89 protein-coding genes, 6 tRNA genes, 3 rRNA genes and 1 other annotated feature (2 of these 99 cut by a window edge) are annotated in these 115,343 nt (G+C 37.8%); of the genes, 70 read left to right on the plus strand and 28 right to left on the minus strand.

Annotated features, from left to right (window positions below; translation table 11 throughout):
- The 7 genes from QY321_00400 to QY321_00430 all read left to right on the plus strand — a co-directional run.
- Positions 1–18, plus strand: partial view of a hypothetical protein gene (locus QY321_00400; GenBank protein ID WKZ24884.1) — the 3' portion only. The gene continues 231 nt to the left of window position 1, outside the view; 18 of the gene's 249 nt are visible here — the last part of the coding sequence; its start codon lies off the left edge, out of view; it ends in the stop codon at positions 16–18.
- Positions 19–123: 105 nt separating this feature from the next.
- A complete protein-coding gene (locus QY321_00405; protein WKZ24885.1) occupies positions 124–603 on the plus strand; it encodes an FMN-binding protein in 480 nt (159 codons plus the stop codon).
- 50 nt (positions 604–653) lie between these two features.
- The gene (locus tag QY321_00410) at positions 654–1,535 is read left to right on the plus strand and encodes an FAD:protein FMN transferase (GenBank protein WKZ24886.1); all 882 of its coding nucleotides are present in this window, start codon (positions 654–656) and stop codon (positions 1,533–1,535) included.
- 66 nt (positions 1,536–1,601) lie between these two features.
- Positions 1,602–3,074 carry an oxidoreductase gene (locus tag QY321_00415; protein ID WKZ24887.1) on the plus strand — a complete coding sequence of 491 codons (1,473 nt, stop codon included), beginning with the start codon at positions 1,602–1,604 and terminating at the stop codon, positions 3,072–3,074.
- Between the two features lie 14 nt (positions 3,075–3,088).
- A complete protein-coding gene (locus QY321_00420; GenBank protein WKZ24888.1) occupies positions 3,089–4,297 on the plus strand; it encodes an ATP-grasp domain-containing protein in 1,209 nt (402 codons plus the stop codon).
- Positions 4,298–4,486: 189 nt separating this feature from the next.
- Entirely contained in the window at positions 4,487–5,665 is a 1,179-nt protein-coding gene (locus QY321_00425) for an FISUMP domain-containing protein (GenBank protein WKZ24889.1), read from the plus strand.
- Positions 5,666–5,779: 114 nt separating this feature from the next.
- Positions 5,780–8,356 (plus strand): DNA translocase FtsK 4TM domain-containing protein, encoded by a 2,577-nt coding sequence (locus tag QY321_00430; protein WKZ24890.1) that lies wholly within the window; start codon positions 5,780–5,782, stop codon positions 8,354–8,356.
- 135 nt (positions 8,357–8,491) lie between these two features.
- On the opposite strand, the gene QY321_00435 is transcribed toward QY321_00430, so the two are convergent.
- The gene (locus tag QY321_00435) at positions 8,492–8,674 is read right to left on the minus strand and encodes a DUF378 domain-containing protein (protein WKZ24891.1); all 183 of its coding nucleotides are present in this window, start codon (positions 8,672–8,674) and stop codon (positions 8,492–8,494) included.
- Positions 8,675–9,362: 688 nt separating this feature from the next.
- Here QY321_00435 and QY321_00440 point away from each other — a divergent pair.
- The 3 genes from QY321_00440 to QY321_00450 all read left to right on the plus strand — a co-directional run bounded on the left by QY321_00440 (position 9,363) and on the right by QY321_00450 (position 14,269).
- Positions 9,363–13,513, plus strand: a 23S ribosomal RNA gene (locus QY321_00440).
- 64 nt (positions 13,514–13,577) lie between these two features.
- Positions 13,578–13,695, plus strand: a 5S ribosomal RNA gene (gene rrf, locus QY321_00445).
- 151 nt (positions 13,696–13,846) lie between these two features.
- Complete coding sequence (locus tag QY321_00450) at positions 13,847–14,269, plus strand: hypothetical protein (protein WKZ24892.1); 423 nt, start codon at positions 13,847–13,849, stop codon at positions 14,267–14,269.
- 146 nt (positions 14,270–14,415) lie between these two features.
- Here QY321_00450 and QY321_00455 read toward each other — a convergent pair whose 3' ends face one another.
- The 8 genes from QY321_00455 to QY321_00490 all read right to left on the minus strand — a co-directional run bounded on the left by QY321_00455 (position 14,416) and on the right by QY321_00490 (position 22,324).
- A complete protein-coding gene (locus tag QY321_00455; GenBank protein ID WKZ24893.1) occupies positions 14,416–17,412 on the minus strand; it encodes a lamin tail domain-containing protein in 2,997 nt (998 codons plus the stop codon).
- A gap of 40 nt (positions 17,413–17,452) precedes the next feature.
- Positions 17,453–18,505, minus strand: coding sequence for an SIS domain-containing protein (locus QY321_00460; protein WKZ24894.1), 1,053 nt, complete (start codon positions 18,503–18,505; stop codon positions 17,453–17,455).
- 93 nt (positions 18,506–18,598) lie between these two features.
- Complete coding sequence (locus QY321_00465; GenBank protein ID WKZ24895.1) at positions 18,599–19,852, minus strand: endonuclease Q family protein; 1,254 nt, start codon at positions 19,850–19,852, stop codon at positions 18,599–18,601.
- Positions 19,853–19,972: 120 nt separating this feature from the next.
- Positions 19,973–20,374 (minus strand): SET domain-containing protein-lysine N-methyltransferase, encoded by a 402-nt coding sequence (locus tag QY321_00470; protein WKZ24896.1) that lies wholly within the window; start codon positions 20,372–20,374, stop codon positions 19,973–19,975.
- 2 nt (positions 20,375–20,376) lie between these two features.
- Positions 20,377–20,805, minus strand: coding sequence for a dUTP diphosphatase (locus tag QY321_00475; protein WKZ24897.1), 429 nt, complete (start codon positions 20,803–20,805; stop codon positions 20,377–20,379).
- Positions 20,806–20,843: 38 nt separating this feature from the next.
- Entirely contained in the window at positions 20,844–21,041 is a 198-nt protein-coding gene (locus tag QY321_00480; GenBank protein WKZ24898.1) for a hypothetical protein, read from the minus strand.
- Between the two features lie 181 nt (positions 21,042–21,222).
- The gene (locus QY321_00485) at positions 21,223–21,750 is read right to left on the minus strand and encodes an AAA family ATPase (protein ID WKZ24899.1); all 528 of its coding nucleotides are present in this window, start codon (positions 21,748–21,750) and stop codon (positions 21,223–21,225) included.
- Between the two features lie 55 nt (positions 21,751–21,805).
- Positions 21,806–22,324, minus strand: coding sequence for an NUDIX hydrolase (locus QY321_00490; GenBank protein ID WKZ24900.1), 519 nt, complete (start codon positions 22,322–22,324; stop codon positions 21,806–21,808).
- Between the two features lie 133 nt (positions 22,325–22,457).
- Here QY321_00490 and QY321_00495 point away from each other — a divergent pair, with 133 nt between their 5' ends.
- Complete coding sequence (locus QY321_00495) at positions 22,458–23,531, plus strand: hypothetical protein (GenBank protein ID WKZ24901.1); 1,074 nt, start codon at positions 22,458–22,460, stop codon at positions 23,529–23,531.
- A 63-nt stretch (positions 23,532–23,594) separates the two neighbouring features.
- Here the strand turns inward: QY321_00495 and rpsT are convergent, their stop codons facing one another.
- Positions 23,595–23,864 (minus strand): 30S ribosomal protein S20, encoded by a 270-nt coding sequence (rpsT, locus tag QY321_00500; protein WKZ24902.1) that lies wholly within the window; start codon positions 23,862–23,864, stop codon positions 23,595–23,597.
- Positions 23,865–24,186: 322 nt separating this feature from the next.
- On the opposite strand from rpsT, the gene QY321_00505 reads away from it, so the two are divergent.
- Positions 24,187–25,524 (plus strand): SPFH domain-containing protein, encoded by a 1,338-nt coding sequence (locus tag QY321_00505; GenBank protein WKZ24903.1) that lies wholly within the window; start codon positions 24,187–24,189, stop codon positions 25,522–25,524.
- Positions 25,525–25,598: 74 nt separating this feature from the next.
- Here the strand turns inward: QY321_00505 and QY321_00510 are convergent, their stop codons facing one another.
- Positions 25,599–26,132 (minus strand): NUDIX hydrolase, encoded by a 534-nt coding sequence (locus QY321_00510; protein WKZ24904.1) that lies wholly within the window; start codon positions 26,130–26,132, stop codon positions 25,599–25,601.
- A 122-nt stretch (positions 26,133–26,254) separates the two neighbouring features.
- On the opposite strand from QY321_00510, the gene QY321_00515 reads away from it, so the two are divergent.
- Positions 26,255–26,464, plus strand: a complete 210-nt coding sequence (locus QY321_00515) for a hypothetical protein (protein WKZ24905.1) — start codon at positions 26,255–26,257, stop codon at positions 26,462–26,464.
- Positions 26,465–26,538: 74 nt separating this feature from the next.
- On the opposite strand, the gene typA is transcribed toward QY321_00515, so the two are convergent.
- Positions 26,539–28,350, minus strand: coding sequence for a translational GTPase TypA (typA, locus tag QY321_00520; GenBank protein ID WKZ24906.1), 1,812 nt, complete (start codon positions 28,348–28,350; stop codon positions 26,539–26,541).
- A 182-nt stretch (positions 28,351–28,532) separates the two neighbouring features.
- On the opposite strand from typA, the gene QY321_00525 reads away from it, so the two are divergent.
- On the plus strand, positions 28,533–28,706 hold the full coding sequence (locus QY321_00525) for a hypothetical protein (GenBank protein WKZ24907.1): 174 nt from the start codon (positions 28,533–28,535) through the stop codon (positions 28,704–28,706).
- 52 nt (positions 28,707–28,758) lie between these two features.
- On the opposite strand, the gene QY321_00530 is transcribed toward QY321_00525, so the two are convergent.
- Positions 28,759–29,526, minus strand: a complete 768-nt coding sequence (locus tag QY321_00530) for an undecaprenyl-diphosphate phosphatase (protein ID WKZ24908.1) — start codon at positions 29,524–29,526, stop codon at positions 28,759–28,761.
- A 55-nt stretch (positions 29,527–29,581) separates the two neighbouring features.
- Between QY321_00530 and QY321_00535 the strand changes: the two genes are divergently transcribed.
- From QY321_00535 to QY321_00605, 15 genes are all read left to right on the plus strand, one after another.
- Positions 29,582–31,078 (plus strand): fused MFS/spermidine synthase, encoded by a 1,497-nt coding sequence (locus QY321_00535; GenBank protein WKZ24909.1) that lies wholly within the window; start codon positions 29,582–29,584, stop codon positions 31,076–31,078.
- A gap of 154 nt (positions 31,079–31,232) precedes the next feature.
- Entirely contained in the window at positions 31,233–31,955 is a 723-nt protein-coding gene (locus QY321_00540) for a YebC/PmpR family DNA-binding transcriptional regulator (GenBank protein ID WKZ24910.1), read from the plus strand.
- Positions 31,956–32,011: 56 nt separating this feature from the next.
- Positions 32,012–32,506: a crossover junction endodeoxyribonuclease RuvC gene (ruvC, locus tag QY321_00545; protein ID WKZ24911.1), complete on the plus strand. Its 495-nt coding sequence runs from the start codon at positions 32,012–32,014 to the stop codon at positions 32,504–32,506.
- A gap of 209 nt (positions 32,507–32,715) precedes the next feature.
- The gene (locus QY321_00550; GenBank protein ID WKZ24912.1) at positions 32,716–33,021 is read left to right on the plus strand and encodes a hypothetical protein; all 306 of its coding nucleotides are present in this window, start codon (positions 32,716–32,718) and stop codon (positions 33,019–33,021) included.
- Between the two features lie 29 nt (positions 33,022–33,050).
- Entirely contained in the window at positions 33,051–34,817 is a 1,767-nt protein-coding gene (locus QY321_00555) for a hypothetical protein (protein WKZ24913.1), read from the plus strand.
- A gap of 4 nt (positions 34,818–34,821) precedes the next feature.
- Complete coding sequence (locus tag QY321_00560; GenBank protein WKZ24914.1) at positions 34,822–35,088, plus strand: hypothetical protein; 267 nt, start codon at positions 34,822–34,824, stop codon at positions 35,086–35,088.
- A gap of 32 nt (positions 35,089–35,120) precedes the next feature.
- Complete coding sequence (locus QY321_00565) at positions 35,121–35,309, plus strand: hypothetical protein (protein WKZ24915.1); 189 nt, start codon at positions 35,121–35,123, stop codon at positions 35,307–35,309.
- Positions 35,310–35,497: 188 nt separating this feature from the next.
- Entirely contained in the window at positions 35,498–38,161 is a 2,664-nt protein-coding gene (locus QY321_00570; protein ID WKZ24916.1) for an AAA family ATPase, read from the plus strand.
- Between the two features lie 413 nt (positions 38,162–38,574).
- Positions 38,575–39,082 (plus strand) — a sequence feature (16S ribosomal RNA rRNA prediction is too short).
- A gap of 665 nt (positions 39,083–39,747) precedes the next feature.
- Positions 39,748–40,878, plus strand: a 16S ribosomal RNA gene (locus tag QY321_00575).
- Positions 40,879–41,213: 335 nt separating this feature from the next.
- Positions 41,214–41,645, plus strand: coding sequence for an LAGLIDADG family homing endonuclease (locus tag QY321_00580; protein ID WKZ24917.1), 432 nt, complete (start codon positions 41,214–41,216; stop codon positions 41,643–41,645).
- A 443-nt stretch (positions 41,646–42,088) separates the two neighbouring features.
- Positions 42,089–42,165, plus strand: a tRNA-Ile gene (locus QY321_00585).
- Positions 42,166–42,186: 21 nt separating this feature from the next.
- Positions 42,187–42,259 (plus strand) — tRNA-Met (locus QY321_00590).
- Between the two features lie 7 nt (positions 42,260–42,266).
- Positions 42,267–42,338 (plus strand) — tRNA-Phe (locus tag QY321_00595).
- A gap of 13 nt (positions 42,339–42,351) precedes the next feature.
- Positions 42,352–42,422 (plus strand) — tRNA-Pro (locus tag QY321_00600).
- A gap of 10 nt (positions 42,423–42,432) precedes the next feature.
- Positions 42,433–42,504, plus strand: a tRNA-Gly gene (locus QY321_00605).
- A 94-nt stretch (positions 42,505–42,598) separates the two neighbouring features.
- Here QY321_00605 and QY321_00610 read toward each other — a convergent pair.
- Together QY321_00610 and QY321_00615 are read right to left on the minus strand one after the other, a co-directional pair.
- Entirely contained in the window at positions 42,599–43,468 is an 870-nt protein-coding gene (locus tag QY321_00610; protein ID WKZ24918.1) for an ABC transporter substrate-binding protein, read from the minus strand.
- Positions 43,461–43,982: a hypothetical protein gene (locus QY321_00615; protein WKZ24919.1), complete on the minus strand. Its 522-nt coding sequence runs from the start codon at positions 43,980–43,982 to the stop codon at positions 43,461–43,463. The genes QY321_00610 and QY321_00615 overlap by 8 nt, the downstream gene beginning before the upstream one ends.
- A 154-nt stretch (positions 43,983–44,136) precedes the next feature.
- On the opposite strand from QY321_00615, the gene QY321_00620 reads away from it, so the two are divergent.
- Positions 44,137–44,880, plus strand: coding sequence for a helix-turn-helix domain-containing protein (locus QY321_00620; GenBank protein ID WKZ24920.1), 744 nt, complete (start codon positions 44,137–44,139; stop codon positions 44,878–44,880).
- Between the two features lie 71 nt (positions 44,881–44,951).
- Here QY321_00620 and QY321_00625 read toward each other — a convergent pair whose 3' ends face one another.
- Positions 44,952–46,025 carry a 3-oxoacyl-[acyl-carrier-protein] synthase III C-terminal domain-containing protein gene (locus QY321_00625; protein WKZ24921.1) on the minus strand — a complete coding sequence of 358 codons (1,074 nt, stop codon included), beginning with the start codon at positions 46,023–46,025 and terminating at the stop codon, positions 44,952–44,954.
- A 215-nt stretch (positions 46,026–46,240) separates the two neighbouring features.
- Here QY321_00625 and rpsP point away from each other — a divergent pair, with 215 nt between their 5' ends.
- Entirely contained in the window at positions 46,241–46,537 is a 297-nt protein-coding gene (gene rpsP, locus QY321_00630; GenBank protein WKZ24922.1) for a 30S ribosomal protein S16, read from the plus strand.
- A gap of 34 nt (positions 46,538–46,571) precedes the next feature.
- On the opposite strand, the gene QY321_00635 is transcribed toward rpsP, so the two are convergent.
- From QY321_00635 to glyA, 4 genes are all read right to left on the minus strand, one after another.
- The gene (locus QY321_00635; GenBank protein WKZ24923.1) at positions 46,572–48,644 is read right to left on the minus strand and encodes a RecQ family ATP-dependent DNA helicase; all 2,073 of its coding nucleotides are present in this window, start codon (positions 48,642–48,644) and stop codon (positions 46,572–46,574) included.
- Positions 48,645–48,740: 96 nt separating this feature from the next.
- Positions 48,741–49,592 carry a bifunctional 5,10-methylenetetrahydrofolate dehydrogenase/5,10-methenyltetrahydrofolate cyclohydrolase gene (locus QY321_00640; protein WKZ24924.1) on the minus strand — a complete coding sequence of 284 codons (852 nt, stop codon included), beginning with the start codon at positions 49,590–49,592 and terminating at the stop codon, positions 48,741–48,743.
- Positions 49,593–49,629: 37 nt separating this feature from the next.
- Entirely contained in the window at positions 49,630–50,337 is a 708-nt protein-coding gene (locus QY321_00645; GenBank protein ID WKZ24925.1) for an NYN domain-containing protein, read from the minus strand.
- 14 nt (positions 50,338–50,351) lie between these two features.
- Positions 50,352–51,590 carry a serine hydroxymethyltransferase gene (gene glyA / locus QY321_00650; GenBank protein ID WKZ24926.1) on the minus strand — a complete coding sequence of 413 codons (1,239 nt, stop codon included), beginning with the start codon at positions 51,588–51,590 and terminating at the stop codon, positions 50,352–50,354.
- 68 nt (positions 51,591–51,658) lie between these two features.
- Between glyA and QY321_00655 the strand changes: the two genes are divergently transcribed.
- From QY321_00655 to QY321_00715, 13 genes are all read left to right on the plus strand, one after another.
- The gene (locus QY321_00655) at positions 51,659–52,855 is read left to right on the plus strand and encodes a polymer-forming cytoskeletal protein (protein ID WKZ24927.1); all 1,197 of its coding nucleotides are present in this window, start codon (positions 51,659–51,661) and stop codon (positions 52,853–52,855) included.
- Between the two features lie 322 nt (positions 52,856–53,177).
- Positions 53,178–54,953: a translation elongation factor 4 gene (lepA, locus tag QY321_00660; GenBank protein ID WKZ24928.1), complete on the plus strand. Its 1,776-nt coding sequence runs from the start codon at positions 53,178–53,180 to the stop codon at positions 54,951–54,953.
- A 196-nt stretch (positions 54,954–55,149) separates the two neighbouring features.
- Positions 55,150–56,886 (plus strand): single-stranded-DNA-specific exonuclease RecJ, encoded by a 1,737-nt coding sequence (gene recJ / locus QY321_00665; protein ID WKZ24929.1) that lies wholly within the window; start codon positions 55,150–55,152, stop codon positions 56,884–56,886.
- 21 nt (positions 56,887–56,907) lie between these two features.
- On the plus strand, positions 56,908–57,312 hold the full coding sequence (locus tag QY321_00670) for a ribonuclease HI family protein (GenBank protein WKZ24930.1): 405 nt from the start codon (positions 56,908–56,910) through the stop codon (positions 57,310–57,312).
- Positions 57,313–57,393: 81 nt separating this feature from the next.
- Positions 57,394–58,647 (plus strand): cadherin-like beta sandwich domain-containing protein, encoded by a 1,254-nt coding sequence (locus tag QY321_00675; GenBank protein WKZ24931.1) that lies wholly within the window; start codon positions 57,394–57,396, stop codon positions 58,645–58,647.
- A gap of 179 nt (positions 58,648–58,826) precedes the next feature.
- Entirely contained in the window at positions 58,827–61,877 is a 3,051-nt protein-coding gene (locus tag QY321_00680; GenBank protein ID WKZ24932.1) for an FISUMP domain-containing protein, read from the plus strand.
- A 51-nt stretch (positions 61,878–61,928) separates the two neighbouring features.
- A complete protein-coding gene (locus tag QY321_00685; protein WKZ24933.1) occupies positions 61,929–66,845 on the plus strand; it encodes an FISUMP domain-containing protein in 4,917 nt (1,638 codons plus the stop codon).
- A 149-nt stretch (positions 66,846–66,994) separates the two neighbouring features.
- Complete coding sequence (locus QY321_00690) at positions 66,995–67,528, plus strand: hypothetical protein (protein ID WKZ24934.1); 534 nt, start codon at positions 66,995–66,997, stop codon at positions 67,526–67,528.
- A 35-nt stretch (positions 67,529–67,563) separates the two neighbouring features.
- Positions 67,564–68,361 (plus strand): hypothetical protein, encoded by a 798-nt coding sequence (locus QY321_00695; protein WKZ24935.1) that lies wholly within the window; start codon positions 67,564–67,566, stop codon positions 68,359–68,361.
- Between the two features lie 9 nt (positions 68,362–68,370).
- Positions 68,371–69,387, plus strand: coding sequence for a dockerin type I domain-containing protein (locus tag QY321_00700; protein WKZ24936.1), 1,017 nt, complete (start codon positions 68,371–68,373; stop codon positions 69,385–69,387).
- Between the two features lies 1 nt (position 69,388).
- Positions 69,389–70,279, plus strand: coding sequence for a hypothetical protein (locus tag QY321_00705; protein WKZ24937.1), 891 nt, complete (start codon positions 69,389–69,391; stop codon positions 70,277–70,279).
- Positions 70,263–71,207: a hypothetical protein gene (locus QY321_00710; protein WKZ24938.1), complete on the plus strand. Its 945-nt coding sequence runs from the start codon at positions 70,263–70,265 to the stop codon at positions 71,205–71,207. Before QY321_00705 ends, QY321_00710 begins: the two co-directional genes overlap by 17 nt.
- 6 nt (positions 71,208–71,213) lie before the next feature.
- Positions 71,214–72,587, plus strand: a complete 1,374-nt coding sequence (locus tag QY321_00715) for a phosphomannomutase/phosphoglucomutase (GenBank protein WKZ24939.1) — start codon at positions 71,214–71,216, stop codon at positions 72,585–72,587.
- Between the two features lie 99 nt (positions 72,588–72,686).
- Here QY321_00715 and QY321_00720 read toward each other — a convergent pair whose 3' ends face one another.
- The 5 genes from QY321_00720 to tsaD all read right to left on the minus strand — a co-directional run bounded on the left by QY321_00720 (position 72,687) and on the right by tsaD (position 78,315).
- Positions 72,687–73,931, minus strand: a complete 1,245-nt coding sequence (locus QY321_00720) for a Glu/Leu/Phe/Val dehydrogenase (GenBank protein ID WKZ24940.1) — start codon at positions 73,929–73,931, stop codon at positions 72,687–72,689.
- 95 nt (positions 73,932–74,026) lie between these two features.
- Complete coding sequence (trpS, locus tag QY321_00725) at positions 74,027–75,019, minus strand: tryptophan--tRNA ligase (GenBank protein ID WKZ24941.1); 993 nt, start codon at positions 75,017–75,019, stop codon at positions 74,027–74,029.
- Between the two features lie 27 nt (positions 75,020–75,046).
- A complete protein-coding gene (locus tag QY321_00730; GenBank protein WKZ24942.1) occupies positions 75,047–75,796 on the minus strand; it encodes a slipin family protein in 750 nt (249 codons plus the stop codon).
- A gap of 232 nt (positions 75,797–76,028) precedes the next feature.
- A complete protein-coding gene (locus QY321_00735) occupies positions 76,029–77,162 on the minus strand; it encodes an ATP-binding protein (GenBank protein ID WKZ24943.1) in 1,134 nt (377 codons plus the stop codon).
- 58 nt (positions 77,163–77,220) lie between these two features.
- Positions 77,221–78,315: a tRNA (adenosine(37)-N6)-threonylcarbamoyltransferase complex transferase subunit TsaD gene (gene tsaD, locus QY321_00740; protein WKZ24944.1), complete on the minus strand. Its 1,095-nt coding sequence runs from the start codon at positions 78,313–78,315 to the stop codon at positions 77,221–77,223.
- Between the two features lie 108 nt (positions 78,316–78,423).
- Between tsaD and QY321_00745 the strand changes: the two genes are divergently transcribed.
- The 6 genes from QY321_00745 (at position 78,424) to QY321_00770 (ending at position 83,955) form a co-directional block, all read left to right on the plus strand.
- Positions 78,424–78,505 (plus strand) — tRNA-Leu (locus QY321_00745).
- A gap of 147 nt (positions 78,506–78,652) precedes the next feature.
- Positions 78,653–78,976 (plus strand): hypothetical protein, encoded by a 324-nt coding sequence (locus QY321_00750; protein WKZ24945.1) that lies wholly within the window; start codon positions 78,653–78,655, stop codon positions 78,974–78,976.
- A gap of 57 nt (positions 78,977–79,033) precedes the next feature.
- The gene (ppsA, locus tag QY321_00755) at positions 79,034–81,406 is read left to right on the plus strand and encodes a phosphoenolpyruvate synthase (protein ID WKZ24946.1); all 2,373 of its coding nucleotides are present in this window, start codon (positions 79,034–79,036) and stop codon (positions 81,404–81,406) included.
- A 62-nt stretch (positions 81,407–81,468) separates the two neighbouring features.
- The gene (gene lepB / locus QY321_00760) at positions 81,469–82,056 is read left to right on the plus strand and encodes a signal peptidase I (protein ID WKZ24947.1); all 588 of its coding nucleotides are present in this window, start codon (positions 81,469–81,471) and stop codon (positions 82,054–82,056) included.
- A 40-nt stretch (positions 82,057–82,096) separates the two neighbouring features.
- On the plus strand, positions 82,097–83,434 hold the full coding sequence (hisS, locus tag QY321_00765; protein WKZ24948.1) for a histidine--tRNA ligase: 1,338 nt from the start codon (positions 82,097–82,099) through the stop codon (positions 83,432–83,434).
- Positions 83,435–83,709: 275 nt separating this feature from the next.
- On the plus strand, positions 83,710–83,955 hold the full coding sequence (locus tag QY321_00770; GenBank protein WKZ24949.1) for a hypothetical protein: 246 nt from the start codon (positions 83,710–83,712) through the stop codon (positions 83,953–83,955).
- Positions 83,956–84,007: 52 nt separating this feature from the next.
- Here the strand turns inward: QY321_00770 and QY321_00775 are convergent, their stop codons facing one another.
- Entirely contained in the window at positions 84,008–85,474 is a 1,467-nt protein-coding gene (locus QY321_00775) for a RelA/SpoT family protein (GenBank protein WKZ24950.1), read from the minus strand.
- A 70-nt stretch (positions 85,475–85,544) separates the two neighbouring features.
- Between QY321_00775 and QY321_00780 the strand changes: the two genes are divergently transcribed.
- The 14 genes from QY321_00780 to trmD all read left to right on the plus strand — a co-directional run bounded on the left by QY321_00780 (position 85,545) and on the right by trmD (position 106,056).
- Positions 85,545–88,271: an Ig-like domain-containing protein gene (locus QY321_00780; protein ID WKZ24951.1), complete on the plus strand. Its 2,727-nt coding sequence runs from the start codon at positions 85,545–85,547 to the stop codon at positions 88,269–88,271.
- Between the two features lie 6 nt (positions 88,272–88,277).
- Complete coding sequence (locus tag QY321_00785; GenBank protein ID WKZ24952.1) at positions 88,278–94,952, plus strand: Ig-like domain-containing protein; 6,675 nt, start codon at positions 88,278–88,280, stop codon at positions 94,950–94,952.
- A 31-nt stretch (positions 94,953–94,983) separates the two neighbouring features.
- The gene (locus QY321_00790) at positions 94,984–95,520 is read left to right on the plus strand and encodes a hypothetical protein (protein ID WKZ24953.1); all 537 of its coding nucleotides are present in this window, start codon (positions 94,984–94,986) and stop codon (positions 95,518–95,520) included.
- 3 nt (positions 95,521–95,523) lie between these two features.
- The gene (locus QY321_00795) at positions 95,524–96,858 is read left to right on the plus strand and encodes a hypothetical protein (GenBank protein WKZ24954.1); all 1,335 of its coding nucleotides are present in this window, start codon (positions 95,524–95,526) and stop codon (positions 96,856–96,858) included.
- 15 nt (positions 96,859–96,873) lie between these two features.
- Complete coding sequence (ybeY, locus tag QY321_00800; protein WKZ24955.1) at positions 96,874–97,296, plus strand: rRNA maturation RNase YbeY; 423 nt, start codon at positions 96,874–96,876, stop codon at positions 97,294–97,296.
- Positions 97,293–97,670, plus strand: a complete 378-nt coding sequence (locus tag QY321_00805) for a diacylglycerol kinase (GenBank protein ID WKZ24956.1) — start codon at positions 97,293–97,295, stop codon at positions 97,668–97,670. Before ybeY ends, QY321_00805 begins: the two co-directional genes overlap by 4 nt.
- A 49-nt stretch (positions 97,671–97,719) precedes the next feature.
- Entirely contained in the window at positions 97,720–98,979 is a 1,260-nt protein-coding gene (gene ftsA, locus QY321_00810) for a cell division protein FtsA (GenBank protein WKZ24957.1), read from the plus strand.
- A gap of 135 nt (positions 98,980–99,114) precedes the next feature.
- Positions 99,115–100,296 (plus strand): cell division protein FtsZ, encoded by a 1,182-nt coding sequence (gene ftsZ, locus QY321_00815; protein WKZ24958.1) that lies wholly within the window; start codon positions 99,115–99,117, stop codon positions 100,294–100,296.
- Positions 100,297–100,554: 258 nt separating this feature from the next.
- The gene (rpsB, locus tag QY321_00820; GenBank protein ID WKZ24959.1) at positions 100,555–101,283 is read left to right on the plus strand and encodes a 30S ribosomal protein S2; all 729 of its coding nucleotides are present in this window, start codon (positions 100,555–100,557) and stop codon (positions 101,281–101,283) included.
- Between the two features lie 48 nt (positions 101,284–101,331).
- On the plus strand, positions 101,332–102,126 hold the full coding sequence (tsf, locus tag QY321_00825) for a translation elongation factor Ts (GenBank protein ID WKZ24960.1): 795 nt from the start codon (positions 101,332–101,334) through the stop codon (positions 102,124–102,126).
- Positions 102,127–102,401: 275 nt separating this feature from the next.
- A complete protein-coding gene (locus QY321_00830; protein ID WKZ24961.1) occupies positions 102,402–103,115 on the plus strand; it encodes a HAMP domain-containing sensor histidine kinase in 714 nt (237 codons plus the stop codon).
- Positions 103,116–103,228: 113 nt separating this feature from the next.
- Positions 103,229–104,536 (plus strand): FISUMP domain-containing protein, encoded by a 1,308-nt coding sequence (locus tag QY321_00835; GenBank protein WKZ24962.1) that lies wholly within the window; start codon positions 103,229–103,231, stop codon positions 104,534–104,536.
- 189 nt (positions 104,537–104,725) lie between these two features.
- On the plus strand, positions 104,726–105,076 hold the full coding sequence (locus QY321_00840; protein ID WKZ24963.1) for a KH domain-containing protein: 351 nt from the start codon (positions 104,726–104,728) through the stop codon (positions 105,074–105,076).
- A gap of 203 nt (positions 105,077–105,279) precedes the next feature.
- The gene (gene trmD, locus QY321_00845; GenBank protein WKZ24964.1) at positions 105,280–106,056 is read left to right on the plus strand and encodes a tRNA (guanosine(37)-N1)-methyltransferase TrmD; all 777 of its coding nucleotides are present in this window, start codon (positions 105,280–105,282) and stop codon (positions 106,054–106,056) included.
- Here the strand turns inward: trmD and radA are convergent.
- Together radA and QY321_00855 are read right to left on the minus strand one after the other, a co-directional pair.
- Positions 106,037–107,359 (minus strand): DNA repair protein RadA, encoded by a 1,323-nt coding sequence (gene radA / locus QY321_00850; GenBank protein ID WKZ24965.1) that lies wholly within the window; start codon positions 107,357–107,359, stop codon positions 106,037–106,039. The genes trmD and radA overlap by 20 nt on opposite strands.
- Positions 107,360–107,427: 68 nt before the next feature.
- Positions 107,428–108,660: a hypothetical protein gene (locus QY321_00855; GenBank protein ID WKZ24966.1), complete on the minus strand. Its 1,233-nt coding sequence runs from the start codon at positions 108,658–108,660 to the stop codon at positions 107,428–107,430.
- A gap of 121 nt (positions 108,661–108,781) precedes the next feature.
- Here QY321_00855 and pilM point away from each other — a divergent pair, with 121 nt between their 5' ends.
- The 6 genes in view from pilM to QY321_00885 are tightly spaced (at most 37 nt apart) and all read left to right on the plus strand, a layout consistent with a single transcriptional unit that may run on beyond the window.
- The gene (gene pilM / locus QY321_00860) at positions 108,782–109,840 is read left to right on the plus strand and encodes a type IV pilus assembly protein PilM (GenBank protein ID WKZ24967.1); all 1,059 of its coding nucleotides are present in this window, start codon (positions 108,782–108,784) and stop codon (positions 109,838–109,840) included.
- A gap of 14 nt (positions 109,841–109,854) precedes the next feature.
- A complete protein-coding gene (locus QY321_00865; protein ID WKZ24968.1) occupies positions 109,855–112,110 on the plus strand; it encodes a hypothetical protein in 2,256 nt (751 codons plus the stop codon).
- An 11-nt stretch (positions 112,111–112,121) separates the two neighbouring features.
- On the plus strand, positions 112,122–112,787 hold the full coding sequence (locus QY321_00870) for a hypothetical protein (GenBank protein ID WKZ24969.1): 666 nt from the start codon (positions 112,122–112,124) through the stop codon (positions 112,785–112,787).
- A gap of 37 nt (positions 112,788–112,824) precedes the next feature.
- On the plus strand, positions 112,825–113,160 hold the full coding sequence (locus tag QY321_00875; GenBank protein ID WKZ24970.1) for a hypothetical protein: 336 nt from the start codon (positions 112,825–112,827) through the stop codon (positions 113,158–113,160).
- A gap of 22 nt (positions 113,161–113,182) precedes the next feature.
- The gene (locus QY321_00880) at positions 113,183–114,958 is read left to right on the plus strand and encodes a GspE/PulE family protein (GenBank protein WKZ24971.1); all 1,776 of its coding nucleotides are present in this window, start codon (positions 113,183–113,185) and stop codon (positions 114,956–114,958) included.
- A gap of 27 nt (positions 114,959–114,985) precedes the next feature.
- Positions 114,986–115,343 carry the 5' portion of a response regulator gene (locus QY321_00885; protein ID WKZ24972.1) on the plus strand. Its footprint extends 17 nt past the window's final position, so only the first 358 of its 375 coding nucleotides appear in the window; the start codon lies at positions 114,986–114,988; the stop codon falls past the right edge of the window.

Genomic DNA, 115,343 nt, shown 5'->3' on the forward strand with positions numbered 1-115,343 from the left:
AGATTAGAAAGAGATTAAGAAAGGCAGTTAAACTATAATTTACTTTAAAATATATTGCCTAAAAAAATATTTTCATATATAATTGAATTTGTTTATTTTTAATATAGTTATTTTTTAAAACATATGAATGAAGAAAAAGAAGTAAAAGAAGTTTCAAATCCTGATTCTTCGTCTCGTTTTTTAATGTGGTTATTTGTGGCTTTAGTGCCAGCGGTGGTTATTGTCTATGCCGTTATGAATCGTCCCAAACCGCAAGATCAGCTTTTGGTTGCAAATAGCAATGAACAAAATGTTATTACTGAAGAAAAATATCGGGATGGTAGATATGAGGTAATTGGTGAATACATTGCTCCAAGCGGACTTGAACAAATTAATGTTTCTGTAGTGTTAAATGATGGAGTTATTACTGAGTCTGAAGTAGGGGCTTTATCCGGTCATCCGGTTTCTCTTAAATTACAAGAAGCTTTTATCGGTGGACATAATGAAGAAGTGGTTGGTAGAAACATTGATGAAGTTAATTTGGGTGTTATTGCCGGTTCTTCCTTAACTCCTCGTGGTTTTAATGATGCTTTGGAAAAGATTAAAGCTGAAGCTGCTTTGTAATCATTATTTTTGTATTATTTTTTGCTTATTGATTTTTATCTTTTTACTTAATGGAATATTCTTCACATAATTTCTCTGCTATCGGTACTGACTGGACTATTGATCTGCCTTCTAATCTTTCTGCGGCTGAACAAAGTTCTTTAGTGGAAAAATTAAAAGACAGACTTGAGCTTTTTGATTTTACTTATTCTCGTTTTAGGGCAGATTCAATTATTACTCTTTGGTCCAAAAAGGCCGGGCAATATCCTTTACCAGATGATGCCGGGCCTCTTTTGGCTTTATATGAAAAAGTATATTCTTTAACGGATGGCTTAGTTAATCCTTTAATTGGCAAAACCATTGCTTCGGCCGGTTATGACGCTAATTATTCTTTACGTGCATCTTCTGTTTTAGAAGAAACCCCTTCTTGGGAAGATGTTTTATCTATTGATAAAGACTCCATTACTTTTAAAAAACCGGCGATACTTGATTTAGGGGCAGCTGGCAAAGGCTATGCCATTGATCTTTTGTCTGACATATTGACTGAACATGGGCTTGAATCTTTTATGATTAACGCCGGTGGAGATATTTTTCGTAAGGAAGAAACCGATAGTGTGGTACGGGTTGGCTTAGAAGATCCCCAAGATTCTTCCAAGGTAATTGGGGTAGCATCTTTACATAACGGCAGTCTTTGTGCCTCAGCCGGTAATCGTCGGGCCTGGCCAGGTTTTCATCATATTATTAACCCGAAAACTAAAAAGTCTCCCCAAGATATTATAGCGGTTTGGGTTTCGGCCGAAACAGCCGCTTTAGCGGATATTTTAGCTACTGCTCTTTTCTTTTGTCCCCCAGAAAAACTTAAGACGACATATGATTTTGAATATGTTATAATTGGAAAAGATCGCTCGGTAAAATATTCCACTAATTTTAAGGGTGAGTTGTTTTTAAAATAGTTATAATAGTCATAATTTTAAGATTAAGATATTGGTATTCTTAAGGTAATTTCTTAAAAGGTTTTTATGTTAAAGGCCATAGATTCTTTTGTTAACCAAATAACCATGTATCGCCTGGTTTTGTATGGACTGGTTATTTTAGCTACCTTATCTGTTATTCTCGGTTTTCTTAATGTGTTGCCTTACTCCGGTTTTGAACTTTTAACTTCTTTACTTATTCTTTCTTTAGTTTGTTTTCTTGCCACCAAGATCCTTTCTCGTTTTTATAATGTTGAATCTTCAGTCATTACGGCTTTAATCCTCTTTTTTATTTTTGAACCATCCATTGAAAAAACCGGACTTTTAACTTTGGCAGCTATTGGTTTAACGGCTGTTTTAAGTCGTTATATTTTAGCTTGGCGCGGAAAACATATCTTTAATCCGGCAGCTTTAGCGGCGGTAATTTTTGGTTTAACTGGTAGCGGTTTGGCAGTTTGGTGGGTTGGTAGCGAATTTTTATTATTGCCTTCTCTTATTTTGGGCTTTTTGGTAACTAAAAAGATTAGACGAGCTTCTTTGGTTTCATCTTTCATTATTACCGCTACGGTTGTTATGTTAGTCATTACTTACTTCTCCGGTTATTCTCTAGTTGAAGCTCTAAGGGTTATCTTGTTCTCTTGGCCTCTTATTTTCTTTGCGACCATTATGTTAACTGAACCTCTAACTACACCGCCTCGTAAAGAAACTCAGTTAGCCTACGGGGTAATTGTTGGTTCGCTTTTTTCCGCCCAGTTTCATTTTGGTCCGATTTATCCGACACCGGAGTTAGCTTTGGTTATAGGTAATATTTTTTCTTTTATTGTAAGCAATAAGGGACGATTTAATTTAAGATTGCGTCAAATAGTTAACCTAACACCCTCCATTAAAGAGTTTGTTTTTAGCCCAGATAAGCCTTTGGTTTTTTTATCGGGGCAATACATGGAATTTACGGTTCAGCCCAAGGGAGCAGATAACCGCGGTAATCGTCGTTATTTTACCTTAGCCTCTTCCCCAACCGAACAAGAAGCCAGGCTAGGTATTCGCTATAATCAACCCAGTAGTTCTTTTAAGGAAAAATTAAAATCTCTTAAACCAGGAGACAGAGTAGTGGCTACCCAGGCAATGGGTGATTTTATTTTACCAAAAGATTTATCCACCCCAATGATCTGGCTGGCTGGTGGTATAGGGATTACTCCTTTTCGTAGTATGGCTAAGTTTGTTTGTGATAATAAACAAACTCTGGATTGCTACCTTTTTTATCTGGCAGCTCAGCAAGAAGATTTTGTTTATAGGGAAATTTTTGAAGAAGCGGCTAGTTATGGTCTTAAAACTTTTTACCTTGAAAGTACTAAGGACAAGCCTTTTGATTTTTCTCATTTAAGCGATTATGTTAAAGATTATGAAAAAAGGTTATTCTATATTTCCGGGCCTAATGGTTTAGTAGAGAGTTTTTCATCAGCGATTATTAAGAATGGTGTGTCCGGCAAACAAGTTATTAAGGATTATTTCCCTGGTTTTTAATTACCTTAAATATTATGTCTACTGCGGCTAAACAGATAAAAGACAACTGTCTTTATTGCGGTAATAATCCGGTATCTCATCACTGGACTTGGTTTAATGAAACAATGGCTGTAATCTTTAATCCCCTTATTGCCTTCTTAACGGATAATTTTTTAATGCAAAGATTTAATCGTCTTTTTGATCATATTTTTTCTTTAGTTGGGAAAATTTTAGAAAAAGCCGGCTTTCTTTCTTACGTAAAAGAAAGACCAAATAAATTAAGTCATAGAACAGAAGTTTTATGGGATGAAGCGGATAGTCGCGGCTGGCGTTTTGAGCGGTTAATTTTTTTTGGGAAAGACCTAGACTATTACCGAGTTTTTGTTAAAAACGATCATCCAATTCTTTTTTCCGGATTACCAAGACCGCATTATATGCCGGGACTAGGAGATTGGTGGATAGATGATAAATACCTTGTTAAGAAGGTATTATCAGCTAAAGGCCTACCAATACCAAAAGGTGGAGGGTTTAGTAACTATAATTCATTGTTAAGAGTTTTTAAGAAATTAGATAAGCCAGTAATTATTAAACCAAGATTGGGATCAAGGGGTAGACATACTACGACTTTTATAAATTCTGAAGAAGAGTTGTTTAAGGCCTATAAAAGAGCTAAACAACTTTGTTATTGGGTAATTATGGAAGAACACCTAATAGGTGATGTCTATCGCGGTACTATGATAGGTAGTAAGTTAGTTGGAGTATTAAGTGGTAATCCACCAAGAATCACCGGAGATGGCCAAAGCACTATCCTACAACTAATTGATCTTAAAAACCAAAACAGACACGAGGGAGTTAGTGTTTTTGTTCCCTCAGATTATACTAAAGAGTTTTTAAAAAAAATCGGTTATAATCTTAATTCAGTTTTACCTATGGGTACAACCATTGACCTAACCGAAAAGATAGGTGTTTCATATGGAGGCTCAAGTGCTGAAGTAACACAACAAACGCATCCTAAGATTAAAGATATTCTAGAACAGGCGGCTAAAGCTATTGGTGACCCGATGATTGGCTTTGATTTTATTATAAAAGACATTAGCGCTGACCCGGATAACCAAAAATGGGGAATTATTGAATGTAATGGATTGCCCTTTATAAACCTACATCATGACCCAATAGAAGGACCACCCATTAACGCAGCCGCTGCAGTCTGGGATTTTGTAGAAAACAATCTTAATTATTATTAATATAATTGCTTAAAACAACCCTAAATGGTATCATAATAATATAGATAAATTGCCTTTTAAAAGAGTATTTTTAGCTTCAATTTTAGTCATACTGTGATGCTATATAAAAATAAAGAGAATCAAGAAAAAAAGAAAACACCTCAACCATTTGAGGTGTTTAATAGTGGGTTAAATATTGAGTTAAATAGTATGTTAAATAGAAACTTAAACACTAGATTATACAGCAGCAAAGCCTTTACTACACAATATAATAAAACAGCAAAAGCCTTCACCCTCATTGAACTATTAGTAGTTATAGCCATCATAGGTATATTATCCACTCTAGTAATAGTAGCTCTAGGCAATTCACGAGCAGGTGCCAGAGACGCTAAAAGACTAAATGATCTAAAAGCCATGGCTAATGCTCTAGAGCTATATTATGCAGATAATAACTCATACCCTGAAGCAGATAACTTTTCTCCTGGAGCTACTTTTGAAGCCGGTGGAGTAGTTTATATGGGCAAAGTACCCAATAACCCTACTCCTCATACAGACGGAGGTTGTCCAGATAATGATTATACTTATACTCAAATAGAATCAGGACAAAGTTACATTATCTCAACTTGTCTTGGTACTCCAGCAGATAATTCTCCTTATCCTTCCTCAACTGCTGTTTCATACTCTCCCTCAGGTATGTTTCAATGTGGACAGAACATGGAAGACTTAAGAGATAATAAAACTTATCAAACTGTCCAAATTGGTAACCAATGTTGGATGAAAGAAAACTTAGCTTATCTACCATCAGTTAGTCCATCCACTGCGGGTGACGCTTCAATTCCTTATTACTATGTTTATAATTATCAGGGTACAGATGTTCAGGCAGCTAAAGTCACCGCTAATTACACTACTCATGGGGCTCTCTATAACTGGCCAGCGGCTACCACCGCTTGTCCTATCGGCTGGAAACTTCCTACTGATGAAGAATTTAATGTCTTGGAACAATATACTGTAGCGACGATTGCTAGCACTGCCACCCAATATGCTTGTAATACTTCAGTTACTAGTTGGCCAAGATGTGCGGATAATCTTAATGGAGATCAGGGTGGAACTTTTGGGGTTGGTAAATCTCTAAAGAAAGCTGGACAAGGATCAGGTATTGGAGCTGGCGATGATTTAGTTGGTTTTTCCGCTATGTTATCTGGCTCTCGTGCCACCTCTTCTGGAGGTATTTTTGCTAATATGCCTGTTTACGGCCTTTTTTGGTCAGCCCCGCAGTCTACCTCGACTGAAGCTTGGAGTCGGCTTCTGCTCTCCACTTATTCGACAATCTATCGAGGTGCGCTTAATAAAGCTAGTGGTTATACAGTCCGTTGCCTCAAAGATTCTTAATTATAATTATTTATCATATCCATATTTACTTGGTACGGTAAAGGTGTTTTTATTTAATTGATATAATCTCTTTTAAATGCTATACTTTCTTTGTATTAATTTTATTTCTAAGTTATGGCCAGACGTCGTAAGAAAAAAAGCAGTCCGCTAGATTATATAGCCTTTTCCGGGTTAACCTCTTTAAGTCCTGAAGCTAAAAAGAGCCTCTGGACAGTCTTGTTATTGGCTTTGGGTTTAATCTCTCTTTTAAGTCTTTTTGGTCTTGGGGGTGAGGTTGGTCTTTATTTTGTTAAAATAATGACTTGGTTATCTGGATGGGGTAAGTGGCTTATCCCTTTTCTTTTGTTTTTATCTGCCTGGTTTGTTTACCAAAAAGATACCTACGAGATTACCGCCTTTAACTATCTTGGTATGTTTATTTTCCTTTGGTCTTTCCAAGGTTTATTGCATATCTTTATTGAAGTAGAACAATGGTCTAGTTCTTTGGAAAGCGGTGTTGGTGGGGGAAGATTGGGTTGGTCTTTAGCTGCACTGGTTATTCATTTTTTTGATTTTTGGGTTGGTTTAATCGCTATTATGACTTTGTTTGTTATAGGTTTAATTTTAATGTTCAATACCAATCTATCTACACTCTTTAAGAAAGGTGCTTGGCCGGCTAAAATACTTTTAGCGCCCTTCGGTCTTTTTAGAAGACGCTTAGATAATGACAAAGATGAAGAATCCGAAGATGATGAGGAAGAGATTGAAGATGAACAGCCAGAAATTGAAGAATTAGATGAGAAACAAAGCTTAGATGATTCTTTTAGTTTACGTAGTTTAAGAGATATTATTTCTCCCAGACAAGCGGCGATTGAAAAAGGTAAGGGCGAGAAAGTTAACGAAGGTCGTTGGAAGCCTTCGCATGTTTCCATAGACTTACCTTTAGATCTTTTAGATAGCCGAAACTCTAAACCAACAGCTGGAGATATAAAAAGCAACACTGAGATAATTAAAAGTACTTTAGAGAAGTTTGGTATTCCAGTGGAGATGGGAGATGTTAGTGTTGGTCCAACTGTTACCCAATATACTCTTAAGCCTGATGAAGGAATTAAATTATCAAGGATTACCGCCCTAAACAATGACCTTTCCATGTCCTTAGCCGCCCACCCCGTCCGTATTGAAGCCCCTATTCCGGGTAAGTCTTTAGTTGGTATAGAGGTGCCCAATCGCACAGTGGCGACTGTCGGTTTAAGAGAAATTCTTGAAGCTAAAGAGTTTAAGACTCGTTCCAATAATTTAATGATGGCTCTTGGTAAAGACGTGTCCGGCGAGGTTTGGCTTGATAGTGTTTCTAAAATGCCTCATTTATTGGTAGCTGGTGCCACAGGTTCTGGTAAGTCGGTGATGTTAAATACTATTATAGTAACTCTCCTTTACCAAAATAACCCAGATGATTTAAGGTTTATCATGGTTGACCCTAAAAGAGTGGAATTAACCGTCTATAACGGTCTACCTCATCTTTTAACTCCGGTTATTACTGAAGTTTCAAAAACCATTAACGCCTTAAAGTGGTGTCTTAATGAAATGGACAGGCGTTTTGAAACTTTAGCAGCAGCTCATAAAAGAGATATTGCCGGTTATAATCAGAATGCCAAAGAGAAGATGCCCTACATTGTTTTTATTATAGACGAGTTAGCAGATCTAATGGTAGTAGCCGCTAAAGACATGGAAGCTGGCATCGTTCGTTTATCTCAGATGGCCAGAGCTGTGGGTATTCATTTGGTTTTAGCTACTCAAAGACCCAGCGTTAATGTTATTACTGGTACGATTAAAGCTAACATGTCGGCTCGTATCGCCTTTTCGGTAACTTCGGGTATTGATTCCAGAACTATTCTAGACTCTTTAGGTGCAGAAAAACTTCTAGGTAGAGGAGATATGCTTTTTTCCAACACTTCATTAACTAAACCCAAACGTATCCAGGGTGCTTTAATTAGTGATAAAGAAATTAAAAAGATAGTTGATTACATTAAAGAAAGATCTGGTGAACCTTCATATATTAGCGAAATTGTTGAAAGACAAAAAGTTAAAGGAATGGCCGGTGTTGGTATTGATGGTGGCTCTGACGATGACGATGAATTATTCCAAGAAGCCAAAGAGCTAATTATTAACTCAGGTAAAGCTTCAGCTTCATATCTGCAAAGAAGGTTATCTATTGGTTATGCTCGCGCGGCTAGACTTTTGGACTTACTAGAAGAGTCCGGTATTATTGGGCCATCTAATGGTGCTAAAGCCAGAGAGATAATGGTTAGTAAGGAGGAGTATGAAGCCATAGTAGATCAAGGGGTAGCCGGTGCTAGACTCCATGACCAGGCAAGTTTTAAAGCGCCGGATAACTACTTAGAAGATGATGAAGAATCTAATGAAGACGAGGAAGACGAAGAAGAGGATGAAGAAGAGGATAAAGAAGATGAAGAACAAGAAGAGGAAGAGAAAGAAATTAGTATTAAAAAAGCTGACGTAGAAATAAATGAAGATGACTCTCAATTTGAAGATGATCAAGAAGAAGAGGAAGTTGAAGAGGTTGAGGATGAACAGCCAGAAGAAGATGATTTAGAAGATCTAGAGCAAGAAGTAGATAATAACAAGACTAAAAACAAAGGAAAGGACTCATCTAATAATTCTCCTGATTTTAATAAATACTATTCCAGATAGTTATTGTAGGATAGATAGTGAGATATTGTTAGTTATTAAGATATTGAATGATAAAGGATTAAGAAGATATTAAATTTTATTTTCATATAAAAAAACAATTCCCGAGTTGATCTCAAGAATTGTTTTTTTTGATTCCTAATCTTTTTTACCCCAAGTAAACAGAGCGTAAAGGGCCGACAAACCTACTAGGATGTAGATTACTCTAGCTACAGCTTCGGTTAGAAAGCTTGCAAGATCCCAGCCGGTAAAAAGTCCAACTAGAAGCCAGTTAAGACCTCCGATAATCAATAGGACTTGGGCTAGTCTATTTAAATTCATATGTGTGTTTATTACATTAGTAAAGTATCTGAAATGGCTTCGACCTTTATATCTCAATTATATCACTTTTTTAGACTTTTAGCTACTATCTAGAATAGCTGGAATATTTTATATATTAAGGATAAAATAACTTGGTAATGTATAAAAATTTGTAAAAAGTTATTATATAATTTGGCATTCTTTGATGCTTATAATAAAAAATAACCAATTTACTAAGTAAATCGGTTATTTTTAGGTATTTTTATTAGATTTGGAAGAGCTTTATCCTATGGATTATTTATAGATTATTTTAGAATAATCATACTTTAATTATATCATTTATTTACTATGTTGTCAATAGATAGTTGGTGTTTTTACTTACCCACTGTTTATTCACAGTTTAGTCTTGACACTTTTTTTTATTACTGTATAATAACTCTCATATCTCTATGATGTATTTAAGCAACATATTAAATCCTATAAGTGGCTAGCGCTTTCTTGTTTGTTTGCGTAGAGGCCGCTTAACAAGCGGTTTTTTTGTTCCCTTAAAAGTATTTTGTCCGCTCGCGGAATTGTTACTTCGGTAATAATTCCACGACCGTATAAAATACGGTTACCTTAAAAATTGAACACGCGAATAAAGTAACTGTAATTTTGTAAGTTAAGAGTCCAATTAATGATGATCTGCATTTTTGAAAACAAAGATGTAGGAAAATCTCGTAAGGGTGTATGGTGGATGCCTTGACTCAAGAAGACGATGAAGGACGTAGCAGTCTGCGATAAGCCTCGGTTAGGTGACAAGCAACCTTTGACCCGGGGATTTCCGAATGGGGAAACCTATCCTGTTGAAGACAGGATGTCCGCATGCTGAACACATAGGCATGTGAGACGAGTACTCGGTGAACTGAAACATCTTAGTAGCCGAAGGAAAAGAAAACAAATTTAATCTTTTATCAAGATTGACGATTTTTCGTCTGTTTTGATAAGAGATTGCGATTCCCTGAGTAGTGGCGAGCGAAAGGGGAGCAGCCTAAACCGTTTAGACCATATATACTGGACTCACTTCGGTGAGAAAAGTATGTTGAAGGAATTAGGTCCATATGTTTTTACGGTGTTGTAAGAGTGCCATGATTGCTACCTAATGCGGCAAGACGGCGCTATTGAATTATTAGTCGAAGGAGCTGGAAAGCTCGGCCAAAGACGGTGATAGCCCGGTAGACGAAAATAAGACAGGCGTTGTGATGGCAAATCTTAAGTACTGCGGGACTCGTGAAATTCCGTGGGAAGCAGGGTCGACTATGACCCAAGGCTAAATACTTCTTGAGATCGATAGTGAACTAGTACCGTGAGGGAAAGGTGAAAAGCATCCCGGTGAGGGAGATGAAATAGTATCTGAAACCATATACTTACAAGCAGTCGGAGCCTGTTACCTTCGGGTAATCGGGTGACGGCGTGCCTATTGAAGAATGAGCCAACGAGTTTGTTGTATGCGGCTTGATTAATTCCGTTAAACGGAAGCAGTCATAGTGAAAGCGAGGGTTAACCGCCCGTACTCTTATTTATTAGAAGTGGCAATAATTTGTCCTTACGCAAGTAAGGCTTTGTTGTTCTTCTATTAGATAAGAAGGTCGCATGCACAAGACCCGAAGCCGGGTGATCTAACCATGGCCAGGTTGAACCTTGACGAAAGTCAAGGGGAGGACCGAACCCGTAAGTCGTGCAACACTTTGGGATGAGCTGTGGTTAGCGGAGAAATTCCAATCGAACTCGGCAATAGCTGGTTCTCCTCGAAATAGCTTTAGGGCTAGCCTCGAGCGCTGAACATGGGGGGTAGAGCACTGAATGGGGGTGGGCCGCAAGGTACCTTCTCCAACCAAACTCCGAATACCCATGCGTGTAGCTCGGGAGTCAGACTATGGGCGCTAAGGTCCATCAGTCGAAAGGGAAACAGCCCAGATCGCCATCTAAGGTCCCTAAATATAAACTAAGTGTAAAAGGTGGTGTCGTGACCGCGACAACTAGGAGGTTGGCTTAGAAGCAGCCATCCTTTAAAGATAGCGTAATAGCTCACTAGTCTAGTCGTCTCGCGCCGAAAATGTACCGGGGCTAAGTTTATTACCGAAGATGCGAACTTGTTACTTAGGTAACAAGTGGTAGAGGAGCATTCCAACGCCGCTGAAGTCGTGATGTGAGTCACGGTGGAGGTTTTGGAAGAGAGAATGTTGGCATAAGTAGCATAAAGGCGGGTGAAAACCCCGCCCACCGAAAATCTAAGGGTTCCTGGGCAACGTAAATCGTCCCAGGGTTAGTCGGCCCTAAGGCGAGGCTGCTGTAGTGGCAGCGTAGTCGATGGATGAGCTGGTTAATACTCCAGCACTACTGTAATTTTCCGATGGGGGGACGAAGTCTCAAGGTTCAAGCGTTTCTATGGTATGAACGTTGTTGTCCGCAAGAGCTGATCCAGGCAAATCCGGATCACCAAGCTCAAGCGGTTGACTGAAGACAAAGCTTTCGGGCGGCGTCAATTTGAGCTGAGAGATTTTCCAGAAAAGCCTCTAGGGTTAAGATTATAGTATCCGTACCGTAAACCGACACAGGTAGATGAGGCGAGAAGCCTAAGGTGAACGAGAGAACCCTCGTTAAGGAACTCGGCAAAACAGCGGGCGTAAGTTAGCAATAAGCCCTGCCCCGCGCAAGCGGGGCCGCAGCGAAAGATTTCAAGTGACTGTTTACCAAAAACACAGCTCCCTGCTAACTCGTAAGAGGATGTATAGGGGGTGATGCCTGGCCAGTGTCCGAACGTTAAGAGGAGAGGTTAGCACTTCGGTGCGAAGCTTTGAATCGAAGCGCGGATGAACGCCGGCCGTAACTATAGAAGCTTAGGACGACCCTTTGGGTTTAAGCGTTGTAGTTACGTTAAAAAATCTGACTATATGCTGGAAACTCCCGTTAGACAAGCGGTACTCGGTTAAACACCAGTGAAAATCCGTTTGGTAGGGACAATCAGCAGGAAAGCTAATACTATGTTAAATATACAAAATATTCCGGACCGTATAGGCTATTATTTAGCCGGTTTTACGGACGGAGAAGGTAGTTTTATGGTAGTGGTTCGTAATCGCCCGGATTTTCGGGCCGGTTATAAAGTTTCTCTTTGTTTTAATGTTTCTCAGAAAGAAAGTTATATTCTTTCTCAGTTTAAAAAACATTTAGCTTGCGGAACTTTAAGATCACGACCTGATGGAGTCTGGTATTTTGAAGTTAATAACTTCAAGGCTATCAGTGAAAACATCATTCCTTTTTTTGATCGATTTGGTTTTTTGTCGCAAAACAAGAAAAAGCAATACGCTTTATTTAAGCGAGCGGCTTATATTATAAAAACTGAAACTCATTTGACCTTAGAGGGTTTTCAAAAAATTCTCTTAATACGAAGTCAAATGAATCGTGGTGGAAAAAGAAAAAACTTAGCATCCTCAGAGACTATACGTCAGACCCGTTTACGGGAAGATATAGTCCGACCTTCAGTGAAAGCTGAAGAGCTCAGCAGAAATGTTTGAGCCACTTAACGGCAACGTTAAGGAGTAACAAGATGAACGGTCCTAAGGTTGTGTAATTTTACGAAGGTAAGATTATACAAGGACTGGGACCGTTATCTTAAAGTTCGTTACCTGGCTATAATGAAAGTTGTAGTTGTCCTAAAACACCCAGTAAAATGCGCTAAAATCTTCAAAAGATTTTTGGTACCACTCTCTTTTATGAGACATGGTAAAAATCCGGAAATACACGGAGGCAAGGCGCAGGATTAATTAAATATTAATCCCCAGAGACTTAACACTGGGGTCCTAAGATGTAAGACTAGTATCTGAAGTTAACTAGATTATATTATGGATAAGATAAAGTCCGGGCTTAATAGATAATATTAAGAAGGACCAGAGCGAAATTCCTTGTCGGGTAAGTTCCGACCTGCACGAATGGCATAACAACTTGAAAACTGTCTCAACGAGGGACTCGGCGAAATTACAGGACCGGTAAAGATGCCGGTTAACCATAGCTAGACGAAAAGACCCCGTGAAGCTTTACTACAGCTTGATATTGGGTTAGGGATATATCTGTTCAGAATAGGTGGGAGCCTTCGGGCGCCAGTGAGATACCACCCTGGTATATTTTTAATCCTCACTTCGATCCGTGAATCCGGATAAAGGACAGTATCTGGTGGGTAGTTTGTCTGGGGCGGATGCCTCCTAAAAGGTAACGGAGGCGTTTACAAAGGTTGGCTATCTCGGGATGGAAACCCGGGAGATAGTGTAAAGGCATAAGCCAGCTTTACTGCAAGACCTACAAGTCGCGCAGTTGCGAAAGCAGAACTTAGTGATCCGACCGTGCGAAATAGAACGGCGGAAGCTCATCGGATAAAAGCTACTCCGGGGATAACAGGCTAGTCACGCCCAAGCGTCCACAGCGACGGCGTGGTTCGGCACCTCGATGTCGGCTCGTCGCATCCTGGGGGTGGAGAAGCTCCCAAGGGTTGGGCTGTTCGCCCATTAAAGCGGCACGCGAGCTGGGTTCAGACCGTCGTAAGACAGGTCGGTCTCCTCTCTACTATGGTCGCGGAAATTTGAGAAGGCTCTTCCCTAGTACGAGAGGACCGGGAAGAACGAAGCTCTAGTGTGCCAGTTGTCCTACCAAGGGCATTGCTGGGTAGCTACCTTCGGTTTAGATAAACGCTGAAAGCATCTAAGCGTGAAGCTGTCTTCAAGATTAGATTTCATAGGTTGGTCAGAGACTATGACCTTGATAGGCTCCAGGTGTAAGTCCGGTAACGGATTGAGCCGAGGAGTACTAATAAACCATTAGATTTTCCTACAATTTTGTTTTTAAATCACAGTCTTTATTCGTGTGTCAATTTATAAGAGTTTGATGGCGCCGTCTTGGTGGTTCTTGCGAAGGGGTCACACCTGTTCTCATCTCGAACACAGAAGTTAAGCCCTTCAGCGCCGATGATACTTGGGCCGCCCAAGCCCTGGGAAAGTAGGTCGCCGCCAGGACAGCGCTATTAAACAAAGAAAAACCGCCCAATATGGGTGGTTTTTTTGATTTTATTAAACTTTTTATTGACTTTTTTAGGGAGTGGGTTAGAATTAAATTAAATAAGAACTGGTTTATTTTAAGGATTAAATCTATTTTTAATATTAGTATATGGAGGATACAAAAAATATAAGTCAAGAAGAGAAAACTATCTATCGCAAACACTTCAATGCACGAATGTGGGTAGCTTTTACTATTACGTTATTGTTAGTTATAGCTACAATCCCATTTTCATTTGCTAACAATGCTGATTACCCGGATTATCCGGTAATAATATTCCCTGCCTTATTTATTGGTTTGGGTATTTGGAGCTTATTGTTGTGGGGATATGTGCCTCGAATTTTCTCTCTTTCTGAATATCTTTATAAAAGATCATACCGAATATTTAGATATAGATTTCTACCACTTACTGAAGATGCTGAAATTATAGCTAAACAAAGAATTTATAAAAAAGTAAATCCAATCTGGAATATTCTTATTGCTTTAGGGCTCTTCTTTTGGGGTTATTTACTATATTTATCTGTGATGATATAATCGACTTAACTAAGATATTTAAACGTGCTACCTTGTAACTATTTTTGGGAGATCCCCCTGATCCGGAGTTTTACTTCGGTGATTATAAGAAAACTCGAGTCATGACTCGAGTTTTTCTTTTATTAGATATTGGGAAAAGACTATTTTTAGTTATTCTTAATATTCTCTTCGGTTTGTTTTTTCCAGAGTAGATATCCTGCCAATCCACTGGTCATGATTATTCCAATAATAATGTATTGAATCATTTTTTTCTTGTTATCTCTGGTTTGAGCTAGTAGATTTTTTTGTAGTTCATCATTTTCTACAGTATTATTTATAGCATCTTGGCTATCTGGTCTTTTTATATCTTCCTTATTTCTTGGAGTAAGCCTTATTTTATCTCCTTCGGGTATGGTTAATCCTGTAACAGATAATTTATCTCCCACTTTAAATCCCCCAACAGTTAAACCACTACCCTTGGTTAGATAAACCTCCACCTCGCCTTGTTCATCGATTAAAGTGAGTCTTGGACTTTTCTTGGCCGCTACTTCTCCATTAAAGATTACCAATTTTGGATGAGGAGGGTTTTGTATGCTTTGTGAATTTTCTTCTTGTGGTTGTATGATGTCTCCTTGTCCGATCTTGATAATATCTTTTAGATCCGAGGTTTTAATTCTTGGGCCAACTTGTGTTTCAGATAATGTTCCGGTTATTGATATCCTATCTCCAATAGACATTTCAGGGAAAAGCTTTTTTGAATTATATACCTGATAGATTTCCTTAGCGGTATCCGGCTTAAAATGAAAGTACTGGACACTAAAAGAACCTGGTAGGGCCACTACTGTGCCAGTCATGAGATTTTGGCCGTTTTTGGTGGTCGTCTTAGGGTCTGCAGTCGTGCTTAGGGCATTAGCTTTTCCCGGGGTTGGCGTTTTAGTCCAAGTCCAGCCTGAACCGATAATTATGTAAGATTGTTCTTCTGGGGCATTACTATATGAAACACTGTCTATAATCTCTTGCCCGTATCTTAAAGTTATTGTTTCATTGGCATTACCCAAGGGGATGGGTAGATATTGCGAGGTTAAGACAAAATAAGCACCAGGAGCTATCTCCAGATTTTCGTTAAAACTTTGTCCTTGTTTGTTTTTAGTTGAGATAGACCAACCTAAGAGGTTAACTGTTTGTTCTCCAATATTTTTTAATTCCAACCATTCTTTATCTCCATCCGCCCCCTTGGGGTTGGGAAATATTTCACTTAAACGCAGAGAGGTTGGACCGGTTAAGTTAAGATTTTGCGTATCAGGTCCTCCAGTATGGTTTTGCCCTTTGGCTATATTAATTTTTTTACTAATCATGGACACTCCATATTCTGTCCCAACTGTTAAAATTACCGTATAATTACCAGCTTTAACATAGACATGTTCAGGATGTTTTTCTTCACTAATACTACCGTCTCCGAAGTTCCAGACATAAGATAATTTTCCTCCACCAGAGATAGTGTCTGAGCTATCGAAAGTAATTATTTCTCCATCTTCAATAATCCCAGACCAATTAAAGCCGGCGGTTGGGGGAGTGATAAAGACATTTCTTTTGTTGGGAGTTTGAATCATAGTCCACTGCCAGCTTAGGTTTACTTGTTCCCCGCCTTCGTTTACCATAGCATAACTAAAACCTTCAGCTGTTTCTTTATATGAGACAGTGTGTAGGGCGGTAGATCTCAAGGGTTGATGAAGTTTAATGGTGGCTCCTGAGTTATTTAAATTAAATCCAACGCTTGAGTTAATGGTTAAATAATCTCTGGCTTTAATGGTTTGTCCTTGCTTAAATTCATAGGTAAAGATTCCGCCGATGTCTAGTCGCCAGCCGTTTAAGTTAACAGTTGTTTCTCCTCTGTTATATAGTTCAATAAACTCTTGTCCAGGTAGCTCACTGTCTATACCTATCGGGTTAGGGAATATTTCGCTGATTACTATATCCTTTGTGTAGTCATAGCCTCCAGTTTTTTCTCCTTCGTTTATTTTGGTTATAAGGTTAGGGCCGTTTTTGGTGGGGGTTGAGGTTAGAAAAAAACTTTCTTTATCTGAAGAAGCCTTAAAGCCATCTTCTTGCCTGGCTGTACTAAAACCTTTACCAGCTGCCGGAGCGTTGTCTTCTACTAGGCCGTCATTCCAGTCTCCATAAGTAACCTGATCAATTATCTGGTTAAGTTGATTACGTAAAATAATAATATCTCCACTATTGTTAAGAGCACCTTTTGGTTTATTAATAATATAATAACGATTATTTTCTTCCGCACCGATTAGACCGGTAAGTTTTGTTTTAGCACCAGAGCCGTCTTCAATCGTCCAGTCTGTTAAGTTAACAGGCTCTTGTGTAATGTTATAAAGTTCAATCCACTCATCTTGTCCACTTGGCGGATCGGAGACAAACTCGTTAATAACAATATCTGTTAGTCCGTTATTATTATTAGACTCTTCTTCGTTGTTGCTTTGCTCATTTTCTTCTTCTTGATTTTCTTGCTCATTTTCTTCTTCTTGCTCCTCCTCATTTTCTTCATTTTCACTCTCCTCTTCCTCGTTATTTTCTTCATTAATAATATGAAAATCTAGGCTGTTGTTGTTTGTGTCTTGATAGTTTATTCTCTCTAGCCATTGGTTAGCTCCCGGGTTGATGGGGTAAGCTGAGCCCTCAACTAAGGCGTTTAAAGCTTCTCCCCAACCGACAGCGTCAATAATCGCACCGGTGTTATTGGAGCCAAAGCGCAGAGCTATGGCATTATCATTGGCAATGGTCTGATTTGAAGAAATATCTGCCCCTAGCGATTCGGCAAAACCGTTATTGGCATTTGCCCAAGTGTAGATACCACCCGGTAAAAGCAGCGTCGCTTCGCTCCAGCTAATAATCATTGTGTCGGTTATACCGTTTTTGGTTCGTTTAACCAATCTAAGGCCATTTAAATCCAAGGTTTCGTTAGTGTTATTATAAAAAACCACCGCATCCTGATCTGTTTTACCAGGCCCTCCGGTAATGCGTACTCGGTTAATTAAGAGATCGCCGGGTGAAATGGCTCTAACGATCGGGACAACGATTAAAAGAGCTATGGCAGCTAAGGCTACATAACCCAATAGACGACCAAGAGGTCGTTTCTCTCCAAAATAAAACATAAGATTAATGTTAATGAACGGAGAGATTTTTGGAGAGGTTTTAAGAGGAGAGTTTGTTTTTAAACCAATTAACCCAAGGTATTTCCATGGGGTTAACTTTGTTTTCAAGAGCTAAATAGTATGTTAGCCAACCACCTAATTGCAACATAACCAGGGCTTGGATTAAAGCGTTTGAGCCAACAAGGCTATATGAACAAACAGTAATATTTTGTTTCTTAATAACTTCTTTAGTTAAATCAAGTCGTTTATTGATTCTTTTGTCATTAAGGCTTGATTCAAAAAACAAAGCAGCCAGTCTTTTTTTATTGGAGGACGGATACTTAAGACCTTCCATGGCAAAATGGTTCATTTCGGATAAGACCAAGTAAGAGGCGTAGTTTTTGGCGTTTTCGCACCATTGGTTACGTAGAGTCTTAAGATTACCTTCAAATAATGGACCACCGATTAAAATAGTTTCTTTATCTGATAGCTTTTTTGCCAATTTTTTAATTGAAGAGCTATTATTTTTTAGATCTTTGTTACTTTTTTTAACTTGTTTGATTAAATCTTTTATTTCTTTGTCTGGTAATTTAATTACTCCGAGTTTTTTAAGTATAAGCAAGAAAGAAGCTAAGGAAAGACCAAGTCCGGCACGGGGTTGATTAGATGGATTGGTTTTGGTACTAAAACAAAAACGGGAAATATTGTCTTTTTCGGCTTTTTTAAATAAGGTACTGTTTTTATCTCCGGTTAAAGCCAGTAGTTGAGCACCTCTTTTTTTAGCTTTGTCATAAGCGACTAAGACTTCTTCGGTAGTTCCGGAATAAGAAGAAAGGATGTAGAGAGTTTTTTTATTAACATGACCATTAAGTTCATAACCTGGTTCAATAATTAAGGGGATTTTAAGTTTATTTTGCCAAATTGATTTAATAATCTCCGCTCCAAGATTGGAACCACCCATACCGTTAACAACTATTTTATCTATGTTTTTAACAGAGGGTTTTATGATAAGGTTTTTTTCATCACTAAAAACCGCTGCCATTTGATCCGGCAACTTACTTAAAGATTCTTCAAAGACTGGGAAACGCATTGAGCGCTTGAGAGCGAGAAACATAATATAGATAGTGTAGCGGATTTTAGGAAAGAAATCAAGCTTAGTTGCCTACTTAGATGATTTGTTTTTTTAGGGCTTTATCAAGCTCAACTTCTAAAACAATTTTCTCCCCCTTTCTTCCTTTTCTTTATCAGTAAAAATTCTAACTGTACCATACTCTCCGTCATAGCCGGGTTTAATAGTTAATTTACCCTCTCTTACTCTCTTAATACCTTCGGTAATCTGGGGAAAAGTTTTATTTATAGTTTTAAGATCAGTGTCTAGGAGTATGGTTAGTTCTGATCCTAGCTCTTTCGTCATTGCCTCATAAATCTGTTGAACCTTTTTAGAGAAGCGACTTTTAATATTTAATGATTCAGCGATTATCTTATCCAACTCCACAATTTTTACAAAAGGCGATACCTTTTCTGGTCTTTCTCCTTCTTTTCTGTCTGCTAGTTCTTCAACTCTGTTTAATACCCCAATAACCAACGGCTTATTGCATTTTGGACAAAGATTTTGGTGTTTTTTAGATTCTTTAGGTTCAAAACTTATATTACAAGCCCGATGTCCGTCGTAATGGTACATGCCTTCTTCCGGATAGAACTCTATGGTTTTAATAATTTTTTCTGTTTTTTTGTAGCGGATAATATCATAAATTTCTTGGTAGCTTGGTTCTTTACTTAAAGAAAAAACACTAGCTTCTCTAGCCAAATTAGCTAAAGAGTGGGCGTCTGAAGAAGAAAGCAGGGTAAGGTTATCTAAACCAAAGATTCGCCAATTCATGTCGGGGTCACTGGAAATACCGGTTTCATAGGCATAGATATGTTCAGTTTGTTCATGAAAACATTCTTCTACTGAGTTAAAGCCGGATTTTGAACCAAACATAGAAAACCAAGGAGTCCAGATATGGGCGGGGTAGATTAAGAAATTGGGATCAATGGATAAACAAAGTTTAACTAGAGCAGGGCAGCTCATACCGAGAATAGGTCTTCCGTCTGAACGGATATTGTAGTGTTTATCCAGATAGTCGTTTAAAGTTTTAACCGCTTTAAGGTTAGGAGCGGTAACCATAATGTGTACTCTTCGGGCTTTTCCGCCATCTTTGTATATTAAAGATAATTCGGTAGAGAGAATAAATTTAATGGAGTTGTCTTGAGAGGTTTTTAGCCTATATAATCCCGAAGAGTTAATTTCTTCAAGTTGGTTATTAATATCTCTAAACCAAGCCGGATAGGTAAAGTCACCGGTAGCAATAATATCGATACCCTTAACCCTACAATTAGCTTCAATATTAGGTAGAGTAAGCCTAGGACTGCAGGCCCGGGAATATTTGGAATGGATATGGAGATCTAGAATGTGGTTCATGGGGTTATTGTAGCAAAAAAAGAGGTCAGAGGAAAGGTTTTTATTTAGGGCGATAATCATAAACACCTCAATAGGTTGAGGTGTTTAAGTATTTACCAGGTTATTAATATGGCTTATTAATTATTTCCTATGTTTCTCGCACCGGCAGTTTTTTCCAATAAAAGCTTCAAAATATTCTTTACCGTAATTATAGAAAAGTTCTTCCCCGACTTTAATATTTCGTGTAGCCCTAAATCTTATTCGTTTGGCGTATTGAATTGGTTCGCAGTTGGTTTTAATGCAAGCATGATTAATATAGCGGGCGAGGTTTGAGGGGTTATTACCGTCAATCGTCCAGGTCTTGCCTAAAGCGAACAAGTATTTGCCTTGTTTCTTTTGGGCCTGTTCATCGGTTAACAGAGGTCCTGTATATTCAATGATAAAAGAACCTTTTTTAATGGGTTCTATAACAAATAAACCAAGGCCGGAAGTGCCTCGTTTAACACATAATTTAGCACGTTGATCATTATTAATTGATTTCATAGCTAGCTTTTTTCGTAGTTAAATTTTTTCCTTTTTAATTTCTTTAGTTTTTTGACCTCAACAAATTCTGCTGTTTCATATTTAATTAAGACTCCTTGTGCTAACTTAGCTCCCTTTTTTATACTTATAGATTTATTAGTTGTATTTTTAAATATTAATTGTATTTCATCGTCATCACCACAAAAGAAGGGATCAATGATACCAACAGAATGAGGCATAACTAAACCTGTATGAGTTGGAGTGCTACTACGTGAAACAACTAATAATACATATCCTTTGGGTATAACTAAGGCAACATTGGATGGTATGCTTCGTATTTCATTGGGCTTAATAACTATGTTGGTTCTGCATAAAAAATCAAAGCCAGCTGCCCTTTTTTCGTATTCTGGGAGTGATATATTTTCATCAAAGCGTTTTATTTTAATTTTCATATATCTTCTACTATTATTTTTTAATGGTGTAATGAGCCTTACTCTTTCTTTTTAGTTATAAACATTACAACTAAGGAAGCAATAAATATTGCGATAAAGGTGTAAAGAACCTTCATGAAGGCTTCTTTAGCCATTTCATTGGTAATAACCTCCCAAATTGTTAAGATCGCAATGAATAAGGTAACCAAGGAGAATAGGATCAATAAGATCCCTATAAATTGCTTAATTTTTGACATAGAGTTAAATTAATTATTAATAAATAAATTTTATAGATAACATAAAAACTAACTAAATTTTATCAATATTTAGCTAATTTTACAAGGACATTTATATATTTCTTTAAAAACACTAAGTCTCTTCTCTAAATAAAGGAATTATTTATTTTTATTTACAACCAGCTTCTTCATATATTTTCCCCTAAAGTGATTCACTCCTCTTAATAATTTCTTGTGCTATTTTTCTAAGTGAACGATTTGCATCTATAATGATTACACCTTTTTGTTTTAAATTATTTTCCCATTTGGTTTTCTGACTAAATATCCATTTTTGAACCTCAGTTGTTCGTCCAAATTCATTTATTTCACGAGCTTTAAGTCTTTCACGAAGTATATTTTGGTTTGTTTTTAATAAAAATACTTTATTAAATAATGGGAGTAAATCATCTAGATTTGAGGCGGTTCCACAGTAGAATATGATTCCTTCTGAATTTTTACGAATAAGGCTTTGTAGTCTTTTTTTATTACAGATCCAATCGCTTTGTTTTACATTTTCAAGATTATCATTGTCATAATTTTTAAATGGTTTATTTGTTCCTTTGTGAGTTATGGTAAATAAACCGTTAATATCTTCAATTCCAAATGCTTTGTGGCCAAGTTTATTTAGTTCGTTACAAATGGTAGATTTACCTGTACCAGCAATACCTGTTATTAATATTTGTTTGGCCATATACTATTTATTATTTTAATTTTCATGTTAGGTTTTTTGGTCTTCTGGTTTATTTTCAGCGTTGGTCGTTATTAAAATAATAATCCAGAACTCCCAGCTGTAGGGTAAATATTTTTTCAGGTGATTTTTCAAATATATTTTTTAGTTCAGATTTCTTAATCCACTTAATATCTTTACATTCTTCTTGCTGCGCAATCGGTTCTTTATTTTCAACCCTACAAATAAAAACAAATCCAATCCAAGGTTCCCCGCCTTTTATTTGCTGTTGACAACAGAATGGTTGAAAGGCAAAAGAGCCATCATTTTTTGGAGAATGTGTTTTGGTTTTTATATTAGGAAATATTTCTAAAATTTTTAATCCGGTTTCTTCCAATACCTCTCTATAAAGAGCATCATAAACATTTTCGTATTTATCAATCCAACCAGCCGGAATTTCTAAAGTTCCGGAATACTCAGGATCTTTTTCCGGCTTCCATCTGGTTTGCATCAAAATTTCAGTTTCACCGTTATGCTCTCTTTCTATTATAGCCGAAACAACAGGGAAACAAGTGTTAATTGTATTTATTTCAGTCATATTACTGATTAGTTAATAGTCTGGTAATTAAATATTTTTTAAGATAGTAGCTAAATTTTATCAATATTTAGCCAATTATGCAAATAAAATAGGCTTGTTTTGCTTCTCTTGGTTTTTCTGCTACACTGAAGCTATGATTATTTTTTTATACGGTCCGGACGATTTTCGGGCAAGACGAAAAATTATTGAGCTTAAAGCTAAATTTGTAACCGAAGTGGATTCGGAGGGTTTAAGCGTTTCTTATTTGGACGGGCAGACTGCTACGCTTGAGGTATTTAACGAAATAATCACCCCCAAGTCTTTATTCTCAGATAAGCGCTTAGTGGTTATTGATAATTTACTTCGTAATAAGAATAAAGAGTTTATAACTGAAGCAGCAGATTTTTTTATTAAGGAAAAAGATAGTGAAAATATTTTGGTTGTATATGAAGAAAGTTTTATTGAGAAAAAAACCGGTGGTAAGGTTTCTATTATGAAACCGGGGGCAGGAGATCGTTTATCTCCTCTTAACAAAGCCGAGAAAAAGCTTTTTGATAGCCTTTCCAAAGGACCCTTTGTCCAGCCCTTTATGAAATTATCTGGTAGTGACTTAACTAAGTATCTGGCGGTTTTAGCTAAAGAACAAAAGGTTTCCTTAACCGTACCGGCCGCTAATCTCTTAGTGCGTTTTTTGGGTGATGATCTTTGGCTTTTATCTAATGAACTCTCTAAGTTGTCTGCTTATGTCTTGGCTCAATATAATAAAAAAGAGAAACAAAAGGAGAAACAGACTACGGAAAAAAACCCTTCTTCCCCAATTATCTCCGAAGCTGAAGTTAAAGAACAAACTGGCAAAACTTCTTCTGAAAGTATTTTTTCCCTAACAGATGCTTTAGCTAATCGGCAAAACGCTTTGGCACTAGAGTTTCTTAACCAACAGTTTAAGGCTGGTGTACATCCCCAGTATTTAGTTACTATGATGCTTTGGCAATTTAAGACCTTAGCGATGGTTAGAGAAGCCCTAGATAACGGAGTTTCACAAACCGAGCTTAAAAAGGCTTTAAAGCTTCATCCTTATGTTATTGAAAAAAGTATTAACCAGGTAAGGCGCTTTAGTCTATCTGCTATTAAAAAGGTTATTAACGAATTACTTGAACTTGATCTTAAAAATAAAACCGGCCAAGGAGAACTAAACGTTCTTTTGCCGGTAACGGTAGCTAAGTTTTAGGTAAGAAAAAGTAGTTAATAAACAGTGGTTAATGATAAAAAAATAAGGGCTAAGCCCTTATTTTTATTTCTTACCTAAAGCGGCGTTAAGTTTTTTGTGAAGACGAGACTTCTTCCTGCCGGCTGTATTCTTTTTGATCAAACCGGTTTTAGCGGCTTTATCTAAAGTCTTGGCGGTTTGTCTTAGAAGCTCTTTAGCTCCTTCTTCTCCGGCGGCAATGGCCTTTTTGGTTTTCTTGGTTAAAAGATTAATTTTATCTTTTACCTCAAGGTTAGCGGCCGCTCTTTTCAAACCCTTACGCAGCTCTTTCTTGGCTGATGGTTTATTTGGCATATTATATGATAATAATTAAGCAATACCAGGATTCTAGTATACATAGCAATATTCAGCTGAATATTGAGACTTAAGTTAATAAATTTGTCTAAATTTCTATACTTAGCTTATTTTAACTATATTATAGTTAACTTTTTTTGTCAATATTTCTTGGTCTTATATAGTAAGAGATAAAGTATTTTTAAGTAATTTACGGACTAATTCTGGGTATTGACAGTATTAAAATTATATGTAATAATGATTAATTCTTTAAAAACCAAAAAAACAAAGGAGAATCATCATGGACATTTTAGTGTATTTAATTTCTATTTTGCCGTTTATATTGGTAATACTACTTGTTCTTATAGTAGTTCGTCTTGCGGCTAAATACCGCGTTGTTGTACCAACCAATATGGTTGACATAGTGCAGTCAAGAAGAAATACCACTTCATATGGCACTGGACAAGAAGGTAAGAATGTGTATTTTGCTTGGCCAAGCTGGATACCTCGTATAGGTGTCACAGTTATTAAACTTCCTGTTTCAAACTTCGATCTTTCCCTAAAGGACTACGAAGCATATGATAAGGACAGAGTACCTTTTATGGTTGACGTGACAGCGTTCTTTCGTATTACAGATACAAGAATTGCTGCGCAAAGAGTAAAAAGCGTGGAAGATCTTACTCACCAATTACGCTTAATAGTTCAAGGTGCTGTTCGAAAGGTTCTTGCTTCGGACGTTATTGATGAAGTTATGACACAGCGTTCAAAATTTGGCGAACAGTTTACTGCAGAAGTTAAGGATCAGCTTGTAGAATGGGGAGTTGAATCAGTAAAATTCATGGAATTAATGGATATACGTGACTCCCATGAAAGTAGAGTTATCGCTAATATTATGGCAAAAAAAATATCTCATGTTGAGATGGAGAGCCGTCAAGAAGTAGCGAAAAACAACAAGCAAGCTAGAACTGCAGAAATTGAAGCCGAACAGGTTGTGGACATAAGGAAGCAGGAAGCAGAACAGGCTGTTGGAGAAAGAACAGCTGATAAAGATAAGGCGGTTGGGATTGCTAAAGAAACTTCTAAGCAAGAAGTTTTATCGGCAGAAAAAGTTACCAAAGAAAAGGAGATGCAAGTCAAGAAAGTTGATGAAGTGCAATCTGCAGAGATTAAGAAGGAGAGAGAAATTGTTGCTGCTGAAGAAGACAAGAAGACAAATGTGATTAGAGCTGAAGGACAACTTGAAGCTAAGCGTCATGAAGCTTCCGGTATTCAAGCTGAGGGTACGGCCAGAGCTGAATCTGAAAAATTAATGCAACTTGCTTCAGTTGAAGCCATGATTACGTTGGCGAAAGAAATTGGTGCTAACCCCAATTATCAAACCTACCTTGCTACCCTCGAAGCAATTAAAGCCTACATAGCTGTTGGTAGTAAGCAGGCAGAGGCTTTAAAAAATGCTGACGTTAAAGTCATATCAAATGCAGGTAAGCCAACTGAAGGTTTTAAGGGTGTTATGGATATTTTTTCAAGCCAGGGAGGAGCAGAGCTTGGAGCCATGGTTGAGGCTTTTGCTCAAACACCAACAGGAGAAAAATTCCTTCATAAGTTAGGTGTTGATATGCCAAAACAACCGGTGAGTCAAGAAGAAAAAGATGTTAAAGTTGTTAAAAATTCAACAGAATAAATAGCAATTTTTTAATTTTAAATAAGTATAAAATAAACCATTTGACACGATAAGTACGTCAAATGGTTTTTTATTTATAAAAGTTTAAGATAATCCAGCCCAAGATAGCCAACTTCAACATCTGTCATTTTTCCACTTCGTAGAAGTTCTCTGAATTCCTTAAGAGGCATTATAGTAACTTCGGCAAATTCTTGGTCGTCCAGTGTTTGTTCCTCAGTTTTTTTACAATCTCTAACCACAACACAATACCGGCGCCTGGTGGAATAAGCGCAGTCTAATACTTCCGTCACTAGTTCGGCTTGGCCTGTATAACCGGTTTCTTCTTTTAGTTCCCTTAGAGCCGCTTCCTCGGGTGTTTCTCCTTCATCCATACCTCCTCCGGGCAGTTCGTTGAGAATTTCCTTGGGCCCTGGTCTGAATTGTTTAGCGAGAATAATCTTTTGATCTTCAGTTACTGCTACAATAGCAACGGCTTGACCTTCTTTTTTAATATAAAAATCAACTTCTTGTTCATTAGGCATTTTAAAGATAACTTTTTCAATTTCTTTACCATACTTACTTTTAAAAACAGTTTCCCGAGAGATTTCTTCCCATTCTTTAATTTCCATATAATTGTATTTATTATTATTCTTCTAATAGTAGTTAATAAGTATGCTTTTGTAAAGATTGACAAAGCCGTAAATTAAGACTATGATTTAAGTAGTTTTAAGACTTGTTTAATTCTAAACCTATGGAACCGATAGTGCAAGAAATATTTGAACTAGTAATGATTAAGCTCCGTGAACAGGCAGCTTATACTCGTGATGCTTATAAAGAAGTTGTTATTGAAACCATTGATTATTTTACTGAACGCGGTAAGATCTCTGATGACGATAATCTGGAATTTATTGAAGATCAATTAATGGAGATGTGGGAAAGAGTGGAAGCTAATTTGGATTAAGTATTTTATTTTAAAAATAAAAAACGACCAAAAGGTCGTTTTTTTGTTTGCTTGTATTTATGTTATTTCTGATTCTATTTAATACCCAGATCTTTCTTTCTTTGTACTAATTTATCTAGTATCCCTTTACGGATGCGGATGTTAAGTGGTGTTACTTCTACTAGCTCATCGTCTGAGATGTATTCTAGACTTTCTTCAAGATCCATGGTTTTTGGTGCTTTAAAGTGTTCGCTTACACCGTCTCCTTTGGAGCGCATATTGGTTAGCTGTTTGGCTTTACAAACATTAATCTCTAAATCTCCGCTTCTTGAATGTTGTCCCACTACTTGTCCTTTATAGACAGGGATACCTGGTCCAAAGAAAAGTATGCCTCTGTCTTGGATGTTGAGTAGACCATAGAGGTTGGTAGTACCGTTTTCAAAAGCCACTAAAGAACCTCTTTCTCTTTCCGGCCAAGGAGCAGAATCTTGTTCGTATTTAAGAAAACTGGCGTTAATAATTCCCAAACCTCTGGTGTCGGATAAAAACTCTGAGCGATAGCCGAAAAGACCTCTGGTTGGGATAGTGAATTCCAAGAAAGTAATATTATTCTCCGTACGCATATCTTTCATTTCGCCATGACGACTGCCCAGTTTTTGAATTACCGAGCCGGCATATTCTTCAGGTACTTCCACTAAGACTTGTTCAAAAGGTACCAGGGTTTTATTATCTTGTTTCTTCACAATTACTTGCGGACGTGAAACTTGGAATTCAAAACCTTCTCTACGTAATCTTTCGATTAGGATAGCTAAGTGCAATTCTCCTCTACCGGAAACTGTCCAGCCTTCTCCACTTTTTTCATCAACTCGCAAGGCCATATCGTTCTCCAACTCTTTCATTAATCTTTCTTGGATTTGTCTTGAGGTACTGAACTTACCTTCTTTACCAGCAAAGGGTGAGTCATTAACGGAAAAAACCATTTGAACAGTTGGTTCCTCAATAGTTAAAACCGGTAAGGCTTGGGGATTGTCTGCATCGGCAATAGTTTCCCCGATCATAATGTCTTCCATCCCTGAAATAGCTACGATGTCGCCAGCCAAAGCTTCGGTAGCGTCGTTTCTTTCAAGACCCTGGTAGGTCATTAAAGAAACCAGACGATGGAAACTTGTCTTACCCTCTCTATTTATTCTGGCGATTTTTTGTCCGGCCTTAAGGGTACCGTTATATATTCTGCCGGTAGCTACTCTGCCTTTAAAAGCATCGCCGGTAATGGCGGTGATTAAAAGTTGAAGCGGAGCATCTGGTTGAACTTTTGGTGCGGGAATATTTTTTAAGATAGTTTCAAAAATCGGTGTAATGTCCTTCATCTCGGCTAGATTATCGTCATTGCCAGCCAAACCGTTTTTGGCGGAAGCATAGACAATGGGGAAGTCAATAATCTCATCCGAGGCTCCTAGCTCAACAAAAAGATCAAAGGTTTTATTTAAGGCATAATCAACACGAGCACCAGGTTTATCTATCTTATTAACCACTACGATAATTCGCAGGTTAAGTTCCAAAGCTTTTTTTAAAACAAAACGAGTTTGTGGCATAGGGCCTTCTTTGGCGTCAATTAACAAAAGACAGCCGTCTGCCATTTTTAAGACACGTTCAACTTCACCACCAAAGTCAGCGTGACCAGGGGTGTCAATAATATTTATCTTAGTTTCTTTGTAGATAACTGAAGCGTTTTTAGAAAAAATGGTAATACCACGTTCTTTTTCCAATTCATTGGAATCCATGATCAGTTCACGATCTGCAGTTTCCTTATTAAGACGAGTCTCGGACTGTTTTAATAAAGCATCCACCAAGGTGGTCTTACCGTGGTCTACGTGAGCGATAATGGCGATATTGCGAATAGAGTTCATAGGATTAAAAAAGACTTAAACAAAACATATAAAAAAGCCGCTTTTAAGCGACAGAAGATTTAATGCTTAATATACTTATTACTTTAATTATAGCTTATATTTTAGGGGTTGTCAATGTTATTTGCTATTGACTTTTTTAAGTGTTTTATAGTAGTATGATTTTAAATCAAAAAGGAGTTATTTTGAATTTATTATCAGTTCTTTATTTAGTTCTTTATCAACCCCAACTTGATCCTGGCGTTGACGGTGACATTCAACTTTGCGGATTGATTTTTTTGGTAATAGCTGCTTTGTTGGTAATGGTGGCTTTTGCAGGAAGCTCAGATGATGGTGGCTCAGATGGATGGGGTGATTAATTTATTAAATTTAATGAAGATGAAGGCAGCGCATTCTTATGAGTTGCCTTTTTTATTTCCCCAAAATAAACGCTAACAAAATAAGTCCCATTGCTATTCTGTACCAACCAAAGACGGTAAAGTCATGTTTTTGTATGTAGTTTAATAGGAATTTAATAGCTATAATAGCTGTTATAAAGGCGGTAATTGCCCCCACGGCTATCATTAACCATTCATTGGAGGAAAAACTGAAATCACTTTTATAAAGATCTAAAAAGGTTGCACCCGCCATAGTTGGGACGGCTAAAAGAAAAGAAAACTCCACTATGGTTTTTCTGTTTATTCCTAAAAGTAACCCTCCGATAATCGTAGCCCCTGATCTTGAAACTCCGGGAATAATCGCCAAGGCTTGAAAAAGACCTATCCCAATAGCAGTTTTAGGTTTAATTTCATCGTTATCTTTTTTTCTTTTAAGATGCCATTTTTCAAAAACTATAAGAGCTAGACCTCCGATAATTAAAGCCCAAGCCACTACGGTTAGGTTTTCTAAAAAGACATTTTTAATAATCGGGTAAGCCGCTAATCCGATAAGGGCGGTTGGTATAAAAGCGGTTAAGACTCTTAGGTTGGTTTTTTTATCTTTTAAAAATCTTTTACCATATAAAAACAAAACCGCCAAGATAGCGCCTAACTGGATATAGACCGTAAAGCTTTTAACAAAGTCGGTCATGGTTAAACCCAGGATCTCGGAAGTTATCATTAAATGCCCAGTTGAAGAAATAGGTAAGAACTCGGTAAAGCCCTCAACAATTCCCAAAATAATAGCTTCAAATAGTGTCATATTTTTCTTCTTAGGTATTTATGTTATACTAGCAGTATAACAATTATTAAACAATATGCCAAAACTTACTTTTTTAAAACGTTTCGATCTTGAGGTTATCGCCTTTACGTCCGGTGCTTCGGTTATGACCGTTGAATTGGTTGGATCACGCTTAGTAGCACCATTTTTGGGAGGTTCTTTAGTTGTCTGGACAACTTTAATCGGGGTAATTTTAGCTTGTTTGTCTTTAGGTTATACTATAGGTGGACGTTTGGCAGATAAACAACCCAGTCGTTTAATACTGGCGGTTGTTATGGCCGGAGCGGGCTTGTTAATTGCCGCCGTTAATTGGCAAATAGCTTTAGTGGCGTCTTTTTCTTCTTTAATGATTGACTCTTTCGGCTTAGAATTTGCTTCAATCCTCTCAGCCTTATTCTTATTCGCTCTTCCTAGTATCCTATTGGGCATGATACCCCCTTATGCTATTAAATTAAGACTTACCTCAACTGGACAAACCGGGAAAGTAGCCGGTAATCTATATGCTATCTCAACAGTTGGAAGTATTGTCGGAACCTTTTTAACCGGTTTTTGGTGGGTACCGACTTTCGGTAGTTCAGCTACTTTGTTTGGTGTTAGCTTAGCTCTTTTAATTATTGGCTTCTTATTCTTAGCCTCCTCTCGTTTTTTGCCATATTCTTTAATGATTATCCTGGTCGCTTCAGCTGCCTTTTTCTATGAACCTAACTTTTATTTTAACCGAGACTCCATTAAAAATTTCTATGAAAGTCGTTACAGTACCTTTTTCCTACTGGAAGGTACAGACAGTGAAACAAATAGGCCTGTTTTACAAATTTTAACTTCTCGTTATGTGGCCCAGTCTGGACGTTTTTTAGACGGGGATGATTTACTTTTCCCCTATACTCGTTTTTTTGATCATATTTTTGATCTTAATCCCGAGACAGATAAAGTGTTAATGATAGGTGGTGGAGCTTTTACTTATCCAAATCGTTTTGCCGCCATACATCCGGATAAAGTTATTGAGGTGGTGGAAATAGACCCGTTTTTAACTGAGTTGGCTCAGAAACACTTTAATTTGGAACTAAGAGATAATTTAATTATTCATAATCAAGATGGGAGATTGTTTTTAAATAATAATGAGAAGAAATATGACGCTGTTTTGTTAGACGCTTTTAGTTCCGCGGGTTCAGTACCATTTCAATTAGCTACTACAGAAGCGGTTGAAATGATCTATGATTCTCTTAATGATAACGGAGTGGTAATAGTTAATGTTATAGGTGCCACAGAAGGTAAGTATGCCCGTTTTGTAGAGGCTCAGTTTGCTGTTTATCAAGAAGTTTTTGGGCAGGCCATAGCTTATCCCCTTAAAACAAAAATTAAAGAAAACGAAGGAGAGGGTAAGGATTTAATTAACATTATGATTGTAGCTATTAAGAATCCAGATGAAGCCAATAAGGAACAAAGCCTTGAGCAAGAAAGTTACACTCCAAACCCAGCTCGTGTCTTAACCGATGACTGGGCACCGGTGGATTATTATGTGTCAGGGATATTATAATAATTGGATGATTGTAGTGTTGTAAAAAGTAATTTTTATTTAATTATTAATCTTGCTTTATTACTGATTTTCAGATATAATTTTTTTTACTTTGTTTCATTGTTTTAACCCTTCTGCTTTTATTTAAATATATATTAATCACTCTCTTAACCCTATGTCCGGACACTCCAAATGGGCCACCACCAAACGAGCTAAGGCAGTAGTTGATGCCAAACGCGGTGCGGCTTTTACTAAATTTAGTCGTTTAATTTCTTTAGCTGCTAAGGCGGGCGGTGATCCTGAAACCAATTTTCAGTTGCGTGATGCCATAGATAAGGCTAGGGGAATTAATATGCCCAAAGATAATATAGAAAGAGCCATTAAGCGAGGTACTGGTGAAGACGGTGGTGATACTATTGAAGAGTTGGTTTATGAGGGAATGGGACCTTTGGGAATACAATTTGTTATTAGGGTTTTAACCGACAACCGTAATCGTTCGGCAGCTAATATTCGTCATCTTCTTGCTAAACACGGCGGTTCCCTAGGGGCTGTCTTATGGAACTTTGAACAAAAAAGTGTCTTTTTGATCAGCCGAGAAGCTTTTAGTGCTTTAAAAAAAGACTATGAAGAGTTCTTTTTGGAGGCTATTGAAGCCGGTTTTGATGATATTATTAACGAAGAAGACGGTTTAACGTTATATGGTTCTTCGGCTGATTTTGCTAAACTTAAACAATGGTTAGTGGACATTAATTTAAGTCTTGAATCTTCGGAAATTGAATTTATTGCCAAAGAAAAGATTAAATTAAATGAAGCAGATAAGAAGAAAATTGAGGCTTTTATTGAAGCCCTTGAGGAGGATGACGATATTAGAGATTATGCGAGTAATTTAGATGATTAGATACCTAGTATTTAATTGATTATACATTAATTAAAATTAAGATTAAATTTTTTAAAATGTCTTCAAGAATTATCATGGGCTTTGATCCTGGCTTAGCCGATACCGGTTACGGGATAATTAAAGAAGAGGGCAACAAGCTTACTTGTCTGGCCTATGGCTCTATTATTACTAAGGCTAAAACTTCTTTATCTGAACGTCTAGAAATTATTTACCAAGAAACTTCCAAGCTTTTAAAAAAACATAAGCCGGAATTAGTGGCTGTTGAACAACTGTTTTTTTCTAGAAACGTTTCCACTGCTTTAATTGTTGGACATGCCAGAGGAGTAGTACTCTTAGCCATTGAACAAGCTAACTTGCCTATGATTGAATTTACCCCCAATCAGGTTAAGCAGTCGGTTTCCGCTTATGGTTCGGCTGGTAAGACCCAGGTACAGAAAATGGTTAAAACTCTTTTGGGACTTAAAGAAATACCTAAACCGGACGACGCGGCCGACGCTTTAGCCGTAGCTATTTGCGGACTTAATTCTAGGGAGTACTTAAAAAAGAAATAAGAAGAAAAGAAATAAGAAGATATTTAAAAAATAAATAAGGAAAAGAAAAAGATAAAAAAGATCTCTAAAGCCTTTAGCTGTACACAAAAAGTGTTCAATGACCTTGACTTTTGTTTTTAGGTATGCTATACTTAAAATATATCAGTAAAAGACTTGTGTATAAAATAAAAACAAGTTTTAGATAACTAAACTAAAATAAAAACAAAAAAATGAATAACTCTTTACAAGGTACTCAAGCCCTTACTTGGCGTTCGTACCAATTAATAAGAAAGAAAGCAATGGATCAGGAGCGCAGCTTAGCTGGGCTTGTGATAAGTCTGTCCATTGCTTTTTTTCTTGTCATTACCAGCTCAATGGTGGTCAACAGCTTTATCTCCTCATGGGAGAATAAGCAAACAATACAAGAGAACAGAAGAGAGAACTTGGTGGAAAGTCGTTCTTTGGTTTTAAATATTCAAGAGACTAAATCTCTGGAGTTTTTTTATTTGAATAATAAAAAAGACCTAGTCTCTTAGTATTAAGTTATTTTTAATATATTAAACATATGAGTATTGAGAATATAGAATCAAATTCCTCAACTTTATCTGCCGAGCAGATTAAAGAAAAAACTGAGGCTTTAAAAATGAAAATTAAAGAATTTGATAAAAAGAAAAAAGAGGATGTTAAGAAGCAGATGAATAAAAGAGAAGACGTTATACAAGAAATTAAAGATAATGAATCTTTAATTGAAGAGATGAAGATAAATATGGCTTATTTTGAAGATCTGCAGAAAAACCCAGAATTAGTTAGTGAGGATATTTTAAAAGAATACGAAGAGATTAAAGGCATCTTTAATGATTTAAGTAAGCGCAAAGATGATTTGCAAGGTATGATCAACACCATTGAGGCTAATGATGAAATTATGGGATCGGTTAGAGAAGAAGCTGGAGAGATTAACGAACAAAGGAGTAAAAACGAGAAAATGGGCTTTAAAAGCGAATTTGCGCCGGTTGAGGCTCTTAATGAAATAGAAATTGTTGAGGTTAAAAATGAAGAAGAGTTTGATCAAAACCATTATGAAGCATGGATTAACGGAAAAAAATTACCTGATCTTCCTTCTAGATTTCTTAACTTAAGAAAAGGTTTTTCTAAATACCCTACGGAAATTCAGATTGGTCAAAAATTCATATTTATAGATCCAGATAAACCTGAGGTTAAGTATCCCGAGATTGTTAATGAAAGGGATGATTCAGTTTTATTAAATGGTAGAAAAATTAGAGGTAATGATATTTTATTTAGCGATGGTCATAATATAAGGTTTGATTTGGAAAATGATAAATTCGCTTATTTTAATAAGGAAGGTGATTTTTATGTTAATGATCATCAATGGAGCAAAGGGGCAGATCGTTATGCTAAGTTTGATGCTAAATACAACAATGTTGCTCTTTTCAGATCCAGAGAAGTAATTGTTAATGATAAGCTATGGCAAATGCCTAATAGTGATAAATTTAATAATCTTAATGAACCAACTAGCACCGAATTAAGGATTATTAGTGGTGATTTTAATAAAAACACGGTAGCCGCAGTCATAGATGCAAGACGTAATGTTTTTTCTCTTGATCCTTTAGATAAGGAAGACGAACATAGAAGTGGACAGACAGTTTTAATGGGAGATCTTCATGGTGCCAAGAAACAATGGAATAATAACTGGGACTCAATCAAAAAAATTGTTGTTGATTCCAAAACAGACAGTGTAGCGGTGGTAGCTAACAGAGACAAAATAGAGAATATTATTGTCATTAATGATGTTGAAGTTTCCACTCAAAAACCGATTGCAGAAATAGAGCGCTTTAGGATGGAAGACGGCTCTTTATATATTCAATATAAAACTTCTTTGTCTGGCGAAGTTGTGGCTGAAAAGATAACTTTAACACCAAATGCTCAGGAAGCTTTTAATAATAGAATTAAAGAACAACAAGACGAAGAACTTTTAAAATCTTTAAGAACAGAGATATTGTCCAAGAATGTTAACTTGGAGGATCTTTTAAAGGCTTTACCTGAAAATGAAAAATTAAAAGAAGAATTAAAAAATGCAGAGTCTTCTTCTAATCTTTATTATGAAAAATCCAGTGAGTATAAAGAGAGCAAGGAGCAATTGGAAAAAGATTTAGAAAAAGAAAGAAAGGAAAAGAAAAACAATATGGACGTTTATCAAGAAAAAGTCAGTAATTTACTTTCCATTATTTCTAATTTACCTGAGAAGAAAATCGGTTCAGGCTATTCTTTATCTAAAGAAGACCATGATAAGCTAATTAAGTTATTAAAAGAATAAAGGTATGTTTGGCATTTTCCCTAAAACCATGGATCATTATTTTGGAAATAAAAAGAATGATGATGACAAAGAAAAGATTAAAGAAGAGTCTAAAGAAAGCTCCCAAGATGAAGATAAGAAAGCCTTGTCTGTAGATTCGGATAGTCCAAAAAATTTAAAAAAAGATTCTCAACCTTTTGGTTATCATCCTGGTTCACGTCGTGAACGTGACGAAGATGATACTATGGATTATAGGGATCTTAGCGGTTTATCTGAAAGCAAAGAGGATTAAATAAACTTTATTTATTATTTTATTATATTAATATGATAATTAATGATTTTCAAAATTTAGCCGGTTCTGAAAAATTGAACCCTTATCCTTCATATAATTCTCCAAAGGAGGAGCAAGATCAAGCTCAAAATCAAGATAAAGGTCAAAATAAAGACCGAGGAGATGATTATGAAATGGAAATGCCTTTTGAGCCTAATTATAATGAAGAGCTGGAGGAATAGTAATATATAGCTAGATTCAGACAGAGAGGAAAAATAATTTTAATCCCGCTTCCGTATAACAACTCCCCTTGGGGGGTTGTTTTGCTTTAGGTAAATAGGTTATACTAAGAGAGTTAATTATTTAAGCTTTATAATAGTGATTTTTAGTTTTCAGGTTTTCAGGTTTACTCTAACTTTATTAGTCTTATATGTTTTTGGAAAAATTGGAAATTCATGGTTTTAAATCTTTTGCCGGGAAATATAGTTTAGTTTTCCCGGGAGTTGTTAATGGTAGTGCCCAGGGCATGACGGCTATTGTTGGCCCTAATGGTTCCGGGAAATCAAACATTGCCGATGCTGTGCGTTGGGCCTTGGGCGAACAGAGTATGAAGTCTTTACGAGGTAAGAAATCCGAAGATATTATCTTTTCCGGTTCTGGCAAAAAGGCTCGTTTAAGTTTGGCTGAGGTGACCATGCATTTTAATAACGAAGACGGTCGTGCACCCATAGACTACCGACAATTTACCATTACTCGCCGGCTTTATCGGGATGGAGAAAGTGAATATCTTCTAAACGGACAACGGGTTCGTTTAATGGATATTGAGCTTCTTTTAGCTAAAGCCAATGTCGGACAAAAAACTTACAGTGTAGTCGGACAAGGTACGGTGGAGGGTTTTTTAAGCACCTCTTTAGCAGATAGAAAAGAGTTCTTTGATGAAGCAACCGGTGTTAAGCAGTTTCAGATTAAAAGAGATGATTCTTTAAATAAGTTGCGTTTAAGCCTTGAGCATCTTGGGCAGGCTGAGATGTTAGTGGCTGAAGTTGAACCAAGATTACAACAGCTAACCAGACAAGTGGGACGTTTACGTAAACGGGGTCAGCTGGAGGTTGAACTTAAAGATCTGCAATTGGCTTATTACCGTTCGGTTTGGCATGAACTTAACGATCATTTTACCGAAGGTAATAAAAAACTTTTAGAGCTGGATAAAGCCAAGCAAGTTAAGGATAAAAAACTGGCTGCTGTTACTGCTGAGTTGGTTAGTGCCCAAAGACAGGCCGGGGCTGGTCGTACTTTTGATAAACTTCAACAGGAATTAAGTTCTTGTCAGGCAGAAAAAGAACGTCTTGGCTCGGAGTTGGCTACGGTTAACGCTCGTTTGGAATTATCTTTGGAAAAAGCTGGTAAATTTGACTTGGCCTTTTTCCGTCGCCGCCAAACCGAGTTAACCAGAGAAGAAGCGAGATTAGGCGAAGAAGTTGAAGTTCTATCCAGACAGTTTAGCTCTGAAGAAAAAGAAGTTTTAAATTTGGAAAAAGAACGCCAAAGCTTATCTTCGGCTATTGCGGAAGCTCATAATAAACTAGGAGAGGATGATGTTTCTGGAGGCAATGATTATTTTGTTAATTTAAAAAATCGTCTTAAAAAGACTTTGGAGATATTATACTTAGCTGAGAATGCAAATGATACCGAAGGTATTAAATCCGCTTTGCGAGACTTGCGCCAAGAGTTAACCGAACTTCATGATTTAGCTGATAGAGGTGGTTCTTCGGTTGTTCAGCGTTCTCGAGCCGGTTTAATGGCTTTAACCGATTCCAAAGAAGAAATACTTGAAAAATTACGTTTAGCTAATCGTTCTTTAGCTGTTAGTGGAGAAAGGTTAAGGCTTTTAAAAGAAAGTCGGCAATCTGTAGTTAAAGAGTTGACCTCGGTTTCATCTCGTTTAAAAGAAGACTCAGGACTTGAGCCAGCTTCCTTGGAGGTTAAAAAAGAGCTTGAAAGAGCCATGGCTGAGTCAGATAAGGTTTTAGCCGAGATAAGGACTAAATTAAACGCTTATACAGCTGAACAAGAGAATGAAAGACAACAGCTTTTTACTCTCCAAAACAGTCAGCAAGCCTTGCAAGGTGAGGTTAATGAATTATCTTCTGAATTAAATGAAGCTCGAGTAGACTCAGCTCGTTATGAAACCAAGCTTGAGGATTTGGAGGTTGAGATTAGACAGCAGTTGGGTGGCCTTAAAGAAGTTCGTGAAACAAGACTAAAAGAAGATGTAGACAGGCAAGCCGCTCGTGATAAGATAGCCTCACTTAAGCGACAACTTGAACTGATCGGGGGGCTTGATCCAGAAATTGAGAATGAATACTTAACCACTAAAGAACGTTACGACTTTTTAACCGGACAGATTAATGATTTAATGGAAACTGGCCAATCTTTGGAAAAAGTTGTTGAGGAGCTTGATATGGTAATTAAAGAGCGTTTTGATAAAGCCTTTGCTATTATTGCCAAGAAGTTTCAGGAATACTTTAAAATACTTTTTGATGGTGGGCAGGCTGGTATAGTTAAGGTTATGGTGGACGACCCGTCTTTGGAAGAAAATAATGAAGAAATGAAAAAGGAAGGTGAGGTAACTCATTTGGATGAGACTTTAGCCGCAGTAGCCGAAAGTGAAGTTTCCACTTTATCTGCTAAGAAACTTAAGAGGATTAAGTTCTTACAAAAACATAATGCCACCGGTTTGGCTGGTATTGAAATTACCGCTTGTCCGCCCGGTAAAAAGATTATGTCTATTAGTATGTTATCTGGTGGTGAAAGAGCCTTAACGGCCATTGCTTTAATCGCGGCGATTATTAGTGCCAATCCTTCGCCTTTTGTAGTGTTGGATGAAGTTGACGCTGCTTTGGATGAAGCGAACTCAGAAAGACTGGCCAAGGTCTTGGATGATCTTTCACATAAGACGCAATTTATTGTTATTACTCACAACCGAGCTTCCATGGTACGGGCTTCGGTTTTATATGGAGTTTCCATGCAGGATGATGGAGTCTCTAAATTGCTTAGTATTACCTTAGAAGAAGCCAAATTTAGGAACGCTTAGTTTTGTCTTTATTTTTTCTAATTTTAGCCATATTTTTAGTAATTTTGTTAACTTTTATTTTAGTCTTTTAAAAAGCTTGACATGATTTTAAAAATAACATATTATTATTCTTACTGATTATCTAAATAAGTATATCGCCCATGGCTGAGCTGATATAAACTATTAGAGACAATTTGAAAACACGTTAAAGAAAAAACAGTGATGTGCAGCAGACAAGCTCGTATCCCTGTTTTTTCTTTCACGCTTGGAAGAAAAAAGAACTTTAAAAATTAAGATTTTTGTGCGAACAGGCGCCGATTCTAAATTCGGAAAATTCTATTTTCTATTCCTAACGCTTTTTAAGCGTTACTTGTTATGGACGGTCAAGTAAAAAACCGCCGTTGGAAACCAACCAACTAAAAAATTACATCAGAGAGTTTGATCCTGGCTCAGGATGAACGCTGGCGATGTGTCTAAGGCATGCAAGTCGAACGCGCGTAGCAATACGCGAGTGGCAAACGGGAGAGTAACACATTGGTAACTTACCTTGAAGACGGGTATAGCTCGGAGAAATCCGAGGTAATCCCCGATAGTCATGGGGGGACATAAGTCATTCCCATGTAAATGGTCCGCCGCTTCAAGAGAGGCCTATGTTCTATCAGCTTGTTGGTAAGGTAACGGCTTACCAAGGCTACGACGGATAGCGGGTGTGAGAGCATGACCCGCCTCACTGGGACTGAGAAACTGCCCAGACTCCTACGGGAGGCTGCAGTCAAGAATCTTCCTCAATGGCCGCAAGGCTGAAGGAGCGACATCGCGTGCAGGAGGAAGCCCTTCGGGGTGTAAACTGCTTTTCTCTGGGAAGAAACAATGACGGTACCAGAGGAATAAGGGGTTGCTAAACTCGTAAAATAAAATTTAGCAGTAAACCTTGTATTATCGGAGTGCGACTCTTAACGGTAACGTTAAGATGCATAACTCGGCTTATATGCTGGGAACTCTAACCACGTTAATAATCTGCTGTTTAGTGGTTAGACAATCAGCAGGGAAGTTGTTATGATTCAGTTATGAATATTAGTTTAACACAAAGACAAAGATCAATTGTCATCGGCAATATTTTAGGTGATGGTTATTTGGATTTTAATGGTTTTCGCGGAACCAGGCTTCAAATGAAGCAGTCTAAAAATTATAAAATGTATATTTTTTGGCTTTATCGTGAATTCTTTAATATATGCAAAGATCATCCCAAAGCAAGACCTGATGGTAGTCAATGGTTTTTCGGTACAAGATACCTAGATGAGCTAACAGAATTAAGGCAACGATTTTATAACATTTCAGGTAAAAAAATCGTTCCCAATGAGATCGGTAAAATTTTAACCGACCCTCTTTCTTTAGCTGTTTGGTATATGGACGACGGAACATTGGACTGGAGACTTAAAGATCATTATGCTTTCAGTTTAGCCATCAATTGCTTTTCTCTATCGGAAGCGGCAATGTTATCCAATACATTGCTCTGTAATTTTGATATTAAAACAACTGTGCAAAATCCTTTGTGCAGAGGTAAAAGATATCCAAGATTATACATAGGCAAAACCGGCAGAGATAAATTTTTGTCTTTAATAAAACCTTATATGGTTTCTTGTTTTAACTATAAATTACCTCCTCATAATTAACCCCTCAGAGACTGATCCTTAAGTGGAGAGATAGCGGTACTTCAACTATGTTGAAAATCAATCTGCCGCTATAAAACGCCGGGCATCCTATTTTTATAGGATGGTGATATAGTCCAATTGGCAATATTTATTGGCCAGCAGCAGCGGTAATACGAGTACCCCAAGCGTTATCCGGATTTATTGGGCGTAAAGCGTGCGTAGGCGGTTTATAACATCTCTTGTTAAATCCCAAGGCTCAACCTTGGGGCTGCGGGAGATATGGATAAACTAGAGACTGGGAGAGGCAAGCGGAATTGCTGGTGTAGGGGTTAAATCCGTTAATATCAGCAGGAACACCAAAAGCGAAGGCAGCTTGCTAGAACAGTTCTGACGCTCAGGCACGAAAGCGTGGGGAGCGAAAGGGATTAGATACCCCTGTAGTCCACGCCGTAAACGATGGATGCTGAGCATTGGGAGTTTCGACCCTCTCAGTGCTGTCTATCTAAGTTAACACCTTAAGCATCCCGCCTGGGGAGTACGGCCGCAAGGCTAAAACTCAAAGGAATAGACGGGGACCCGCACAAGCGGTGGAGCATGTGGTTTAATTCGACATTAAGCGAGGAACCTCACCAAGGTTTGACATATAGCTGCAGACCCCTGGAAACAGGGGAGCCTTCGAGGGTGCTATACAGATGCTGCATGGTTGTCGTCAGCTCGTGTTGTGAAATGTACCGTTAAGTCGGGAAACGAGCGCAACCCCTACCCTATGTTTTACGTGTCATAGGGGACTGTCTGCTTTAAGCAGGAGGAAGGTGGGGATGACGTCAAATCAGCATGGTTCTTACACCTTGGGCGACACACGTGCTACAATGGGAAGTACAAAGGGACGCCAAACCGTAAGGTGGAGCAAATCCCAAAAAACTTCTCTCAGTTCGGATTGAGGGCTGCAACTCGCCCTCATGAAGCTGGAATCGCTAGTAAACGCGGATCAGCCATGCCGCGTTGAATACGTTCTCGGGTCTTGTACTCACAATAAAAGCGCCGGGCAGTTTAATGGAGAAGATTGTTTATAACATATCTTCTTATAATCCAAGGAGTTAAAATCTCCTCCTCCGTATCGTCTACGGAGAGTAGTTGAAGGATAGTCGTCAATCGTGAGGTTGGCGGTGAAGGATCCGGAAACAAATTTTAGTCCGACATAAAAACGGTCGCATCGACTTTTGAATAGGTGGTGAGCAAAAGGAAGATGCCAAGCCAAGACCGGTTGGAATGAAAGGAATGGAACATTAAATGACCCCGGGAGATCTTGCGCTGTCTTATTTGTATGTTATTATATAAATAAGTAAAGAAACTTACGCAGCGTAAGAAGTCAGCTGAATCATAGTACCTCGTTTTTCGAGGGAAGGATTCACTCAGTGCATATGGAATTAGAGACAAATTACATTGTCGGTTTGGTTGACGGAGAAGGAAGTTTTACGGTTTACGTAAAAGATCCGGATTCCGTTAAGCAAGTTAAGAGGCGAACAAAAGTTGAGCCGAGATTTTTTATTAAGCTAATTGAGAAAGATAAAGAAATTCTTTTTCAGCTTAAAAAATATTTTGGTTGCGGTAATGTTTATTTTCAAAAAGACAACCGCTTAAATCATCGTAATTGTTATCGCTATGAAGTATCGAATAGACAAGATTTGTTTAATATTATAATTCCTTTTTTCGAAAGTAACGTTTTGAAGTTACGCTCAAAACGTGGTGACTTCGAAATTTTTTGCAGAATTATGAAGATGATACAGAATAAAGATCATCTAACAGATTCTGGCTGGTATAAAATATACCGGCTTAAGCAAAAAATGCATTAGAGCTCGCGTAGTGCGGGAAATCCGCTCGCTACGTGGGAACATCAATTTACAGTTTCGTAAAGATAATCGCCCGTCACACCAAGAGAGTCGGAGGCACCCGAACCCGCTATTGGAGCGGGGAAGGTGAAATCGATGATAAGGGTGAAGTCGTAACAAGGCATCCGTAGCGGAAGCTGTGGATGGATCACCTCCTTTCTAGGGAGAATTGTCCGCCTTAATTTAAGGTATGGACATGGTCGGCTAATCAACGCTCCGGTTACCGGAGATAGATTGGCAGAGAAACTTGAATTGGCGCCTGTTCGCACTGAAATTAAAGCCAGCTGTTTTGTTTTACAAGACAGTCTTTTGGCTTACAAATAGTTTATGGGCCTATTTGTTTTTCAACAAAAAAAGACCGGCTTGTAAGAAAGGTCTTTTTTTGTTAGAATAAAAATTGCTTTTTCGGGCATATAGCTCAGTTGGTTAGAGCGCAACACTGATAATGTTGAGGTCCATGGTTCGAATCCATGTATGCCCACCAAGAAGCTTAGCTTCTTTTTGTCGCGGGGTAGAGCAGCTGGCAGCTCGCCAGGCCCATAACCTGGAGGTCGCGGGTTCGAATCCCGCCCCCGCAACAAGTTCGCCTTGGTAGCTCAGTGGTAGAGCAGTGGCCTGAAGAGCCTCGTGTCGTCAGTTCGATTCTGACCCAAGGCACAGTTTTATCTAACGGGGTGTCGTATACCGGTAGTACGCACGCTTTGGGAGCGTGTTGACTGGGTTCAATTCCCAGCACCCCGACAAAGAATAAGCGGGTATAGTATAATGGCTATTATGTTGGCCTTCCAAGCCGAAGATGCGGGTTCGATCCCCGCTACCCGCTCATAGGTTTTTTTGAATTACGAAAAATAACCCCATAGGGGGTTATTTTTGTATTTAAAAAAGAGATTCTTTTGGAATCTCTTTTAGGATGGATTTTATTTTAGTTTTGTAAGCCCACTTACCATTGAAGTTGATTTCGGTATGCTTTCGGTTAGTTTTAGTTGGTATAGGATTTTAGCTATGTATTGCAAGTCTTTTTTGGAGACTTCGTTTGTGTAGCTCCATTCAATATCCTTAAACCAACTTTTAACATCTTTTGGTAATAAGCCGTATCTTTTTGATATTTCTTTTATACTGTGATCGCCTTCTTCTTTTGCTATACGGCAGAATTCTGATACAGTTGAAGAAATTTTTAAGACCGTATTTTTATGCTTCTCAAGGAATTTATTATTAGCCACTAAAACAAAAGATGGCCATGGTGTTGGTCTTATTCCCAGTAGCTTAAAATCCCCTGAATCAACATATGGTTTGGTGGTATATTTTTCCCAAAAGAAGACAGAAGATTCTTTTTTCTTAAAAGATTCAACAGCTCCTAAGAGATTATTTACAACCTTAAATTCAATATTAGCAGTCTCCCAGCCTCTTATTTGAGCATCCACTATAGCCATTAAATGTGATCCAGAACCGTATCTGCTGATAGCGTAGGTTTGCCCATTAATATCGTTAATTGAGTTTATCTTAGAATCTTTTGGAACATGAATTCCCCACAGTAATGGTGATTGAACGTAAGTTTTAATGATTCTGAAGTCTGCTTTATGGGCTAGGGCGTTAACCGCTCCTTCGGTTAAGATTACAGCCATATCAAGCTTTCCATTGTTAAGATCACCGCACATGGCACCGGTACCGGTGCCATAATCAGTCCAATCAAGGTCAATACCTTGCTGGCTGAACGCTTTAGATTCAGTAGCAAGGTGCCAAGGATAATTAAAGTGTTCAGGGACTCCACCTATTTTTACTTTAAGCATATTTTTTTACTTTATGTTTATGAATATGGGGGTGATATTTTTCAATGAGATTTATTCCAACTGCCTCAGCTGCTATCCTTTCTGTTCTGCACCCTAAAGAATCTTTATATTCATGATCGGTTTTAATACAAACCAATCCATTTAAGTTTTTGTTAATAATGGGAACATAAAACTCTTTTATTTTAGAGCTTGTGTTTACTCTGATTTTTGTCCATCTTTTTATTTTTATATCAAGATAAGGAATCTGATTCCAGATGACATAACCCTCCTGGAGTGTTTTTTGGTAGTATCTTTTGATTACTTTTATATTTTCATCTACGGATCCACTGCCACCAGAAAAAATTGGGGCAGATATCATATATACATCTCCAAAGAAAGACAACTTTTCTATTTCCCATTTTGCAACCTGTAGTAAATCAACATAATCCTTTACAGATAGAAATTTGATATTTCTTACAGGCCAAAGATAGAATAACATATATAACCTTAGAATTAGTTGTTGAGTTTTTCTCATATTGTTTGTTGTTTAATTTTTAATGTTATTTGACATAATATCATTTATGTGTTATTTTGTCATTAATTATAACTGTGATATAATACAATAGGTATAAAATGTCTGAAAATAAAGGATTATTAATTAATATACTGTTGTCATAAAATATAACAATATGGATAAAAACTTAATCAATTCGCTTGTTTATTGTGGGTTCACTAAGAATGAATCAGCTATTTATATTTATTTGTTGAAGAAAATTGAAGCTACGGTTTTTGATATTTCCAAGGAAACAAGTATTCCTAGGGCTACGGTTTATTTAACTCTTGATAAATTGAAAAAACAAAAAATTGTTTCTTTGTTTAGGAAAAATAATGTTCAATATTATACTCCTGAGAATCCCCTGAGATTAAAAGCTATAATTGAAGAGAAAGACAAAGCTATTAAAAATATTTTACCTGAGTTAAACGCGATTATTGATACTGATTCGGAAAGACCCGATGTGAGGCTTTATACAGGTGTTGATGGTGTTAAAATAGTCTTGGAAGACATTCTAGACACTATGGTAAGAAAAAGGCAAAATATGCTCTTGGCCGCTTCTCGAACAGAAATTATTGATAGATTTCCTAAATATTTTCCTGACTGGATTGATCGCAGAGAAAAATTAAAGATAAAAAGCAGATTGATTCTACCAGAGTCTGAAAGAAAAAAGCATATTTTTGAACAAAATGAATGGAGAGAGGTGAGATATTTACCAGATACTTTTGGTTTTAAAGCAATGATTGAGATTTATGCAAATAAAATAGCTGTTTTTAATTTAAAAGAGGGAGAGATTTACTCAATAGTGATTGAATCAGAATCAATTGTACAAACTTTTATTCAATTTTTTATGTTCTCATGGGAAAATTCTCAACCTTAGGTTAGTGTATTTTATGAATAAAAAAGAGATTCTTTTGGAATCTCTTTATGGTTTTTAAAATTATAATTTCTTTAATACATGGAGTAGTAGAATCCATAGCATCCTACACTTAGTCCTGCACCAAAGGTGCAGACAATTATTAAGTCTTGGTCTTTTATTTGTCCTGACTCTATTTTTTTAGAAATTAGAGCCAAGGTTGAGACGCTGCTGGTGTTGCCACCTGCAAAGTCTTGATGAAATGTTCCTTTGTAAGCCTTCCAGGTGCTTTTTATTTTCTCCTGAAGAAGTGAAACTGTTTTTCCACTTGGTTGATGAGTAAACAAGTGGTTTATGTTTTTTGGGTTAATATCGGCTGTTTTGACTGCTCGATCAAGATCCTCAATAACTTGTCCTCCAACAAATCTATGAACTTTTGGCCCATCTTGTTGGAAGAGCTCTTCTTTATGTTTGTATATTGAGTCAAGATTTCCTTCCTCTGGATATGAGTTCATGTCAAAGAAGGAAAACTGCTCATGTAAAGACGAGCTTAGAACTACGGCTGCTGCTGCGTCACTGAACAGATTACTGGCTTTCCAGTTATCTGTTTTAGCCAACTCAGTAGCCTTTTCTGCTAAAACTACTAAGACTGTTTTAGCGCTGCCTGATCTGATCATGCTCCAGCCAATAAAAATCCCTATGCTGCCGACAGTACAAGCTTCTTGAACATCAAAACACACAGCAGATGATTTAATGGTAGAGCCGTTGTGTTTATAAAGATAATTTTTTACCCGATCAGCTAGTGACGGGTAACCTGGGCCGGTATTTGATGCTCCTATAATCATATCAATCTCCCCATATTTTATCCTTGCTTTTTCAATTGCTTTAGTGGCCGCAATCCCGGCCATTTCTTCTATCTCGCCGTTGAAAAATAATCTATCCACGACTCCTGTTTGCTTTCGGCATTTTTCTGCCTTAGCAGTAATTTCCTCATTTGTAAAAGGTGGAGGATGTCCAAACAAGCTTTCTCTACCCTCTGGGGATAGTTTTTCCTCAATAAACCTTTCTTGTGAAAAAATTTCAAATTTTTCACTATCTTCTTTTTGTGTATGAGAGAAATTTACTAACCTTACGCGTAAACTTGGGCAATTATTTGTGTTAACGAACATCTTTTAGCTCTCCTTTTAATTTAGTTTTTTATTTTATATTTACTCCAACCTTAGTTTATTTTCTTATTTATGTCAATTTTAGCTTAGGCTATATTTAAAGCTCCATTTTATGGTTCTTTAGAGGTTTTCTTGCTTCTCTTGACATAAACCCGTCTTTGCCTTAGTATAGAGGTACCGTCTAATGCTCATTTTTGAGTTTTTTTATTTATATAATTATGTTAACTATTCGTTTATCTCGCGTCGGCAAAAAGAGTTATCCAACTTATCGTTTAACGATTGCTGAAAAAAGTCGCGATCCATATGGTAAGGCTTTGGAGATTCTTGGTTCATATAATCCTCATACTAAAGAATTAGTAGCTAAGGATGAAAGGATCAGGTACTGGATTTCCAAGGGTGCTGGTACTTCTCCCACGGTTAATAACCTTTTAATCTCCAAGAATGTTATTGAAGGTAAAAAAGTTAAAGCCTCTAAGTCCGGCAAGAAAAAAGCCGGCGAAGCCGAAACCAAATAATCTTTTTAAATAAAGCTCCCGAATTTCGGGGGCTTTATTGTTTTTTTAGTTTGATAATTAGCTCTATGGTTTCTTCAGATATTTCTCCCCTAAATTGTTCGGTTATTTCTTTAATATTAGCTTGAGGCTCTCTTTGTAGGAAAGTTTGTATGGCTTTTTCTTCTTTGGGTTTAATAATATGTTCAAGTTTGGGTTTAAGACCTTTGTCCGATAAGAAGACCAGATGATTAATTATTTCTTTTTCTTTAAGCCCTCGGGCTTTGGCCATTTGTTTAATATCTAGACCCTTGTTAACCAGCTCTAGAGTTTCCAGTTGGGTAAGTTTGGTGGCTAGTTTATTACTCTTATCCTTATTAGTCTCCACTTCAATATTTTCTCCTGCTTGGTTTTTAAAGACTTCGGATTTTAGGCAAGTATCGCATCTTTCGCAACGATTCATTTCGTAGTCTCCAAAGTATTCTAAAAGATATTTTTGCCGACAACCTTCGGTGTAGACGTAATTCTCCATATAGTCAAGCTTGCCATAGGCCTTAGCTGCTTTATTTTTAAGTCTAGTTGTGTCTATGTTTAGTTCTTCTGGTTCAACTCTTTTAAGAAGTTCTAGCTCCGTACCTCTAAAAGGAGGTAGGTATTCAATCACTTCTTCAGCCGAGAGTTTTTTTAAAAGTTTGGTTAGAGAATCTTTTTTAACTTCCAATAAACTAGCCGCTTCTTCAAGGTTAATAGCCCAACCGTTTTTAAGTTTTTCTTCAAAGCGAGCAAAGAGTTTATCAAAAATTTCAAGTTGTTTTTTAGCCCTACCGCCTAGCGAATCTCTGGCTTCTTCCACTGAAGTTAAAAGTTTTAAACCGGCTTGCCCGACTTTTTCTCTTTCTCTTCTAATATAACCTTCTTGTTCAAGAATTCTTAAGCAAGTACCAATAGCGGTTTCTGGAGAATCTTCACTTAAGGCTTTTTTAATTTCGCCATAGGTTAAGAGAATACGATTTTCTTTATACTCAAGCAGATACTCATAGACGGCAGAAATTAGTGCCGGATCAGGGTTATCTCCTCGGATAAAGAATTCTCGCAAATAACGATCTCTTGGATGATAAAGTAAAAGACAAACACTGGGTTGCCCATCTCTACCAGCTCTACCCGCTTCTTGGTAATAGGCTTCAATCGTACCAGGTAGGTCGTAGTGTATAACAAAACGAATATCCGGTTTGTCTATGCCCATACCAAAAGCGTTGGTGGCAACAATTACTCTGGCTTTACCGCTCATAAAGTTTTCTTGTATCCAGCGGCGTTCTTCAGGTTGTAGTCCGGCGTGGTAACCTACCGCCTCTACTCCATTGGATAAAAGCATTTCCAGAAGTTGATCGGCCTTGGCCCTGGTACCGGCATAAATTACTCCGCATTGATCAGATAGTCTAGTGACAATATCAACAATTACAAAAGGCTTTTGTGTCTCATTAGCTTGACTCACACCGAATTGTAAATTAGGTCGGGCAAAACCGTTAATTATACAGTGGGGATTAACTAGCCCTAGTTGGGTAATAATATCTTCTCGTACCTCTGGGGTGGCAGTCGCTGTTAGGGCGATAATGGTCGGGGATCCTATAAGTTCAACGGCTTTTTTTAATCTAGTGTAACTTGGTCTAAAATCATGACCCCATTGGCTAATACAATGAGCTTCATCTACGGCAAAGAGACTTATTTTAGTTTTTTTTAGATTAGTGATAAAGTCTTGGTTATAAAATCTTTCCGGAGCAATATAGACTAGCTTGTAATGCCCTTCGGACATTTTAGCAAGACGTTTTTTAGATTCTTCTTCACTTAAGGCGCTGTTAATGTAAGTGGCTGGTATGTTGCGGGCAACTAGAGCGTCTACTTGGTCTTTCATTAAGGCGATTAGGGGGGAAATAACCAAGGTTACACCCGGTAAAGCCAAGGCTGGTATTTGGTAGCATAAAGACTTACCACCACCGGTTGGCATAATAACTACTGTGTTTTCTCCGGCTATAACTCTTTGTACTGCCGATAATTGGCCTGGACGAAAATTAGCAAAGCCGTAGTATTTTTGGAGAAGTGCCAGAGGGTCGGAGGGAGATATAGTTTTATTCATAAAAGTAAGATTCTCCCTGTTTGGGATGATTAAATTAAGGTTATTTTATTTAAAAACAAATTGTTTTAAATAAGATTTATTCAAGTGTTTAAAAGATTATTTTAGTCTGTATTTTTTAAAAATTTCTAGAGTATTCCAAAAAGCCATGGCAATGGTCATGGGACCAACACCTCCCGGGACGGGAGTAATATAGCCTTCTATTTTTTCAGTGTCTGAGAATTTAACATCGCCGGTAATTGAACCGTCTGCCATGGTACTGATTCCGATATCAATAATTACACTGTGGGGTTTAAGCATTTCCCCGGTTAAATAACCGGCTTGGCCGATGGCGGTAATTATAATGTCTGCATTTAGGGTGGTTGTTTTAAGGTTAGGATCTTTTTTATCTGCTAAAACAGTTTCAGCGCCTTGTCTTTTGAGTATCTCTGCTAAGTTACCTTCAAAGATTTCTGAATTACCGATGATGACGATTTTTTTGTTTCTTAGGTCTAATTCAAGACTACTTAGCATGGCAAAAATTACACCATAAACGGGGGGCATAATAGCCGATGAGATTTGTTTTGGATCCATTAGTTTGGCTAAGTTTTTTTCGGTAAAGCCGTCCACGTCTTTTTCTGGCGCTATAGTGTTAACGATTTTGTTGGTGTTAAGGTTTTTAGGTAAAGGAAGCTGAACTAAAATAGCATCTACTTCTTTATCTTTATTTAAGAAATCTATCATCTCAAGCATTTGTTCTTCGGTAATATCCTCATCACAGCGGTAGACATGGGTATCAATACCTACTTCTTTGGCTTGTTTTTCTTTTAAGCCGACATAAAGAGCGGAATCGGCTCTTTCTCCAACTAGAATAATAGCCAGACCGGGGCGTGGTCCGTTAAGTGATTTTATGTCCAGGACAATTTTATCTTTTATAACTTTAGCCAAAGCTCGGCCGTCTATGATTTTCATATAGTTGACAACATTTCAATATCTATATATACTTAAATTACCTGCCCGTGGATACGGGATTGCGATCCGCAAGACCTGGCTTATTGCCAGGTTTTTGCTTTATGTTAGTTATGTATTTTTTAATATTTTGTGCATTAATAATAAGATTAGAAAGAGATTTTAGCTCATGGGTAATATTACCTCCTTTTACTAAAATGATTTTCTTATCTTTACTTTTTAGATATCTCATAAGAGAAGCAAAGTCTGCGTCACCCGAAAAAAGACATAAAGAGTCATATTGATCCATCTGTCTTATTGAGTCTACCGCTATTTCTACGTCAAAGTTGCATTTTGGCAAGTTAATATATATGCCATCTTTATCTGTTTTTGTCTCTCTTGTGTTGGTAATTATTTCCGAATCGTTTAAATGATGCCTAACCCACTGAATAGGCTTTGTAAATACCCTTGATTTACCAAAAGTGGCTCTGACTGATTTTATAAAAGCTAAAGAATTTAATCTCTTTGAGTCATGTCCATAGTAAAATCTTACATGATTTGAAAAAGTATTTATAAATAATTTTAATAATCTAAAATCTATTATTAACTTTTCATTTTCTTTTAAACTTTGGTTACGTGAATTTTGTTTATCTTTTTCAAACCAATAATTTACGTTACCAAAGTCTATATAAGTAAAGATTTTTCCATATTCTTCATTTATACCAACATCTTCTCTTATGAACTCTTCTTTTAATTTATCCAATTTCATATTCTTTTCTTAAATTAATAAGGTAGAGGGTAGCGAAGGCAAAGTTCGGAAATCATTTTTTTGCATTCCATTAGCTCGTCCGTATTTTGTGAGTTTTGCAGGGCCTTAATTATTATCCTTATTACTTCTTCGGTTTCTTTTTCCCTAAAGCCTCTAGTGGTAATAGCCGGTGTACCTAGTCTTATACCAGAAGGGTTAAGTGGTGGATTAGGATCGTTTGGTACAGTAGAGCGGGAAACCGATATACCGATTTCTTCTAAAATTCTTTCTGCTTCTTTACCTGAAAGATTTTTGTTTTGTAGGTCAATAACCAAAAGATGATTATCTGTTCCGCCAGAGACTATAGTGTAGTTATTATCCATAAAGATCTTGGCCATAATTTTGGCGTTAGCTATAACCTGCTTGGCGTAAGTTTTAAATTCTGGTTGTAGTGCCTCATTAAAAGCTACGGCTTTAGCGGCTGTAACATGATCATGCGGTCCTCCTTGTATACCTGGGAAGACGGCACGATCTATAGCTTTGGCGTGTTGTTCTTTGCACATAATAATTGCACCTCTTGGTCCTCGTAGAGTCTTATGGGTGGTGGTCATAACAATATCAAAAAAAGGTACTGGATTAGAGAGCTCACCAGCGGCGATTAAACCGGCCGGGTGGGAAATATCTGCCATAGTTAGTGCTCCGACTTCATCCGCTATTTTTTTAAAGCCTTCCCAATCTATTTCTCTTGAATAGGCGCTAAAGCCGGCTACGATCATTGCTGGCTTATTGGCCAAGGCAATCTCTCTTACTTGTTCCATGTCAACCAGGCCGTTTTGACCCAGTCTATATTGTACGAAGTTATAAAGCAGGCCGGAAAAGTTAATCGGGTGTCCATGGGATAAATGTCCGCCGTGATCAAGACGCAAGCCCATTACGGTATCTCCTGGTTTTAACATGGCCAGATAAATTGCCGCGTTGGCTGGGGAGCCAGAAAGAGGTTGGACGTTAACATGCTCTGCGCCGAAGAGTTTTTTAGCTCTTTCTTGGGCTAGTTTTTCTACTTCATCAATAACACCGTTGCCACCATAGTATCTTTTACCAGGGTAGCCTTCACTGTATTTATTAGCCAAAGGCGAGGATAGGGCTTCTAAAACCGCTGGAGAAACATAGTTTTCCGAAGCAATTAGCTCCAATTCGTTATTCTGGCGAACTGTTTCTTGTGTAATCAGGTTACCTATCTCCTGATCAGAATCTTTTATTGTATTGTGGATCATGGTAGTTTTTTATGCTATAATTAAAGCATACGCCGTTTGGCGCAATATAACTATTTAATCATATAATTATGTTAAAAACAAGACTGTTTTTCTTGGCCTCCTTTGCCCTATCTTTGGTTGCCTTGTTTTATCTGGCACCTTCGGCCGAGGCTGTTTCGTTTCGTTCGGGCGATATTGTAAATATTGATTCCGGACAAACGGTTAGTGAGAGCCTCTACGTGGTTGCTTCAACTTTAACAGTGGATGGTAAAGTAGAGGGAGATTTAATCTGTGCTGCAGATTCATTAACGGTTAATGGAGAGGTAACTGGTGATATTATCTGTGTTGGTTCAACCATAGTAATTAACGGACAAGTTGGAGGCAATCTTCGTTTGTTTGGTTCAACCCTAACACTTGGTGGACAAATTGAGAAAAATACTTCATTAGGAGCTATGATTTTGTCTTTTACTTCTAATTCAGAAATTAAAGGAGATTTATTATATTGGGCAGCCACTTCAGATTTACGCGGTAAGGTAGGTAGAGATATAGATGGTTACGGTACGGCAGTAACTGTTGCTGGAGAAGTAGGTCGTAATCTTTATCTTTTTTCGGACAGAGTAAGAGCTAATAAGAAAAACGATAATACTCCTGGTATAACCCTAGAAAGCGGCGTGGTTGTTGGAGGAAATTTTGGTTATTCATCTGGTGATGAACCGGTTGTTGAAGAAGGAGTTTCAATAGCCGGTGAAACTATCAGGCATGAGTTTAAAATGGGAAAAGATAAAGCCCCTAACCCAATGGCTTGGGTTTGGTGGAAAGTTTTATCTATTTTCTCAGCTTTGGTGATTGGTTTAGTTTTGGTAATTTGGCTAGATAAGCCTTTACGAAAAATTGATAATCTAATGTTTAGTAAATCAAATCCGGCTTTGGGTTGGGGACTATTTGCTTTAATAATTATTCCTCTAATTGCCATTGTTCTCTTGTTTACGATTATCGGTATACCCTTGGCTTTGGTTACGGCCGGACTTTGGTTTTTGGCGGTTTACTTGGCTAAAATAATAACCGCTATAGTAGTTGGGCAAAGGATTATGAAAAAATATTTAGATAAAGCGGAGAATGATAAGAAAAGCTTACCTTTGTTTTGGCCGATGGTTGTCGGTATAGTGGTCTGCTATCTAATATTCGCAATCCCGGTAATCGGCTGGGCAGCTTCTTTCCTAGCTACAGTTTGGGGATTGGGAGGTATTTGGATGTACGGCAAGAGCCTAAGAGAGAAACAACCATAAAAGGAAATTAATCTAAAAAGAAAATCTCCTGGTTATAAACTATATAACTAGGAGATTTTTATTTTCTTGGTTTTTTATGCGGTTAAGATTTATATTGATTTATTATATTATATAAACACCTCAGAGCGTTGAGGTGTTTTAGCTCTTAAAAAAATCAGGCACCATCCGTTTTTCAGCGCATAGTATTAATGGTATTTTAAAAATAAATTAGGTGCTCTTCTAAAAACAGGATTGTTGTTTTTTGCCTTGATTTTTTACTGTAAATCAACTATACTGTCCTTACAGATGACCAATGGTCTTATTTTTTATTATATTATAAAACATGAAAAACATTCGCAATTTTTGTATTATCGCTCATATTGATCACGGCAAGTCCACTTTGGCGGATCGGATGCTTGAGGTTACCGGTACGGTTGAGGCTCGTAAAATGAAAGAGCAGCTTTTGGATCGTATGGATATTGAACGAGAGCGTGGTATTACCATTAAGTTAACGCCGGTTACCATGAATTATAAAGACCATGTTCTTAACCTAATAGATACCCCCGGACACGTTGATTTTACTTATGAGGTTTCTCGTTCTTTGGCGGCCGTAGAGGGAGCCGTTCTATTAGTTGATGCTTCCCAAGGCATACAAGCCCAAACTTTAGCTAATTTGTATCTGGCTATGGAGCAAGATTTAACCATTATTCCCGTACTTAACAAGATAGACTTACCGGCAGCTGATCCCCAACGAGTTAGCGAAGAAGTTATTAAACTTTTGGGTTGTTCAAAAGATGATATAATTTTAGCTTCCGGTAAAACCGGACAGGGAGTTGAAGAAATTTTAGAGGCAGTTATTTCCAAGGTTTCTCCGCCCTTGGGTGAAGAAAAAAAACCGACCCGTGCTTTAATCTTTGATTCTAATTTCGACGAATATCGCGGCGTGGTTGCTTATTTGCGAGTCGTGGATGGCTGTATTAAAAAAGGCGATAGAATCGCCTTATTGGCCAGTAAAGCCAAGAGCGAAGCTTTGGATGTTGGAGTTTTTAAACCAGATTATACTTCAACCGGTTCTCTTAAGGCCGGCGAGATCGGTTACCTTATTACCGGTTTTAAGAGCGTGGAGGAGTGTCGAGTTGGAGACACGGTTTCTTTAATTGGACAGACCGCTGAACCCTTAAAGGGCTATCATGAAGCTAAACCCATGGTTTTTGCCGGACTTTTTCCTAAACAAGGAGATGATTTTGGGAAATTACGTGATGGACTGGAAAAACTTAAACTTAATGACGCTGCCTTGCAATATGAAACCGAACAATCTCAGGCTTTAGGCTTGGGTTTTCGTTGCGGTTTTTTGGGGCTTTTGCATTTGGAGATAGTCCAAGAAAGATTGAGTAGAGAATATAATCTTGATTTAATTGTTACCGTACCTAGTGTAGCTTATCGGGTAAAGATTAAGAGTGGAGAGATTTTAATTGTTCGTAGCCCGCAAACCTTGCCGGAACAAAACGTTCTTGAAGAAATAGAAGAGCCTTGGGTTAAACTGGACGTGGTAACTCCTAAGAGTTATATTGGCGGTATTATGAATTTGGTACAAGAAAGAAGAGCTGTTTATTTAACTACTGAGTATCTGGACGCTGAAAGAGTGGTACTGCATTACGAAATACCCATGTCCGCTATTTTAACCAATTTTTATGATAAGATAAAAAGTATCTCTTCAGGTTATGCTTCTATTAACTATGAGTATTTTACCTATCGTCCGGCTGAGGTGGTTAAAATGGATATTATGGTGGCCGAGGAAATTGTTGAATCTTTATCTATTATTGTCTACCGAGACGAGGCCCATAAACGAGGCAAAGAGATAGTTAATGTTTTAAAAGACAGTTTACCTAAGCAGATGTTTGTTGTTAAACTACAAGCAGCGGTTGGCGGTTCAGTGGTGGCTGGCGAAAGAATTTCGGCTATGCGCAAAGATGTAACAGCTAAATTATATGGTGGAGACGTTTCTCGTAAGCGAAAGTTACTGGAAAAACAAAAAAGGGGTAAAAAGAAGATGATGGCCTCCGGGCGAGGTAGTGTGGATATTCCATCAGATACTTTTGTTAAGTTACTTAAGCAATAAGGAGAGTTTTAGAGGGTTGGTAGGCAGGGTGCTTTAATAAAATATCATTCTTTATTTATTAATAATTAAAAGTAAAAAATATGAAAAGAAGACAAATAATGAAAATTCTTTGGGGGATCTTGAGTGTAATTATTATTATTTCTATGGTAGCTTGGGGTTTTGTTGGGATAATGTAAAGACTTTTTAAAAATATTTAATGGCAATACAAAAACAATGGCAATTAGCTGAAGCGGCACCTGAAGAATTTTTTTCTTTATGTCCAGAGTTGTCTCGCGGTTTAGTTCAGCTTTTATATAATAAGGGATTTAGGAGTCATGAGGAGATTGAGGAATTTCTTTATCCGGAAAAAGTCGCCTTAGCGGACGATCCTTTTTTGTTTCGTGATATGGCGGTAGCGGTGGCGGTAATTATTAAACACATTAAACAGGGTAGTAAGATAGTGGTTTGCGGAGACTATGACGCTGATGGTGTTACCTCGTCTGCTCTTTTAGAACAAGTTTTAAAAACCCTTAAGGCTAAAGTTGAGGTTTGGATTCCTAGTCGTTTTGGTGAGGGCTACGGTCTTAACAAGGAAATCGTTAAAGAGCTAGTTGAAAATAATTTTAGTTTGATCATTACCGTAGATAACGGTATTAAGGCTCGTGAAGAAATAATTTATGCGCAATCTTTGGGTCTTGAAGTGGTGGTTACTGATCATCATGAGGGTCCTAAAACTAATGAAGAAATGCCCCCTTGTCCGGTAATTGATCCAATCCTTGAACAAGAAACTTATCCATATAAGTATCTTTGCGGTGTTGGTGTGGCCTTTAAGTTGTCTCAAGCTTTAATTAAAAAGTCCACCTTAAGTGAAGAAGATAAAACAAGGCTTGAAGAAGCTGTTTTAGACTTAGTAGCGATTGGGACGATTGCGGATTGTGTTAGTTTAACGGGAGAGAACAGGCGTTTGGTTAAAAAAGGTCTTGAGCTACTTAATAAAAAAACTCGTTTAGGCTTAAGAGAATTGATTAATATTTCCCAGTTAAGCCTTGGAGAAATTACTGAATGGAATATTTCTTGGCAAATTACACCTCGTTTAAACGCGGCTGGTAGAATTGATCATGCCACCTCCGCCTATCGTCTTTTAGCCACTCAAGATACTGAGGAAGCCAAAAAGATTGCCCTAGAGCTTAACCAAAGAAATACCGAACGCCAAGCCTTAACTGAGTCAATCGTTAAAGCAGCTGCTGCACAATTTGGAGAAAAAACCTATGGAGAAAAACTTTTAGTAGCAATAGCCGATGACGTTTTAGGCGAGGGCGAGAGTTGGTCTGAGGGAGTGGTTGGTTTAGCGGCCGGGCGATTAGCTGAAAGATTTAACCGTCCTTGTTTGGTAATTTGCCAAAGTGAAGGTAATATTAAGGGTTCTGGAAGAAGTATTGAACAGTTTGATATAGTTAATAGTTTGGACTTTGGCAAGCAATATCTTTCAAGGTACGGTGGACATAAGATGGCTTGCGGTTTTACGATTAAAGACAAAGAGAGTGTTAATCCTTTTGTTGAGGCGGTTAAAAAGCACGCTGAAGAGGTTTTGTCTGGAATTAATCTGGCTCCAAAGCTTAAACTTGAAGCCGAACTATCCGCCCTTGATCTAAAACCCAATATTATTAAAGAGCTGGATCTTTTAAGGCCATATGGACAAGACAATATAGAGCCTAAGTTTCTTTTGTCTAATATGATTGTAGAAGATATTTTAGTGATGGGTAAAGAAAAAAATCACCTTAAGTTTATGGTAGCCGGTCTTTGGGCAGTAGCTTTTAATCGGGCAACAGATTGGCAAGACATTAAAATCGGTGATAAAATTGATTTAGCGGCCAATTGCGAATTAAATGTTTTTAACGGTCGTTCTTCTTTGCAATTAAGAGTTATTGATCTTAAAAGAGGTAAAGAGGATTAAGAAGATAAATAGTAATAATTTATGAAAAAACTAATCATTCATTCGGACGGCGGTAGTCGTAATAATCCGGGGCAGGCGGCTATTGGGGTGGTGGTAGCTAACGAACAAGGTGAGGTAATTACCACTATATCTCGTTCTTTGGGAATCGCCACTAATAATCAGGCGGAATATGCGGCCGTTATTGCCGGATTGGAAAAAGCTAAAGAACTTAAAGCCCAAGAAGTAGAATGTTTTTTAGATAGTGAATTGGTGGTTAAGCAACTTAAGGGAGAGTATAAAGTTAAAAACAAAGACTTAGCACCTTTTTTTCTTAAAGCTTATAACCTAAGCGTTAAACTTAAAAAAGTAACTTTCCGACATATAAGAAGAGAAGAGAATCAAGAAGCAGACAGATTAGTTAATGAGGCGTTGGATAATCTTGAGTAATTTATTTAAATATTTTAAAAATATTTAAAATATGATATAGTATATAATATAATATTTTAAATCATTATTTATATATGGTATATGTTTATTTTTAAAATAAAAAAAGGTTTTACTATTATTGAAATTCTTGTTACTATTGCCATAATTGGAGTACTCTCTACTATGGTTATTTTAGCTCTTAACAACGCCAGAGTTACTTCAAGGGATGCTAAAAAGGTAAGTGATCTTAGTCAAATTTCTAAGGCTCTTGATTTATATTATGCTAACAATAATTCTTATCCAACTACGTTAACTCCTGGCGAACCGCTTGTTGATCCTGAGGGTATTGTTTATATGGAGTCTATTCCTTCTAATACCAAGGCCGATGGTGATTGTGAGGAGGGTGATTACGTTTATAATGTACCAACTGGACAAAATAATCCTCGTGTTTATGTTTTAACAACTTGTCTTGGTTCGTCTTCAGGGCCATATAATGCTGGTTTAACTCCTCGTTATGCTGCTGGGATTTTTGAATGTGAAGATATTATTTATGATACCAACGGAGCTCCTTACAGTACCATTGTTAATGAAAATGCTTGTGAGGTTTTTATTCCTCCTTCTCTTTTGGATAATTTAGTGGTTTCTGGCTCACCCTTTAATTATTCTTTTTCGTCAAATACCTATACCTATAATGAAGTTAATGTACTTAATGGAGTTTCCTCTGTAGCAGTTACTCCAACCGGAGTTGGTTCAATTACCGTAGATGGTTCTCCGGTTAATTCAGGTAGTCCTTCTTCATCTATCGCTCTTACCCCTTGGATCGTAAGGCCAATAGAGGTAACTGTAGCTGAAGATGGAAAAGTTCCTACTACTTATACCGTTAATCTTACAAGAAGAGGTACTATTGGCAGTAGTCATGGTGGTGGTTACGTGGCTTACATAGACGGTTCTGGTATACATGGTTTTATTGTTAGCACTGTTGATATTAGTACTACCGCTCCATGGGGTTGTGAAGGAACAAACATTCCTGGAGCAGATGGACAAGCTATAGGTACAGGTTATCAAAACACTTTGGATATTATGGCCGGTTGTCCAACTGCCGGTATTGCCGCCAGGGTGGCTAGAAACTATACTGGTGGCGGTTTTAATGATTGGTATCTTCCTTCAAGGAACGAGATTCAGCAAATAAGGAATGTTTCTGGATCTATTCCAGGTTGGGTTAATACGGGATGGATTTGGTCTTCTTCAGAGGCTAGTGCCACCCAGGGTTGGGAAATGGCTCTTTATGATGCCCAATGGCATGCTTATGCCAAGGGTGCAACCTTTATGAAAGTTAGGGCTATTAGAAATTTCTAGTTTTTATAGTTCTTGCCTGTTATAAAAAAAAGATATGTATGGTTTTTCTTTCTAAGAAATTTATAATTTTACAGACATTTTTATTCTTATTGATAACTTTCTTTTTTATTTTTTCAGTCAAGGAGAATAATAATTTTTTTTATAAAGCTCAAGCTTTCTCAGAAAACAATAAAGATATTTTGTACGAAGAGGAAACTGAAGAAGAAGCCTTGTATGAAGAAGAAATTTTATACGAAGAAGAGATTAATAATACTAATGACAATGATAACACTATAGAGAATCAACTTAACCCAGAAGATAATCCAGAAGATCTTGACGAAGATAATAGTAGTCAAGAATCTTTTTTTACCTCCTTCTTCACCCCCAGAGAAAAGAAATCTAAAACAAACGATGGATTAACTATCCCAGAATATACCCTAACCAGCTCTCATGAAATAAGTATAAGTCTCACCACAGACGGTGTGGTTAATTTTGGTAATATGGATCTTGATGATACCCTTGATTCTACCCCCTCAGGACTTAATAAGATTCAGACAGTTAGTGTGGATCAAGGTACAGTAGAGCTAGATATTAGGAGTACGCATTTTACTTCTCTTGATCCTAATACTTGGTCCTTATCTAACACTAATGGAGAAGATCAGGTTAAATGGGACTTTTCAACTAACGGCTCCAGTTGGACAACTTTTGCTGTAGCAGATACTTTATATAATCTAGCTACCAACGTTACTGCTCCTGGCACCAAAAACATTTTCTTTAGATTAACAACCCCTTCTGCTACCAATAGCCTAAGCTCTCATGAAGCCCAAGTAACCATTGTGGCCAGTGAATATAACTTTATCTGTGGAACTTCTAATATTTACGACCAAGAAGATAATGAGTATGGTACAGTGGATATTAATGGGCAGTGTTGGATGAAAGAAAATTTAGCCTACCTACCATCGGTTAGCCCATCTAACCAGGGAAGTGAGTCAGATCCACATTATTATGTTTACGATTACCAAGGAACAGATGTTCAAGCGGCAAAAAACACTGCTAATTACACTACTCATGGTGTTCTCTATAACTGGCCAGCTGCCATGACCGCTTGTCCTACTGGTTGGAGACTTCCTTCTGAAGAAGAATTTAATGCACTGGAGCAACATACTATAGCTACTATTAACAGCCAAGAAGCTCAATATAGTTGTAATAACTCACAAATCGGTTGGCAAAGATGTGCGGATAGTCTTAACGGAGATCAGGGTGGAGCTAAGGGTGTTGGTAAGTCTCTTAAGAAAGTTGGACAAGGCTCAGGTATTGGAGCTGGTGATGATCTTGTAGGTTTTTCAGCTATGTTATCCGGTTATCGCACAGGCAGTACTTTTAGTGGTCTCTCTGGTTATGCTTTTTTCTGGTTAACCCCGCAGTCTGGTCCCACCACTGCTTGGTTTAGGCACCTGAACACTACCTTTTCCACGGTTTATCGCGATGCGTTTAATAAGACCCTTGGTTATAGCGTACGCTGTATTAAAGAACCAGAAACCTATACTTTAACTTATTTGGCCGGAAATAACGGTTCTATTACCGGAGAAACTTCACAAACAGTAGTTCATGGTTTAAATGGTACAGCAGTAACGGCCGTTCCTGATGAAGGCTATTCATTTGTTCAATGGAGTGATGCAGTACAAACAGCTGAAAGAACAGATACTAATGTTACTCAAGATATTACCGTAACGGCCGAGTTTGAGGAAACCCCTTTCATCTGTGGAACAGATACTGTTGTTGATTTTAGCGGTAATTCTTATAACACTGTCCAAGTAGGTGCTCAATGTTGGATGGCTTCTCACCTAAACACCAAAATAAAACCAGATGGTACTTGTATTAATGGTGGAGGTAATCCTCCTTGTCCTAATGCCTCTTCTAATGATAATAGCCTAGGCAGATCTTGTTATAATAACTCAGAGAGTAATTGTAATACCTATGGCTCTTTATATACTTGGGACGCAGCCATGAATGGCTCTACTATTCCAGGAGCCCAAGGTATTTGTCCGGTTGGTTGGCATGTACCATTGGATGAAGAACAACATGTTCTTGAATGGTACCTTAAAGACGGTGGGCAAACTTGTGATCCAAATCGTCATGCCATATATGATTGTAATACGGCTGGCACGAAACTTAAATCCGGAGGTTCCTCTGGTTTTAATAGTCTTTTGTCGGGGTTTAGAAATACTAGCAATTCTTTTTCTGCACTTAATACCTTTGGATATCTTTGGTCTTCTTCAGAGAATAGTACTAACGCAAAAACCCGTATTCTGACTTCCACTGAGAGTGGAGTTTCTCGTCACATATCTGCTAGTAAGTTAAATGCCCTACCTTTAAGGTGTATTAAAAATCATAGCACGCACACCTTAACCTATTCAGCCGGAGTTAATGGAAGTATTGTGGGAGAGACATCTCAGACAGTTTATAACGGTGGTTACGCTTCGCAGGTTATTGCTTTTGCCAATGAAGGATATTCATTTGTTCAATGGAGTGATGGTTTAACTATGAACCCAAGAATTGATACTAATATTACTCAAAATATTAACGTAACTGCTATTTTTGGAGCGGAGTCTTTTACCTGTGGAACAGATACTGTCCTTGATTTTAGCGGTAATTCTTATAACACTGTCCAAGTAGGTGCTCAATGTTGGATGGCTTCTCACCTAAACACCAAAATAAAACCAGATGGTACTTGTATTAACGGTGGAGGTAATCCTCCTTGTCCTAATGCCTCTTCTAATGATAACAGCCTAGGTAGATCTTGTTACGATAACTCAGAGAGTAATTGCAATATTCATGGTTCTTTATATACCTGGGCGGCAGCCATGAATGGCTCTACTATTCCAGGAGCCCAAGGTATTTGTCCGGTTGGTTGGCATGTACCATTGGATGAAGAACAACATGTTCTTGAATGGTACCTTAAAGACGGAGGGCAGACTTGTGATCCAAATCGTAGCGGATATGATTGTAATACGGCTGGTACCAAGCTTAAAGTTGGAGGCTCTTCTGGTTTTAATAGTCTTTTGTCGGGGTTTAGAAATAGTAGTAATTCTTTTTCTCAGCTTAGCACATTTGGCTATCTTTGGTCTTCTTCGGAAAGTAGTGGCGCTAACGCAATAGTTCGTTATTTAAATTCTTCTAGTAGCCAGGTTTATCGCCACACAGCCGTTAATAAGTTATTTTCCTTCTCTTTAAGATGTATTAAAAATTAAACTGCTTATTAAGTATAGTAAATTTATCCATAAAATGTTATTATAGTAAACATGAGTTTATTCTTGCGTAAAAAATCAAGAGTTTTTTTGCTTATCGCCTTTTTATTAATAGGGGTTGCTTTTAGTTTCCCTTCTATTTTTAGCGATTTTATTCTAAAAGCTCAGGAAGCAGAGGATCTTTGTGATACTGAAAGGGGTTGGGTTAAGCAGGGAGAATATTGCCAGCTTATTTTAACAGCCAATCCAGGTTATAATCATTTATTTTTATTACCTGATGATTGGAATAATAATGATAATACTATAGAGGTTATTGGTGGAGGTGGTAGCGGAGCGGTTTCTTCTGGCGAGTTGGAGGAATTTCCAACAGGCGGTTTGGCTGGGGAGTATAAAGTTATTTCCAATTTCTCTAATCCAGGTACTTCTCTTGTTTATCGTTTAGGTCTTGGTGGTAGTTCAAGGTCAAAAACTTCTGGTGTTTGGACTGGTCAACAAGGCGGTGATACTTTTTTTAACAGAGTAGAGGGGGATAGTAATACCTGTGAAGATAATTCATCTGTATGCGCTCAAGGCGGAGAAGCCGGATACCTATCCGATAGTCTTTTAAATATGGACGGAGAATCTGTTGTCGCTCAAAATTGGGAAGATCAAGGTTTAGGTGGTAGTGGTATAAGCGATGAGTTGGATGGATCCTTAACGGCGGATAACGGAGGGCTTTATGGCGGAGGAGGGGGAGCTTGTTATAACTCTTCTCTTAGCGAAGAAGCTAAATGTTTTAGTGGAGCCGGCGCACAAGGAGTTATAGTAATAACCTATCTTCCTCAAGAGACTAGCGAAGAATCTTCTTCACGCAACTCCTTCTTCACCCCCAGAGAAAAGAAATCTAAAACAAACGATGGATTAACTATCCCAGAATATACCCTAACCAGCTCTCATGAAATAAGTATAAGTCTCACCACAGACGGTGTGGTTAATTTTGGTAATATGGATCTTGATGATACCCTTGATTCTACCCCCTCAGGACTTAATAAGATTCAGACAGTTAGTGTGGACCAAGGTACAGTAGAGTTGGATATCAGTAGTACGAATTTTACTTCTCTTGATCCTAATACGTGGTCTTTATCCACTACTAATGGAGAAGATCAGGTTAAATGGGACTTTTCAACTAACGGCTCCAGTTGGACAACTTTTGCCGTAGCAAATACTTTATATAATCTAGCTACCAACGTTACTGCTCCTGGAACCAAAAACATTTTCTTTAGATTAACAACCCCTTCTACTACTAATGACCTAGGCTCTTATGAAGCCCAAGTAACCATTGTGGCCAGTGAATATAACTTTATCTGTGGAACTTCTAATATTTATGACCAAGAAGATAATGAATACGGTACAGTGGATATTAATGGGCAGTGTTGGATGGCTTCTCACCTAAATACTAAGATAAAACCAGATGGTACCTGTATTAACGGTGGAGGTAACCCTCCTTGCCCTAATGCTTCCTCTGGTGATGATGGACTAGGTAGGTCTTGTTATAATAACTCAGAGAGTAATTGTAGTAGTCAAGGTTCTTTATATACTTGGGCAGCAGCGATGAATGGTATTCAGGAAGAAGGCGCTCAAGGTATTTGTCCGGTTGGTTGGCATGTGCCAACTGATGCAGAATGGCACAGTTTGGAACTTCATTTAACCGATAATGAGGAGACTTGTGATCCTAATAGAAATTTTTCCGAAAGTTGTCAAGGAGCTGGTACTAAACTTAAACCAGGAGGTTCTTCTAATTTTGAGTTTACTATGGCTGGACGAAGATTGGAAAATAATTCTTTCTCTGATCAGAATTGGCTAGGGTATGGTTGGAGCTCAACCGGCAGTAATCAGTGGTTTACTTCTCTGCGGACTCGTACGGTCCATAACAGCCTTAGTACTGTTGGTAGAGCACAATATTCACCAGATTTTGGCTTTAGTTTACGTTGTATTAAAGACCTCCCCACTTATACTTTAACCTATTCTGCTGGAGATAACGGTTCTATTACTGGAGAAGCTTCACAAACAGTAGTTCAGGGGTCTGATGGTACAGCGGTAACGGCCGTCCCTGACGTAGGTTATGTTTTTTCTCAGTGGAGCGATGCAGTGCAAACCGCTGAAAGAACAGATACTAATGTTACTCAAGATATTACCGTAACAGCTATTTTTGAGGTAGCACCTTTTGTTTGCGGAACTTCAAATGTTTATGACTATGAGGGTAATGCTTATACTACTGTTGAGCTTGGTTATCGTTGTTGGATGAAAGAGAACCTAAACACCAAGGTTAAACCAAATGGTACTTGTATTAACGGTGGAGGAGCTCCTCCTTGTCCTACTGCTTCAGCTTCAGACAACGGCCTTGGAAGATCATGTTATTCCAACGACGAAGCAAACTGTACTACTGACGGTTCTCTCTACACTTGGGCTGGAGCTATGGATGGTTCTACCACCCCAGGAGCCCAAGGTATCTGTCCCACGGGTTGGCATATCCCAACAGATAATGAATTTAAAGCCATGGAAATGGGCATTGGTATGAGTCAAGGACAAGTGGATGCTACCGATTGGCGAGGTACAGACGAAGGTAGAAAACTTAAATCACAACGTACAGTTAATGGTAGCCCTCCTCCAGGTATTCCCACTAATGACCACCCTCGTTGGAACTATCACACCAACTTTGGTACCGACACCTCCGGTTTTTCCGCTCTACCTGCCGGCTTCAGGAATACGGCTGGCTCGTCATTTAATGAGCGTTCCGCGGATGCATATTTTTGGTCTTCTTCTCCTTCTGGGGGTTCGACCTGGGGTCGTGCCTTGGTTTTTTCTGAGGCGAGGGTTTACCGCGTTGTTTATTTACAGGCTAATAGTTTTTCATTGCGCTGTGTTAAAGATCCCGAAACCTACAACCTTGAATACTCAGCCGGAGCAAATGGTTCAATTAGTGGTACTGCTTCTCAGTCTGTGGTCCATGGAGATAATGGATCAACCGTGACAGCTGTACCTGATGTTGGTTATGCCTTCCTTGAATGGAGCGATGGCGTACAAACTGCCGCTCGTACCGATATGTATGTTACTGAAAATATTTCGGTAACTGCTGAGTTTTATGAAGCACCTTTTGTCTGTGGAACTTCAAGTATTTATGACTATGAGGGTAATGCTTATACTACTGTTGAGCTTGGTTATCGTTGCTGGATGGCTCAAAATTTAAGAACCAAACATAAACCCAATGGTGACTTGCTAACAAATCTAACAAATGGATCTGAACGTGATTGTATTTCTTCAAGTAATACTAGAGGCACGGAAGCTGATTGTACTGCCGGCTATGCTTTATATACCTGGGCGGGTGCTATGAATGGTTCTACTACTCCTGGAGCCCAAGGTATTTGTCCGACAGGCTGGCATGTCCCAACCGATCAAGAACAGCATATGTTGGAACTGTCTTTAACAGATCAAGCACAAACTTGTGATCCGCAAAGAGCCAGTGCTTGGGATTGTGATTCAGCCGGTACCAAACTTAAAACAGGTGGAAGTTCGGGTTTTAACGCTATTTTAACAGGCAGACGTGACGCCACTGGCGCAGCATTTTTCAGTTATGGTGATATGGCCGGTATGTGGTCTTCTTCGGAAAATATTGGCAATCAAACCTTGGCTTGGCGCAGAAATCTTTTCCTTGTTAATTCCACTGTTAACCGAAATAGCGTTGATAAACTTATTAGTTTTACCGTTAGATGCGTTAAAGATCCCGAAACCTACAGCCTTGAGTACTCAGCCGGAGCCAATGGTTCAATTAGTGGCACTGCTTCTCAGTCTGTAGTTCATGGAGATCATGGATCAACAGTGACAGCCGTGCCTGATGTTGGTTATGCTTTTCTTGAATGGAGTGACAATGTACAAACCGCCGCTCGTACCGATATGTATGTTACTGGAAATATTTCGGTAACTGCGCAGTTTTATGAAGCTCCCAGCGTTCAAGAAACTCCAACCTTTAACCCGGCTGGCGGGGCAATAGCCTTTGGTACAACAGTGGTAATTTCTTCACCTAATGCTGATGCTATTTATTACACCACTGATGGTTCAACTCCAACCACTTCTTCAACTAATCAGGCGGTTACTCCATTGGTTATTAATTCTAACGTTACAGTTAAGGCCATAGCGGTTAGGGCCGGTTACTCAAATAGTGAAGTAGCTACTACTTCTTATACTCAAGCAGCAAGCGCCAATCTTACAAATATCGTTTTGTCCGGTTCACCTATCGCCTATTCTTTTTCAGGAGGTACTTATACCTATAATGAAGTTAATGTATTGAATGGTGTTTCCAGTATAACCGTCACCCCTACTGGTCCAGGGGCTATTACCGTAGATGGAGTGTCTGTTAATTCAGGTAGTCCTTCCGGCGCTATCTCTTTAACTCCCTGGATTCTTAAATCCATTAATATAACTACTACTGAAACAGGCAAGTCTCCCAAAACCTACATTATTAATATTACAAGAAGAGGCAACATTGGGGATAGTCATGCTGGGGGTTATGTGGCCTACATAGACAGTTCAGGCATACATGGTTTTGTTGTGAGCACTGCCGATCTAAGCACTACCGCTCAATGGGGTTGCGAGGGAGTTAATATTGCTGGAGCAACTGGACAAGCTATTGGTACTGGAGCTGCTAATACAACAGCGATTCTTGCCGGTTGCGGAACCTCTGGTATAGCGGCTAGGTTAGCAGCTAATCATAATGGTGGCGGGTTTTCAGGCTGGTATTTACCATCTAAAGATGAATTGCAGCAAATACGTAATAATTCCGGAGCTATCCCTGGTTGGGTTAATTCAGGATGGATGTGGACCTCTTCTCAGGCAAGTGCTACTGCTGCTTGGGAAATGGCTCTTTATGATGCCGCATGGCACACTTACGCTAAGAGTGGAAATTTCTTTAAGGTTAGGGCTATTAGAAATTTCTAAAAAAAGGGTGGTTTTTGCCAAAATAGCCATAAAGAGTTATTAACACTTTACCGAGTTTCTAAAATATGCTATAATGATTATATTGTGTATAAAGTAAATATTAAAGCTCTAGTCAGGCTTTAAATTAATCTAAATATTAATTAATAATTATGAAAATAAAAAAGATACTTTTTGTTCTTCTAGCATCCGTAATTATAGTCGGACCGTTGGTTGTTTCAAAAGGTAATGCCAGTGAAACCGCTCAGGTTAGCGCCTCGGTTTCCATTAAGTCTATTTCAATTAGTATTGCTCCAGACTCTTTTACTTATGGTCCTATGGATACCTCGGCCACCAAAAGAGCAACTTCTGTTGTTGGAGTTGATCAAGTAAGAGTTACTAATGACAGTAACGTTAACGTTGATTTAGATATATATGGAGGTAATACCACCGGAGGAGGAACCAACTGGACTCTAAGTCCAACGGCGATTGGTGCTGATACCTATATGCATGAGTTTACCACTAATATTAATGAGCCTGTTTGGACTAAGCTTAATGTGGTGGGGCAATCAGCTGTTCTTGGTACTAATATTGCCCAGGCTGGTACTAGAGATTTTGATCTAAGAATGAATACCCCTTCTTCTGTAACAGAGTCAGGCGTTACTTTAACCGTCCCTGTTACAGTGATAGCTTCCGAAAACAACTAAAATTCAAATATAATAAGCCCTGCTAGGGCAAGTCTATGGCTACCAAAAAAATACTCGCCATTTTTTTCTCTATTGTTTTTTTACTGCCTTTGTCTGTAATTTACGCTCAAAAGGTTGGTGTTGGAGTATCTACCGGCACAATTAGAATTACCGAAGAATTAAGGCCAGGCGATATTTATCAGTTACCGCCCATGACGGTTGTTAATACTGGTGAAGCTGGTGCTTCTTATACTGTTTGGCCCGGTTTTAGGGCAGAACAGGCAGAACTTAGTTTTGATCCGGAATGGCTACAACTTTCTCCAGAAACTTTTTATCTTGAACCTAATAAAACTCAAAAGGTTGATATTGTTTTAAAACTACCTTTAAGAGATGTTGAACCAGGAGAATATTTTTCTCTTTTAACCGCCAAGCCGATTAAAACAGATTCTCCGGGAGCACAAATTGGTGTAGCAGCGGCTACTAAACTATATTTTACGGTTAAACCCTCTAATATTTTACAGGCGATTTTTTATCGTTCGGGCGTTTTATGGAGAATGATTTATCCTTGGAATTATATAATTCTATCTTTACTTGTTCTTGGTGCTTTATATTATTTTTCTAAAAAATTTATTGTTTTTGATATTGCTATTAAGAAAAAAGGGGATAAAAATAGCAGCTCAACCATTGCTGGCTCTAAGAGGAATAAAAAAGATTCAAAAAGTAAAGATAGTATTAAGCAAGAGGAGATAAGCGAAGAAAGCGGAGATGAGCACAGTGAAGAAAAGCTTAATGTTAAAAAAACAGCAAGTAAAAAAAAGAAAAAAAGAGTAATTAAAGAAAAGAATTTAGATTAATTTTTTAAAATGAAGTTTCTTTATTTAATCAGCACAATTTTCTTACTGATTATTGGGTTATTGTATGATAATCATGCTTCGGCTGTCGGTTCTTCTTCATTAGAGAGTTTTGTTAGAATTTCTGTTTGTGGTAATGGCATACTTGAGGGTTCCGAACAGTGTGATGGTAATGATTTGGGCCAAGCAACTTGCACGAGCCTAAATCTTGGTGATGGTAATTTAAGTTGTAGGATTAATTGCGAGTTCAACACTGAATCTTGTGCGACTTCTCAACCTCCGACTTCCCGACCAATTGTCGAAGAGAAAAAAACCGGCGTTATTTTATCAGGTTATACCTCAGCTTTGAGTGATCTTTTTATTTTAAAAGACGGGCAAACGATTAAGGAGCAAAAAATCGGAGATGATGGAAGGTTTCGCTTTGAACTTACGGATATATCGGCCGGCTCTTATATTTTCGGAGTTTATGTAAGAGATAGTGGAGGTCTAAGATCTCCTATTAGAAATGTACCACTTGTTTTGACAAACGGCATGATAACTCATGCTGAAAATATTTTTATAGCTCCTACTTTATCTGCCGATAAGCTTGAAGTTACACGGGGAGGAATGATAAACTTTTTTGGTTCTTCTTTTCCTTCCGCCCTTATTAAATTTTATATTACCCCATTAGATAGTTTTTCAGCTTCTTTAAATAGTAATTTTTTAGGTGCTTATTCTTATAATTTTCAAACCGAAAATCTTGCTTTTGGAAATTATACAGTTAGATCACAGGCCTTTTTAAATAATGAATTAAGTAGTCTTAGTGCGCCTTTTAGTTTTAATTTAGGTGAAAGAACTGTTGAACTAGAAAATCAGCCGGTACTTGATATAGCGGATCTTAACGGTGATGGCAAGGTAAATTTAATAGATTTTTCCATCATTGTTTATTGGTATCAAAGATCAAACCCCCCTGTGCATGTTGATTTAAACGATGACGGCGTGGTTGATTTAGCTGATTTTAGTATTTTGGCTTATTATTGGACCGGTTAATATGAGTATTTTGTATAAGGTATTTTTTGTTCTATTCTTTTTATTTTTCTCTGTCCACTATACTCAAGCGGCTGATTTTTTTATAGGAGAAGAGATTAATGATTTGGGCTTGGGACAGGTTTTTAAGACAGATATTTTTATTAATACTGAATCAGAGAACTTAAATACTTTTTCGGCTAAAGTGCTTTTTTCCGATAATTTAAGTTTAAAAAATGTTTATTCTGGAAGTTCTATTATAAGTTTTTGGATTAAAAAGCCTGAACTTAGCGAAGATGGTTCATTAACTTTTTCGGGTATTATACCTGGTGGCTATATGGGTCACGAGGGTTTTTTATTTTCACTTGAGCTTGAAGCGGTTAATGCCGGACAAGCTTTTATTTTAATTGATGAGGCCCAGGTTTTTAAGCATGATGGAACAGGGCAAGCTCTATCAATTGATTCTAAAACCTTTGATTTTTTTATTGATCAAGAAACTTCTTTGTTAACTTATGAGAAGCAAGTAGACCAAGAGCCTCCAGAGATTTTTAGTGTTGAGATTATAAGTGATGAAAATATTTTTGATGGTCAATGGGTGGCAATCTTTGATACTCATGATAAAGGACTTGGTCTTGATTATTACATGGTTAAAGAGTCTCGTAGTCGGATCTTGGGATTTTTTAAAAAATGGAGAATAGCTGAGAGCCCCTTGGTCTTAGAAGATCAAGCAAGAAAAAGTTATCTTTGGATTAAAGCGGTTGATAAGGCCGGTAATGAAAGGGTTTTAACTGTTCCGCCGACGGTTAATAGCTCCTGGTATTCCAATCTTGACATTCTTCTTGTTATATCTTTGATTTTTCTGCTATTATTTATTATAAGGGCGTTTAAAAATATTTTATATGTTAAAAAAAGGTAAAATCTATAATAAAATAATTATATTAGCTTCGCTAGTTCTTTTATTTTATTCTTTTGATCGGCTTAATGCTGCTGTTTTGTTTTATGAGACAGCGGAAACTTATAAGGCGGGTGATTATTTTGATGTACCTGTTCTTATTTCCAGCCCCGAAGAGGCGATTAACGCTGTTTCCGTAACTTTGTCTTTTCCAGCTGATCAGCTTAAGTTTATTGAGAGTTCGGTTAATAACTCTATTTTTGACATGTGGATTAAAGAGCCGACTATTTCTTCTTCAAGTGATAGCCTATCATTTGAGGGTATTATATTTAATCCGGGTTTTTCTTCTTCGGGCGGTAATCTTTTAAATCTTAGATTTTTAGGCTTAAAATCAGGGGAGGCTAAGCTAAATTTTTCTTCCTCACTTGTTTTAGCTAATGATGGACAAGCTACTCCAGTTAATTTTACAACATCTTCTCCATCCTTTTTAATTTTATCGTCTCCTGATCAGCCTAATCAAGAAGCTCCTGGGCAGTCCTTAAAAGAAGAGGCGGAGAGCGAGACAACCCAAAAAACAGATAAGGATAAGGGTGACAAGGTAGAAAGCGATGAGGAGAATAATCAAAAAGATTCTTATGAGGAAGAAGATCTTTCTTTAGACTCCAGTGAACAAAAAGAACTATTTAGTGGCTTAGCTATTTATTTTAGTGAAATGAAGGAGACAGAAAAATGTTTTTTCGGTTTTGAAGATTTATGTTATCGCCTAACACCTTTTTCTTTAATGCTTTTAGCGCTTCTTTTGGTAGCCACGGGTTTGTTAATTTTTAGAATATTTAAATTTACAGGACTTAACAAGCAAGGGGCAATTAAGGATAAAGCAAGATTCTTTTTCTATGCTTCAATTCTCTCTTTGGTTATTATTTTATCTCTAATCTTTATAATTAAAGGTTAGCTTTATATGACAATTAACCCTTCCATCTTTAAAGCCTACGATATCCGTGGTGTTTATGGGCGTGATTTTGATGAAGCTTTTGCTTATGATCTTGGTTTGGCTTATTGTAAACTGCGCCGTGAAGAAGGAGGAAAACAAGAACTTAAGTTGGTAGTCGGTTATGATATGCGTTTGTCTTCACCTGTTCTTAAAGAGAACTTAATTAAGGGCTTGGTGGATGGTGGAGCCGAGGTAGAAGATATAGGGTTAGTGGGTACTCCAACTTTTTATTTTGCCGTAGCCCATTTTAAATATGATGGAGGTATTATGGTGAGTGCTTCCCATAATCCGCAAGAGTATAATGGTTTTAAGTTGGTTAGACAATTAGCTTCCCCGATTGGTGAAGATAGTGGTATACAAGACTTAAAAAGACTTATTATGGAAGAGGCTTTAGTACCTTATCACAAAAAAGGTTTGGTTAAAAAAAGAGATAATATTATTAAAGATCATGTTGTCTATGATTTATCTTTAACTGAATTTAATAATTTTAAGCCAATGAAAGTAGTTATTGATACGGCTAATTCTATGGGTGCACCCTACTTTGATGAACTATTAAAACATCTACCGTCCTTACAGGTGGAAAAAATGAATTGGCAGCTGGATGGTAGTTTTCCAGCGCATGAAGCGGATCCTTTTAAGCCGGAAAACGTTAAAGAGCTTGGAGAAAAGATAGTTGAATTTAAAGCTGATTTAGGTATCGCTACCGATGGAGATGCAGATAGAATATTTTTTCTGGATGAAAAAGGAGTTCCAGTTGAACCTGGTATTACTAGGGCTATTCTTTGTAAGTTGTTTCTACAAGAAAAACCCAATTCAACTATTGCCTATGATGTTCGTCCGGGTAGAATTACCCCAGAAACAATTAAAAAATACGGAGGACAAGCTTTAGTTACCAGAGTAGGTCATTCGTTAATTAAGCAGGCGGTGATAGATACTGGCGCTTATTTTGCCGGAGAATCTTCTGGGCATTTTTGTCTTAACATGGAAAAGGAAGGGTGTTATGAAATTCCTGGTATTGTTGCTCTTAAAATATTAAAAGAGTTATCTGAAAGCGGACAAAAGTTCTCGGATTATATAAAACCATACCAGAAGTATTTCCATAGCGGAGAGATTAATATGAAAGTTAAAGATCCCCAGGCGACTATCATTAAAATTAAACAAGCTTATCAAGACGGGCAACAAAATAATTTAGACGGTCTTTCTGTGGAATATCCAGATTATTGGTTTAACCTGCGTTCGTCTAATACTGAACCTCTTTTAAGACTTAACCTTGAAGCTATAAGCCAAGAAGTGATGGAAAAGCATAGAGATGAGTTATTAGAGATGATAGGGGAAGAATAAGAGATAACTAAAGGTTTTTGAACAAGAAAGAAGGCTAATAAGTTTATAACTACTAAAAAAGCCCTATTATAAGGGCTTTTATTATTTTCAATTCTGAGCTTAACCTTTCTTTTCCATCGCTTCCAGTAGTCTTTTAACCGCTGCTACGTAGGCGGCAGTGCGGAGGTCTATGGAGTGTTCTTGTGAGTATGTCCAGATTTGTTCAAAGGCTTTTTTCATTAAGTCTTTTAGTTTGTTGTTTACTTCTTCCAAACTCCAACTTTCTTCCTTAAGATTTTGTTGCCATTCAAAATAAGAAACAGCTACTCCACCGGCGTTAGCTAGCACGTCTGGTATAATAACAATATTTTTTTCCGCTAATCTTTTACTAGCTGGCAAACTTATCGGTCCATTGGCTATCTCCACTATAACCGGGGCTTTTATTGCTTCTACATTATTTTCGGTAATTACTCCATCTAAAGCCGAGGGTACCAGGATATCTACTTTAAGTTCTAATAAAGCTTCATTGGTAATAGCTTCACTGTTTGGGTAATCGGCTACTGAGCCGGTTTTTTCTTTATGAGAGATAACTTCTTTTATATTTAAACCTTCGGGATTATAAATACCTCCTTTTGAATCTGAAACAGCCACGATCTTCCAATTTGGTTTAACCAGCTCGGCAAAGTTAAGTCCGGCGTTGCCAAAACCCTGAATTGCTATAGCTAGCTTAGCATCGCTTTCTCCTCTTTTTTCTAAAAGAGCTTCAAGAGCGTAAACCGCACCTTGGGCGGTAGCTTTATCTCGTCCGGCTGAACCACCTTGTTCTAAGGGTTTACCGGTAATTACACCCGGAGCTGAGGTTTTAGTTATTTTTTCATACTCATCTCTAAACCAAGCCATAATGGCCGGGGTAGTATAGACATCTGGAGCGGGAATGTCTCTGTGTGGACCCACTACCGGCTCAAGAGCTCTAGCTAAGCTTCTAGTTAGTCTTTCCAGTTCATTTTGACTAAGTTCTTTCGGGTTAACGATAACTCCGCCTTTGCCTCCTCCTAAGGGGATATCAATGACGGCGCATTTAACGGCCATCCAAAAGGCCAGAGAGGTAACTTCTTCAAGATCAACTTGCGGATGATAGCGTATACCTCCTTTATATGGACCTCTCGCACTATTATACTGTACACGATAACCTTTAAAGATCTTTGTTTCGCCGTTATCCATAGCCACCGGTAGGTTAACCTCCACAATTCTTTCCGCCTCTTTTAAAATAGCTAAAAGATTTTTTCTTTCATCAAGCGGCAAAAGATTGTGTCTGACAATTATTTCATAAGCTTCTTCAAGTTGTTTAAGGTTATCTTTCATCATAGGGTTATAGGGTTAGTTATAAGGTTAGATTATCTTAGGTTGTTATTAAAAAATTATTTAAAGGTTGTTCTTTAATTATATTTCAAAGGTTGATTTTAATTAAGACCCATGGCTTGTTTGACTTTAACCATGGTTTCTTCGGCTAAAGGTAGAACTTTTTTAGCACCAGCTTTAAGAATATCTTTAATGTCATCATCTGAATAAGTGGACATTCTAGTCTGAAGATTTTGCAAGAAGTCGGCGGTTAAGTTAGCTAGGTCCTCTTTAAACTCTCCATAGCTTTTGTTCTCATACAAGGCTTCTAGCTCTTTAATATTTTTTTTACTTAAAGCTGAATAAATAGCTAATAAGTTAGAGATGGCCGGTTTCATCTGGGGGTTATAGATTACCCTTGATTCAGAATCGGTAATCGCTCGTTTTATTTTCTTATGAGCCGAAAGAGGATCTTCGTTTAGACCAATACAACCGTTTTGGTTACCACTCTTACTCATTTTTTTAGAAGGGTCAATTAAAGACATAATGCGTGCTCCGGTTTCTTTAATTAAAGATTTGGGAACAACAAAGGTTTCCCCATACACAGTGTTAAAACGCCGCGCTAAAAGACGAGTTAGCTCTATATGTTGAACTTGGTCTTCCCCGACTGGTACAACCTCGGTGTTGTACAGTAGAATATCTGCCGCCATTAGGGTGGGGTAGTTAAGTAGACCAGCACCAGGTCCTTCCTTGCCTTGATCCTTAGTTTTGTCCTTATACTGGGTCATTTTTTCCAATTCGGAAACTTTGGTAATAGTATTAAGCAACCAACCCAGCTCGGTATGCTCTTTAATATCCGATTGCTGGAAAATAACCGAATCTTTCGGGTCAATACCGGCAGCCAGGTAAATTCTGGCGATATTTAAAATGGATTCTCGTAAGACATTTGGGTCTTGATGAACCGTAATGGCGTGATAGTCTACCACACAAAACAGACAGCGGTAGTCTTGTTGCAGATTAAGCCATTGACTGATGGCCCCGATGTAGTTGCCCAGATGAAGATTTCCGGAAGGCTTAATAGCGGAAAAAAGGGTCGGACGGTTATTTGGTTTCATAAGGTTATTAATCTTTATTAACGATTTTTATTTATCTTTTTTAGTTAAAGATTCAAAAGCTCTTAAAATTTCTAGAGGAACGGCAAAGACTATGGTATTGGATTGATCAGAGCTCATATCATTAATGGACTGCAGGGTACGCAAATGAAGAGCCCCGGGAGCTTCGGATAAGGTATTGGCGGCTTTAGCCATATTGTCTGCGGCTGTTACTTCACCTTCGGCGCGAATAATAACCGCTCTTCTTTCTCTTTCTGCCTCAGCTTGCTTGGCAATCGTTCTTTCCATATCTTCAGGTAGAGAAACATCTTTTAATTCAACATTATCAACTTGTATTCCCCAAGGATCACTGGCTTTGTCTACAATACCTTTAATGCGATCCGAAATCATGTCTCTTTGGCTAAGTAGCTCATCCAACTCAACTTCTCCAACGACGTTACGCATAGTGGTTTGGGCTAATTGCGAAACAGCGTAAAAGAAATTTTCAACTTCCAAAACGGCTTTGGCTGAATCTTGGACTTTGTAGTAAATAACAGCGTTAACCATTACCGGGATATTGTCTTTAGTGATGGCTTTTTGATCCGGTACGTCAACGGCCTTAACTCTCATATCTATTTTTTTTAAAGACTGAAAAATCGGAATAACCATGCGCCAACCCGGCTGAACGATGCGGGTGAATTTACCCATGGTAAATAAAAGACCTTTTTCGTATTGATTAATCTGTCTTAAGAGGATTATTGTGGCGATAATCACCGCGATAATAAAAACAAAGAATGACATATATGGGAATAAATAATTAGTTAGAGACAAGCTCTAGTCTATTAACTATAGCTTATTTTTAGCCTTATATCAAGTTTATACTGATTATTAGAAAAGAGAACACCCCATCTATAGGGGTGGGGATAAGAGTTGTCTTAAGATAAAGCGGGACAGCCCCAGAGCTGGAATAGGTGAAACTCAGCCTGGGAGGGCGGGGAGATTCATATTAGCGTATAGGAAAAAGCGGGGAGATTCAATTTATATAATCGGTAAAATTTTGACGAGAGATGACAGCAGTTTTTGCTTGAGGGTAGGCTTCTTTGAAATCCTTAAAAGGAGCTGGCTGTGTAGACCACTTGCATTCATAGGCCTCAATCTCATCACCTAGCTCAAACACCAAATCAACCTCTTGCCCTTTTTTGTTTCGCCAAAAATATAAGCCGTTGAAGTAGCTATTTTTTGTGACGGCTTTTTTATATAACTCCATACAAACAAAGTTTTCCCAAAGTGCTCCGATTTCTCTGGAATCACGATTGTCTAATTTTTGAAAGCGATCAATTAAAGCATTACGTAATCCAATGTCGTAGAAAAAGTATTTAACGTTTTTACGGATTTCGTTTCGTGGGTTCTTGGCGAAGGCAGGAACTCGTTTTATAATAAATGATTTTTCCAACAGGTCTAAATAACGGATAATTTTCTTATGGTCTGTTTCACCAACGTCTTTGGCTAGTTTGGTGGCGGAAACCTCGTTGCCGATTTGCAAGGCCAGAGCTTTAGTTATTTTTAACAGTAGGGACGGAGACTTTAAACGATCAAGCGCTAAAATATCTTTAAATAGATATGAGCTAACCAATTCTTGCAAGAGCTGTTGTTTTTTAATCTCATTATTTTGTGCCAGGATCTCTGGATAAAATCCATAAAGGAGCAGTGATTCAAGATTATTTTCTTTGTCAAAATTGTTGCCATCTATCTCATTGAGGGCGATAGGCATAAGCTTTACTTCAAACTGCCGACCCGTTAATGGTTCGCCTATTTTTTGAGCAAGATCGAACGAGGATGATCCAGTTAGAATGAGTTTTTTCTCTGGAAAGGCATCAACTATCATTTTTGCCGCCATTCCGATCTTGGGTATTTGTTGGGCCTCATCAATAACAATAACATCATACTGTTCAGCATAGGTAAGAATTTTAGCTCTTCTTTGTCCACTGAGTAACTCTTGTAGATTTAAATCATCGCCAATATCATAGCGAGATTGAACGTTTTTTGGTAGATTGGCCAGATATTGCTTAACGAGAGTCGTTTTTCCCACTCTTCTTGGGCCATAGAGAACCAGGGCTCTTTTAGGCCAGAGCATGGTTTCAATAGATTGTTTTCGTTTAAATTTCATATTTTTAGGGTATCATACACCCGAAAAAATGTCAATTTTAGGGTTTGCCATACTCTGATTATATCTCTACCCCGGGATCAACTCTTAATTTTGCCCAAGGAGTGGTTTTTTTGGCTTTAAACTTAAAATAAGCAGCAGCAGCGATCATGGCGGCGTTATCGGTAGTGTAGGCCATAGGGGGCATAGCAAAGGACAAATTAGCCTTAGTTACTTCTTTTTTGAGTCTTTCTCTTAAGGTTTTATTGGCGGCTACTCCGCCGGCCAACATAACCGATTTTACTTTATAATTTAGGGCAGCTTTAAGGGTTTTATGAACAAGAACATCAACCACCGCTTGTTCAAAAGCATAGGCATACTCTTCCACTCTTTTTTTATAGTTTTTATCTTTTTTTATTTCATACAGTAAAGCGGTTTTAAGTCCTGAGAAAGAAAAATCATAATCTTTGGAGTACATCATTGGGCGGGGTAGAATTATTTTTGTCAGATTAGTTTTTGTTAGATCAGCTTGCTTGCTAGAGTTTTCTTTGTTGGCTGCTTTTATTTTCTTTTTTGTTATATTTTTTATATAACGTTCTGCCTTTTGGGAAATTAAAGGGCCACCAGGATAACCAAGACCGAGCAGTTGGGCGGCTTTATCAAAGGCTTCGCCGGCTGCGTCGTCTCTGGTTTGTCCGATAGTTTGGTAATTAAGGTGATCTTTCATTAAAACTAATTGAGTATGTCCCCCTGAAACAGTTAAGATAATGGCTGGTAGTTTAGGAGTATTGTCTATAAAGTTACTGTATAGGTGTCCCTCAATATGATTAACGGCTACGATTGGTAGATTCCAAGCATAGGATAATGTCTTAGCGGTTTCTAAGCCGGTCATTAAGGAGGTAATCAGTCCGGGACCGATAGTTACTCCTATGGCAGATAATTGCTTATGGGCATTTTGTTTATTTAAACCAGCTTCTTTCAAAGCTTCTTCAATTATCGGGAGAATGTTAAGCACATGTTCTCTGGCGGCGATTTCCGGTACCACTCCTCCGTATTTTTTATGTAAAGAGATTTGTGAGGCGACTTTATTGGATAATAGCTTAAGTTTACCACCTCGCCCTTCAATTACGGCGGCGGCGGTTTCATCACAACTGGTTTCAATAGCAAGGATTTTCATAAATTAAGATAATAGGTATATAATTATAATAGCTATATAATACGGTAATTATTCAAGGTACTCTTTACTATAGCAGAAATTGTGCTAATATGATACTTTAAGAATATCGCGGACGTGGTGAAATTGGTATACACGCCAGCCTTAGGAGCTGGTGCCTCACGGCGTGAGAGTTCGAGTCTCTCCGTCCGCACAATATAAATTTCTATAATTTTTGATTTTGATTTATTTTTTAGGCCTTGTCTTCGCGATAGTTTTTTGAAGTCAGCTTTTACTTCTTTGCGCCTCTTTGTTTTTTATGGTATACTAGGGGTACATTTAATTATTAACTTTTATCCCTATGACTCTTAATTCATCCAACATTATTGACCCCGACGTAGAGGCCAATAAAATATATGCTGTTTTGTCCTATCTTTGGATCCTTTGTCTGATTCCTCTTCTCTTTAGACGTGGCTCTTCTTTTGCACAGTTTCATGCCAAACAAGGTTTTGTTCTTTTTGTCGTTCAGGTTATCGTTAGTCTTCTGCAGTTTATCCCGATCTTTGGGCAGATTTTATTAGTCTTGGTTATTATTCTATCTGTTGTTGGTATTATTAAAGCCTATAATGGTGAGCGTTGGGAGATGCCTTTTATTTACCAATGGAGTAAAAAAATCAGTTTATAAATCGTAATGACAATAAATATCTTTATTTAAAATTTATTCTTTTTTTATTTTTCTTTTATGATCTTTACTAAATTCTTTAAAGACTTGACCATTAAGGACGTACCCTCGGTAGGCGGCAAGAACGCCTCTTTAGGGGAGATGTTTAGAACTTTAGGTAAGCAAAAAATTCACGTACCTAACGGTTTTGCCACTACTGCCGACGCTTACCGATACTTTTTTAAAGAGACAGGTTTAATGGAGAAGATTAGGCAGACTCTTAAGGGACTTGATACTCATAATGTTACCGACCTGGCTCGTCGCGGTAAAATTATTAGAGCAGCTATTGTTAAAGAAGAATTTCCACTTGATCTTAAAAAAGCCGTAGTTAAAGCTTATGACGAGTTAAGTCGTTATTATGGAGTTAAAAATCTTCATGTAGCAGTTCGTTCGTCAGCTACGGCTGAAGATTTGCCTGACGCTTCTTTTGCCGGGCAACAGGAAACTTATCTTAATATTTCTGGTCATGAGGCTCTACTTAAAGCGGTTAAAGAGTGTATTGCTTCTTTATTTACCAATCGGGCTATTTCTTATCGGGTAGATAAAGGTTTTGATCATTTTGATATTGCTTTGTCTGTTGGTGTGCAAAAGATGGTTCGTTCGGATTTGGCTTCTTCCGGGGTCATGTTTTCTATTGATACCGAGTCCGGTTTTGCTAACGCTGTTTTAATTAACTCAATTTACGGTCTGGGTGAAAATATTGTGCAGGGTAAAGTTAGCCCTGATGAGTTTTTTGTTTTTAAGCCAACTGGACAAATTATTTATCGCTCAATCGGCAAAAAGCATTTGAAAATGGTTTATAATACCAAGGGGCCTAGTCCGGTTAAAGATGTACCGGTTTCTAAAAAAGATCGTCTTAAATCTTCCATCACTGATAAGCAAGTTAAAGAGCTGGCTAGAGCGGCCATGATTATTGAAAAACATTATGGACGACCAATGGATATGGAGTGGGCTTTAGATGGTTTGGATAATAAACTATATATAGTTCAGGCTAGACCTGAAACCATTCACAGTGTTCGTGATTACAGTGTTATTGAACATTATCGTTTGTCTAAAACCCCTAAGCCTTTAGTTAAGGGTAAAAGCGTTGGCACGAAAATTGGTTCTGGGGTTGCTAACCGTATCATGAGCATTAAAGATATTGCCTCTTTTAAAAAAGGACAGGTTTTGGTAACTGACATGACCGATCCGGATTGGGAGCCGATTATGAAAATCGCTTCGGCTATTGTAACAGACAAGGGTGGACGAACTTGTCATGCTGCTATCATTTCTCGAGAAATGGGCATTCCTTGCGTAGTGGGTACGGAAAACGCCACTACTAAACTTAAGAGTGGAGATAATTTAACGGTTAGTTGCGCTCAAGGTGATGATGGTTATGTTTATGACGGTATCATCCCTTATAAGGTGGAAAAAACCGACATTAAGAATCTTGGAAAAACTAAAACTAAGATCATGATGAACATTGGTTCACCGGAAATGGCTTTTGAATCTTCTTTTATTCCTAATGACGGAGTAGGGTTAGCTAGACAAGAGTTTATTATTAATAACTATATTAAAGTACACCCCTTGGCCCTTATTAAATATCCTAATTTGGCCGATAAAAAAGCTAAAGCCAAGATTGCTCGTTTAACTGAAGGCTATACAGATAAAAAACAATTTTTTATAGACAAATTAGCTGAGGGAGTGGCTTTGATCGCTGCCGCTTTTTATCCCAAGCCGGTAATTGTTCGCTTATCTGATTTTAAATCTAACGAATACGCCAACTTAATTGGTGGCAGAGAGTTTGAGCCGATTGAAGCTAATCCGATGATCGGTTGGAGAGGCGCTAGTCGTTATTATGATCCTGCTTATGAACCGGCCTTTGCTTTGGAGTGCGCAGCCTTAAAAACCGTGCGTGATAAAATGGGCTTAGCTAATGTTAAAGTTATGATTCCGATTTGTCGGACAGTGGAAGAAGGTAAAAGAGTTATTGCTTTAATGGATAAGTACGGTCTTAAACAAGGTGTTAACGATTTGGAAGTTTATGTTATGGCAGAAATTCCGGCTAATATAATTTTAGCCGAAGAGTTTGCCAAAGTTTTTGACGGTTTTTCCATTGGCTCCAATGACTTAACCCAGCTTACTCTCGGTATTGATCGTGATGCTGGTAATTTAAATATTGCTGGTGTTTCCAATGAAAAGAATGAAGCTGTTAAATCTTTGATTCGTTACTTGATTACTGTTGGTAAAAGAACCAAAACCAAGGTAGGTATTTGTGGACAGGGTCCAAGCGACTTTCCGGAGTTTGCCCGTTTCTTGGTGGAATGCGGTATTGACAGTTTGTCCTTAAATCCCGATACTGTCATTAAGACAACTTTGGATATTGTTAAAACCGAAAAACGTCTGAAGAAATAATTTCTTCACTTAATTTGAGTAGTGCTTAATTTAAATAATCAAAAAGGAATATAAAAACCCGCATGAAGACTTTTCTTACCCATCTGGCTGAATTTGTTAAAATGGCCATTATTGCCTTGGCTATTATTCTACCTATTCGTTATTTTATTGTTCAACCTTTTTACGTTAAGGGCGCTTCAATGGAGCCAACTTTTCATGATCATGAGTACTTAATGGTTGATGAGATAAGTTATAGGTTTAATGAACCCAAGAGAGGCGAAGTCTTGGTTTTTCGTTATCCTTATAATCCAAAAGAATATTATATTAAGAGACTAATCGGCTTGCCCGGTGAGACGATTTTAATTCAGGATGGAATGGTTTTTATCACTACTGAAGATAATCGGCAGTTTTTACTTAAAGAAAATTATTTACCATCTGATATTTATACGGTTTTTTCTTCTATTGAGCCTATTAGGCTTTCAGAAGATGAATATTTTGTTTTAGGAGATAACCGTAATAGCTCTAAAGATTCACGAGTTTTCGGACCGATTAACAGCTCGCATATTATAGGTAGGGTTTTCTTCAGGGGTTGGCCGTTAAATCGTTTTGGTTTACTTTTAGAGGATGATCCTTATCCGCAAGAAGAATCTTTTGGTTTAAATGGTTTATAAAAAATTAGCTTTTAACTTTTAATAATTTTTAATCTTACTTATGTCAAAAAATATTAATCGCCCAGCCAAAAACAAGAACGTTGTGGTGGCGAAAAAGAAAAACGATCCTCCCTCTCGCCTTAAAGGTTTTCGTGATCTTATTGGAGAAGATAAGCGTTATTGGCGATTGGTTGTTGATAAGGCGACACAGTTATCTAAAGTTTATGATTACGAAAGACTGGAGTTACCCCAAATTGAGTCTTTGTCTTTGTTTGAAAAACTTCATGGTAAAAACTCTGAGGCAATAACCAAAGAGCTTTACAGCTTTACCGATAATGGCAATGAAAAAGTGGCCTTGCGTCATCATTTTAAAGCCCCTCTAGCTAGAGCTTTAATGGAGCACCTTATTGGTGATGAACCGGTAATGATTAAGACTTGTTTGATTGGCCCTCTTTATCGTTACGTTAAGACTCAGTCTGGTTTTTATCGTGAACATCGTCAGTGGAATATGGATGTGGCTGGTGTTAGTGGTCCGGTGATTGATGCTCAACTTATTCTTATTGCTTGGAATTTTTTTAGAGAATTGCAAATAGATATTACGGTAGAAATTAATAATTTAGGTGATGAGGAGTGCCGTGAGGCTTACAAAGAAGCCTTGGTTGAACATTACAAGGACAGGGCCAAGAAGGTTAAATTGCCGATTGAGCTTAAGAAACGGTTAACTAAAGATCCTTTTTCTATCTTAACGGATACGGATGAGCGCTTATCTGAATTTAATGAAGACGCTCCCCAGATTGTTGACTATCTTTCCCAAGAAGATAAAGAAAATTTCTTTTTAACTCTTGAACATCTTGATTCTCTAAATATCTCCTATAATCTTAACCCGACACTTTTCGGCTCCTTTAATTTTTACTGTGGTACGGTTTTTGAATTTGTTACACCAGAAGAAGAGGGACGCAAACAGCAAGTTTTGGGTACTGGTGGAAGATATTCTGATTTGTATTCTTGTTTATTTGATAAAGAAGTGCCGGCTGCTGGTTTTTCGGTGGGCTTAGATAGAACCGTTAATCGTTTAAAAAGTCTTAATCTGCCTTTTCAGAGCGAAGCTCCACCTGATGTTTATTTTGCACAAATCGGGCAACAGGCTAGACACAAAGCTATGGTAATGTTTGAAGAATTGCGAAAATCAGGTTTTAGTGTTAGCCAAGGATTTTTACATAATGGTCTTAAGGGACAACTTGAGGAAGCTGAAAAAATGCAGGTTCGTTTTACGATTATTTTAGGACAAAAAGAAATGATGGATGGAACAATAATCTTAAGAGATATGGAATCAGGAGCCCAAGAGGTGGTTGATGCCAAGAAACTTATAGGTGAACTTGAAAAGAGAATGAAACAATAATATCCTTGACTTTTTAATTAAATTATGATATTATTAATATAATAGCTAAAGTGTTGGAAAAGAAAATAGGTTTTTATTAATATTTTCCTAAAAACTCACAAAAACAGGCAAAATAGCCTGTTTTTGTTATATTGATTGTACCTCAAGCTTGAATTTAGTCCTTTAATTGACAACCGCTTCTTAATGGGATAAAATACTTAAGTTGATTATACCTTAATTATATTACTTTATTAACATATAATAACGTATACCACCTAGAAAGGCAGGTGCTAACTATGGTTGAATTTAAACGGAAAAAGGGTGAAACTTTTGAAAGTTTCTTAAGACGTTTTAATAAGCGATTACAACAGAGTAAGCGCTTGGTTGCGGCTAGGAAAAATCGTTATCATCGTAAAGATAAAAACGAGAACCAGAAAAAGCAAAGCGCTTTAGTTGGTCTTAAGCTGCGCTCTAAACGTGAATACGAAGAAAAAGTCAGTAAATTTTCAGATAATCTTAATAAAACGGGTAATAGATGGTAGAGTGCTTGTTTAGTAGGTAAAATAAAAACAATGAAGTTTTTCTTCATTGTTTTTATTTTTTAAAGCCAGGAAAAAATCTTTTAATAGATTCAAGCCTTGATTTTTTAGCATACTGTTTTATTTTATCTCTAGCTCTTCTGGTTTTAATAAAGGATAGCCAATCATAGTTAGGACCGGCTCTGTTTTGATCTGTAATTATTTCCACCACATCACCGTTTTTCAGCTCTTGATCTAGTGGTGCTATGCGATTATTAATTCGTGAAGCTACTGACTTATTGCCAATATCCGTATGAATGTCATAAGCAAAATCAATTGGCGTAGCGCCTCTTGGTAGATCATGTACATCTCCTTTGGGGGTAAAGACAAAGATACGGTCTTGGAAGACATCAAATTTTATTTCAGTAATAAAGTCTTGTCCAGTGGCTACACCTCTTTGTATTTCCAAAATTTCTTTAACCCATTTGGGCATAGTATCTGGCGAGTTGCCGGTGGGTTGTTTGTAATACCAATGGGCGGAAATTCCGTATAAAGATTCTTCATGCATTTTATGAGTACGTATTTGGAACTCCGTTGATTTACCTTCAAGTCCAAAAACTGTAGTGTGAATACTACGGTAGCCATTTGGTTTTGGTACGGCAATATAATCTTTAAAACGCGCGTAATTTGGTCTCCAAATAGAATGCACCACTCCTAGGCTTTTATAACAGTCCGCCACATTATCAACAACAATACGCAGGGCAAAAACGTCATGGATTTCATCAAAAGCACGATTTTTAATCTGCATCTTTTGCCAGATACTATATAAATGCTTAAAACGTCCTTCTAGCTCATGTTTAATACCTTCTTGGAGGAGCTTTGTGCCAGCAATTTCTTTCATTTGGGCAATGTATTCTTTAAGCTCGGCTTTTCTTTCTATCTCATAACGTTGTCTTAGTTTCTCATATTCTTTGGGATGGAGCTCTTTAAAGCAGAGATCTTCCATTTGCCATTTTAAGCTGGAGATACCTAAAAGTCCGGCAATTGGCGCATAGATTTCCAAAGTTTCCTGGGCAATCCTTTTTCTTTTGTCTTTAACTAGTCCGCGTAGAGTTCTTAGGTTATGAAGACGATCTGCGAATTTAATTAAAATAACTCTCGGATCTTCAGCCATGGCCAAAAACATTTTCCTAAGATTTTCTCTATATCTTTTTATACCTCTATATTTTATTTTACCTAGCTTAGTTATACCCTCTACCAGTTTAGCTATTTCTGGTCCGAAATTTTTTTCAAGGTCTTCTAGTGTTTTATCCGTATCTTCGGGTACATCATGCAATATACCCGCGCAGACAATGGGTAGGTCGGCTTTTATTTCCGAAAGTATATAGGCGGTTTCTAAAGGGTGTTCAATATAAGGCTCACCCGTTAGTCTGGTTTGTTCTTTATGGGCTTCACTGGCAAAACGATAAGCTCGCCGTAGTATCTTAACATCGGCTTCGGGTAAGTAGGTTAAAACGTTGTCAACTATCTGCTTGATTGTCATGGTGGACTTGTGTTATAATTGAAGTAATGATATTATAATTATAAGAGTATTAAACTTCTTAGTCAAACGCATGTCTTTATTTAAGGTAACATTGTCTTGGATTTTTGCCGTTTTATTTTTCGGATTATTTCAGCTAGCGGCTGTTTCGGCCGGTACGCCTGATTTAGGTTTAAATTACGCTGAGCCAATTGGTTTGCCTGGTACTGACCCAAGAATAATTATTGCCAGAATAATCCAAATAGCCTTGGGCTTTTTGGGAATTTTGGCTGTCTCTTTGATAATCTATGCTGGTTTTCTTTGGATGACCTCTAAAGGTGATGAAGAAAAAGTTTCTAAAGCTAAAACTATCTTAAAGAATGGAGTTATTGGTTTAGTGATTATTCTTTCTTCTTTTGCTATTGCTACTTTTGTCTTAAGTCGTTTAATGGCAGCTTTTGGTTCAGGCGGATCTGGTTCAGGCGGACCAGGTGCCGGTGGAGGCTTAGGTGCTTTGGGTAATGGTATAATTGAAAGTGTTTATCCAGAACCCGGAGCCTTAGGGGTACCTCGTAATACCAGTATTATTGTTACTTTTCGTTTACCTATGTCGCCGGGAAGTATTTGTCTTAATGTTGAAAATGATCTTTGTTCTCCGGGAACCAAAATAAGAACCGAGAGTGTACAGATAAGGAATACCACTGATCCAAATAATCCTTCTGAGGCTTTAAGTAATGTTCTTGTTAGCTCTAATGATAACCGTACTTTTGTTTTTCGTCCGGTTGAGCCTTTGGGAGGAAGCCAAAATACCATTTACACCGTTATGTTAACCAATGAAATAAAGACCGCGGCCAACCAAGGAGCTTTTGGTGGTTTGAATAATTTCAGCTGGAGTTTTGAGGTAAGCAATGAATTTGATTTTATGCCTCCAAGAATTCTTGGTCTTAAACTTTTGGATAATAACCCCCCTATAAATGAAAGTCTGGGTATTTTTCCTTTACCAGATAATGAACGCGATGAAATAAGCGAGGAAATAGAGCCGACTAGGGCTTTTGGTGCTATTGAAGCTGTTAATTCTACTATGGTACCAGACACTTATCAAGCGGCTTCTGCCACCATTGAACGTGGAGTTGGTGGTGAACCAGGTACTGTAGGAGCTTCGGTTTCCGGCACTAATCAATGCGAAAACGGAGAGGTTACTGTTCTTATAGACACCAATGGAACTCATGCCAATATTTCTTACACTCAACCTGGTCAAGAAGGAGATTCTTTGCTTATTTTAGATAACAGTGTTCCTTTGGGTCCTTGTGATTTAATGGTACAGTTTCAGTCCGGAGAAGTTGTGGCCGGGCGTTCTTGGATTGTTACAACAGTGGAAGAAAGACAAGCAGATACTTTAACGGTTGGTTCAAGAATCTATACCTTTGTGAATGAAAATGCCGGTAATTTTCAAATACAAGTTGGAGCTAATGCTCAACAAACCGCTGTTGCCATTAGAGATAAGATTAACAGTACTAGTAACCCCCACCCTCAGGTAAGTGCCGCTCTTGATCCTAGAGCACAAACTCCTACTGTAATAATTACCGCTAAAATAGCTGGTCCTGGAGGTAACTTTTTGGAGTTATCCGATAGCTCTATAGCACTTATTACCAATGGTATGAGGGGTGGTAATGAAAGACAAGTTAATTATACGATTAGGGGAGAAAGAGACCAGCCCATGAATACTATTATCCAGATTAATTTTAACGAAGCTATTAATCCGATTACCGTAGCTGGTAATAGCGAACAGTTAAAGAATAAATTAAGGGTGATTAATGCGCAGAGCGAAGAAGCTTTTGATGGTGCAAGTTGTTCCATGGATAACGAATGTCGTTCATTTAATTGTTTTGAAGGTTCTTGTCGGGGCGATGTTTTGTCCGGTAATTTTGTGATTGCTAATCAGTATAAGACGGTTGAGTTTATTTCGGATAAGAAATGCGGAGTTAATGGTTGTGGAGAAAGTATCTATTGTTTACCTAAAGACGCTGAGGTTAAAGTGGAGGCTGAGGCTGCTGAACTTTATGCTTGTACCGATTCTTCACAATGCGATCAGTTTTCTTACACACAATGTGTTAACAGTCTTTGCCAAGATCCCGGCGTTGGACAGAATCCTCCAAGAAATAATCCTCAGGCCAGTATAATTAACGGTATAGTTGACGCTGCTAGTAACTCTTTTGATGGTAATCGTAACATGGATGCCGAAGGTAGACGTTCTTATTACAGTCAAAATGACGATGAACTTCTTAACCGAGGAAAGGGAGATCATTATAATTGGTCTTTTTGGGTGAGTGATCGTTTAGATCTAACACCACCTAAGATTGATAGTGTTTCAGTTGTTAATAACCAACCTAAGGTTCATTTATCTTTACCTATTAAAATAACTTTCAGTAAGTTAATGATGTCTTCCACTATGACCACCGGTATTCGTATGGTTGATACTGGTTTTGAACAAGTAGCTCATCGTTTGATTAACCTTTGGTCTGCCGGCAATCATTTAGTGGGTTATTGGGTACGTAGTCAAAATATTGATTCCAACTCAAGTGGAGAAACAGATAAAACAGAAGCGTTTTTGGAGCATGGATTTTTCAGAGACTCCACAGTCTACAACAGCCAAGTCGGTTCCGGGGTTAAGGATCTTTATCAGAATTGTTATAAACCATCCAGTGGGCCTGGTTGCATAGCTACTGCGCAGAATCCTTCATGTTGTCGTGACGGTAACGGTAACTTGCTGGCTACTGCCACTTTAACGGCTGACGGTAAATGTCCGATTGTTAGCAATTAAAATTATATGAAAACCCCTTTTAAGACTTTAATCATTTCCTTTACTTTATTAGCTTCATGTTTGGCTATTATTTTATTTGGGGCGACTGAACCTTTGATGGCTCAAGAGACTGAGTTCGGAATAACCCAAAATCAAGGGGTTGATACAGGTCTTGAATTTGCCGAAGGTATAGGTCTTTCTAAAACAGACCCACGGATTATGGCTGCTCGTATTATTCAGATTGCTTTGGGCTTCTTGGGTATTTTGGCGGTTGGTTTAATAATCTATGCCGGTTTTATTTGGATGACCTCCAAGGGGGATGAAGAAAAAGTTTCTAAAGCCAAAACTATTTTAAAAAACGGAGCTATTGGTTTGGTTATAGTATTAGGTTCTTTTGCCATTGCTACTTTTGTTTTGGGTAGATTACAGCAGTCTCTCGGTGGTGGCTCGGGTGATCCTGGTAGCGGTGATCCAGGAACCGGTGGGACTACAGTTTTTGCGGTACAAAGCACTACACCAGCCAATAACATGCAAAACGTTCCCCGTAACGCGATTATCCGGTTTAGTTTCACTAAAAATCTTCAAGAATCTTCAGTTAATGCCAATTCATTTATTGTCTCTTATGTTAATCAAACAGGCGGTAATTCAGTGATAGATGGTGCAATTTCTATTGTTAACGGTAGATACGTTGAATTTACCCCTTCTGCAACTTGTGATGAACCAAATCAGAACATTAACTGTTTTGAGGCTGGTAGGCAAGTTTCAGTAGAGGCGGCTGGTAGCTTGGGTGGTATTTTAAGTATTAATAATGAAACTCTATTTTGTTCAGGTTCATATAATTGTAGTATTCTTTTTACAGTCGGTAATTGGCTTGATACCGAGGCACCTAGGGTTAATATTTTAAATCGTCAGATTTGTGCGGCGGCTGAAAATATTATTGAAGCCAGCAGTATAGATAATTATGGTGTTTCTCATATAGATTTTTATGTTAATGAAGAATTTCTAGATAGACGACAAAATGATTCCAATCCTTTTGTTGGTAGCCCTTTTAATACTTCCGCTATTTGGAACTCTACTGGTTATGAGGTTGGACAAGTTGTTGGTTTAAAAGTTACGGCTTATGACTTAGACAATAACACAGGTACGGCCGAGGAATTTATTAGCCTTTCTCCATCACATTGTTGTAATGGTATACAAGATGGTGATGAAACTGGTATTGATTGTGGAGGTAGTTGTTTAGCTTGTACTGGTCAGGCTTGTGCGGTAGATAATCAGATCCCTGAGCAATGTAGTGATGATCTTTGTTCTTCCGGTCTTTGTTCAACCCTTGGTTCTTCCTCTGAGATTTGTGATGATGCTGGTTACGGGGGAGATATTTCATCATGTTGTCTTTGTCAGGGTAGACCAAAAATAGAATGGATTAGTCCAATGGGAGGTTTTTGTAGTAATGATGTTAATCAGTACTGTCGGGATGATCAAGTTTGTGGTTCAGACGGTCATTGTGAAAGAGGCGTACCCAATGGAGCGCCAGGTAATTTTGTTACCATTGGCGGACAAGGTTTTGGAGCCCAAAAAGGTAAGGTTTTCTTTACCGACAATAATGGTAATTTAGTTGAAGCGGCTTTAGCGGATGATCCTGGTTTGGGTAATGCTCAGTGTACGGGTCAAGCCTGGAGAGATGAGCAAATTATAGCTGTTGTGCCATCTAGTGTAGGTAACGGCGGTATTACGGTGGAATTAGCCAATGGACAGGTCAGAGACGCTTCTAATGATGCTTTTGGCCCCTTGGTTAACGACTTTGTTCGTAATAATATTGAAAGACCGGGTGTTTGTCTTATTTCTCCAGACTCCGGAGTTTTTAATCAGAATGTTCAGTACCAAGGAGTTAAGCTAAATGCTTCTGAGGCTTATTTTGGTAATCTTTATCAAAATATAAAATCACCTCTTTCTTCTTTCTCGGACAAATCTGGTACTGCTTCAGTGCCAAATCTCCAAGACGGACAAACCACTACTTTTGTAGAAAAGGTTGGTGTAGAAAGTAACTTCCTGGGTTTCGTTAAAGACCCTGAGCCATATACCGGACCGATTATTTCCTCTATTGAGCCATCCAGTGGTCCGATTGGTCAATATGTAACCGTTCGTGGTTCTGGTTTTGGTCATATAAGAGGTACGAGTAATCTTTATTTTGGTCCGACAGATGGAATTTTAGCTGATTATAATTTCCCTGAAATTTGCGCAGACAGTGTTTGGAGCGATAATCAGATTATAGTTAAGGTTCCTAGTGGAGTCAGTCTTGGAGAATTTTATAAACTTACTTTATCAGCCTCAGGTTATCCGCCGGTAGACAGCGGTACACTACGTTTCCAGGTTATGGAAGGTACACCTGATCCCGGTATTTGTCGTGTTTCTCCGATAATCGGACAACCTAACCAATTTATAAATATTTACGGAGAATATTTCCGTGATAAAGACGAAAACAGTGCAGCTCGTTTTTATAACCAACAAAATCAGTCCGGTAATGCCTTAGCGGAGTGGGCCATAGACCAGAGCGCTTCAGGTATTAAGCCTTGGAAAGTCTTAACTTCAGTTCCGCAAAATTCTCAAACCGGTCCTTTGCGTATTTTGGCCGGCTCACCGATGCAATTAAGTAACAGTGTTAATTTCGCAGTTGGTAGTTGTCAGCAAAATGCAGATTGTGGTGGTAGTCAAGTTTGTTGTTTAGCCGGTTTACCAGAAGGTGGTAAGTGTAAAGATAATGAAATGCAATGTTATGGTAATATTTTAACTAGTGTTTATGAGTGGCGTTTTAATACTGGCTCAGAGTTTGCTTGTGCTGCAGATCAAGAACAATGTGGTACGGTTTGTTGTGCTACTGGTTCTTGCGAAAGAGATCCTGAAACCGGAGAGCCGCAAAATAAGTGTGAGGGTTGTTTAGAAGATCAAAATAAGTGCGGTAATGGGCAGTGCTGTAATGGCGCTTGCAATCCTGGTAATAACGGGCAGCCAAGTTACTGCGATGATCCGCCATCTTGCAGCGGCTATAATTTGTTGCAATGTATGGAAAATTATTTCTGTCCCAATTCTCCGGGTAACTGTTCCCCAGTACAAGCCAGTGGGCAGGTGATTGTTACCGGTCAATGTGGAAACCAAGCTTGTGCTGATCTACCTGGTTGTGAGCTTGGAGGTTGTGTTTATAATAATTCTCTTAACAAATGTGTTAAGAGTGGTTCCGGTGTTTATGATTGTAGTCGTCGTGCCATGCTTGACACCCAACAAAATACGATTTTATTGAATAACCAGCCAGCTATGGGTACTTGTGAAACTTTCCAGGGAACCCCACGTTGGCATATTAATTGGAACGGTACCAGTTGTCCGCAGGGCTGGGGAGGTGTTACTAGTGGTAACAATCGTTGTGTTGAAAATTTAACCAATATTAACGGACCCTGTTCTCTTTGTTCTTCTCCCGGTAGTTGTTTAAGTGTTGGTAATAACGGTGTTTGTGCTGTGGGAGATAATATTTGTGACGCTGACTCGGAATGTAATGCAAATACTAATCAATGTGAAAAATTGGATGCCGGCAGTTGTGAATGTTGTTGTGATAAAAATAAAAATACTCCGGAAGGTAATCCAGGCTGCTGCTATGGTCTAAGTTGTGGTTATTCTTGTGGACAGGGACAAACTAATAATGCGGATTTTGGTTTTTGCAGCGGTTGTGCACCAAACGGAGTACCAAACGATGCTCTATGTAATTGTGAAAACTCTTCCGGTAAGTTTTGTGCCTATGATCCCGTTAAATACCCCACAGGCGCTTGTATGGACTGTTCGTCTATTACCGATCCTTATGAATGTTCCCAAAGACCGGGTTGTTGTGTGGATGCTATGGATAATAATCGTTGTACCGGCTTAGGAGATAGAGATTATATTATTGAAGAAGGCGAGCCTGGCGGTCAATTAAGAGGCGGTAACAGTCTTTATCAAGGCAGAGACGAGGGGGCTAGAGAGTCAATTATTATTGAAAGAGGTGAGGGGCAAGTGGGAGAGAGGGGTGATGGAGAAGTAGGGTCTGGTTCGCTTAAATTCTGCGGTTATTATAATTGTACCAATCAATACCCAGAAAACAGTTGTAGTCCTTTGGTTTTTAAAGAAGGATCTTATATCACCAGACAAATTTGTGAATCTTCTTGCCCAGCTGCTCAAATTCCTTGTAGTGCAGATATGAACACTTGTTCAAATCCTAGCTGTCCATCTGGTATGAAATGTGACGGTTCAAGCTGTAATTGTGTGCCTGATACGACCGGTCCCGGTAATCCTTGTAGAGATGGAGAAACCGGCGCTTGTACTATAACCTGTAGCCTGGGTCATCAATGTATGGTTAAAAATCCTTATAGTGGAGGAGATATAGGTAGTACAGGAGATGATGACACTTGTCGTTGTTGTTGTAAGCCACCGACAGCCGATGATCCAACCGATTCATGTCATAATTTACACCCTAGTTTATCTTGTTTGGCTGATCAGGGATCTTGCAGTGGAGGAGAGCGTGGTTTGTGTTGTGGTTGTACTAGTGATGGACAATGCGGAGATGTCGCTACCACCGGTTGCGGTACCAGAGGTAATCGTTGTTGCCAGGCACGTCCGAGGGTTGAAGTAGATAGTCATAGTCCGGCTCCTGAATCTTTGGACGTTTGTCGTAATACAGCAATTACTGTTATTTTTGATCAGGAAATGGATATTTCTAGTTTTAGTAATGATAAAATTGTGGTTTTCGGGGATTACGGTAGAGATGTCTGTCCATTAGGTATGGCACCAGTTATGCCGACCGGCGGACAGGCTTCTCAGCCAGTAAGTTGGTGGAGAAAAATAGCTTCAACACTCTTACCTAGCTTTGATTTTGCCAGAGCTAATAATACCAATAGTTCATACTGTTATGTTCAAGGCAATGTTACTGGTGTTAAAATTTCCATGGGTCGTACTCGCGCTAACTTTAACTTAACTAAGGCGCTTGATCCTAATAGAGATTATTATGTAGCTGTTAGGGGAGATGCTGATTTGGCTCAGGTTACTCCTGGTAATAATAAACCTTATTACAATAACGGAATTACTAATATTGCTGGTGTTGGTATGATTGGTCGTTCTTGGCTAAGAGGAGGAGGTAATATAGTTAAGTTTAATAATGTTGATTTTAGTAATGCTGAAGTTTGGAAATTTAGGACAGGCTCAGATGTTTGCCGTTTAAATAGTGTTAGGATTGATCCTTCATTCCGTCTCTTTAACAGAATTAATCAGTCTGAGAATTTTATTGCTGAGGCTCGTTCAAGTAATGGTTCCTTGATACAGTCCATTCCTGGTGTTTACAGTTGGTCATGGACTTGGTCTTCAGCTAACAATGAAGTGGCTTCGGTTACACAGTCTCCTTCGGCCTTGGATACCGCTTTGGTTAAACCGGGTAATAGAAGAGATGCTCAAACTGTAGTGAGGGCTACTTCGGAAATCACCTTTGATGATATCGGGGGTAGTGGAACGAATTCCACTGTCGGACAAACTAGGACAGGGACGGCGCAAATCAGAGTTTTCTTGTGTGAGAATCCTTGGCCACCTTATTCCATTTGGTTATTAGGCTCTTGGCCTTGGTCTGACCAAAGAACTGGTATCGAATTTTATTATTGTCGTGATGCTGGAGGTTTTGGCACCCAGGACGATTTACCAGCCCTTGATGAAAATCCGGTTACTAGAGATCCAGATAATAAAATCTGTATGATTGGCTCAAATGCCGGACAAAGTTGTAATAATGATGGAGATTGTGGAGGAAATATTCTGGGCTCTTGTTTACCTGCTCTACTAAGAGAATACTTCTTCTTTAGAGCCCCTATGCCGGCAGGTGCTCCAGTGCTTGATAAAGAAAATTCAATTATTAATCCCCTAGGCAGAGAAGTTACTTTAAATTGGAGCGCAGTCTCTGATGCTGTTAAGTATAAAGTATATTATGGCTTAGCTTCTCGTTCTTATAACAGATCTTTTGAAACCGAGAGTACCAGCGAAACTATTAGCGGTTTGTCTAATGGAGCTAGATATTATTTTGCTGTTACGGCCTTAACTGCTCAAAACCAAGAAACAGATTTCTCTAATGAAATATCATTGATACCTCGTGATATAACACCACCCCCGGTTCCCCAAATTCAAGCCAGTGCTGGCAATGAAGCTATTTCTCTTTTCTGGGAACCGGCGAGTGATGCCAGGAAATATATTGCTTATATAGGTATTTCAAGCAATAATTATCTTCATAATATGGTAACCACTTATCCTTTTTCTTCCACTGGTACTCCAAAAGTTGTTTTCCCACTACTTAATAATAACACCGATTATTATTTAGCTGTTCGTTCGGTGGATATGTACGGTAATGTTAGTGACTACTCTAATCAGGTTACTTGGCGACCTAATCGCCCAAATCTTATTTCAGCTACACCAGGTGGTAGTTCTATTACTTTAAGATGGTTGCCTTTTGTGGGCGCTCAGGGGTATACTGTCTATGTGAGTGGCGGGCAGTCTGAACCTTTGGAAATTAACGCTTCAGGTACCCAGTTAACAGTTTCTAACCTTGTTGATGGTACTAATTATAACTTCTCTATTAGGGCTAGATTTGGACAGAATCAGTTAAGTGAACCGTCTAACAGTTTAAATGCTACTCCTGGAGGTATAAGACCTTAATCAGAAATCAGATTAAAATAATATTAATTATATGCCTTTTAGTAAAAACAACAAAAAACCAGACACAAGTAGGAGAGCCCCTATTAGCTCGCCGTCTTTTGAGGAATTCTTAGACGATGGTACGCCGGGAGGTTTTAAAGGTATAATTTCTTTAGTAATAATTTTATTGGTATTAATCGGTCTTTTTACTACTTATGTTGTTCGTCAATCTTCTTTTGGTTCTTCTGAAGAAAAAATTGCTCAAGATGATAAACCAGGTATTCTAGATAGAATTTTTTCTCTTGGACAAAGAGAAGACCCAATCCCTCCCCTAGATAGTGATGGTGATGGTCTTTCGGATATCGAAGAAGCTGAATACGGAACAGATCCTTTTAAGTCTGACACGGACGGAGACGGCTTAACCGATTGGGAAGAAATTTTTGTTTACGGCACAGATCCTCTAAATCCGGATACGGACGGTGATGGAATGAGTGATGGAGATGAAATAGATAATCGTCGAGACCCGCTTAACCCTGATCCTAACGCTTCTTGGCCACCAGCTATTGAGGTTGTTTTAAGAAATCAATAATCTATGTTTAATAAGCAACAAATTAACGAAGCAGCTCCCGCGGAAACCCTTAAGCCTCTAGCTAATGAGCAGATAGGTAAGGTTGAGGTTGATCCTGAAACCGCCGACATCTATTACATGCCTGAGGATTTTCATAGTATTAAAAAAATTGCCGGTTCCCAATCTCATATTTCTGGAGCCCTGGTTTTGGTTGGAGGTATAATTTTCTTACTAGGCTTTAGTGTTAGTTTATATTTTTACTTTTTCAGCTCTGGTACTATTAGCGCTCTGTTCGGCGGTAAAGAAAACGAAGAAACGCCACTTACTGAGGAGTCTTTAAAGGTTGAGCCCGTTATTGAAGAAAATCTTATGCCCGGTCTTGAGTCATCTGAATCGACTATGCCTTCAATTAGCGCTGTTTCTGTCTATAGATCACTAAGAGCTGAGCTTGAAACAGCTGATACGGTAACAGCTTTTATGGCGGTGTTTAACAAATATGGTAGTACTTCCATGTTAGCTAATTTAAATACTCGCTTTGATCAATTGGATAAAAGCTTATCAGAAGACAGACAAATTGAAATTTTAAGGGGCAATAATATGCCAAAATTAGATGACAATGAAATGATTAGTGAAGAAGTGAGAGATACCAGGTCAATAATAACTATTAGAAAAACCGGTGGTGGACAAATAGGTACAGCTACTTTTTTGCCGGAAAGAGGGGAATGGAAATTCTTTGAAGAGGTTTGGAGCGGTTTAGTGGTGGTAACCGAACCCCTTAATCCAGGAGACGAGGATCCGACTGTTTTAACTACGCCTGATGATGATAATGACGGCTTAACCAACCTTGAAGAAATAGCCCTAGGTACTGATCCGAGTAATCCTGATACTGACGGCGATGGTTATCTTGATTTAGAAGAGATTAATAACAATTATAATCCAGTTGGTCCTGGCCCTTTGATTGAAAATCCTAATTTAACCATGTATCTTAATTCTACTTTTGGCTTTAGTTTTCTTCATCCATTAGCCTGGCAAAGATCGGTTATGTCTTCTGAAGATTCAATAACAATAACTACGCCAGAGGGTCATTTTATGCAAATGATTATTCAGCCTAATTCCGATCAATTAGATATTATTAGTTGGTATCGTACGACTTTTGCTGTTAATAATGTGCCAACTTCCAGCTTAGTGGTTAGTAACACCTGGGACGGAGTTCGTTCACCAACTGGACACACTGTTTATCTGACCGGTAAAGACAGGAATTATATCTATACTTTTACTTATAATTTCAGTACCAATAATACCTTAAGTTATCCCAATATTTTTGAAATGATGTTAAGGTCTTTGACTTTAGGGATATAATAAACTTAGAAGAATATGACCGTGGAAGTTGTTAATATCACGCCTGGGCGTGTTCAACAATCTTTAATCAAGCGGGCCGCCTTGGCTACGCTTGATCATTTTAGGGAAAAAAGAACGGTTACGGTAGCAGTGGTCGGGGAAAAAAGAATAAGAGAACTTAATAGAGTTTATCGGCAAAAAGACTATGCGACGGATGTTTTATCTTTTGTTGAGGCTGAGGCTGAAGCTAGCGATCCTTCCACTCTGGGAGAAGTAGTTATTAATTATAAGCAGGTTAAAAAACAAGCCGCTGCCTATGGGCATGGCTTACGTTATGAGTTGGCTTTTATCGTTATTCATGGAGTCTTACATCTTCTTGGTTATGAAGATAAGACTAAAAAAGGAGTTACCACTATGGAAGAGCTTGGTCATAAAATAGTTAAAAAATTAAAATTATGACAAAAAAATATCATCATTATAAAAAAAGCTTTTCTTTTGCCAAAAGAGGCTTACAAAAAGTTTGGCGTGAAGAAGCTAATTTTAGATTGGAATTTATTATAGCCATTTTAGTTATTGCTTTGGCGATCTTTTTAAAACTCAGCCTTGATCGTTTAGCGGTAATTATTTTAGCTTGCGGAGCTGTTTTAGCCTTAGAGCTTTTTAATACCATGATTGAGTTTGTTAGTGATCTATTAAAGCCAAGACTAAATCATTATGTTCAGCATATTAAAGATATTGCCGCTGCCGCTGTGCTAGTAGCTTCCTTAACCGCCATTGCCATCGGAGCCTTGATTTTAGTGCCACCGCTCTGGCGTTTGATTTGGCAAGTTTAGCTTGTTGTGCTATACTATAAGGGCTTTGTATACAATTTTTATTCAGCTTATGAAAGATTCAATTATTGCCGGTTTAGATATCGGATCAACAGAAACCCGACTGGTAGTCGGGCAAAGAATGCAGACTGATCAGGGAGATCGTCTGCAAATTGTCGGTGCCTTGTCCGTGCCTTCAGCTGGAGTAAGCAGGGGAATTATTAATAGCATTGAAGATGCTACTGCTTGTATTTCGGCAGTCCTAGAAAAGGCCGAGAGGCTTTTAGGAACAAATCTAGAGTCTGTTTGGGTGGGTATTAACGGGCCTAGTGTTAAGTGTCAGAACAGTCGTGGGGTAGTGGCAGTTAGTCGCAGTGATAGTGAAGTCAATCAGGAAGATTTTGCGAGAGTTATTGAAGCCGCCCAAGCCTTAGCTACCCCTCCCAACTACGAGATTTTACATGTTATACCTCTTAAATTTATTGTAGATAATCAAGAAGACGTAAAAAATCCTATTGGTATGACTGGTATTCGTTTAGAGGCTGTTACTTTGATCGTACAGAACTTATCCAGTCAAATTAAGAATTTTACTAAGGCGGTTGATCATACTTCTTTATCCATAGATGATATTGTTTTCTCACCAATGGCGGCTGCTAGTGTAGTGGTTAGTAATAAGCAAAAAGAGTTAGGTGTGGCGGTTATTAATATTGGCGCTTCTACCACCAGTTTAGCGGTTTTTGAGGAAGGTGAGCTGATTCATGCAGCGGTTATTCCTTTAGGTTCTTCTCATATAACCTCAGACATTGCCATTGGACTTCGTTGCTCTATTGGTTTAGCTGAGAAGATTAAGATTAAATATGGTAGTTCTCGTTCTGATCTTTTTACCAAAAAAGATGAAGTAGATATTTCCGACTTACTGGAAGAAGAGGATGGCGATGATAACCCGATTATCTCTCGTAAGTTTATTGCCGATATTATTGAAGCCAGAGTTGAAGAGATTTTTGAAAAGGTGGACGCTGAACTTAATAGGATAGAACGTTCAGGCATGTTGCCGGCTGGACTTTGCCTGATCGGTGGCGGAGCTAAGCTTTCCGGTTTAGTAGAAACTGCTAAAAAGAAAATGCGTTTGCCTGCTCATCTTGGCGCTAACCGCAGTGTAGCGACGGTGGTTGATAAGGTTAATGAGCTTGAATATTTAACTGCTCTTGGTTTAGCTGTTTGGGGTGATCAGATGTCTTTAGATAGTCAGTCTCCAAAAAGATCTTTGGAAATACCAGCAGTAGGTAAAGCGGTGAATATGGTTAAGGGTTGGCTTAAGAATTTAAAACCTTAAATAGAATTTTTATCTGTTGAACAATATTTGTGTTCAGTAAGACTTGCTAATTTTAACCGTCTGACATATAATATATGTCAGACGGTTCTTTATTTATCCTTAAAATAATTTTACTCTTATTTTTAAATTACTCATATGGCAGAAGTTAAACCAATGGTGGAAAGTTTCGCCAAGATAAAAGTTGTCGGAGTTGGTGGTTCCGGCGGCAGTGCTTTAAACCGCATGATTGAAAGCGGTATTAAGGGCGTGGAATTTATCGCCATCAACACTGATGTGCAAGCCTTGCATTATAATAAAGCTTCTAAGAAAATTCATATCGGTAAGACCATTACTAAGGGATTGGGAGCTGGTATGAATCCTGAATTGGGAAGAGCGGCAGCTGAAGAAGCACAAAACGAAATTCGTGATTCTCTTAAAGACGCTAACATGGTTTTTATCACTTGTGGATTAGGTGGAGGAACAGGTACCGGGGCAGCTCCGGTAGTTGCTGAGTTAGCCAGAGACATAGGCGCTTTAACTGTAGCGGTGGTTACCAAACCTTTTTCTTTTGAAGGTGGACAAAGAAAACAAATTGCTGAAAGAGGTATGGCTGATATTAGCGACAAGGTAGATACTATTATTGCTATTCCTAATGATAAGATTTTACAAGTTATTGAAAAAAAGACTTCTATCCTTGATGCCTTTATGGTGGTTGATGAAGTTTTAAGACAAGGAGTTCAAGGAATCTCCGAAATTATTACCGTACCACAATCCATTAACTTGGACTTTAAAGACGTCTCGGCTGTTATGTCCGGCTCTGGTACTGCTTTAATGGGCATTGGACAGGCTTCTGGTGAGAATAGGGCGATTGAAGCTGCCAAGATGGCTATTAACTCTCCTTTACTCGAAACTTCCATTGAGGGTGCTCGTGGTATTCTCTTTATTGTGGTTGGTGGAAATGATTTATCTATGCACGAAGTAAGTGAAGCCGCCAAAGTAATAACCTCCTCAGCTGACGAAGACGCTAAGGTAATTTTCGGAGTTATGATAGATCCGAAATATAAAGATGAAGTAAAAATTACGGTGGTAGCTACTGGCTTTAACGGCAAGAGACCGGTGGGAACTTCTTCAACTATTGATCAGGTACCCCAACGTTCATATAGCCCAACGCCTTTTATTGAAGAAGATCAAAACAAAGTCTCTCCTCCTCCTCCTAAAAGTAAACCATCGGCTTTAAAAATGGCTCAGTCTGAACCAGCTAATAAGAAGCCCTCAGCCGAGGAAGAAGAAGATGATGAACTATCTATTCCGACTTTTATCCGTAAAAAGATGATGTAAACCAGAGAGTTTTTTCTTGAATTTTCTAGTCATCTAATTAAACCTTAATTAAAGAAGATATTTAAACCCGTCAAGTATTTGGCGGGTTTAAATTATAGTAATAACTGGCCAACTTGACACAAAAAAGAAACTAGCCTATAATTCCAATAGTTAATTGGCTTTAGCCAATTTATTTATTTACTAATCTCTCATGTTTCAAATGGATTTTCCTTGCCGATTTATCGGTAATTGAAACAGAGGTTTAAAGGAAAAAAGCTTATGTCAAAAAAAATATCTGTCGAGTCACCGAGTGTGGCCGACATGCTTGAAGCAGGTATGCATTTCGGACACCGCACTTCCAAGTGGCATCCGAAAATGAAGCCTTATATCTTTGAAGCCCGTAAGGGTATTCATATTATTAACCTGGATATTAGCAGGGAAAAATTTCAGACAGCTCTTGATTTTATCTCGCAGTCTGTTGCCCAAGGAAAAAATATTCTATTGGTTGGAACTAAGCAGCAGGTTAAACAAAAGATTCAGGAATTGGCCGAGGAAGTCGGTATGCCTTACGTTAACCAACGTTGGTTGGGAGGTACTTTAACTAATTTTAATGTAATTAAAAATTCCATTAGAACCTTCCGTGATTTAACTGAAGATCAGGCAGCTGGTAAGTTGGAAAAATATACCAAAAAAGAACAACTTCAGTTTAATCGTAAGATTACCAAACTATCCAAGTTGGTTGGGGGTTTATCTACTTTAAATCGTGTACCGGACATTATTTTTATCTGGGATATTAAGCAAGAAAAAACCGCTTTAACCGAAGCTAAAAAAAGAGGTTTGCCAATTGTCGCTATTTGCGATACTAACGTTAACCCAGATGGTATTGACTACATTATCCCCGGTAATGATGACGCTTCTAAAACCGTGGATTTGGTATTGGCAGCCATTAAAGGGGCCATTAAAGAGGCCGGACAAAGAAAAGAAGAAGAAATTAAGGATAAGGAATAGGATAGTTTTCTTTTCTTAAAAACTTTTAACTAATATTAAAATAAACATATGGAAATGATTAAAAAACTTCGCGAGAGAACTGGCGCTGGTATTGTAGATTGTAAGGCAGCCTTAGAAGAAGCCGGTGGAGACCTTGAACAGGCAGTAGAAATTCTTCGTAAGAAGGGTATAGCCAAAGCCGCTAAAAGAGGTGACCGGGAAACTAACCAGGGCTTGGTAATGGTTTTTGCTGATAATAATAAAGGATATATTTTTGAGATGAACGCTGAAACAGATTTTGTTGTTCGTAATGACCAGTTCCAGTCTTTAGCTAAAGAAATTAAAGAAGCTATTTTAGTTAATTCACCTACCGACAAAGAAGCTCTTTTGGGTATGACTTTAGGAGACAGTACGGTTAGTGAAAGATTAGAACTTTTATCCGGGGTGATTGGAGAGAAGATTACTTTGGGTAATTACCAAATGATCAGTACCGAGGGCACTATTGGTGTTTATGCTCATCCTCAAGGTAATATCGGAGCTTTAGTGGCTCTAAATCAAGCGGGGCAAGAAGCTTTGGCTCAAGACATTGCTATGCATGTAGCTGCCGCTGCTCCTCGCTATATTCTTCCTGAAGAGGTCGCAACAGAGGAACTAGATAAAGAAAAGGAGATATATCGCGAACAATTACTTAAAGAAGGCAAACCTGAAGAAATGGTAGAGAAGATTCTAGGTGGTAAGGTTAATAAGTATTATGAAGAAATTTGTTTAGTTAAACAAGAATATATTAAGGAAGACAAGAAAAAGGTTGAAGAGATTCTTAATGGTATTAGTATTGAAGCCTTTGTACGTTTTGCTTTAAGCTAAAGTAAAAAACTGAAACACAATATTCTTTAATTATTTAGATTTAAAGAATTACTAAGTAAGAGCAAGAACCAAGTAAGCAAGTAAAATTAATAAGATTAGGATAATAAAGACTCGCCTTAGGGTGAGTCTTTATTATATACTTTAGATTAAAAAGAACAAATCAGCCCTGCTTTTTTAATACTTTTTATTTAAAGATTTATATGATAAACTAATAGGGTAGTAATGAATGATTATCATTTATTAAACTTAAAGCCTCTTAAAGATTAAAAGATTATATGAATAAAAGAAATATTAAAAAAGTAAGTGAAAGCCAGACGGAAGAAGAGGATTTTGTGGCAGTAGCTTCTCATCAGCTACGTACACCTCTAACCATTATGAATGGCTATCTGGCCATGATTTTGGCTGGAGATTTTGGTTCTTTGGATGATAAACTAAAAGCTGCCCTTACCGCTGTTTGGCAGGCTAATGAAAGAATGCTTAGATTGGTGGAGAATCTTTTAAACGCTTCAAGGCTGGAAGATGGAAAATTAAAAGTTTTTAAGACTAAGATAGAGTTAAGTAGCTATATTAAAGCTTTAGTTGAAGAAATAAAACCAAAAGCCGAAGGAAAGAATCTTTATCTACGTTCTAAGGTTTTAGGAAAAAAGACTATTTTAGCGGATGAACTATTGCTTCATCAGGCAATAGTTAATTTATTGGATAATGCGATTAAATATACCAAGCAGGGTGGAGTAATGATTGAAGTTAAGGCTTTAACAAAACATGTACTTATTATAGTTAGTGATTCAGGACCAGGACTTAACCAAAAACAACTTAAAGATCTTTTTAGTAAGTTCTCAAGATATAAAGTCAAAGGTTCAAGTGAGAAAGGCTTTGGTTTGGGTCTATATGTTTCAAAAATGATCATTGAAGCCCACCAAGGAACAATTAAAGCCGAGAAAAACCAAAAAGGAGGTTTAAAGATAACGATTAAATTACCAATTAAGTAAGTATTGTATTAGCGCCTATTAAATGGTATTATAATAATATAGATAAGTATAAATAATACAGACAAGTCTCCTTTTGAAACAACATTCTTAACTTTAACCTTAGTTATACTGTCATGCTATATAAACAGAATAAGGAAAACCAAAAAATAAAGAAAACACCTCAACGATTTGAGGTGTTTAACAGTGGGGTAGGTACTAGACTAAATAGTATGTTAAATAGCAAGTTAAATAAAAAATTATATAATAATAAAGCTTTTATTCTACAATCTAATAAAACAGTAAAAGCCTTCACCCTCATTGAACTTCTAGTAGTCATAGCTATTATAGGTATATTATCTACTCTAGTAGTAGTAGCCCTAGGTAATTCTCGTACTAGTGCTAGAGACGCTAAAAGACTAAATGATCTAAAAGCTATGGCTAATGCCCTAGAGTTATATTATGCAGATAATAATGAATATCCTTCCTCTATTACCCCAGGACAACCCCTAGAACAAGGTGGAGTAGTATATATGAACAAAGTACCTGAAAACCCCACTCCCAGAACAGATGGTATCTGTCCAGATAGTGAATATACCTATACAGAAATTGCTCATAAACCAGGACATTATCAATTCTCAGGTTGTATAGGTAGTAGTAGTGGTTCTTTTACAGCAGGACCCGTTAGTTATCAAACAGATGCAGGGGTTATTAACTGTGGAGGTCAAATCACTGATCTAGATGGCAATATTTATAATACTGTACAAATAGGTTCACAATGCTGGATGAAGGAGAATATGAATATTGGTACTATGTTAGCCTCAGCCGCTACTATGCCTTCAAACGATAATATTATAGAAAAATGGTGTTTTAATAATAGTACATCTAACTGCGGGGTTACTCCAGCTGTTAACCATGGAGGGCTCTACACTTGGGCAGAAGCTATGAATCTACCAACCACTTGTTTAACGACAGATTGTTCCGCCCAAATTCAAACCCCACACCAAGGAATTTGCCCAGATGGATTTCATATTCCAACAGATCAAGAGTTCAATACCTTAGAGCAATACACTGTAGCAACAATTGCTAGTACTGCAAATCAATATTCTTGTACTTTAATTGATTCGTATGCGCGGTGTGGAGATGATAATGGTACTAATGGCGGTGGGCCTAAAGGAGCTGGTAAATCTCTAAAGAAAGTCGGACAAGGTTCAGTCAATGGAGCAGGTGATGACTTAGTTGGTTTTTCCGCTATATTATCTGGCTATCGAACCACTGGTGACTTATTTAGTAATCTATCGAGTACCAACTTCTTCTGGTCATCACTTCAGTCTAGCTCTGTTAATGCTCGTTATCGGTCTCTTAACACAGGTTTTTCGACGATTCTTCGGTATCCAACTAATAAGGGCGCTGGCTTTTCCGTACGTTGCCTCAAAGACTCTTAGTTATTGAATTATTTATCTTTATCCTTAGTAAGTAATTAAAGATATAAGGTAATAATTATCTACCAAATAATGTCATTGACAAACCCTTTAATTTGCGCTATAATGATAATGAGAGGCTAATTATTAAGTTTCTTGACGAATTGTCGCTTTTAAAAAATAGTCAATACGGCAAGAATTATTTAAAAATCTATGTCAGATACGCAAGACAAGGATTTCCTGGAATCAATCGTTAAGACGATTGTTGGTCATCCGGAAGATGTTGTTGTTGAACGAACTGTTGATGAAATGGGCGTTCTCCTAACTTTAAAAATCAACCCGGAGGATATGGGTTATGTTATTGGTCGCCGCGGACAAACCGCTCAGGCTATTCGCACCCTTCTTAAAATAGTTGGTGCCAAGAATAATGCTCGTGTTAACTTAAAAATCTATGAACCGGAAGGCTCTGTTCGTCCACCTCGCCGCCGTGATGAAAATCAGGCACGCGCTAATGACGATGTCGACACTTCTGTGATTGATGATTTGGACAGTTTAACCATCTAATCTTACATTAGAATTAATAAGACCCCGTTAAAGCGGGGTCTTATTTTTTCTTCTTTTTCTTTTTGTGCTTTTCTCTATTATTCTTTGATATCTTTCTATTATATTTCTTCTTTTTCTTTTTTCTTACTTTTGTGCTATCTTTATAATACTATAACCTTCATAAAAAGTTTTATTTTTCTTTATAATTTTTAATGTTTTAACTTATGATTTTCAATATCTTAACCATCTTTCCTAAAATTATTGAAGAATATTTTTCTTCGGGTGTTTTAGGGCGGGCTTTGAAACAAAAAAAGATTGTTGTTAAACCAATTGACATCCGTGCTTATGCTGAAGATACTCATGGTACAGTGGATGACACCCCTTACGGTGGAGGCGCTGGTATGGTAATGAAAGTTGAACCTATTTATCGCGCGTTGAAAGACAACAAGCTCTATCCGAAGAAGAGGAAAAAGAGCAAGAATAGTAAGAAACAGGCTATTATTCTTTTATCTGCCTCTGGGCGACGCTGGGACCAATCTTTAGCGAGACACTATTCTTCTTTTTCTTCTCTAACTTTTATCTGTGGACGTTATGAGGGTATTGATGAAAGAGTTTTGTCCTTAGTGGATGAAGAAATATCTTTAGGTGATTTTGTTATGACTGGGGGAGAGGTGGCGGCTTTGGCGATGGTTGACTCGGTAGCTCGTCTTTTACCTGCTGTCTTAGGAAATAGCCAAAGCTTAGTGGATGAGTCTCATAATACTCCCGGACAACTTGAGTACCCGCATTACACTAAGCCTGAGATTGTTAAATTTGGTAATAAAAAACATTTGGTACCAGCTGTTTTATTATCTGGTCATCACGGGGAAATTGCCAAGTGGCGTAAAGCAATGGCTACGCAAAAACTTCATGATAAAAAAGTTTTAGCTAGAGATACGTCAGTTAAAAAGTCTAAGTCTAAAAAGATAACCGGAGAAAAAACTAAGAAAATAAAGCGTTAAGATCTTCCAGTTTCTTAATTTGTTTTTGTTCAATTTTAACACTTTTTTCCGGACGAGGTAGAGCGGCTTCACTAAAGCCTAACTTAAGGCCCTCTTTAAGACGCAGCGTTGTTTGTGGAATGGCTCTTATCTCTCCACCTAAGCCAACTTCACCCATGATTAGGCGCCCAGTGGGGAGAGGGCGATCTAAAAAGGAGGAAATAACCGCTGCGCAAACCGCCGCATCCAAGGCTGGATCCGTGGTTTTAAATCCTCCAACTACGTTAAGAATAATATCTTGATTACTTAAATTAAACTTGGTTCTTTTATTAATAACGGCGGCTAAAACTTGCAGTCTGTTTAGGTCAAAGCCTGAGGTTTTTCTTTGCGGATAACCGAAAACGGTTTTAGTTACTAGGGCTTGGATTTCCACTAAAAATGGACGACTGCCCTCAATAATACAACCCACGGCCGATCCGCTAATCTTTAGATTTTCATCTTTTAACGAGATAGCTGTTGGATTGGTTACTTCTTTAAAGCCAAGACCGGTCATTTCCAAAAGACCTATTTCATCGGTTGAACCAAAACGATTTTTAGCTGCTCTTAAGACTTGGTATCCACCGGAGTTTTCTTGTTCAAGATAAAGGACAGTGTCTACCAGATGCTCAAGAGATTTTGGACCAGCTAAATTACCATCTTTGGTAATATGACCGATTAAGATCATAGCTATATCATTTTTCTTAGCTGTTTCCAAACAACGAGAGGCGGCGGCTCTAATTTGATTAAGACTACCGGCTTCTTGCGGTATTAGTGGACTATGTACTGTTTGGATTGAATCTATAATCACCAACGAAGGGTGATTCTTTTCTATAGCCTTAGCCACTGCTTCAATGTCCGTATCAGTAATACAATTAAACTTAGATAAGTCACAATTAAGTCTTTCAAGTCTCATCCTTATTTGCCCTAAAGATTCTTCGCCGGAAACGTAAATTATTTTATGATTTTTAGATAAATTATTGGCAATCTGCGCTACCAGGGTGGACTTTCCAATACCCGGTTCGCCGGCTAAAAGAGTTAATGAACCAACTACTAGACCACCTCCGAAAACTCTGTCTATTTCTTTAACTTCGGTTTTTAGACGATTAAGATTAGCTTGCTTAGCTGAGGATAATAAAACAACCTCAGCCTCTTTAGATGAAGTAGAAGAAGATTGTTCGGTGGGTACTAAAGAGCCCCAAGCACCACACTCTGTGCAACGACCTTGCCACTTGGCGGATTGTGCATCGCAGGCGGTGCAAACATAAAGAGATAAGTTTTTAGGCATATATATAATTAATAACGGAGAGATTTTTTAAGAACTTGAATTAAGTAACAGAATTTATTAAAGATCTGTTAAAGATTTATTCTCATTAAGCGTCCGCTTATAGGGTCAATGTAGTAGAGATAATTACCGTCCGGTGAGAGACGAAGGTTAGTCATCGGGTGATTTAAGTTAGTATTAATCATTTCTCTTAGGCCGGTTTGTAAATTAATGCGATAAAGAACATCTGGGGTATTGGCGGCGATTTCTGGCAACATACCAGCTCCTCTTTCCAGTCTTTGCGGTACCGCGCAGTATAAACCGTTATTTCCCGCGAAAGTACATTTATCTGCCCAAGTATTTAAATTAAGTGGTCGACGATTAGCTCCAACAGCGTCTCCATGAGCGTCTACCGTCCACAGGGTTGGTTTATAGTCATTATCTGAAGAATAAACACTGTAGACCAACTGTTGCCCAGTTGGGGACCAAAGAGGACGAAAATCTCTTCCTTCGGTAATGATTGATTTAAAGTTTTCATTATTTTGTCCGACAAAGAAAACTTCTTTACGATTAAAGTCAACTCCTTGTACATACATGGCAACCATTTGATTATTGGGTGACCAAGAAGAAATTACCATTCTTTCGTTATCTCCCAAGGGTTCAATGGCTTTAGATTGTGAGCCATCGTCGGAAGAGACGATCAGCCAACGGTTTTGGGGGTCAAGACCTATGCTTTTAGAAACTATTTGGTCACCGTTTGGTGAGAAATCAAAATCTTTCCAGTGTTTTGGTAGGGTAACTTGTCTATTGGTTTGAAAATTATAGTTTATCTTATTACCGTCCGGGTATTCAATAATAGCTTTGTCTCCATCCGGTGCCCAAATAACGTTTGAGACATTAAAAAATTGTTGATCCGCCAGCATTTGTATTTCTCCATTAGCGTTAACCGTATAAAATCTATTGTCGGCGGGGTTGTAGAATTGAAGTTTTTGTTGATTATTCATGGTCGCAAAAGCGCTTCTGGGAGCTATTTCACTTGGGTCTGTTGGACTAGAAGGGTCGGATGATAGGGGCGGTTGAGAAATAATAGGGTCAGTTCCTGGAAATATTCCTTCACCCTCGGGATCAAATTCTCCCGGTATTCCAGGGCCTGCTTGAGGAAAGCCATCACCAAGGCTTGGATCGTCCTCAGGGAAAGTTTCACTGATTGGTGAAGTGAAGAAAAACATCCTAAAAATAGCGTAGCCGATTAAAACGGCAACAGCCAATAAAAGAAGGCTTAAGAGGATTTTTTTCCCCATTCCTGGAGGTATTGTCATTGGCATATGTTTTTAATAAAAATAAGTTGTTTAATTAAAACGTCTATGGTATAATTTAGAGTGTATTGATTATAGTATATAATTTATTGTTTCCCGTGTCAAAGCGGTGCAATTATCTTTACATTTTATGGGACTATTTTCTTCTTCGCCCCAAGGTTACTTGGGCATTGACATTAGTGCTCCTAGCGTTAAGGTGGTAGAGCTAAGACGCAATGGCGGCAAGGTGGCTTTAGCTACCTACGGTTTTAGCGAACGCTTCGCTGATGCGGTAACGCCTAATCAGGCACAGCTCGATGTTGTTAAAACCTCTGATTTGATCAAAAAGATTTGCCATAAGGCAAAAACTTCTTCAAATTCGGTTTTGGTTTCCTTGCCGACTTTTTCGGTTTTTTCTTCAATTATTAACATTAACGATAGCGTGGCTAAAAAAGATATTACAGCTGCTATTAACTGGGAGGCTAAAAAGGTTATTCCTTTGCCGTTGCAAGACATTGTTTTAGATTGGCAGAAGATTAGCTTTGGTGCCACCGAAGAAGAAAAGGGTAGTAGCCGTATTCTGTTAACTGGAGCCCCTAAAGCCTTGATCCAAAATTATGTGAGTGTCTTTAAAGCGGCTGAAATGAACTTGTTAAGTTTAGAAACGGAGATTTTTGCTCTAATTCGTTCTTTGTTAGGTAATGACAGATCCCCGGTAATGATTGTGCAACTTGGTTCAACCACCACTAATATTTTTGTAGTGGATAAAAGCGTACCGGTTATTAATAGAAGTATTGCCGCTGGCGGTATTAATATTACCCAAGCGATTGCTGCCCAAGCTAATATTCCTTTAATTCAAGCGGAGCAGTTTAAACATGACTTAGTTCACAAACAAGATCCGGACGGGCAAGTTATGCCGGCTATGATTATAGAAGCGTTAGCACCGGTGGTTAATGAAATAAAATATATTTTGGATGTTTTTGGTGGCAAAGACGGACGTCGGGTGGAAAAAATAATGTTAACCGGTGGCGGTGCTCTTTTGCCTGGTCTGTCAGATTACTTGAGTGATTATTTTAATATTAATACAGTGGTCGGAGACCCCTGGTTTAGAATAGCTTATCCTTTTGAACTTAAGCCCATTCTTGAGAAAATAGGTCCTCGTATGGCAGTGGCCATTGGTCTAGCTATGCGGGAGTTTGATAGGAATTAGCGAGTTTGGCTAGTATGGCTTTTATTATCCCTTCCCTAAAGCATAAGCAAACACCGCCCGGTAAGGCTCCGGGAGGTTTTTCAAGGTGGCTAAGAAAAAAAATGTATAAACTACGAACTCTTAAGCATCGCTTAAGAGCCGCTCGTTTAAAGTGGGAGATTAATAGTTTTGAAAAACGTCGAGCTAAAGAGGCTGAGAGACTTGATAAAAAAAGACATATTTCGCAAGCGTCGGGTGGGCAAAAGCAAGAAAAAAACTTTTTTAAAGAAAGAACAATTAAACAAGAAAAAAATCATGAAGTTAAAGAAATAAAAAATGATGAAGTTAAAGACCTAAAGCCAGAGATAAAGGAAGAGCCCATTAAAGAAACTTCTTTTTTTAATAATGACCCTAAGGTAGAAGATAAAAATTCTAAAACAGAGATAGGTAAAATACATTCTTTAACTTTTTTTGAAAAACTTTTTGCTGCTTTTGGTGTGTCTCGAGAGAAAGAAAAAATTAATAAAGAAGAAAAACATCCTGAAGTTAAAGTTCCTGAGATTAAGGAGATAAAGACCGAGACAAAAGAGGAAGTAAAGCAAGAAACAAAAGAAGAGCCAACTAAGGAAGTTTCTGTTTTAAGTAATAACTCTAAGTCACAAGATAAAAGCCTTAAGACAGAGATAGATAAAGCACAAAAAAAAGATAAAGCAGATTCTTTAACTTTCTTTGAAAAATTACTGGCTGCTTTTGGTATGTCCCAAAAGAAGGAAAAAATCAATGGAGAGGAAAAGTTTCATGAAGTTAAAAAAGAAAAGACCCATGAAGTTGAAGAAGAAAAATCTCATCAAACTACTGAGGTAAAATCGGAAATAGAACAAGAAAAAGAAATTAAAGATAATTCGAATAAAGAGTCAATTATCTTATTTGGAGAGCCTACAAAAGAAGATGAGGAAGAGCCGATAAAAGCAGCTTCACCGATTTTGGAAAAAAAATCTTTATCACCCATTGGTCTTGAAAAGCCTCCTCGGCCCAAGACTGGTATTTTTTCCGCTCTTTCCGCCTCATTATCTTTCTTCTTTTCTTCTTTGTCTTTGTTTAAAAAATCCAAAACAAAGGAGAATGAAGAAAATAATGAGTCTATTAAAGCACCAATTGTTGTCTCTGATTTTAAAGAGGGTGGTTTTGTTAAAAAAGTTAGTGAGGATAATCAAGAGGGTAAAGAAACTAAAGAGAGTTTTAGAGATAAAAAAATTGAGGTAGGTAATCAACTTGAAAAAAACAAGGAATCTCATGAAGATAGCAGAAAGCTTAGTGAAGATAATAATGAACTCAATGATAATTATAAAAACGATCTTGTCTTGGATAATGATATTCCTACAGTTTTTCTTGACTCTGACGAGTTTAGTAGGGAGATTAAAAAAAGTGATATTAAGGAAAAAGAAGGTGTTCCTTTGGAAAATTCTTTACCTAAGGATCTGAATGATAAAAAAATTCAAGACAAGCAAGCTCAGTCGGTAAAGGATTCAGTAAATGTAGATAGTAGTGATTTATTAGCTGGGAAAAAAAGCAAATTAGCCCTTAAGCTTTCCAAAGAAAGAGAAGAGGAAGAGGTAGTTAGACACCGACTTTCTGTAGAAAACCGTTTTTGGCAATCTTACAGGGGGCCACAAACCAACTTGGTTAAAAATCAACAGGTAGTTTTCTTTAATTGGAAACAAAAGACCTTGGTGTTATCTTTATCGGTAATATTGTGTTGTTTGATAATCAGTGTCGCCTATATCGGCTTATTAATTTGGCAAAAAGATATTATTGATAAAAGCCGAGAATCACAAATTAATTATCAGGCGATCAATAAACAAATTGCTGAAAAAGAAACTGAACTGCGTGAAGTGATTGATTTTAACAATTCTTTGGTTTTTGTAAGCTCCATTATAAAAAATCATGTGTCTTGGGTGGGATTTGCTTTAATGTTGGAGGAAACAACTTTAACTGATGTTTATTGGGAGCGTTTTTCGGGAGATATTTCCGGCAAGTATGTTATTCCCGGTATAGCCAGAAATTTGGCTGCTCAGACTTCTCAAGAAGAAGTATTAAGAAAACACAAATGGGTTAAAAGTGTTACGACCCAAAACAGTCAGGCCCTGGTTGGTGGCAATGAGACTCAACAGACTTCTTCTGAAGAAGAGAATAAAGATGAAAATCAGGCACCTTCTTCAGGTGGTGATAATAGAATAATGTTTAATTTAGAGATTGAGATTGACCCTTTAATTTTTGTTGGGGGTAATTAGAAAATATTCATATGGCTAATATAATTGTTGAAAAAAAAGTAGCACCAAAAAGTCATGATGAGAAATCTTCGGTTTTTGATTTTTTTGTCCGGTTTTTTGCTTGGTTTATTGTTATTGTTTGTTTGGCTATTCTTTTCTCCGGTTATTGGTTTTTATTAAAACCCAAGGTTGATTCAATTACCGTTGATAGGGAAAATCTTTCAAGAGACGAGGATTATTTAGCTAAATCTGATTATTTAATAGAAATGAACAAGATTATTAAAATGTATAATGATATTTCAAGGGAAGATAAAAATCGTATTGAATATATCTTATCATCAAAATATGACTTTCCTCGTTTAAAAACCGTTATTACGAGAGAGTTGAATGTTTTAGTGGAAAGCCTTAATCCAAAGGACAAGCCCCCTATAGTAAACATAGAGTCCATTGAAGTGGTGGATCTAGATAATCCTGCAGATAAATTTCCTTCAATTGTGCAAGTAGATCGAGGGCCCTTGGTTAATCAGATAGGTATTGCGGAAACCTCGGTAACCATTAGCGGCTTGGATTATATTCAATTCAAGGAGATTATGAAAGAATTACGTACCAATTTACGTTTAATGGATGTGATTCATTTAGAGTATGATCCAGTAGCCGTAATCGCCAAATTAAAGATTTTGGTATATTATAAGAAGTAGGACATTATTTTTATTATAGTTTGATTATTAAATCATTATGACTCAAGAAAATAAACAACTTTTAGCTCTCTATCTCAGCGCCTTGTTAGTGGCTGGTGCTTTATTTTTTCTTATTATAAATGTTGAGAAATGGTTTAATCCTTTGGATATAGATAGTCAGTCTGGTGAAAAAGGCCCCAGTGCTTTACTTGAACAAAAGGATCTTAACTTTGGTCTTTTTGATGATGATACTTTTAAAAATCTTCAACCAGTATTATCAGATAAAGATATTAGAGATATTGAGGAAGAATTTGCAGAGGAGGATAGAGAGAAACCTGTTGCTGACTCAGGTAGCAAGGTAAGATATTCCAACCCCTTCCTACCTTTTTATTAATAGTGATTTTCTTATTGATTGTATGGCCAACGATAAAGTTAGACAAGGTAATGACAAAGAAAAAGCTCTGCTGGATAATTTAGTAGCGCGTCGTTTTATTTCCGAAGCTACAGCTACTACTATCTTATCCGAGTCCTCCTCTTCCGGTAAAAATATAGAAGATATAATTTTAGAAAAAAACCTTTTGGCAGTTGAAGATTTTATTAAAGCCAAAGCTGAGTTTTTTGGTTTTCCTTATATTGATCTAATGGATAGGGTGGTTGAAGAAGAGACACTTAATTTGGTGCCACCAAATATTGCTGAGCATTATAAGATTGTGGCTTTTGAAAAAGAGGGTAACCGTATTAAGGTTGGCTTAGTTGATTCTGAAAACGTTAAAGCTAAAGAGGCCATGCAGTTTTTAGCCCAGAGGGGTAAATTTGTTATTGATTATTACCTTATTTCTTTAGCCAGCTTTAATACGGTTTTTAAACAATATAAAGATATTAGTAAGGAAGTTTCTAGTGCTTTAGCCCTTAAAGCAAAAAAAGACGAAAAAGACAGAGAGGCTGTTAAAAAACTTGAAGACACCTCAACTGTTGAAGGGGTGGTTCAAGATGCTCCAGTAGCTAAAATCGTTTCAGTAATTATTCGTCATGCGATTGAAGGTGGTGCTAGCGACATTCATATAGAGCCTTTGCCAAAAGAGTGCCGTGTTCGCTACCGTATTGACGGTATTTTACATACTTCTTTGGTTTTACCAAAAGATGTTCATTCTTCAGTAATAGCTCGTATTAAGGTTCTTTCTGATCTTAAGCTTGATGAAACTCGCATACCGCAAGACGGACGTATACGTTTACGTATTAATGAAAGAGATGTTGACTTTCGTGTTTCTTCTATGCCTCTTTTGGACAATGAAAAAGTTGTTATGCGTGTGCTCGACACAGCCAGGGGAGTTACTGACTTGGAAAAATTGGGCTTTGCTGGTCTTTCTTTAAAAACCCTAAAGAGTAATTTAGATAAAACTGGTGGTATTATGCTAGTAACCGGTCCGACCGGTTCCGGTAAGAGCACAACTCTTTATTCTTTACTGCATATTTTAAACCAAGAATCCAGAAATATCATTACCCTGGAAGATCCAGTAGAATATTTTGTTAAAGGCGTTAACCAATCACAGGTTCATCCGGAGGTTAATTTTACCTTTTCCAGCGGTTTACGTTCTATTTTGCGTCAGGACCCTGATATTATCATGGTTGGAGAAATTCGTGACAATGAGACGGCTGAATTGGCTATTCATGCCGCGCTAACTGGCCACTTGGTTTTATCCACCTTACACACTAGAGATGCTATTGGTACTATAGGGCGTTTACTTGATATGAAAATTGAACCTTTCCTTTTAGCTCAAGTCCTTAATCTTTGTTTGGCACAGCGTTTGGCTAGATGTATTTGTACATATTGTAAGAAAGAAACTAAGTTAGAGGAGGGATTTTTTGCGCAAATAAAGGCTAAAATAGCTGAAATTCCCGAGGCAGCTATTAAGGCTATTATTCCTGATTTTGATCCGACTAAAGTAGTTTTTTATACTGGAGAAGGTTGCTCTCATTGTGGTAAAACCGGCTATCGTTCTCGAGTAAGTATTTCCGAGTCAATTGATGTTAATAATGAAATGAAAGAGTTAATTTTAAAAAACAAAGGATCTATTTCTGTTGACGAGGTAAGAGAAAACCAGTCTTTCATTACCATGGAACAAGACGGTTTAATTAAGTCTATTCAGGGCATTACTACTCTTGAAGAAGTAATGAGAGTTATTCAAAATTAGAATCATATTAAAATCATTTAATTCAATATGAAACGTAAAATTAAAATTTTTTTAGTGGAAGATGACAAATTTTTAATGTCAATGTACAGTCAAAAATTTTTGGCTGAGGGTTTTATTATTCAAGGTGCAGCCAGTGCCGAAGAAGCTTGGCCTGAAATAAAGGCTTTTAAACCGGGTCTTATACTTTTGGATATTATGTTGCCAGGGCAAGATGGTTTGTCTCTTTTAAGATCTTTAAAAAGAGAGCCTTCTTTAGCGCCTATTCCAGTGGTTTTAATGACCAATTTGAGCCGTCCTTCAGATAGAGAGCAGGGTTTAATGCTTGGAGCGGCTGATTATTTGGTTAAAGCTCATTTTTTACCCTCGGAAATTGTTGATAAAGTTA

The organism is Patescibacteria group bacterium, from assembly GCA_030583705.1.
Classification (GTDB): Bacteria; Patescibacteriota; Patescibacteriia; order Patescibacteriales; family Patescibacteriaceae; genus Patescibacterium.

What these genes read in the sequence shown, in the direction of transcription:
- QY321_00405 (WKZ24885.1), top strand. Translation starts at nt 124, where the DNA reads ATGAATGAAGAAAAAGAAGTAAAAGAAGTTTCAAATCCTGATTCTTCG.
- QY321_00410 (WKZ24886.1), top strand. Translation starts at nt 654, where the DNA reads ATGGAATATTCTTCACATAATTTCTCTGCTATCGGTACTGACTGGACT.
- QY321_00415 (WKZ24887.1), top strand. Translation starts at nt 1,602, where the DNA reads ATGTTAAAGGCCATAGATTCTTTTGTTAACCAAATAACCATGTATCGC.
- QY321_00420 (WKZ24888.1), top strand. Translation starts at nt 3,089, where the DNA reads ATGTCTACTGCGGCTAAACAGATAAAAGACAACTGTCTTTATTGCGGT.
- QY321_00425 (WKZ24889.1), top strand. Translation starts at nt 4,487, where the DNA reads ATGTTAAATAGAAACTTAAACACTAGATTATACAGCAGCAAAGCCTTT.
- QY321_00430 (WKZ24890.1), top strand. Translation starts at nt 5,780, where the DNA reads ATGGCCAGACGTCGTAAGAAAAAAAGCAGTCCGCTAGATTATATAGCC.
- QY321_00435 (WKZ24891.1), bottom strand. Translation starts at nt 8,674, where the DNA reads ATGAATTTAAATAGACTAGCCCAAGTCCTATTGATTATCGGAGGTCTT.
- QY321_00450 (WKZ24892.1), top strand. Translation starts at nt 13,847, where the DNA reads ATGGAGGATACAAAAAATATAAGTCAAGAAGAGAAAACTATCTATCGC.
- QY321_00455 (WKZ24893.1), bottom strand. Translation starts at nt 17,412, where the DNA reads ATGTTTTATTTTGGAGAGAAACGACCTCTTGGTCGTCTATTGGGTTAT.
- QY321_00460 (WKZ24894.1), bottom strand. Translation starts at nt 18,505, where the DNA reads ATGTTTCTCGCTCTCAAGCGCTCAATGCGTTTCCCAGTCTTTGAAGAA.
- QY321_00465 (WKZ24895.1), bottom strand. Translation starts at nt 19,852, where the DNA reads ATGAACCACATTCTAGATCTCCATATCCATTCCAAATATTCCCGGGCC.
- QY321_00470 (WKZ24896.1), bottom strand. Translation starts at nt 20,374, where the DNA reads ATGAAATCAATTAATAATGATCAACGTGCTAAATTATGTGTTAAACGA.
- QY321_00475 (WKZ24897.1), bottom strand. Translation starts at nt 20,805, where the DNA reads ATGAAAATTAAAATAAAACGCTTTGATGAAAATATATCACTCCCAGAA.
- QY321_00480 (WKZ24898.1), bottom strand. Translation starts at nt 21,041, where the DNA reads ATGTCAAAAATTAAGCAATTTATAGGGATCTTATTGATCCTATTCTCC.
- QY321_00485 (WKZ24899.1), bottom strand. Translation starts at nt 21,750, where the DNA reads ATGGCCAAACAAATATTAATAACAGGTATTGCTGGTACAGGTAAATCT.
- QY321_00490 (WKZ24900.1), bottom strand. Translation starts at nt 22,324, where the DNA reads ATGACTGAAATAAATACAATTAACACTTGTTTCCCTGTTGTTTCGGCT.
- QY321_00495 (WKZ24901.1), top strand. Translation starts at nt 22,458, where the DNA reads ATGATTATTTTTTTATACGGTCCGGACGATTTTCGGGCAAGACGAAAA.
- rpsT (WKZ24902.1), bottom strand. Translation starts at nt 23,864, where the DNA reads ATGCCAAATAAACCATCAGCCAAGAAAGAGCTGCGTAAGGGTTTGAAA.
- QY321_00510 (WKZ24904.1), bottom strand. Translation starts at nt 26,132, where the DNA reads ATGGAAATTAAAGAATGGGAAGAAATCTCTCGGGAAACTGTTTTTAAA.
- QY321_00515 (WKZ24905.1), top strand. Translation starts at nt 26,255, where the DNA reads ATGGAACCGATAGTGCAAGAAATATTTGAACTAGTAATGATTAAGCTC.
- typA (WKZ24906.1), bottom strand. Translation starts at nt 28,350, where the DNA reads ATGAACTCTATTCGCAATATCGCCATTATCGCTCACGTAGACCACGGT.
- QY321_00530 (WKZ24908.1), bottom strand. Translation starts at nt 29,526, where the DNA reads ATGACACTATTTGAAGCTATTATTTTGGGAATTGTTGAGGGCTTTACC.
- QY321_00535 (WKZ24909.1), top strand. Translation starts at nt 29,582, where the DNA reads ATGCCAAAACTTACTTTTTTAAAACGTTTCGATCTTGAGGTTATCGCC.
- QY321_00540 (WKZ24910.1), top strand. Translation starts at nt 31,233, where the DNA reads ATGTCCGGACACTCCAAATGGGCCACCACCAAACGAGCTAAGGCAGTA.
- ruvC (WKZ24911.1), top strand. Translation starts at nt 32,012, where the DNA reads ATGTCTTCAAGAATTATCATGGGCTTTGATCCTGGCTTAGCCGATACC.
- QY321_00550 (WKZ24912.1), top strand. Translation starts at nt 32,716, where the DNA reads ATGAATAACTCTTTACAAGGTACTCAAGCCCTTACTTGGCGTTCGTAC.
- QY321_00555 (WKZ24913.1), top strand. Translation starts at nt 33,051, where the DNA reads ATGAGTATTGAGAATATAGAATCAAATTCCTCAACTTTATCTGCCGAG.
- QY321_00560 (WKZ24914.1), top strand. Translation starts at nt 34,822, where the DNA reads ATGTTTGGCATTTTCCCTAAAACCATGGATCATTATTTTGGAAATAAA.
- QY321_00565 (WKZ24915.1), top strand. Translation starts at nt 35,121, where the DNA reads ATGATAATTAATGATTTTCAAAATTTAGCCGGTTCTGAAAAATTGAAC.
- QY321_00570 (WKZ24916.1), top strand. Translation starts at nt 35,498, where the DNA reads ATGTTTTTGGAAAAATTGGAAATTCATGGTTTTAAATCTTTTGCCGGG.
- QY321_00580 (WKZ24917.1), top strand. Translation starts at nt 41,214, where the DNA reads ATGGAATTAGAGACAAATTACATTGTCGGTTTGGTTGACGGAGAAGGA.
- QY321_00610 (WKZ24918.1), bottom strand. Translation starts at nt 43,468, where the DNA reads ATGCTTAAAGTAAAAATAGGTGGAGTCCCTGAACACTTTAATTATCCT.
- QY321_00615 (WKZ24919.1), bottom strand. Translation starts at nt 43,982, where the DNA reads ATGAGAAAAACTCAACAACTAATTCTAAGGTTATATATGTTATTCTAT.
- QY321_00620 (WKZ24920.1), top strand. Translation starts at nt 44,137, where the DNA reads ATGGATAAAAACTTAATCAATTCGCTTGTTTATTGTGGGTTCACTAAG.
- QY321_00625 (WKZ24921.1), bottom strand. Translation starts at nt 46,025, where the DNA reads ATGTTCGTTAACACAAATAATTGCCCAAGTTTACGCGTAAGGTTAGTA.
- rpsP (WKZ24922.1), top strand. Translation starts at nt 46,241, where the DNA reads ATGTTAACTATTCGTTTATCTCGCGTCGGCAAAAAGAGTTATCCAACT.
- QY321_00635 (WKZ24923.1), bottom strand. Translation starts at nt 48,644, where the DNA reads ATGAATAAAACTATATCTCCCTCCGACCCTCTGGCACTTCTCCAAAAA.
- QY321_00640 (WKZ24924.1), bottom strand. Translation starts at nt 49,592, where the DNA reads ATGAAAATCATAGACGGCCGAGCTTTGGCTAAAGTTATAAAAGATAAA.
- QY321_00645 (WKZ24925.1), bottom strand. Translation starts at nt 50,337, where the DNA reads ATGAAATTGGATAAATTAAAAGAAGAGTTCATAAGAGAAGATGTTGGT.
- glyA (WKZ24926.1), bottom strand. Translation starts at nt 51,590, where the DNA reads ATGATCCACAATACAATAAAAGATTCTGATCAGGAGATAGGTAACCTG.
- QY321_00655 (WKZ24927.1), top strand. Translation starts at nt 51,659, where the DNA reads ATGTTAAAAACAAGACTGTTTTTCTTGGCCTCCTTTGCCCTATCTTTG.
- lepA (WKZ24928.1), top strand. Translation starts at nt 53,178, where the DNA reads ATGAAAAACATTCGCAATTTTTGTATTATCGCTCATATTGATCACGGC.
- recJ (WKZ24929.1), top strand. Translation starts at nt 55,150, where the DNA reads ATGGCAATACAAAAACAATGGCAATTAGCTGAAGCGGCACCTGAAGAA.
- QY321_00670 (WKZ24930.1), top strand. Translation starts at nt 56,908, where the DNA reads ATGAAAAAACTAATCATTCATTCGGACGGCGGTAGTCGTAATAATCCG.
- QY321_00675 (WKZ24931.1), top strand. Translation starts at nt 57,394, where the DNA reads ATGTTTATTTTTAAAATAAAAAAAGGTTTTACTATTATTGAAATTCTT.
- QY321_00685 (WKZ24933.1), top strand. Translation starts at nt 61,929, where the DNA reads ATGAGTTTATTCTTGCGTAAAAAATCAAGAGTTTTTTTGCTTATCGCC.
- QY321_00690 (WKZ24934.1), top strand. Translation starts at nt 66,995, where the DNA reads ATGAAAATAAAAAAGATACTTTTTGTTCTTCTAGCATCCGTAATTATA.
- QY321_00695 (WKZ24935.1), top strand. Translation starts at nt 67,564, where the DNA reads ATGGCTACCAAAAAAATACTCGCCATTTTTTTCTCTATTGTTTTTTTA.
- QY321_00700 (WKZ24936.1), top strand. Translation starts at nt 68,371, where the DNA reads ATGAAGTTTCTTTATTTAATCAGCACAATTTTCTTACTGATTATTGGG.
- QY321_00705 (WKZ24937.1), top strand. Translation starts at nt 69,389, where the DNA reads ATGAGTATTTTGTATAAGGTATTTTTTGTTCTATTCTTTTTATTTTTC.
- QY321_00710 (WKZ24938.1), top strand. Translation starts at nt 70,263, where the DNA reads ATGTTAAAAAAAGGTAAAATCTATAATAAAATAATTATATTAGCTTCG.
- QY321_00715 (WKZ24939.1), top strand. Translation starts at nt 71,214, where the DNA reads ATGACAATTAACCCTTCCATCTTTAAAGCCTACGATATCCGTGGTGTT.
- QY321_00720 (WKZ24940.1), bottom strand. Translation starts at nt 73,931, where the DNA reads ATGATGAAAGATAACCTTAAACAACTTGAAGAAGCTTATGAAATAATT.
- trpS (WKZ24941.1), bottom strand. Translation starts at nt 75,019, where the DNA reads ATGAAACCAAATAACCGTCCGACCCTTTTTTCCGCTATTAAGCCTTCC.
- QY321_00730 (WKZ24942.1), bottom strand. Translation starts at nt 75,796, where the DNA reads ATGTCATTCTTTGTTTTTATTATCGCGGTGATTATCGCCACAATAATC.
- QY321_00735 (WKZ24943.1), bottom strand. Translation starts at nt 77,162, where the DNA reads ATGAAATTTAAACGAAAACAATCTATTGAAACCATGCTCTGGCCTAAA.
- tsaD (WKZ24944.1), bottom strand. Translation starts at nt 78,315, where the DNA reads ATGAAAATCCTTGCTATTGAAACCAGTTGTGATGAAACCGCCGCCGCC.
- QY321_00750 (WKZ24945.1), top strand. Translation starts at nt 78,653, where the DNA reads ATGACTCTTAATTCATCCAACATTATTGACCCCGACGTAGAGGCCAAT.
- ppsA (WKZ24946.1), top strand. Translation starts at nt 79,034, where the DNA reads ATGATCTTTACTAAATTCTTTAAAGACTTGACCATTAAGGACGTACCC.
- lepB (WKZ24947.1), top strand. Translation starts at nt 81,469, where the DNA reads ATGAAGACTTTTCTTACCCATCTGGCTGAATTTGTTAAAATGGCCATT.
- hisS (WKZ24948.1), top strand. Translation starts at nt 82,097, where the DNA reads ATGTCAAAAAATATTAATCGCCCAGCCAAAAACAAGAACGTTGTGGTG.
- QY321_00770 (WKZ24949.1), top strand. Translation starts at nt 83,710, where the DNA reads ATGGTTGAATTTAAACGGAAAAAGGGTGAAACTTTTGAAAGTTTCTTA.
- QY321_00775 (WKZ24950.1), bottom strand. Translation starts at nt 85,474, where the DNA reads ATGACAATCAAGCAGATAGTTGACAACGTTTTAACCTACTTACCCGAA.
- QY321_00780 (WKZ24951.1), top strand. Translation starts at nt 85,545, where the DNA reads ATGTCTTTATTTAAGGTAACATTGTCTTGGATTTTTGCCGTTTTATTT.
- QY321_00785 (WKZ24952.1), top strand. Translation starts at nt 88,278, where the DNA reads ATGAAAACCCCTTTTAAGACTTTAATCATTTCCTTTACTTTATTAGCT.
- QY321_00790 (WKZ24953.1), top strand. Translation starts at nt 94,984, where the DNA reads ATGCCTTTTAGTAAAAACAACAAAAAACCAGACACAAGTAGGAGAGCC.
- QY321_00795 (WKZ24954.1), top strand. Translation starts at nt 95,524, where the DNA reads ATGTTTAATAAGCAACAAATTAACGAAGCAGCTCCCGCGGAAACCCTT.
- ybeY (WKZ24955.1), top strand. Translation starts at nt 96,874, where the DNA reads ATGACCGTGGAAGTTGTTAATATCACGCCTGGGCGTGTTCAACAATCT.
- QY321_00805 (WKZ24956.1), top strand. Translation starts at nt 97,293, where the DNA reads ATGACAAAAAAATATCATCATTATAAAAAAAGCTTTTCTTTTGCCAAA.
- ftsA (WKZ24957.1), top strand. Translation starts at nt 97,720, where the DNA reads ATGAAAGATTCAATTATTGCCGGTTTAGATATCGGATCAACAGAAACC.
- ftsZ (WKZ24958.1), top strand. Translation starts at nt 99,115, where the DNA reads ATGGCAGAAGTTAAACCAATGGTGGAAAGTTTCGCCAAGATAAAAGTT.
- rpsB (WKZ24959.1), top strand. Translation starts at nt 100,555, where the DNA reads ATGTCAAAAAAAATATCTGTCGAGTCACCGAGTGTGGCCGACATGCTT.
- tsf (WKZ24960.1), top strand. Translation starts at nt 101,332, where the DNA reads ATGGAAATGATTAAAAAACTTCGCGAGAGAACTGGCGCTGGTATTGTA.
- QY321_00830 (WKZ24961.1), top strand. Translation starts at nt 102,402, where the DNA reads ATGAATAAAAGAAATATTAAAAAAGTAAGTGAAAGCCAGACGGAAGAA.
- QY321_00835 (WKZ24962.1), top strand. Translation starts at nt 103,229, where the DNA reads ATGCTATATAAACAGAATAAGGAAAACCAAAAAATAAAGAAAACACCT.
- QY321_00840 (WKZ24963.1), top strand. Translation starts at nt 104,726, where the DNA reads ATGTCAGATACGCAAGACAAGGATTTCCTGGAATCAATCGTTAAGACG.
- trmD (WKZ24964.1), top strand. Translation starts at nt 105,280, where the DNA reads ATGATTTTCAATATCTTAACCATCTTTCCTAAAATTATTGAAGAATAT.
- radA (WKZ24965.1), bottom strand. Translation starts at nt 107,359, where the DNA reads ATGCCTAAAAACTTATCTCTTTATGTTTGCACCGCCTGCGATGCACAA.
- QY321_00855 (WKZ24966.1), bottom strand. Translation starts at nt 108,660, where the DNA reads ATGCCAATGACAATACCTCCAGGAATGGGGAAAAAAATCCTCTTAAGC.
- pilM (WKZ24967.1), top strand. Translation starts at nt 108,782, where the DNA reads ATGGGACTATTTTCTTCTTCGCCCCAAGGTTACTTGGGCATTGACATT.
- QY321_00865 (WKZ24968.1), top strand. Translation starts at nt 109,855, where the DNA reads ATGGCTTTTATTATCCCTTCCCTAAAGCATAAGCAAACACCGCCCGGT.
- QY321_00870 (WKZ24969.1), top strand. Translation starts at nt 112,122, where the DNA reads ATGGCTAATATAATTGTTGAAAAAAAAGTAGCACCAAAAAGTCATGAT.
- QY321_00875 (WKZ24970.1), top strand. Translation starts at nt 112,825, where the DNA reads ATGACTCAAGAAAATAAACAACTTTTAGCTCTCTATCTCAGCGCCTTG.
- QY321_00880 (WKZ24971.1), top strand. Translation starts at nt 113,183, where the DNA reads ATGGCCAACGATAAAGTTAGACAAGGTAATGACAAAGAAAAAGCTCTG.